Source organism: Microbacterium sp. Yaish 1 (assembly GCF_002245215.1).
GTDB lineage: Bacteria > Actinomycetota > Actinomycetes > Actinomycetales > Microbacteriaceae > Microbacterium.
Window position 1 is genome coordinate 852,509 of the sequence record NZ_NPMR01000002.1, and the last position, 114,418, is coordinate 966,926.

The window sequence follows — 114,418 nt, forward strand, 5'->3', positions numbered from 1 at the left end:
GCTCGTGGCGGCATCGCTCGCCCTGCTCGGTGCCGACGGCGCGCCGACGACGTCCGTCGTCGCCGAAGGCCAGGGCCGGTACGACCTGGACGGGGACGTCGTCTCGTTCGTGGCGGCCGCCGGTTTCGAGGGCACCGCCGATCCGGTGAGCTATCGGGTCGCCGACGCGCGAGGCACCGAGGTCACGGCGACCATCACCGCGGAGGCGGCATCCGGAGGGCCCACCGGCTCCGGTGCTGCGGGCTCCGCGACCGCGAGCGTGACCCGCGGCGTCCTCGCGCGGTCGGGTATGGACCCGCTGCCGCTGGGGGTGCTGGGCGGCGTCGCCCTGGCGCTCACGGCCGCGGGGGTCTGCCTGCTGCGCCGACGGCGGCTCGGCTGACACCGCACGGGGCGCTCGGGGCCGGGTCCCGAGCGCCCCGTCGCGTCCGTGTTAGCTTTCGAGCACCGCGACCATCACCCGGAACGAGGACATGACCGACACTCCCTCCGCCCGCCGGGCAGCCCGGGTGACGCTGCGGGAGGTCGCGGAGCGCGCCGGCGTCTCGCGTTCCGCCGTCTCGTTCGTGATGAACGGTCGTACCGACCAGCGCCTGTCCGAGGACGTGTTCGATCGAGTCCGACGCGCCGCCGACGAACTCGGCTACCGCCCCAATATCACCGCGCAGACGCTGCGCACCGGCCGCTCGGGCACTGTCGCGCTGGTCTCCGACTTCGTCAGCAGCACCTCGTTCGCGAACTCGATGGTCCGCGGTGCGATGCAGGAGCTCCGCGAGCACGACACCCTCCTCTTCACCGTCGACACGCAGGGCGACACCGACCTGGAGGACCAGCTCCTCCACAGCCTTCTCGGCCGCGACATCGACGGGGTCATCTACGCCTCGATGTTCACGCGGACCGTCACCCTGCCGCGGGTGCTGGAGGGCGTGCCGACGGTGCTGCTCAACTGCGTGACAGCAGACGGGTCGATCGACGCCGTCGTACCCGACGAGGTCACCGCGGGTCGCGATGCCGCGCGGATGCTGCTGGATCACGGCCACCGCGACGGGATCTGGTTCCTCGGCGCGCTGCCCGCGGGCTCGCGCGGCGGAGCCGCCTGGCCCGAGTGGGACCCGATCGCGCTGACCGAGCGGCGGGCGGGGATCACCGAGGCGCTCGCGGCGGCGCGGACGACCCTCGCCGGCGTCGTGACCATCGACGACGACTGGGATGTCGCCAACGGACGACGTGCAGTGGCGCGCATGCTCTCCGAGGTGGCGGTCGCGCCGACCGCCATGATCTGCGCGAATGATGCACTCGCCGTCGGCGCGTACCAGGCGCTGCATCGCGCTGGTCTGCGCATCCCGCACGACGTGTCTGTCGTGGGTTTCGACGGCAGCCCCTTCGCCCGCGCGGTCGAGCCGGAGCTCACCTCGATCGCTCTGCCTCACATCGAGCTGGGGCGCCGGGCAGCCGCGATGCTCGCCGCTCGCGGCGACGCACCTCGCCTCGAACGCGTGGCGATGCCGACCGTGGCGGGCGGATCGATCGGGGCCGCGCCTACCCGGTAGCGGCTCAGCTATCGGGTGGCCGGCTCCCGATGCGTCCGGCAGACGCCGCCCCTCAGCCGATCCGCTCGACGCGCACGTCGTCGATGTTGAGCCAGGTGCCGCCCGCAGCCTCGGAGTAGAACCCGAACTCGAGAGTTCCGTTGGTGACCGGCACCTCGAGCGACACCCGCTTCCAGTCGTTCGGACTCACCGGCAGCGCCGCCTGGCGCTCGGGCACACCGGAGTTCTTCGCATAGAGGTACGCGGAGCTCTGTCCGCCGCTGTTGAGCGTCCACGCGGAGACACGGTAGAGCCCGGACGGCAGCCCGCCGAGCGTCTGATAGATCGACGCGGTATAGGCGGTCGACTTCCAGAACGTGAGCTTGAGCGCACCGACGACCGCCGGGTCCTGCGTGAAGACCGCGTTGGCGTGCGCGCCTCCCGGCGACCACACACCCCACCCGCTCGGGGTGTTCGTGTAACCGTCCTGTTCGAAGCCGCCGTTGACGGCGAGGTTCGGCCGCGGCGTCTCACCGAACACCTCGAGGGTCGGCAGGGCCGCGCCGCTCCAGTCGAACAGCGTCTGGTTGTCCCAGGGGTTGGACAGGATGCCGGAATCGTCGTTGTCGATCTTTCCGGCCTCGGTCCCCCAGTTGGCGCCCGGGACGGGAAGCCAGCCGGGCTCCCACCAGATGAGTCCGCGCCCGCGCCCGTCGGGCACCGCACGGACGATGTCGCGGAGGTCCCGGAGGAAGGCCGTCTGGCCGGCGACGCTCGCGGGGTACCCGCCGGTCGCCGCCTCGGACGTATAGAACGAGTTCCCGAGGCCGTCGCCGTCGCCGAGTGTCCAGCCGTACGCAGTCTCGACGATGAGGACGTCTTTGCCGTACCGCGCGCTGATGTCGTTGAGGTTGACGGCGAGATCCCCCATGGTGCCGTGCCAGAACGGGTAGTACGACAGCCCGATGATGTCGAATGGAACACCCTGCGCCGTGATCGCATCGAACCACCAGCGGTACAGCGCGTTGTCGCCGCCGTGATCCAGGTGCAGGACGATCTCGATGTCCTCCCCCGCGCGGAGCGACGCGTCGACGCCCGCGATCCCTGCTTTCAGCAAGCCCGCGAGCTGCGTGAAGTCCGAGACGCCGTTGCCGACCCGACCGTGATCCCACAGGATGCCGCCGGGGATCTCGTTGCCCATCTGGACCATGTCGGGCAGCACCCCGGCCGCTCGCATCGCGTCGATGACGTCCTCGGTGTACGCGCGAACGGTCGACACCAGTTGCGAGTACGTCAGACCCCGCCATGCTTTCGGCGCGGTCTGCGTCCCCGGGTCGGCCCACCAGTCGCTGAGGTGGAAGTCGAGCAGGATGTCCATCCCCGCGGCCCTGGCGCGCTGCGCCGTCGCGATCGTCGTGGCCAGGTCGTTCGTGCCGCCACCGTACGGTTCGCCCGTGACCGTGTACGGATCGACCCACAGGCGCAGCCGAGCGAGATTCATGCCGGCATCGCTCATGATCTCGATCGGGTCGCCCACGACTCCGCCTCGGGAGAACGTCCCGCCGAGCGACTCGACCTCGTGGATCATCCCGAGATCCCCGCCCATCACGAAGCCGTCGGGTTCGACGGCCGCAGCCGTCGTCGTCGCTGGCAGCGCCGCCGCGACGAGGACGAGCGCCGCCGCCGCGATGATCGCCGATGCTGGCCGCCGTGCTCTGCGTGTCATGTGTCTTCCTCTCTCATCGGTCGAAGCGGATCCGCAGTCGCGCCCAGTGCGTTCAGCGAGGCGAGAGCACATCCGCGCTCGTCGAACAGCGTCTGATTCGCCCAGCCGTTGCCGGGCTCGGCCACGTCGTTCCCGTAAGCCATACCCGCCGTCGATGCCCAGGATGTTCCCGGAACGGGCAGCCAGGCGGGCTCCCAATACACGACTCCCAGGCCACGGCCACCGGGTACGTCGCGGATGACCCGGGCCAGGTCGTCGAGGTACCGCGTTTGGCCCTCGACCGACGCCGGGTAGACCGCCGCCGGTGAGCTCGCATCGAACATCGACATCCCCGCCGGGTTGTCGGGCCGGTACGCGTAAGCGGTCTCGACGACGATGACGTCCTTCTCGTAGCGTTCGACGAGCTGGTGCAGGTTACCGCTCAGGTCGGCGAGCGATCCGTGCCACAACGGGTAGTACGACAGCCCGACCGCGTCGAAGTCGACGGCTCGCGCCGTGATCTCGTCGAACCATCGACGGTAGAGGTCGGCGGCCCCTCCCGCATCGAGATGCAGCACGATGCGGGAACGGTTGTCGGCCGCCCGCACGGCGCTCGAGCCCGCCCGCAGCAGCAGGGCGAGACGGTCGTACTGCTCTCGCGCCTCGTCGGCGGGCACCGCCTCGAAGGCACGGCTCGCCAGGTCGTACCGCGGCGTGCGGCCGAGCGGCCACAGCATCCCGTTCGTCGTCTCATTGCCGACCTGGACCCATTCCGGACTGCCGGCATTCGCACGCACGGCCGTGACGACCTCTGTGGTGTGGGCCGCCACGGCATCGCACAGGCCGTCGAGATCGAGCCCCTGCCACGAACGGGGCAGCGACTGCTTCTTCGGATCGGCCCAGAAGTCGCTGTAGTGGAGATCGATCATGAGGCCGAGGCCGGCGTCACGCGCGCGCTCGGCCAGGCGCACCGTTGTGGCGAGGTCGTTCGTGCCGCCCTGATACGGGCGCCCCGCGGCGTCGGTCGGATCCACCCAGACCCGCAGGCGCGCGAGATTGACCCCGTGGTCGGCGAGGATCCGGAAGAGGTCCCTCGCGCCCGCGGCATCCGAGAACCATCCCCCGAGCGCCTCGACCTCCGCGGTCATCGACACGTCGGCACCCCGGATCTGCAGTGTTGTCGTCGTCATTCCTTCTCTCCTCCCTGAGCGAGCCCCGCGACCAGGTAGCGCTGGAGCACCATGTAGAGCACCGTGATGGGCACCGCGACGAGGATGGCCCCGGCCGCGAACGTCGTGAAGTCGTTCCGGGTCTGATCCGAGATCAGTTGGAACAGTCCTATCGCGACGGTGTAGTTCTGCGGGCTGCTGATCAACAGGCGCGGCAGGATGAAGTCCATCCAGGGCACCGCGAACTGGGTGACGGCGACGAACGTCAGCATCGGTGTCATCAGCGGCAGCAGAATTCGCGTGAAGATCTGCCGATGCGATGCGCCGTCGAGCACGGCCGCCTCGTCGAGACTGGTGGAGATGCCGTCGAGGTATCCCTTGAGCAGCCAGACGTTGTAGGGCACCGCCGCCGCGACGCTCGCGATGACGAGGCCCGCCAGGCTGTCGAGCAGCCCGAAGTTCAGATAGAGGATGTAGATCGCGATCGCCGTCATGAAGGTCGGGAAGATCTGGATGACGAGCATCACCAACAGCCCCAGGCGTCGCCCCGCGAACCGCAGTCGGGCGAAGACATAGGCGGCGATCGCGGACAGCAGGACGCTCAGCACCATGTTCGACAGCGCCACGATGAGCGAGTTGCCGTACCAGGTGGCGAAGGGCGTGTCCGTGAACAGGCGCGCGTAGTTGTCCAGCGTCGGATCGGCCGGGATCGCCGAGGCCTGTGCGAGCGATCGACCGGAGCCCAGCGACGAGCCGACGATCCACGCCAGCGGGTAGAGCACGATCACCGCGACGACGACGAGCTCGACGTGGATCAGGGCGGTGACGATTCGGTTCCGGGTTCTATGCATCGGTGAACGCCTTCGAACGACGCAGGCTCCACACGGAGAAGCTTCCGACGATGACGAAGATCAGGATCGACATCACCGAGGCGATGTCGTAGAGCCCGTTGTCGAGCGTCAGCTTGTAGAGCCAGGTGATGAGGATGTCGGTGCTCCCGGCGTACCGGTAGTCGGGGTTGGCCGGTCCGCCCTGGGTCAGGAAGTAGATGACACCGAAGTTGTTGAAGTTCGCGACGAACGACAGGACGATCAATGGTGCGGTGGCACGGAGCACGATGGGCAGCGTGAGGTAGCGCACCTGCTGGGCCGCCGAGGCGCCGTCGATGCGCGCGGCTTCGTAGTAGCTCGGCGAGATGTTCGTCAGCGCCCCGCTGATGAGAGCCATGAAGTAGGGGAAGCCCAGCCAGAGGTTCACCAGAAGGGCGACGATCCGCGCCAGCCAGGGGTTCGCCGGGTCGGTCAGCCACATGACCCGCTCGTGCGTGATGCCGAGGTCGACGAGCGTCTGGCTGATCGGCCCGAACTGTCCGTTGAACATCGAGCGGAAGACGAGCGCGGAGATCATCGCCGGAACCGCCCACGGCAAGAAGAAGATGCTCCGCCACAGGCGTGGCAGGCGCACGCGCCGACTCGAGACGAGCACCGCCTGCAGAAAGCCGAAGGCGTACGTGGTGGCGGTCGCCAGCACCGCCCACAGGACCGTCCACCCGAGCACGCCGAAGAACGTCGCTCCCCACGCGCCGGCGCCGAGCAGCTGCCGGAAGTTCTCCAGACCGACCCACTCGACGAGCTGCATGGGCGGCAGATTGTCTTTGCTGTAGTCGGTGAAGGCGATGAGGATGCCGAACACGACGGGCAGCGCGGTGACGAACAGCAGCAGGATCAGGGTGGGCGCGAGCACGAGGTACGGGAACGCTGACTGCCGAGTGGAGCGCACCCACTCCCTCGCGGTCAGGCGCTCGCCCGTCGTGAGGATCCGGCGTCGGGTCCGCGCGGCATCCCGCACGGCCCAGACGGTGATCGCCGCGATCAGGGCGAGCACGAGCACCGCGATGATGCCGTTGATCATCAGGATGATCGAGTGGTCGCCCCGCGACAGACCCGCCACCGTCATAGCGCGAGGTTGCGTGCCGAGGGTGACCAGCCCCCACAGCCCGCGGACGAAGAACCCACCATGCGTGCGCGGCGTATAGCCCGACAGGTCGGCGTAATGGCCGGTGAGCAGCTCCGCGACGGCCGCCGTGCCGGCGACAGCAAGGAGCACGGCTCCTTTGCCCCACTCGCGGTTGAGCAGCTGCCCGAGACCGGGCACCAGCGCGGAGGCGAGACCGACCGCCCCGGGCGCAGCCGGGCTCGCTCCGCGTCTGTGCGTGATCACTCCCCCAGCCCGGTCAGGTCGGCATAGCCCTGGACGGCCTGCTTCTGCGCGGACGCGGGGTCGAGGACGCCGTCCCATACGCTCGCCACGAGACTGTTGCCGACCGTCCAGAGCGCGTCGCCCACATCGGCGACGAGGTCGGACCGTTCGGCCTGGGCGAGCACGCCGCTCGCGTGCGGGTCGTCGGCGAGGCCAGGGATGGCCTGGGCATTGAGCCTGGTGAGCGCCGGGATACCGCCCGTGGTCCGGTAGAGCGCAGCGGCCGCCTCGTCGGACGCGAGGAACGCCGCGAACACGCGCGCCGCTCCGGGGTGCTCGGAGTACCCCGAGACGACACCGACGCCGAGACCGGCCAGAGTCGCCGCGTCGCCTCCGCCATCGACGGCCGGGAGGGTCGTGACGCCGAACTCGAAGCCGTTCTCCGCGGCCGCTGCGGTGAAATCGCCGATCGACCACGGCCCGGTGATGACGTAAGGCGTCTGGCCTTTCGCGAACTCCATCTCGATGGAATCCCACGTGGCATCCGCCGAGTTGACCTGCCAGAGGTCGCGCAGCCCGCGGTAGTACTCGAGGCCGGCCGCGAGAGCGGGCGCCTCGAGCCCGGGCGTGCCCGCATCGGTGCCGAGATGCCACCCGAGCGAGCTGAGCACGGGGTACGCGTAGTACAGCTGGCCACTCAGCCACCGGATCGTCCAGCGGTTCGCGCGGGGGTCGTTGTACGCGGCGGCGAGTTCACGGATCTGCTCCCACGTCTTCGCCGGCTCGCTCGAACCGGTCAGCTGTTGCAGGAGGGTCTTGTTGTAGAACAGCGCGATCGACTCGGTGGACACCGGCACGCCGTAGAGCTCGCCGTCCCGACTGACGACTCCGGCGAAGGCGTCGCCCACGCGCGAAGCGACGTCGTCGGCATACTCCCCCAGCGGAGCCGCGACCCCCGAGTCGATCGCCCCCGACAGGTCGGTGAAGTTCGTGAAGTACACGTCTGCGCCGGTTCCGGCCTCGCCGTCGAGCTCCATCTTGGCGACGGCGTCGACCTTCGACACCGTCGTGAGCTCGATGCGGATGTCGGGATGCACCGCGGTGAAGGCCTCCACCAGCGCTTCGCCGTACTCGGGGTACTCCACCCAGACCTTCAGCGGTGCCTCTCCGCTGGCGACGTCGGGCTCGATCTCGTACGCCCGCGCCTCGGCATCCCACGTCAGGGTCGCTTCCTCGTCGGGCGGCGCGCTCGAGCACCCGGCGGTGGCCGCGAGCGAGAGGACGATGGCCGCTCCCACCGTGGTGCGGGCGGTGGCTGCTGTGCTTCGGATGGTCATGCAAACTCCCTCGTTGCCGTGACTGTGACCGGTCCCAGTCAACTGTCGCCGTCCATCTGAGTCCATGACGGTAGTGGCAGGATCGTCATCCCGCGACGCCTCTCCCCTGGGGAGGAATCGGCGCGCAGCGCTTCAGTCCAGCGGGGTGACGACCTTGTTCTGGTACGCCCACACGACCGCCTGCAGCCGCGAACGAACTCCGAGCTTCGGCAGGATGCGCACGAGGTGCGACTTGACGGTGCTGACCTCGACCATCAGCGCCGCAGCGATCTCGTCGTTCGACATTCCCTGCGCCAGGAGTGCGAGGATGTCGCGTTCGCGCGGCGTCAGGTGGCCGGCTGCCTCGGCCGCCGTCGACACGCGCTGCAGCGCGCGCCGCCGCGAGAACTCCCGCAGCACCCGGCGAGTGACGGCCTGGTCCAGGGTGCCGTCGCCGGCGGCGACGCTGCGCACCGCTCGGACGATCTCGTCGGGTTCGGCGTCCTTGAGGAGGAATCCCGACGCCCCGGCTTCCAGCGCCTCGAACACGTACTCGTCGATGTCGAAGGTCGTGAGGATCAGCACCGGGATGGCGGGCTCCCCCGCGCCCCGATCGGCGAGGGCGCGGGCCACCTCGATCCCGGTGAGCCCCGGCATCCGGACGTCGAGGCAGGCGACGTCCGGATGAAGCGACGTCGCCGCGTCGAGCGCCTGGGGGCCGTCAGCTGCCGTGGCCACCACCTCGATGTCGGCCTCGGCCGCCAGCAGGGCGGCGAGGCCCGCCCGCACCAGCGGCTGGTCGTCTGCGACGAGGACACGGATCATGGGGCACCTCCTGTGGTAGCGGCCGGCTCAGCCGGAACGGTGAGTCGGACGCACCAACCGCCGTCGGGCTCGGGCCCCGCCTCGAGCGTGCCACCCACGAGGTCCGCACGTTCGCGCATCCCGAGCAGCCCGAATCCGTCACGGGTCGTATCGGGGGCGGGCGCAGCCGCGGCGGCACCGCCCGAGTCGCGCACCGTCGCCACGAACGCGTCGGCCCTGGTGCCGTCGAGGCGCACCTCGCACGACGCCCCCGGGGCATGACGCGCGGCGTTGGCCAGCGACTCCTGAACCATCCGGTAGACGACGAGCTGTCCGAGAGGCCCGACCTGGCCACCGCCCCCGACGGTCGTCAGGTCGACCGCGCGCCCCGTGGCCCGACACGCCTCGACAAGTGCGGGGACGGCCTCGATCGTCTCGACCATGTCGCGCTCGTCCCCCTCTCGCCGAAGCAGTCCGACGAGCTGGCGCAGGTCGTCGAGCAGCACACGGCTCTGTTCGCGCACCTGCCGGACAGCCACCCGAGCGGCATCCGGATCGGTCGCGATCTGGCGCTCGATGACCCCCGACATCAACGCGATGCTCGACACATGATGGGCGGCGATGTCGTGCAGTTCCCGCGCCATCGCCGTGCGTTCGCGGGCGACGGCGGCCTCCACGACCGCGGCGCGCTCGCGGCGGACCGCCTCGTTCTCGTTCCGTTCGGCGCGACGGACGTCGCGACGAGCTGTCACCGCAAGCACCCCCGCGGCCGGTAGAGCGACGATCGCGACGGCTTGCAACAGCGCCGCGCCCACCGCGGCCGGCACGGTCACCGCGCTCGACCCGAGGATGTCGGCGGCCTGCCCGCCCCCGACGAGGAGCCCGGCCACCGGCAGCACGAACCGAAGGGCCGGCACCGTCACGACCGGCGTGGCGCGCACGACCGCGACCAGCACCGCGGCGTGCGCCAGGCTGCCGAGCCCGGTCGGCGTGGTGACCCCGATGAGCAGCGCGCCCGCCGCGGTTCCGATCAGGACCGTGCGAGGTGCCGACCGCGCGAAGCACAGAGCGACGGCTTGCCCCGCGAGCACCGCGGCGAACACCCACCACGGCCCCGAGCCCAGTCGCGGGGCCGCGTGGTCGGCGAAGAGCTCGGGCGCCGCCACGAGCGCGAGCAGCGTGGCAGCGCCGGTGCCGAGCGCCACGACGACATCCGTGACGCTCGGCCCGCGCTGCATCCGGCTCATGCCGCTATCTTCTCGGTTTCCGGTGCCCGACGGCCGGCCACCGGCGTGTCCGGGGGCAACCCGAGTCGGCCCCGGGTGAGCGCGACGGTCACCACCGCGGCAACCGCAGCGCCGATCACGAGCACGTGCTGCAGCTGCGCGCCGCCCACCGAGGGGAACATCTCCGCCCAGAACACCGTGACCGTGTTGTTCAAGCTGACGTGGAAGAGCATCACGATCGGCAGGCTCTGTCCGGATCGGTTGAACAGCCACATGATCACGACGTTGAAGAGGGCGCTGAAGACGACGAACTCGATGACGTTCACCCAGGTGACGTCGGGCCACGAACCCCACTCGGTGAGAAACAGGGGCAGGTGCCAGATCCCCCACAGCGGTCCGAGGATGGCTGCGGCACCGAGCGGTCCGAAGCGCTCCTGCAGCGGCGGCAGGGCGAAATCGCGCCAGCCCGGCTCCTCGGCCAGTCCCGTCGTCAGCATCTGCAGCACGAGCGCGGGCACATAGAGCGCGACCGCGACGAGGCTGGGCGCTTGCATCTGCCCGCCCGAGGCGAGGACGCCGAGGAGCAGCACCGCCATCGGCACGACGAGCAGCGCGACGGCGTACCAGCGCGGCGCGACCCGCCAGCGCAGGAGCCGCCCGACCCACACGCGCAGTCCCGCGCGTCCGCCCGTGACCGCCGTCACGACGAACGCCGCGCCGAGCGGCCCGAGATATGCGCCGAAGAGCATGCCCGTGAACTGCGATGTGCCGAACGCCTCCGGGAACGCGTAGTCCCAGACTCCGAGACCGTTGCGCGAGAGGATCCAGGGCGTCCAGGCGAGCCAGCTGAGGCCGAGAGCGAGCACGAAGAACGATACGAGGGGGCGCCGGCGGATGATGCCGGTAAGCCTTCCATCGGAGGTGGAGCCGACGTGGTTCGTGGACATGGGGGGTTCCTTCCGGTCGTCGTCGGACCCCGGGAGCAGGGTCGTCGTCGACTGTAGGAAGCGGGCCCCCTGCGGCTCGACGTTCGAACGGCGGCAATGCGCGGCCTCGACCGAAAGTCGTAGACCCGCCGCCGGCCGCGATCACCGCAGCTTCAGCGTCCGCAGCGCCACCACCGTGACGAGGAGAACGAGCGCACCTCCACCGATGCCGGTCGCGATCAGCGGCAGCGTATCGCCGAACGTCAGCCCGCCCGATCCGGCGATCGCGGTCGAGCCCAGGTTGAGCGCGCGCGTGTTGATGGCCTGCGGGATGACGTAGCCGAGCGGCCGAAGCGCCGTCGAGGTCACGGCCGCCACGCCAGCGACGCAGCCGAGCAGGCAGAGCGCCACCGGTGCGGCGAAGGAGCGCAGCAGCATCGACAGCAGCGACTGGAGCGCGATCAACGGGACGGCGGCGATGATCGCGACTGCCCCCACGATCGCGAACTGCCATGGGAAGGCTCCGTCCAGGCCGAGCACGAGCGTGCCCGCCACGGCGGTGCCCGCGACGAGCACGACCTGCATCAGTGCGACGGGCACGAGAACGGCGACGATCTTGGCCGTGGCGAGGCTGGTCGGTCGCACCGTCGAGGTGAGCAGCAGATTCCAGTTCGAACCGCGATGCTCGACCCGCCACACGGCGGCGGCGAGGAGGCTGATCCCCATCGAGAAGAAGAGCAGCCCGTAGAAGAGCACGACTTGCGAGGTGAAGGATGCCCAGCCCGCGTCGAGGGCGTCGGCGTTGGCCGACAGGTTGAGCGTGCCGGTGACGACCGCGAGCAGCGGCAGGACGATCGCGATGATCCAGGTGCTGGAACGGCGGAGCTTGCGCATCTCGGCTCGGAACATCGTCACGCTCCGATCGGGTCGAGACGGCGGATGCCGACGGCGATGACGAGCGCCGCCAGCAGCACGAATCCGGTGATCCACGCGTACGGTGCCTGCACGTACGCCACGGCATCGCCCGATTGGCCTGCTTGCGAGATGACGGCGTAGTACCCCCACGGGATGACGCGGCTCACGGCGGCGGGCAGCAGGAGCGAGAACACGGCGAGGAAGGAGCCGAGCACACCGACCCCGACGCTGACGAGCTGGTTCTCCACGCGTGCGGCGAGCAGGATGTGCAGGCCGCAGAACACGACGTCGAGCACGTAGAGCAGGACGGTGTAGGCGATCCACGGGACGGGATCGATCGGGACGCTGATGCCCGCCACGACGCCGATGGCGACGACGGCCGCGGTCTGCAGCGCGATCGCCGGTGCGAGGATGATCGCGAGGGCGCGGAGCTTGGCTCCGCACAGCTGGCCCGGAGTCCGCCCAGCTCCCGCCGCGAGCACCCACCCGTTACCGGAGTGCTCGATGTCGGTCTGCCTGCTGGCGAGCACGGCCGTCAGCAGGGGCGAGGTCATCGCCGCCATCATCGTGTAAGAGAGCAGCAGCGCCGCCCACGGCGATGCCGCCGGGTCGTCGAAGCTCTCTCGCGCGGTCCCCGAGAACAGCGAGGCCGAACTCAGCGCCGAGACGGCCAGCACGAGACCGACGAGGATCGGAAACGTTCGCAGCCGCCGCATCTTGCGCATCTCCAAGCGGACGCCGCTCACAGCAGACCTCCCCGCCCGGTGAGGTCCATGAACACGTCCTCGAGGCTCTGCTGCACGCGGCGCACCTGATGAATCTGCACACCGGCGTCGACGAGCAGCGCGACGAGCGCGGCGGTCGCCTCGTTGTCGTGACCGCTGAGCCGGATGCCGCCACCGGTCACCGCCGCGTAGGGGACGGCGCGCAGAGCCGCGTCGATCGACGGCGTCTCGACGATGAGATCGGGCAGCGAGTGGGCGAACAGGTCGGTACGCGTGCCCTGGAAGATCAGCTTGCCCGCCGACAGGATGCCGAGCACCGAGGCCATCTTGTCGATCTCATCGAGCAGATGACTCGACACCATGACGGTGATGCCCCGGCTCGCGAGATCGACGAGCAGGTCGCGGACCTCCTCGATTCCGGCCGGGTCGAGGCCGTTCGTGGGCTCGTCCAGCACCAGCAGCGACGGGTCTCGCGCGAGCGCCATGGCGATCCCCAAGCGCTGCTTCATCCCCAGGGAGTAGTTCCGGACCAGCTTGTCTCTCTGGTCGCTCAGCCGGACGGTGGCCAGGGCGGTCTCGATCTGGGCATCGACCAGCCCGAGCATGTCTCGGACGATCAGCATGTTCTCCCAGCCGGTCAGATGCCCGTAACCCGGTGGAGACTCGATCATCGAGCCGATGGAAGGCAGCAGATCAGCACGCGTGCTGCGGGTCAGCCGTTGTCCGAAGATCTCGATGTCACCGGAGGTGGGCTGGCTGAGTCCGAGCAGCATCTTCATCGTCGTGGACTTCCCCGACCCGTTGGGACCGAGGAACCCGTACACCGCGCCCTGCGGAACGGACAGATCGACGCTGTCGACGGCGGTGTGATCGCGGAACTTCTTGGTGAGGCCGTGGGTGGCGATGACGGTGCTCACGACGTGCACCACCGGATATCTCTCATGCCGTCATCCTGATCCGCGCGCGCTTCGCGCGGATCGGTCCAGAGATGCATCCTCCGTCCCTCGGACTCCTTCGATCGGTGGAGACCGGACGGACATCGACGCCTACTCGCTGCGGGCGCGCCCGGTACGCCGCCCGGATGCCAGCCCGCGCTCGTGCGCCCAGATGACCAGATGCACGCGATCACGAACCCGCAGTTTGGTGAGGATGTGGCCGACGTGTGTCTTCACGGTCACCTCGGCGATGTGGAGGCTGCGGGCGATCTCGGGATTGGACCGCCCCTGGACGATGTGTTCGAACACCGCGCGCTCCCGCTCGGTCAGCGTCACGAGGGGCGCATCGTCGCCCTCCGGCCGCTCGTCGTCGATCGCGAGACGGTCGAGCAGACGTCGGCTGGTGGGTGCCGAGACGGCGAATGTGCCGCCGTGGACGGCGCGAATGGCCTCGACCAGCTGTGCGGCGGTGCTGTCTTTCAGGATGAATCCGACGGCACCAGCCTGCAGGATGCGGACGGCGTAGGCGTCGGTGTCGTAGGTCGTGAGCCCGATCACCCGGGTCGCGGGGCTCACCGCCTCGGTCGTGAGGGCTCGCGTCGCCTCGATTCCGTCGAGCCGCGGCATCCGGATGTCCATGAGCACCACATCCGGCCGCAGCTCCCGGACCCGCTCGACGGCGGCTTCGCCGTCGGGGGCGGTGCCGACCGCGCGCATGTCGGGCTGCGCATCCACGATGCGACTGAAGCCGTCGCGCACGAGCGCCTGGTCGTCGGCGACCAGCACGGTGATCGGCGGTGACGAGGCGGTCATACGGCGGCACCGGCGACGATGACGTCGAGAGGCCAGACCGCGCGCACCGTGAACGCGTCGTCCCGCGCGTAGGTCAGCTCGCCCCCGTACAGTTCGCAGCGCCGGCGCATGCCCGCGAGGCCGCGGTGCTCCTGCACGGCCCGGTGGGCCGAGGACGGCGCGACGGGGTTGCGCACCGACACGGCGAGCGCGCCATGGTCCCACGACAGCGTCAGGGCGATGGGACCATCTCCCCCGTGCCGGATGGCATTGGTGAGGGACTCCTGGATCACCCGGTACGCCGCGAGCGACATCCCCGGGCTGAGGGGGCGGGGTTCCCCTCGGACGGCGACCGCGATCCGCGTGCCCACGCGGGTGAAGCCGGCGATGAGGTCGTGGAGGTCGTCGAGTGACGGCGTCGGCTGGAGAGCATGGTCGTCCGCGGGCGAGAGCAACCCGCGCACCTCCCGCAGCGCTGATCTGCCGCTGGTCGAGATGGTCGCGAACACCGACGCGGCGCCGGGGTCGGGTGCGGCTGCCCGTCCGCTCTCGGCCTGGACGATGATGCTGGTGAGCGTATGCGCCAGGACGTCGTGCATCTCGTCGCTGATCCGCTCCCGTTCCTCGTACGCCGCCAAGCGCGTCCGCACCTCGGCGTCGCGCTCGGACATCTCGGTGCGGTGGCGCGCGGCCCGCAAGGCCTCGCTCTTCCGGCGATCGAGCAGCCCGAACGCCCACGCCGTCAGCATGCTGATGCCGATGAGCCCGACGACCAGCCCCGTACCCGCCGACGCGTCGAATCCGATGTCGAGGAGGACGGCGGCGCCGAGACCGACGATGTACAGCAGCCCGAACACGAGGCCCAGATGCCGTGCACGTTCTGTTGCGTTGGCCGCGACGGAGAAGACGCCTACGAGCAGGATCAGGTCGCCGGGCAGGAGCAACGAGGCGTCGACGATGAGGTGGGCCGCTGAGATCGAGGTGGCGGTCGCGGCGAAGAGGACCGGGTGCGAGCGACGCCATACGAGGGTCGCGGACATGAGCGCCGACCACGCCCAGTCCGGTTGGCCGAGCAGTCCCATGGCAAGGCAGACGACGATGGCGACGGCCGCGATGCTCGCGTCACGACGCCAGGTGGTGCCGTCCCCCCGGTGCATGCCGCCACCATATCCCTTCGTTCCGCGGCGCACCCCCCTCCCCCCGTCGGTGGAGGCGGCTCGTCCGGCCGGTGGAGGACACGTCGCGAAATCCCCGCATCGCATAGTTCCGGTGGGCCTTCGGGGCGGGCTTGAGTGAGGACGGCAGGAGCCTGCCGAAACTGGCAGTGATGCGGACAGCGGAAGAACGAAGGAAGGAAGCGATCATGACCACGACCCTCGACGAAGACATGACGATCGTCAGCCCCCACTGGGACATGACGGCCCGGACGACCGATGGCTCCACCCCGTCGGTGCAGGCCCAGATCGACGCTGAGTTCGAGCGCGTCGTGAGCCCCTACATGGTCAGCAGCGGCTGGCTGTGCACGCTCACGATCGAGTGCGGAACCCTGATCTGCGCCTGTCGCTGATCACGGCTCGCGGGCGGCGCGGCGAGTCCGCGCCGCCCGCACCTGATGGAAGACCACGATCGGAGCTGTCGGTGCTCACCACCCGCGACACCATCGCCCTGCTGCAGGCGTCCGCGCTCGACGAGCGGCGGCTCGGACCATCGGCCCGCGAGAGCCTCGGCGACGACATCACACGCGCGTGGTCCGAGCGGGCGCTCGAAGCCGACGGGACCTTGGACGGCTATCTCGCCGCACGAGACCTCGACCGCGAAGCCCTCTCGGGACTGCTCACCGGCGCCCCCTGGTCGCCACGGCGGCACACCGGCGCATGGATCGGCAACGTATCCGGGTGGCTGACGCACCCCGCAGACGAACCGTGGCGTCCGAGTCGTCCGCTCGCGATCGAGAACGCGATCCTCACCGATCTCCCGTTCCCTTCGTTCCTGGCACCGATCGTCTCGGCTCAGCGCTCCTTCCTCGCGACGCTGTCCGGCCTCCCCGAGACGGCACGGGTCGATCTGCTCGATGGCTTGGCCGAGACGCTCGCGGCTCTGGCCCTGCGCTCGCTGCTCACCGAGATGGCGGGCGACGCCTCGGCCGGCGCATACGCGCGTCTCGACGCCTCGCTCTCGCACCCGGCCGCGCGGGTGTCTTTCCTCTCGCGCTACCCGCTCCTCGCCCGCGACCTCGTCGCAGCGATCGACAACTGGCGCCAGCGCGTTCGCCTGATCGTGGAGCGCCTCGACCACGATTCCGAAGCGCTGTCGGCAGCCGGTCTCCCGGGCCTCGGCCTCGTCGCCGTCAGTCGCGTGCGTTTCGCCGGCGACGCCCACAATCGCGGCCAGTCGGTAGCCATCGTGACGTTCGACGACGGGAGACGGCTGGTCTACAAGCCCCGCGACTGCACCGTCTTCGCTCTCTATCGCGACATCACCGCGGTGCTGGCAGACGTCCTGCCGACCGAAGCGCGCCTCCACGCGCCGCTCGTCGTGGTCGGCGAGGGATACGGATGGGTCGAGTTCATCGAGCACGCCGGCCCCGGTGAGGCCGATCTCCGCGACCACCTGCGCCGGCTCGGAGGGCTGCTCGCCATCGCTCACGCGCTCGGCGCGTCGGACCTCCATCTCGAGAACGTCATCGCCTCGGCGGCAGGCCCTGTCCCGGTCGACCTCGAGACGCTCGTGCAGAACCGCAGTCACCGGGATGTCGCCGAGACCGCGGCGACCGCAGCGGGGCGGCAGCTGAACGAGTCGGTGCTGGGCACCGGCATCCTGCCCGTCCAGCTCACCGCCGGCGAAGCGACGAGCATCGACGTGAGCGTCGTCACGGGCGGCCTGGAGCAGACCGGGCGCACCGCCACGGCGCACCAGCTCACCGGCGCGTTCACCGATGCGATGCGGATCGAGGCCGTCGAGCTGCCGATCGGCTCGTCGCAGAACCAGCCGCCCGAGATGACGGCGGGGGATGTGCGCCGTCATCGCGATGCGCTCGCCGACGGGTTCGTCGCCACTTCGCAGGCGCTCATCGCGCGTCGAGACCGCATCGTCGGCATCCTCTCCGGTGTTCCCGAGCTGACCGTGCGGCACATCGTCCGCGCAACGCGCTCGTACTCGTTGCTGCTGGCCGAGATGCGCCAGCCCTCTCGCCTGCGCAGCGGCATCGACCGCGACCATCTCCTGCGCAGCCTGTGGACACGGCTCGCCGACCACCCCGAAGACGTTCCCCTCATCCGAGCCGAGGACCGCGCGCTGCGCCGACTCGACGTCCCGCTGTTCACGGTGGGCATGGACTCGCTCTCCCTCGACGATGACCGGGGACCTCTCGTGCCGCGGTACTTCACGCGAACCATGCGAGAAGATGTCGTCGCGCGCCTCAAGCGGCTCGGGCCGTCGGACATCGATGCGGGCGAGTCCCTCATCCTCGAGTCGATCCTCGCGGCCACCACCGCCGAGACCGAGGGCGAAGGCGGACCCGGCTCGGTCGGTGGGTCTCATCTTCGCCGCACCGGGATCCGCGCGCTCGCCGAACAACAGGCTCGCCTGCTGGCCGATACGGCGATCCGCGGCCGCGACGACGCGACCTGGATCAGTGTGTGCAGCAGCGTCGACAGCACCGGACTCGAGTACCGTCCGGTGGGCCCCACGCTCTACGACGGTCTCGCCGGCATCGTCCTCGGCGCGGCTGCGGCGCACCGGACGTTCCCCCGTCTGGGACTGGATGATCTCGCGGCTCGCGGCGCCCACGCGATAGCCGCGATCCTCGACGACTGGACGGCCGAGCAGGTCACCCTGCCCGTCGGTGCGTTCAGCGGCGCAGCCGGGCTCCTCTATGCGCTGTCTCGCTACGAGAGCCTGCTCGGCCGCGAGGAGTTCCGCACGACGCGCGCTCGAGCCGTGCGCCGCATGGCCGACGCGGCCGAGGCGGACGACTACCTCGACATCATGGCGGGCTCGGCTGGCGCGCTCGCCGTGCTGACGGCGATCCCCGGCGCGGTCGATGCCGAGACGGCAGCGGCCGTCCGCGCCCTGGCGCGACATCTCATCGATCGTGCCGTCGAGACGTCCGACGGCGCGCTGGCCTGGGAGAGCGGTGCCGCCCGGGCGCGTCTCGGCGGCTTCTCCCACGGGGCCACCGGGATCGGGTGGGCCCTGGCCGCCGCGTCGGCGACGCTCTCCGACCGCGAGATCGCCGAAGCTGCCCAGCGGGCGCTGAGCTTCGACGACGACCTGTTCGATGTGAAGCGGGAGCGGTGGCTCGACGCGCGCCCCGAATCGCTGGCCCAGGGCCGACTCTTCCCGGCGCACTGGTGCCATGGGACGGCGGGCATCGCCCTGGCCCGCGCCGATGCAGCCGCCCTGCTCGGGGACGAGGCGCTCCTGCCGCTCGCCGACATCGGGGCGTGCGAGACCGCAGCCGACCTCCCCTTCGACGATTCGCTGTGCCACGGGTCGCTGGGCAACCTGATGGCGCTGCGGGGCATCGAGAGCCGCGGCGGTCCCGCCGCCGACGACTACGCGCGCCGTGTCGTCTCGAGGATCGATCGCGACGGTCCGCACAGCGGACTGCCACCGGGCATCACGACCGTGCGAGGGCTCATGGTCGGAACCGCCGGGACCCTCTACGCACTGTGCCGCGAGCTCGACCCGGACCTGCCCAACGTTCTGCTTCTGGGATGACCGCGGCTTCGCCCGGTAGGCCGGTCAGGGGGCGACGACGGCATCCGTCTCGTCATCGACCGGCGGGGCGGCGGCGATGTGCGTGATGGGGCGCCACACGAGGAGAAGTGTCACCGCGGCACCGACGAAGGCGAACCACCAGGGGCCCGTCGGACCCCACACCTGAGCGATCACCCCGCCGAGCGCCTGCCCGATCACGAGACCGCCGAAGACCCCGACCATGTTCACCGAGGCGATGCGGCCCTGGAGCTCGTGGGGAACCAGGCGCTGACGGACCGTGGTAGAGATCGTGGCCCAGACGAACGCGTAGGCGCCGAACGCGATCATGATGACGAACGCCACGACACCGGACGCCGTCAGGGCGAACGCGAGGTGCATGAGGACCTCCGCGGTGAGGCACACGCGCATGAGCGCGGCGAACGAGAAGCGTCGCTCGAGTCTTCCGAACAGCAGCGTCGCCGCCAGTCCCCCGATGGCCGAGGCCGTGGTCAGCGCGCCGTACCCGACGGGGCCCATCTGCAGGTAGTCCGTCGCGTACAGCACGAGCACACCCCAGGGTGCGGCCCACGTGACGTTGAAGGTGAGGATGATGATGACGAGCGTCCGCACCGGCGGGTTGCGCCACAGCCAGCGGATGCCGCTCAGGATGTCGGTGTGCACGGGGGGCCGCTCGCGCCCTCCATCCGCGGGTTCGGCTCGCTTCGTCGCGGTGATCCGAGAGATGAGGACGATCGCGAGCGCGACGCACACGCCCTGAACGGCGAACGGCCAGAACGAGCCGATGGCGAACAGGAAGGCGCCGAGGGGCGGGCCGCCGAGCTGGTTCGCCACCAGGAACCCGGCCTGCAGCCGCGCGTTGCCGATCCCGAGGTCGCTCTTGCGCACCATCATCGGCAGCAGGGTGCTGCTGGTCGTGTCGACGAACACCTCGGCGGTGCCGTAGAGGAACGCCACGATCAGCACCATCCAGATGCTGGCGATTCCGGTGAGGAGGAAGACGCACAGACCGACCAGAACGAGAGCCCGGATGCCGTTGGCCACCATGATCAGGACGCGTCGGTCGACCCGGTCGGCGATGGCGCCGGCGTGGAGCCCGAACAGCAGCCACGGAAGGAACTGCATGACCGCGCCGGAGGCGACCAGGATGGGCGAATCGGTCATCGACGCGATCAGCAGCGGTGCGGCGGCGAGGGCGATGCCATCGCCGATGTTGCTCGTCAGCGCCGAGGCGAACAGCCACCGGAAGTCACGTCCGAGGCGCTGCGGCGCGACCCACTCTGCGATACCCACCGCACGAGCCTAGGGGCCGCCCCCGACACGCGGGGAACCGTCGCGACCTGCTCCGCGCCTCACTCCCCCCGCGACGGCTGCGCCGGCCCGGATGCCGGGACGATCCGCAGCGCTTCGACGAGACGGGCGTAGAGCGGACTCGTCTCGACGAGTTCCTCGTGCGTTCCCGAGGCGCGGACGCTCCCACGGTCCATCACGAGGATCCGGTCGGCGTCCATGACCGTGGAGAGCCGGTGGGCGATCGTGATGACGAGGGTCTCGGACGCGATCCGCTCGACCACGTCGTGGATCGCCGCCTCGGTCAGTCCGTCGAGCTGCGCGGTCGCCTCGTCGAGGAGCAGCACCGCGGGCGGCCGCACGATCGCGCGCGCCACCCCGATACGCTGGCGCTGCCCGCCCGAGAGGCTGGTCGTGCTCACGGGCTCGTCGAGGCCGAGCGGGAAGCTCTCGATCAGTTCGCGCAGTCGCACAGCCTCGAGCGCCGCCCAGAGCTCGTCGTCCGTCGCATCGGGAAAACGATAGGCGAGGTTGTAGCGAACGGTTCCCGCCAGCAGCGGCGTCTCCTGCTCGACGTATGCGATGCGCTCCCGGATCGAGCTGAGCGAGAGCGCAGCGTAGTCGCCGCCGTTCATCCGGATCGTTCCCGACTCGGGACGGTAGAACCCGAGGATCAGCGAGAACAGACTCGTCTTCCCCGCTCCCGACGGGCCGACGACGGCGATGCGCCCACGCGAAGGCAGGACGAGAGTCAGATTCTCGACGGCCGGCGCGACGGCACCGGGGTAAGTGAACGTCACGCGCTCGAACTCCAGCGCGGGAGCACCTCCAGTGTGCGGCGGGGCGTCCCCACCGCTGGCGGTGTCCTCCGCGGCGATGTCCTCCGTCTCGCGGATGCGCGCAGCGGCGGCCGCGCCCGACTGGAGTTCGGCGACGTACATCGTGATGGAGCTGACCGGCTCGACCAGCTGGAACGCGTACAGCAGGAACGCCACGAGAGTCGACACCTCGAGCCACCCCGAGGCGATCCGCCAGGCGCCGACGGAGAGGATCAGAAGGATGCCGAACTGGATGCCGCTGCCCGCGATGGTCCATGCGAACGCCTCGGTGCGATTGGCCCGCTTGCCGTGGCGCATCGAGTCACGGGCCTGATCGATGACGCGGCGCTCTTCGGTTCCCTCCGCCCGTGCCGCCTTCATGGTCCGCACCGCGCGAGCCCCGCCCTCGAGGATCGCTCCGAGGCGGCCGACCGCCTGCTGCGCGCGGCGTTGCGCCTCTCCGATACGCGGCATGAGCCGGCCGGCGAGCACGCCGACGACGGCGATGCAGCCGAGCGCCACCAGGAACAGGGTGAGGTCGAGGATCGCCATGAGGATGAGCGATCCGGCGAGGGCGATCACCTGATTGACCAGGTTCACCAGCGCGGAGGATGTCGCTTCGCGCAGCAGCACCGTGTCGGAGGTGACTCTGGTGACCACCTCCCCGGTCGGCCGGAACTGCAGATCCGCCACACGTCCACGGAAGAACCGTCTGACGAGCGTCGATCGCGCCGAGAACACGATGTCCTCCGCGAGGTTGCCGAGAAGCACCGCCTGCGCGAACCCGAATCCGGCACCCCCGATGACAAGACCGAGCAGCAGCGCGATCGGCGTCAGCATCTCGGCGGGCGCCCCGACGGAGTCGAGGATCTGCTTGGTGACCAGCGGCGTCGCCAGCGCGGCGGCCGTGCCTCCGAGCCCCAACAGGAAGCCCACAGCGAGACGGGCGCGATGCGGCCTGACGAAGACCCAGAGTGTCCTCATGTTCGGCCACGAGGTCGCGGCGGGCGGTTCCTGATCGCGGGCAGGGCTGGCGGGCGATTGCTCGAGGTTCGGTGCGGAAGTCATTGCCTTCGCACCGTAGAAGATCTGGATCTGCGTCGAATAAGAGAACGCAGAGGCGGCGCCCCTCCCGGCGCTGGCTGCGACACGTAGGCTTGCCCGATGTCCGGAAACCTGCGTGTCAGCCCCGATGCCTTCGTGCGCGTGCGCGGAGCGCGCGAGAACAACCTCCGGAACGTCGACGTCGATGTCCCGCGCGACGCCATCGTCGCTTTCACCGGGGTGTCGGGCTCCGGCAAGTCGTCTCTCGCGTTCGGGACGATCTTCACGGAGGCGCAGCGCCGGTATCTCGAGTCCGTGGCTCCCTACGCTCGGCGCTTGATCCAACAGGGCCACAATCCGCACGTCGAGTCGATCACCGGGCTCCCCCCGGCCGTGGCTCTGCAGCAGCGGCGGGGCGCGCCGAGCTCGCGGTCGAGCGTCGGCACCGTCACGACCCTGTCGAACTCGTTGCGGATGCTGTTCTCACGCGCGGGCACCTTCCCCGAGGGCGCCACGACGCGCCTGGACTCGGATGCGTTCTCCCCCAACACCGCCGCCGGGGCGTGCCCGGAATGCCACGGCATCGGCGTCGCGCACACCGTCACGGAGGAGACGCTCGTGCCCGACCCGTCACTCAGCATCCGCGACGGCGCGATCGCCGCATGGCCCGGCGCATGGCAGGCGAAGAACCTCCGCGACATCACGATCGCCCTCGGCTACGACGTCGATCGCCCCTGGCGCGAGCTCCCCCCGGCCGACCGGGAATGGCTGCTGTTCACCGACGAGCAGCCGGTGGTGGAGATCACCCCGCAGCGCGACCGGGTGGCTAAGCCGTACAAGGGGATGTTCTGGAGCGCGAAGAAGTACGTGTTCCATACGCTGGCCGACTCCGGCAGCGCCAAGATGCGCGAACGGGTGCTGCAGTTCGTTCGCACGGGCACCTGCCCATTGTGCGGCGGCGCCGGACTGCGGCGCGAGGCGCTGGCCGTCACGTTCGCCGGCCGCACCATCGCCGAGCTGAACGCCCTGCCGATGAGCGACCTCGCCGACATCCTGCGTCCGACCACCATGTTGTCCGATGCCGCGCCGGCCCTGCCGACGGCGTCCTCCGGCGAACGCACGGATGTCGCCGTCGTGATCACCTCCGACCTCGTCTCGCGCATCGAGGTGCTCGTCGACCTCGGTCTCGGATACCTCGGGCTCGGACGCGCGACCACGACGCTCTCGCCCGGCGAGATGCAGCGCCTGCGCCTCGCGACGCAGCTGCGATCGGGGCTGTTCGGGGTGGTCTATGTGCTCGACGAGCCGTCGGCCGGACTGCATCCCGCCGATGCCGAGCCGCTGCTCGACGTGCTCGAACAGCTGGCCGCATCCGGCAACTCCGTTTTCGTCGTCGAGCACAACATGGACGTCGTCCGCGGTGCCGATTGGATCGTCGACGTCGGCCCGGCAGCGGGCGAGGGCGGCGGGCGCATCCTGTACAGCGGAGCGGTCGAGGGCCTCGCCGAGGTGGACGAGTCGGTGACGCGACCCTTCCTGTTCCCGGGCGGTGACGGCGCGGCTGCAGCGTCAGCGCCGGTCGTTCGCACTCCGACCGGCTGGCTCACGCTCGAGGGCGCGTCGCTGCACAACCTGGCCGACGTCGACGCGGCGTTCCCGCTGAGCACGTTCGTCGCGGTGACCGGCGTGTCCGGGTCGGGCAAGTCGTCGCTCGTGGGCGGAGTACTGCGCGACGTGATCGAGCGCCACCTCCGCCGAGACGACGCCGACGAGGCGGCCGACGAGACGACGGATGCCGCCGGGCGGGTCGACGCGATGCTGCCCGATGAGCGGACGGCGAGCTCGTCCGTCCGGGCGGTCGCCGGCCTCGAGCACATCGACCGCCTCGTGCGGGTCGACCAGAAGCCGATCGGACGCACCCCGCGCTCGAATCTCGCGACGTACACGGGGCTTTTCGACGGGGTGCGTGCGGTGTTCGCCGCCACCCGCCTGGCCCACGAGCGCGGCTACACCGCCGGACGCTTCTCGTTCAACGTCGCCGGCGGCCGATGCGAGACCTGCCTCGGCGAGGGGTACGTCTCGGTCGAGCTGCTCTTCCTCCCCGGCAGCTACGGGCGCTGCCCGGCCTGTCACGGCGCGCGTTACAACGACGAGACACTCGAGGTCGCCTACCGGGGGAAGAGCATCGCCGACGTGCTCGCTCTGACCGTGGAGGATGCGGCCGAATTCTTGGCTGACGTGCCCGCCGCGGCTCGTAGCCTGCGCGCGCTGCGCGAAGTCGGTCTCGGATATCTGAGGCTCGGTCAGCCCGCTACCGAGCTGTCAGGCGGCGAGGCCCAGCGCATCAAGCTCGCGACCGAGCTGCAGCGGACGCGCCGAGGCCACACCCTCTACCTGCTCGACGAGCCGACCACCGGGCTGCACCCCGCCGACGTGCGGCTGCTGCTCACCCAGCTGCACGCTCTCGTCGACGCGGGCAACACGGTGGTCGTCGTCGAACACGACATGGATGTCGTCGCGTCGGCCGACTGGGTCATCGATCTCGGCCCGTCCGGCGGCAACGCCGGCGGGCACGTCGTGGCGGTGGGCGCGCCGGCCGATCTCGCGCGCAATCCCGCGAGCCGGACGGCGCCGTACCTCGGGCGAGCTCTGTAGCCGTCATCCACTCCGCGCCGCATTAGCCGTTTCGCGCGGATAACCAAACGAAACACTTGAAAATAAGGCGATCGCCCGTGTTAGTATCGCGATGTCACCAGCCACATGTGACACGAATATCCAAACGTGGGGGCCATCGATTCCGAACCGTGGAATCTCGCTTCTTCCGCCGCATCCGCGCGACAACCGGGAGGCGTCTGGCCACCTGCACCACCGCCGGATTTCCGGCTGTACAAGGGAGGTGGAATTCATGTTCTCGGAAACGATCCCCGCGCGTGACTCGCGGCCGGAGGCAGCGGAGATGTCCGCCCGCCTCGACAGCGAACCGGGGCGCCGGCCATGACCCGCCTCGACGATCTCGCGGACTCGGTGATGACCGCCTCCCTCGCGCTCTGGCGCCCCGAAGCGCGGGACGTCCCGATCGACAGCCGCTTCTGCGGTCCGCTCGGTCAGGACCCGCAGGACCCACCATCGGAATGGGGCATGTGGAACGTCATCCGTGGGCGCCGCCCACTGCCGGCGCAGGGGTTCAAGATTCATGTCGCGCCGCGCTTCGACGAGTTCGAAGAGGTGCTCGCGATCACCAAGCGGGTCGCGCGCGAATTCGGAATCACGATGAAGCACGTCTCGCGGCGCGAGTTCCTCTGGGCGCTCTACTCGCAGAATGCGCCGCGAACGACCGCCGGCAAGGTGATCGTGCTCTATCCGCGCCCCGACGACCTCGCCCCGTGCCTCGCGTCGCTCCGCCAGGCCCTCGGCCCCCGTTCGGGCCCGCCGGTCGCCGGCGACCATTCCCTGGGTGACTCCATCATCCACAGCGGATGGGGCGCCTTCGAGTTCTCGGAGTCGACTCCGTTCGACGAACAGGGCCGCGCGGTGATCGCCGGTCCCGACGGAACACCGCGAGTGGACGCCCGCGTCGTCGTTCCGGTGGCATCCGACAGGGAACACCTCTGCGAAGCGTCCGGACTCCGCTTCGGCGTGAACCCGCACGCGCTCCCCGACCGATACCGCGTTCGCACCGCCGTCACTGTGCACGCGGGCGGCGGAACCTACCTCGCCGACGATCTCGCCACGGGCGGCCGCGTCGTGATCAAGCGGGGGATCCGATTCATCGGGCTCGACGAGCGCGGAACGGATGCCGCGCAGCGAATCTGCGACGAGACGGACACCCTCCGTCTTCTGGCTGATGACTCCGGGCTCGAATCGCGCGTGCCGCGACTCGTCGACAGCTTCGAGATCGGCATGAGCAGGTTTCTGGTCGAGACGTTCATCGACGGGGTCACGCTTCATGACTGGGTGGTCTCGAACAGCCCGGTGTACGCCGGCCTCGATCGGGGAACAGACGAGTACCGCGTGCTGGCCGAGGCCTACGCCCGCCGCGTCGCGACGATGGGAGACCAGCTCCGCGAGCTCGTCGCCGATCTCTCGGCATCGGGTGTTGCTCACAACGACCTCGAGCCGTCGAACGTCCTCGTCACCGGCGACGGAGTGGCCCTCGTCGATTTCGAGACGGCGAGCCGCAGCCGCGGGCCCGGAGCACCGGCGGCGCACGGGGCGCCGTGGGTCTACAGCGCTCTTGCGGAATCGGCCGGCGACGGCGATCTCCAGGCCGTCGACACGCTGATGACATACGCCTACTGGCCTCCCGTCGTATCGGCGCACCTGGACCCCGGGTGGCGATCGCGATGGGCGTCGGGCGCGCAGCGCTACTTCGCCGGCAGGACGCCGACGACTCGGTCGGCCGCGGGGACGCATCCCGCCCCGACAACCGAGCCGCCGACGGCGACGGAGATCTACCGGGCGTACGCGAACGCCTGCCGCCACTATCTCGACACGGGGATCGGCCTGCCGCGTCCGCTGCGGTCTCCCCGGGGGAATCTCGACAATCGTTCCGTCGCGAGCTTCGGCGACGGCCTCCTGAGCCTGCTCCTTCTGCCGAGCGACGACAGCGTGATTCGTGCGGCGCAGCAACAGCTGCTCGCCGTCGTGCAGGACGGACCGTCACGGCCCCTGCGGGTCTCGGATCTCGGGTTGATCGGCGGCGTCGGACTGCTCCCGGCGGTGCTGGAGCGGAACGGGAACCACGACGCGGCGTCGCTGTGGTTCGACGCCTACCTGGAGCTTCTGGAGACCGCCGAGCTCGACGCGATCAGCTCGCGGCTGGACACCGGCCTGTCCGGCATCCTGACTTCGCTCCTCGTCGCCGCAGATGGTCGGCCGACGGGCCATACGGCCGCTGTGACCGATCGACTCGGACGGGAGCTGGAGGCTCGGGCCCGACACCTGCTCCGCACCGACCTCGGTCGCACGGAGGAATCGGAACGACGGGGCCTGATGGGCGGAGCCTCGGGAATGGCCCTGGCCCTGTCGCTCTGGTCGCGGGCGAGGGGAAGCGAAACGAGCGTCCCCTACAACCTCATCGACGCGGAGCGCAGACTCTATCAGGTCGTGAATCGCGTGTTGTACTTCGTCGACGGGCAGAACACGTTCCGGCCTCACCTGGATCGCGGCAACGCCGGGCTTCTCGTAGCGGCCTCGACGATACTCCCCGCGAGCGAGTTGGCTGCCCAGCGTTGGCAACGCATCGCTGCCGGGCTCCGAACGTCACTGGGGGTCGCGCCCGGACTCATGTGCGGCTCCGCCGGGCTCCTCTTCGCAGCGAGCCTCGTCAACGAACGCCTCGGCTCGTTGCCGGGCAGGATCGACTCCGATGGCCTGCTCGCCGACCTCCAGTCGATGCTCGTTCCGACCGAGCACGGCCCGCTGGCACCGGGTGGGCTCGGACGACGCGTGACCCTCGACGGCGCCACCGGCGCAGGCGGCGTAGCCGTCGCGGTCGCCGCGCATCGAGGAGACCTCGAACTCGGCGGCCTGATCGGCACCCGAGCCCACCGCGGTGAGTACGTGGACGTGCCGGTGTTCACCCGTTGAGCCCTCCCTCCATCGAATTCACGGCGACCTGGCGTCACGCGCGGGGCTTAAATAAGCTGACCGCATGACTTACTCGAACCGGGCTCACGCGTCCGCGAAGGCAATCGGAGCGAGTTTGGACGATCTTCTCGGCCCGGCATCCGAGCGCTATCTCGCGACTCGGTTCCGAGACGTCGCAAGGACTTTCGTCGGCTCCGCGACGCCCTCCAGCGAGCGCCGCATTACGCTCGATGGCCGCGCGGCCCTCAGATATCCCGACGCGTGGACGGTCAAGAGGAGTTCACGACCCGCCCCGCATTTCAGCTCGATCGACGCCGTCGTCCTGGTCGAAACGGTGTGCGCGCATTTCGCAGAGCGCGACGAAGACTCGTCGGCCTCTCCCCCGCGTCTGCGCAGTATCAGTCTCCGCGCCGGAACCTCCGCGGACGTCGAGCTCGAGGGGATACCGGTCGCCGGCACGCTCGACGCACCGCCATCGCGCACGGGCATGGACGCACGTCTCACCCTGGGCGCGATGCGGGCGGTCGCACAACTGGATCATCCGCCCGCATTCCCTCACGAGACCCCAGCAGAGGGGGCTCCGCTCCCGCTCGAACTGGCCGCCGATGGCGCGGGCGAGCACGTGTGGCGTTCCCACCTGATCCGCATGGACATCGGGCGCTCGATCGAGTTCCGGCACGAGATCGTGTCGACGGGCGACCCTGCGGCGCGACGGGCAGTCACCGTGCTCGACCTCCTCCGCCTGTCAGCACAGCAAGCGCAGGCGCTGATCTACTTCAGCGACGGATTGGACCGGGCGTCTGCCAACTCCATCTGGATGCGGAGCGCCTCCTTCGACGTCGGTGAGCGGGAACCGCTGGACGCTCCCCTGCTCCTCGAGGTCAGCATTACGCGGACGCAACGGATCGACCGGGCGTCCGTGCGGTGGAACGTCTTCGACGTCGTCGCGCAGGGCACCGGCGACCTGCGGGCCTCAGCGTCGCTCGCCTACGCGCGTTAGACGGAATCGATCCGAAAGGCCGCCTCGACTGCTCGGGTGGCGGCGACGCGATCGGCGGGGGGCACCATCGCGTCGACCGCGAAGATCCACATGTCTCGGAGGCCGGTGAGCAGGTCGTCACCAGAGCTCAGCGCCTGCGACATGAGTTGCACACCGGTGAAGAAGCCGATGAGCGTCTTCGCGAGGGCTTCCGGCGACAGTCCGCTCGCCAGTTCGCCCCGCTCGAGCGCGGGCCCGATCATCGCGGCCGTGGTCTCCACCCAGCTGAGGTAGAACTCGCCCGCGGGCGCGCCGAGGGCCCCCTCCTCGAGCGCCAACCGGATGCCGGCGCGAACGACCGAGTCGGCACGCAGCTGGTCGGCCATGGCCCGCGACACCGAGACCAACCGCACGAAGACGCCGGGCGAGGTGTCGAACGCATCTGTCAGGAGCGGCAGCGACCGGGCGTTCTGCTCGTTGATGACCGCGAGCGCGATCTGCTCCTTCGACTTGAAGTGGAAGTACATGGAGCCCTGCGAGACTCCCGATTCCTCGACGATCATCGAGAGGCTGGCCTTGCCGTACCCCTCGCGGTCGAACACGCTCGCGGCACCCTCGACCACCGCGCGCTGGGTCTCCTGTGACCGGCTCTGCTGCGGTGTCCGCCGGACCGCCGTCGAAACCTGGCGGTTTGCTTCATCCTTGCGCACGAGAGCCCATTATCCCCTGGCCGGTGCGCGGCCGGTGCTCACGCGTTCAGCGCGCCGACCGCCCGTGCTGGACGTACCACGACAAAGCGGCAGCCGTGAGGTGAACGTTGCGGCTTCCCGCATCGGGCACGAGATCGCGGAGGCGCTCGGACGAGAGGAAGTAGTCGTGGGCGAACTGTGCGACCTTGCGTGCCGGGATGCCGCGCGACTCGAGCGCCGCACCGGCATCGGCGGCACTGAGCGACCGGGACGGAAGCCTCCCCCACTCGGCGAGGATCGGCGAGAGGAGGTCTCTCACGGCGACGGGCCGATCCGGCACGACATGCACCACCGCACCCGCTCCACCATCCAGGCGATGCCGCACGGCAGCGACCGCTGCCCGGGCGACCAGGTCGGCGGATGCCACGGACAAGCGGGCGGCACCGTCTTCGATCCATGCTCCTAGTGCGGCGTGGGCGGAGAGCAGCCGCAGAAGAAAATGCCCGTCCCCCACGCCGGTGATGAACAGGGGGCGCAGCACGGACGCGCCGGCAGCGGACGCGATCGCGTCACCTCGCGCTCGCGTCACGCTGAGTTCGGACTCGGGGCGAACCGGATACCGCCCCTCGCTGCCGCCTGAGAACGCGAGCGCCCCGTAGATTCCCGCCGTACTGACGTGCACGAGGGGGATGCCGAGCGACGTCGTCGCCTCGACGGTATGCCTCACACCGTCGACATTCACGCGGCGCTGCTCCCGTTCATCATCCCCGACGTGACTCGCCGCATTGATCACGGCGATCGACCCCGAGATCGCTTCGCGGAGAGATTCCGCCCCATTAGCGATATCGACGACGCGACTCCTCTGATCGGATCGCAATTCGGCGTTCCGGCCTCGACTGAGGATGAGCGGGTCGAATCCCGCATGAGCGAGCTCTTCTGCCACATGACGGCCGACGAATCCCGTCCCACCGATCACAGCTACCGAATTCGCCATAGCTTCCCCACCATGACCGAACGACCCCCAAGACACACAAGCAGCTGCCCGCGCGTTTGCGCGATCGGGCGAGCACGGATTGAAGCTCGGGTCGAACACGCGACGCCGAGGATCGGCCGACTCACCGAGCGAGACCCGCGTGTCGGATACATGTCAGCCGGGCCGCCGCAGATCGAGGGAATCGGCGTCGATGACCTGCTTCGTCACCGCGTAGATGAGTACCTGCACGCGATCGCGCACGCCCCACTTGGTCATGATCCGACCGAGGTGCGCCTTGACCGTGGGCTCGGCGAGATGGAGCTCGCGCGCGATCTCGGCGTTCGAGCGCCCCTGCGCAAGAGCCTTCACGATCGACAGCTCGCGAGGCGTGAGCGGTGACGGTACCAGCGCTCCGCTGACGGCGCCCGGAGATTCCCCGACAGAACGGACGAGGTCGCGCGTCACCCGCGCGGATATGACGGATCGACCGGCGTGAACCTCGCGAATCGCCTCGACGATGTCGTCCGGGTCCGTGTCCTTCACCAGGTAACCCGAGGCCCCTGCTCGGAGTGCGGGCACGACGTGCCGCTCAGTCGAGAACGTCGTGACGGCGAGCACCCGCACCTCGGGGAATGCCGTCGTGATCCTGCGCGTCGCTTCGACCCCCGAGACCGTGGGCATCTGCAGATCCATGAGCACGACGTCGGGCCGGAGCTCGCCCGTCGCCGCTACCGCACTCTCCCCATCGATCGCCTCCCCGACGACGCACATGTCCTCGCTGGTCTCGACGAAAACGCGGAGAGCATGACGGACGAGCGCTTCGTCGTCGGCGATCAGCACCCGCGTGTCCCCCACGACGCAATTCTACGAAGAATCTCCACGATCGGGTTAATACCTAAGTATGCAGATTCCGATACTTCGGAATGCAGCGCACCGGCACGCGCGTCGGCGATCCTCCACCGAGGCCCTTCGTTAGGAGAATCAATGTTCGCGAAACTCGTCATGCTCACCGCGGAGATGCGACCGGCCGGACCGATCATGCGTGAGCTGTGCCGCCTGCTCGGAATCTGCAAGTGAGGCGAGCGCCCCTCCGGGCATGATGGGAGGGTGACGGAGCGTCAGAGGAGATCGCGGCACAAGCACGCACCGGCCCGAGCGGGCGCGGACACGCGCGGGTTCAGCGCGCTGCCACGCTGGGGGCGCATCATCTTGCTCCTCGTCCTGGCCATGATGCTCATCGTCGATATCGGCCTCGTCATCGCCGACCCCGACGTCGCCTGGCGGGGCATGATGTTCGGGTTGCCAGCGATGCTCGCCACGGCGCTGTTCATCTGGTGGCCGGCAGCAGCAGCGACGGGTCTCCTGCTCGTCACGCTCGTCCAGCTCACCACGGGGCAGGACGGCAGCGATGTTCTCTACCTGGCCGGTGGCGCCGGCCTCGTGGTCTACACAAGCCCGCTGTGGTTCCTGACGATCTACATCGTCGCGACGCTGAGCCTGACGATTCTGGCGAGCACCGTCCTCGGAATCTTCGCGAACACCGCGCTGCCGGCACTGGCGCTCGTGATCGCGATCTCATCCGCCATCGGCTGGGCGCTCCGGGCGGCTCACGGGCGCGAGCTGCACCTGGCGAGCGACGTCGCCGCTCTGGCGCAGGCACGCTCCGCGGCGATCGAGGCCGAACGAGAGCGCATCGCGGACGAGTTGCACGACATCATCGCGCACGACATCACGCTCGTCTCGATGCACGCGAGGGTGCTCGAACGGGTGCACGACGAAGCCCTGCGTGACCAATCCGTTCGTGCGATCCGCGCCGGCGCCGACCAGGCGCTCGCAGACATCCGCAGGATGCTGAGGATCGTGCGCGACGATGACGGCTCTTCGGCACCACCCGGCGACGAACAGCCGACGAGCATCGGCTCCGCACTCGACGAAGCGCGCGGCGCGCTCGCTCAGCTCGGCGCGACGATCGACGTGCGCTCCACCGAAGCCTCGGTGTCATCGACGATCGAGCAGACCCTCGTCCACCTGATCCGTGAGGGCACCACGAACATCGCCAAGCACGCCCCCGAGAACACCTCCGTGACGATCACTCTTGAGGTGGTCGACGACGACGTCCGACTCGAGATGACCAACACCATGGACGCCAGACCGATCGCGAACGGCATCCCATCGTCCGGTTACGGACTCGACCGTCTGCGCGAGCGCGTCGCGGTGTCCGGTGGTGACTTCAGGTCGGGTCCCACTGACAGCGGATGGATGCTCATCGCGCGTCTACCCGCCCGGTGACCGTCGACGTCGGTGCACCGCCCGGGCGCGCGCCGGGCAGCGCCGAACGGAACACCGCGAAAGCCAGCCCGAAGTAGAGGACCGCGGCCACCATCACTGTGCCGGCGATCGTCACCCATGAGCGGAGAGCGACGTGATCGTCGCCGTAGCCGATCACACTCGACACTGCGATCAAAAGCGGGGCAGCGCTGAGCACGAGCCCCGCGACCGCACGTCCGATCGGCGCTTCCGAGAACGCTCGTGCACCCACACCGGCGAGCGAGGAACACACGAAGAAGAGGCCCAGAGGAACCAGATACGCGATGCCCCACCCCACGTGGCTGAACTGGGCCGAGACGCCCAGGACCACCGCGGGCGCTGCCACGACCAGGTCGAAGCCCGCGTTCAGCAGCACGCCGGCGAGACCGGTCCTGACCACCGGGACATCGGCCAGGAGCACATGCTGGTGATCCAGATCTGCCGCGGCCAGCTGCGAGGCCGCCGACAGAGACGGGAGGAGCACCGCGATGACCACTCCGACCGCCACCGGCACGACCCCACCGGAGAGCAGACACACCGAAACCACCGCGACGAGCGCGACCGCGGTGGCCGGGTACTGCCAACGGCGGCGACGCACCTGTGCGAGATGACTCACCAGGACCGCGGAGATCGGGCGCGACGGCCACCGATCCCACGATCTCATCCCCACGGCGTAGCCCCTCCCCTGCAGAGCAGAAGACGGCCCGCCGGAGAGGGCCTTCGACAGCTGATTGGCGAGGATGCTCTCCTGCACCGCCGGTTCGACGAACGCCCGCGGCTGCGCGGCGAGTATCGACACGGCGATCACCGCGAGAACCATGCACCAGACGCTCACCGTGAGATCCGCTGACTCCGGAGACACGACCGCGGCGATCGGCTGAGCCACCACTGACAGCCCCCATTCGAAGGGGCTTCCGGGCGGCACGAGACCCGCATAGGCCGCCGCGTTCAGGGCTACCCATGCGACCGCCCACACGCTCGCAACGCCGACGAGCGCGGTACGCCCGCGTTTCGAGATCCGCTGCCCCAGAGCATGGGCACACAACGAGACGGATCGGATGAGAAGGAGGATGCTCGACAGCGCGACGCCCGAGACGAGCCCCAGCTGCGGCGGCTCACCGCGGAGCACGAGGGCGACCGCGCTGGCCGCCGACGCCCCGATGAATCCCATCGCCGCGGATCCGAAAGCGTGGGTCAACAGCATCAAGACCGGACCGTCGCGACTCGTGAGAACCCACGACACGTCGCCGGGGCGCAACCGCAGCGGCGATCCGCGCTGCGCCGTCAGCACGACGAGCGCCAAGATCAACCCGAGGACGAGACCCCCCACTCGCACCCCCGGGGTCTGGTCTCCGCCGGACACGTCGTCACCCTGGGTGACGAGGACCCACAGGTAGCCCACGGCCCCGAGCGCCGACAGGACCAGGGCGAGCGGGTTGATGAAGAGCACGCGCAGGTCGCGTATCCGCATCCGCGCATAGGCGATGACGAGTGCGACCGCAGCAGTCCTCGCGTGACGTGGACGGGCGCTAGGCGGGGCCACAGCTCATCGTCCCAACAACGCGGAGGTAGGCGTCTTCGAGAGACTCGCCGGAGTCGCCAGCCGGGCGCACGCTCATGTCGTGGACGAGGCGGCCGCCGTAGAGCATGAGCGCCCGATCGGCGATCTTCTCGAGGTCGCCGAGCCCGTGCATGGAGATGAGAACGGTGCGTCCCTGCTCGGACAGTCGGCGTACTTCGTCGCGCAGTTCACGGGACGCCACGGGGTCCAACCCGTTGAACGGCTCGTCGAGGAGCAGGACGCGCGATCCTTTCGTCAGCGCGAGGATGAGCGCGAGCTTCCGCCGCATGCCCTGCGAAAGTTCGTGAGGGAGCGCGTCGCGCTTGTCAGCGAGGTCGTATCTCTCGAGCAGCGCGGAACGCGCCTGGGCGGTCGTCGTGACACGGTTGAGTCCTTCGACCAGCCGCACGTGTTCGATCACGCTGAGCCCAGGGTAGAGGTCGGGATCTTCGGGCATCAGACTCAACGCACGCCGAGCCTCGGGACTGCCCGCGGGGTGGCCGTCGACCAGCGCGCTTCCCGAGGTGAGCTCGTACAACCCGGCGAGACTTCTCATGAGCGTCGTCTTTCCTGCGCCGTTCGGCCCCATCAGCCCGACAACCTGACCCGCCGGAACGTCGAAGGTGACGCCGTCGAGGATCCGCGACGCGTCGATCGTCTTCGTGACGTCTTTCAGTGCGAGGGCAGCCCGGGGCCCGGTCTCGTCAGGCATCGTCCGGCCCCAGCCAGCCGGCGAGATCGAGGCCGGAGGCCGACACGAAGTCGGCCAGTTCGACCAGCTCCCCCCGTCGCTGCATCGAGCGGAGAACCGCGCGAACGTCGGGATCGCCGCTCGCGGCCGCTCGTTCGATCTCGCGTTGCAGAGTCGGCTCGCAGGTCGGACGTCGACGCAACCCGAGGCGGTCGGCGAAGCCGCGGCGTGCATCCTGCGAACCCCATCCCCGCGCGTCGCCGTACGCGCGCACCCGCCTGGCCACCGGATGCTCGGCACCATTGTCGGAGGCGAGTGCGTAGGCGACATGCTCGGCCGTGACGGGCGAGCTCTCCTTCGCTGCGGCCCGTCCCGCGGTGGTCATCGTCGAACGGAAACGCGCTATCGATTCCACGTGTCCTCTCCTCTGCTCGGTGTCTATGCCTGATCGGGTCGCCGCCGCTTCACGACGAACCGGATGAGACTCTCCATCGGCCCCTGCCGTCCGGCACGCTCCAGAGCGATCGACAGGAGTGCGAATACGACCGTCAGCACCACTCCGACGGCGACCGCCCCGCTCGCCGAGACGTGACCGTAGTAGCCGAGGCCGTAGGCCGCGATGGCGCAGACGATACTCGTGAAGATGTAGATCGACAGCGGGTATCGCCCCATCGCCGCAACGGCTCGGACCAGCGGCGACGCCGACAGGCGCTTCTCGCGGATCAGGATCAAGACATAGATGGCCACCGCGAGAACGGGCGGCGCGACGACCTGGCACCATGTCGCGAGCGCGCTGAGCACTCCGGTGTCCTGGGGAAGCAGGGTCTGAACGCCGAGCTGGAAGAGGTAGGCCGCGCCGGCGACCACGACGACCGTCACGAGGACGGAGCGCGCCCCCCGGGTCGCCAGCACCGCCGAGCCCGCGGCCCGCAGGCGCGAGATCCCGATGCCGATGAGAAGGAGACCGACGAGCTGCGGCAGCCCGACGGGAGCGAAGTCCTGCATGTAGACGAGCCAGTCGGTCAGCCGCTGCTGCAGAATCGCTGCCGCGTCGTGCGAGCCGTAGGCACGTGCCGCATCATCCTGCAGGCCGCGATAGGCGTCTGCGACAGAAGACATCGCATCCGCGGAACCGTCGCGGGGGGTTCCGATGCGCGCCAGCAGGTCGGCCACGACGAGCACGAGGGGGAACATCGTGATGCTGGCACCGATCGCGATTTGAGCAACCGGTTGACGGAACCGGAAGTACAACGCGATCACACCGGCGATGAAGTAGGAGAAGAGGATGTCGCCCCACCAGATCAGGAGGCCGTGGAGCAGTCCGAGCATCCCGATGACGGCGAGCCGGATGACCGCGTATCGGAAATCTCGCCGCCCCGCCCCCGCCCGGGCGAGACCGTGACCCATCGCGAGGACGAACATCCCCATCCCCGTCATCGTGGGGACGCTCAGGAACAGCACGACCGCGGCGTCGTCCGCGGGGATGCCGGTGAACGGACTCGCACCCGCGACCTGGTCGTACCGGATCGGGGTGAGGATCAGCGGAACGTTGGTGAGCAGGAGCAGGATGATGCCGACGCCGCGCAACAGATCGGGACCGAGCAGACGCGCGGGCACGACATCCTCTCTGGTCCGGGATTCAGTCGTCACGACTCGCCTCCTCAGCCCGCGCCGCGAGCTGCACGACCAGCTTGTTCAGCCCGTGCCGGCTCACCCCCGGCTGCACTCGGCCGGACAGGTCTCGCGCCGCCCCCGCCTCCTCTGGGGGAAAGACGAACCCGTCGGCCGTCAACTGTGCGAGAACGCGCTGCACGGCAGGCTTGGATCGCATGTCGTCGTTCAGAACGGGGATCAGGCCGATCGGGCCGGCGAAGTTCGTCAGCGTCAGCGTCAGGAGGTTGCCCGTCGACGCGCCCGCCAGGCTGCTCAGTGTGTTGAGGGTGGCGGGAGCGACCAACGCCATGTCGCTTTCATCGGAGAGGGATCGATGTCGCGGAACCCCGCCCGTCGGCTCGTCGATCTCGACGTAGACCGGGCAGTTCATCACCGAGCCGACCAGAGCGGGCGACATGAGACGCGCCGCCGACGGCGTCATCACGACCGCGCAGCTTGCAGCGGCTGCGCGCAGTCGCGCGAGTTCGGGCAGCAGCGAGACGAGAGCCGATGACGCGCACATTCCGACGAGGAGCCGCGGCAGCCTAGCCGGCATACGACACCTCCGGGACCAACCGGTAGGGCTCGGCAGCGTCGATACCCGCAGCCGCGAACTCTCCTCGAACCGCCGCAGCCAACGATTCCCGTGCGCTCAGCCGGCTGCGGAGAGCGCGTGCCACGCAGGCTGCGCGCACCTGTCCGGCGCTGTCACGCGCCGGGCCCTCGATCCACGAGACGCCGGAGCCGTGGATCTTGGCGAACAGGGAGTGCCGCGGCGCCGAGGTGAAGAACCGCGCGAGAGCCCCCTCACCCAGCGCCTCGAGCACCGGCTCGAGGTCGCTTCGCGAAAGATAGATGGTGAAGGCGTCGGGTCGGGGGTACTCCTCTTTCACGCTGAGCGCCTTGACGATGTAGCGCGTGGTGACCTCCCCTACTGCCCGGGCGAGCATGCGGCCCGCCTCCGGTGCGGCATCCCGAGCGACGGGCACATAGACCCGGACACCCTGATCCGGCGGTTCAGACGGCGACAGCAGCCCCGCGAACGCCGGCGACAACCGGTCACGGATGGCTGGCAGCGAAAGGACTCCGTCCGCGACGACGTCGCGTGCGTCGACCCGCACGCGCAAGCCCGCCTTCTCGAAGATCGACGTACCGGCGCCGGGCGATTCGAGAGGCCGCCACCCTTCCTCGTTGCGGGTCACGCGGCCGAAGATCTCCGCAGCCGAGAAAGCGTGTCGCGAAGAACGCGCGTGATCCGAGCTCGGCGCCCGGCGCAGGTGGAGCACCGCGTAGAGCTGGCGAACGAGAGCCGCTTCATCGGTCACCGTGAGGCCGTCGGTGAACCGCTCGACCTCCGACACGATCGCATCGATCATGCGGCGCCGCTCTTCGCACGGATCCAGGCGTAGGAAGCGTCGAGCCCCCAGGGCCGCAAGAGCACGGAGGGGTTCTTGACGAACGCACACCCCATGACGGAGAAGGCGCGCCCGACACGCGTCTCGCCGTGGAGGTGGTGAGCGAGCGCACCCGCCCGGTGAAGCAGATGCACACCGACGAAGGATGCGGTTCGCGACAGGAAATCTTCCGGGTCGGAGAGCTGGCCGCCCAGCGCACGGGCGGTCGCCCGGTATCCCGCGATGGCCGACCGGGCGCGGCCATGCAACCGTCCGGCGACACTCGGAATGAAGTCCGACATCTTCTCGTCGGTTCCGGGAGGCGATTCGATGACGACGTACTCGATCATCGAGCCGAGCAGGGACCCGAGATCGAACAGCGGGTCGCCGACGCGAGACAGTTCGAAGTCGATGAATCTGACGTCGGATGCGGGGTCGACGAGGATGTTGTCGAGACGTGCATCTCCGTGGACGAGCGATGTCTCCCGCGCATCCGTGAGGTCGGCCAGGCGTGCCGTGACGGCGGGGTCGGCGTGAATCGTGCGAATGACCTGCAACTGCCCGGGTGTAGACGTGACCAGGTCGTCGGGATGGAGCGGCTCGTCATCGGGAACCAGATCGGCGAACGGACCGAGCAGCCGTGACGCCCATTCCGGCAGCCGCCGCGTGCCGGCGTGAACGCGGGCGAGCTGAGCACCGAGGGAGGCCCATGCTCCCGGCAACTCCCCCAGCGAGTCCCACGCCGCGCGCGCTGTCGGGTACGGCAGGAACTCCGTGACGAGGATGTCGCTGCGACGGTCATGGGCGATGCATCGCGGCGCGATGTCGGCGATACCCCCTTCACCCAGCAGTTGATACACGAGCCCTTCGGTAAGCAGCGCGCCGTCGCCGGCGGGCGTCCGCTTCTTCCCGCGCTTGAGAAGCAGTTCGCGCCCGTCCCGAGTTCGGGCGCGAACCACTTCGTTCCGCTCGTCGTGCAGAGGCGTGACCGCGGGGTCCGAAATGCCGAGCGATGCCAGGTAGCGCATCCAGTCGAAGTCGGACTGCTCGGTCATGGGTCTCCTCAGACTCGCGCGTTCTCGGGACGTGCGCGCCGCACGGTGTCGGCGCGATCGGCGGGGGGAACCGTCAGCACTTGAGCAGCCACGTCGCGCACTTCAGGACGACCGTGGTGCGGATCACGATGCCGCCCATCTCAGGGGCGATGTACTCGTCTCCGAGCATGTCGCTGATGTGAGCCTCGAAGGCGTCGACGTCCTCGATGAGCGCTCGACCGTGCTCTGCGACGGCGACGTCGGCCGCGCGACGGATGAAGTCGAGGTAGTCGCGCTCCTCCGGCGTGAGCGAGTTGCGGAACTCGTGGAACTTGGACGTGAATTCAGCCAGCCGGCTGCTCTCCGGGTCGCACAGCACCTGGAGCTCGGCGTCGAGATCGACGGTGTCAAGAATGAGTGACATCTTTCCTCCTTGTGAACACACGCAACGAGTTGTTACGTGACGCAAAATTAGCGCCGTCGAATTCACCCGACTAGAGACGTTCGTAGCGGCTTGTTTCCCCCGCCCGGCGCAGATTCTCGAGGAGTTCCCGCTGGCTCTGACCGTCGACGGATGCCGCCCATGCCGGCGTACCGGGTGCACTGCGCCACGATTCCGCGAGCGGACTGTTGTCGACCGTGTCGAACCCGAGATCGTCGTAGAGACGGGTGACGAATGCGACGGCATCCGGAAAGTCGCTGGATACAGAGAGAGCTTTCCGGTCCGTCGCACCGCGAGGCCGGGCGAGCCGCACCAGCGCGGGGAGCGCGTCGCTCGGAACGCGCAGCGGTATCCGCGGATGAAACTGGATGTGGCTGAAGGCTTTGACGATTCTGGAGTCCGGCAGCTGACGGGAATGCGAGGAACGCGACATCCGACTCCGCCGCCGCATCACTCACAGTCTCCGCACGCACCCGTGGCCCCATCTCCCCCACCAATCCGCGAAGAGTGTGCGGGCCGCGAGAGTTGGCCAGGATGACGTCGTACCCGGCAGCGGACGCTGCGCGCGCGAACGTGCTGCCGGCCTGACCGGCCCCGAGGACGCCGATCGTCGTCACCAGCTCAGCACCCCGGCCTCATCCTGCAGCGTCCCGGTCGGCCCCGTCGCGTCAATGGTCGCGAGCTTCACGACGGCGCGCGCGGCTTCGTCGACAGGACGACCGCCCTCGAAGGCGGCGGTCATGTCGGTCGCGGTGTAGCCCGGCTCGATCGCGTTGATGCGCATGTCCGGGTTCGCCTTGGCGTACTGGAGGGTGAGCATCGTCGCCGCTGCCTTGGACGCCGCGTACACCGCGTTCGTGAGGTGGTACTCGGGTCGGTCGGGGTTGGTGACGGCCCAGAACGAGCCGGCGCTGCTCGAGACCGTCACGACGACCGGATTCGTCGAACCGCGAAGCAGCGGCAGCGCCGCCTCGGTGACGCGCACGACTCCGACGGCGTTGGTATCGAACCCGCGCAGTGCCAGCGGACCGCCGACCGGCTCGAACTCCTGGATGCCGGCGTTGTTGACCAGCACGTCCAACCGCCCTTCGGCAGCGGCGATGACCTCGAGCGCGCGGGCGACCGAATCGTCGTCGGTCACGTCGAGCTGCACGAACCGCGCCCCGATTCGTTGCGCCGCGTCCTGCCCCCGTTCGGGGGTACGCGCGCCGACGTAGACGACGTGACCGAGCTCCTGCAACTGCTTGGCGGTCTCGAATCCGATGCCCTTGTTCGCACCGGTGACCAGAACAACACCCACGACGATCTCCTAGAAATATGTCTCGTTGAAGCGATGTTCTCGACGCTATGCACGTCATGGAGGTCCAGCCAGGATCCGCTTCGGACCGGGGTCTGTCAGGACCCCCTCTGCGCGGGGCTCTCCCGAACACCGGTGGTCTCGCGAAGGAACGGGCGAACCCCCTCGGCAGCTACCTGCGGGCGCGCCGGGAGCGCGTCACGCCCGAGCAGGCCGGTATCGCCGCAAGCGGGGCCCGGCGCGTGCCTGGACTCCGGCGCGAAGAGCTCGCCATGCTCGCGGGCATCAGCGCGGACTATTACCTGCGTCTCGAGCGCGGTCGTGACCGTCATCCCTCCGGGCAGGTACTCGATGCTCTGGCTGGTGCACTGCGTCTCGACGCGGACGAAGCCGCGCATCTCCACGTCCTCGCGTCTCAGCCCGTTGCTCGTCGGCGGGGCGCCTCGCGGGACACGGCGGTTCCGCCCAGCGCGACCGACCTTCTGCATTCGCTTCCGCACCCGGCGTTCATCGAGGACAGGTACCTCACCGTCATCGACGCGAACGAACACGCCGTCGCGCTCGATCCCCGGCTCGCACCCGGCCGGAACCAGCTGCGCGACCTGATCCTCGATGCCGACGAACGAGCCATGTACCCGGATGCCGACCTCGCCGCCGCGTGCCTCATCGCGAGCCTGCGGCACAGCATCGGCAACGACCTCGCCGATCCTCGATTCGTCCAGCTGACCGACGAGTTGCACGATGCGAGCGAGACGTTTCGCCGCACGTGGTCACGTCATGATGTTCGGGCTCAGCGCGGGGCGACCCTGCGGCTCATCCACCCCGTCGACGGTGAGCTGCACCTCAACCGCGAGCAGCTCGCCATCAACGCGACCGCGGGGTTGAAGCTGGTCGTGTACAGCCCGGTTCGGATGACCGCGCCCTAGGCGTTCTGTGAGGCCGCCCATGCGGCCACGCGACGAGCGCTCTCCTCTTCTGAGATATCGACGGTGCGCGTCATGATCGACCAGCGAACACCGAAGGGGTCGCGGGCGCTTGCGTAACGGTCGCCCGAAGCGAAGTCCGTCGTCGGTTCCCGCACGACTGCTCCGGCTGCTTCGGCCGATGCGACGACCTCATCGACATCGCGCACGTACAGGCCGAGCGAGTAGCAATCATCGTCTCCTGCGGGTGGGGCGACGAGGTTGTAGTCGGAATGAGGCTCACCGATCTGCAGCTGTCCGTGCCCGAAGTCGAGCACCGCGTGGACCACGATGCCGTTCATCTCGGTGACGTCCACCACACGGGCACCGAGCGCGTCACGGTAGAAGCCGATCGCTTCGCGGGCGTTCGGGATCGCGAGGAACGGGGTGAGGCTGCTCACGCCCTTCGGGGTGCCGTGGTCGGTGTGCTCTCCGTGTGCTGCGTATGCCATGCCTCGAAAACTACGGATAGCGGGGACGCCTGCGCTTGAAGATTCGCGCCACATCGACTCGATAGGGTTCCGAGATGACCTCGAACCCGGCACCGTCGCGTGGCGTGCTGTATCCGGGCGACCTTCCCACCTTTCATCGAGAGCCAGCGACCGGCGACATCGCGACGCTCGTGCGGTGGTTCTGGATCCCCGAATGGGACATCGAGCCCGGACGCACCTCACGTCAGCACGTGATCGGGTTCCCGGCGTGCAACCTCGTCGTCGAGGGCACGACGACAGGGCTGGCAGGGCCGACGACGCGTGCGTCTTACCGAGACTTGTCGGGCAGAGGATGGGCTGTCGGCGCTGTCTTGCGACCTGCCGCAGTACCTGCGGTGGTGGGCGATCCCGCAGAGCTTCGCGACACGTACCGAAGCGTGGAACTCCCGGGTCTCACCGCTGCGGTCAGATCCGCGATGACCGCTGACGCGCCTGCGAAGGATCGCTACGCTGCGGCGACAACCGCCTTCGCCGACTGGCTGCTGGGCCACGTCTCCGACCCCAGCGAGGAGGCTCTCCTCGCGAACCGCCTGGTCGAGAAGGCCGAAACCGATCCACAGCTGACGACCGTCAAGGAACTCGCCGCAGAACTCAGCATCTCCACGCGCACTCTCCAGCGTCTCGCCGTGAAGTATGTCGGCCTCCCGCCGGCAGCCCTGATCCGGCGCCGACGGCTTCAAGAGGCGGCAGAGAAACTCCGCCGAGACCCTCATCTGGACATCACCGCGCTCGCTCACGAATCCGGCTACGCAGATCACGCCCACCTCACCAACGACTTCCGGAGCAGTCTCGGATTCACGCCCAGCAATTACCGGAGAGCGCTTCCAGCCGACTGACCGGAGCCGTGAGCACCGCCGTCGGGTGATCACCGGCGATGCAGCCAGCGCGAGGGCCAGCAGAACCTCCGGCTGCTCCATCAGGGCCTGAGCGAGTGACAGCTTCTGCTTCATCCCGAGCGAATAGTTGGCATCCTCCGCTCAGTGACCAGGCCTACGGCACCCATACCCCGCCAACATTGGCAAGCTGAATCCCACCGCCCGCGACGAATAGGCTAAACAGCATGAGTTGGAGGGTGCGTTACAAGAGTGCGGCCTATCGAGTTCGCCACTCGGAGCGCATTACCGTCGAGAATCTCGGGCCGCTGCATCGCGGGTCTCCGATGCTCGAGTGGGGCTCGGTCACGAAGACGGTCACCGCTCGGATCGCGCAGCAACTGGACCGCGCCGAGATCATTGACCTCTCGGCTCCGGTAAGCGAGTACCTGCCGAAAACCGGTCTGCCCCGCAACGTCGATGTGCGCTCGTTGGTGACCCACACCTCGGGCCTGGCCAGGCTTCCTTCACGGATGATCGAGACGATCGCCGAAGCCCGCGACCCCTACGCGAAGTACACCACGGACTATTTCGATTCCGAGGTATTGCCGGATCTGTCGACCCAACACGGTGGGCACGTCGGCATCTTCGAGTACTCGAACCTTGGCTACGCGGTGCTGACGCGTGTGCTCGAGGTCACGACAGGTCTCGACTGGTGGACGCTCGCGAAGGAGTACGTCTTCGACCCGCTCGACATCACGGACGTGTCGACGTCCCCCGAGCCGGGGCGTGTGCCCGTTCTGCGCACCTGGGCGGGGGGCGTTCGCGAGCAGTGGAGGGATCCTGGACCATTCGTCGGGGCCGGGGGCTTGCATGGAACTTTCGATGCGCTCGAGCGGTACGCCACTTCCATCACGCGGCAGACGCCGGGAGAGAAGCCGCTGGGCTGGATGGAAGATTCATCGTTGTGCTGGCATAACGGCCATAACCGAGACCATGGGTCATTCGTCGGCGTCACGCACGATGGCGCGCGAGTCATCACTGTGCACACCCTGGGATACAGCGCGGGACGTGCCGACCGGATCGCTGCACGGTTGGAGCGGACCACGTCGTGATTCCTACGTCGGCGAGCCTCTCGTCAGTGTCGCGGTCATAAACGGGAGGGTCCCACTTCGGCAGCGGCCGGATCGAGTGGGTCGAGCGACTGGACCAGCGGCGATCGTTCCCTGACATAACGAAGCCCTGATGAGATTTGATCCTCATCAGGGCTTCAGACCGTCGGGATGACAGGATTTGAACCTGCGACCCCTTGACCCCAGGTGGCAGAAGTAGTACTCATAGCCCACCTGACCTGGGGTTTTGTCTTTCAGGAGCGTGCTCTGCGCGTCACGTTTTGCAGGCTTTGCAGACTGTTGGTCACCTGATTGGTCCACTTCACGCCAGGTCTCTCTCATCCTGCGCGATGGCCTCGCCGCCTTCACCAAGCGCAACAAGGAACTGCGAGGTCGTGAGCACCTCGTACGGGCGCGAGACCCAGTAGCCGGCTGGCGTCAGGTGGCGAGTAACGAAGCGTGTTTGAAGCACGTGGGCGCCGTGGTCCGGCAATGGCTCCAGGCCGAGCTTCTTGGCTATGTCTTCAACGTAGGGCTTCAGCTCTATCTCCTTGCGCGCGAGCTGTGTGGCGTAGCAAGGCTTGACCCTGCCTTTGTTCTCCGAGTCGCTGTAGAAGGTTCGCAGCTGGCGCGCAGTCTCTGCGAAGCCGTAAACGGAGGCGGGATCTTTCGCCTCGATCAGCCAGATGTTCGGATCGCCGCTACGCCCGCAAACGAGGTCTACTTCTGTCGTCAGCTCCGGGACGCCCAGACGAGCGTGGTCGCCAGGCTTGACGCGCGCGATGGTCTTGAACCCAACTTCTTGAAGCTGCCGCTCAAGTGTTCGCTCGAACGCCTTGTTCCTCCCCGATCGTCTCTCAGCAAGAGCCTTGGACACCTTGTCAGGCACCTCGCCCGTCCAGGGAAGAACGCCCTGCGTCAGGTGATTGTTGTAAACGCTCAGGGTTGTCAGGAGATACTGCGGAGCGATCAGGATGGTGTCATCTGGACGCCTTACAAGCGGTTGCACGAGTAGACGATGTCTGCGGGTTCGTGTTTGCCACGGCTCCCAACTGCTGGATCGCAGTATGTCTGAGGACACCGTGAGCATTTGAAACGCGTTCCGGAGACGCAACCGCTGTTCTTCATCGAGATCACCGGCTGCTTCAAAGACCCAGCCGAGAGCCTCGTCCTCTGAGGCAAATGCGATGCTTCTGCCGTCGTTGAATGAATCCCATTGAGCGAGCGCCATCAAGACTATGAAGAGATCGGACGTGGACGCGCCGAAGGATTCCAGCATCGCTGGGTCAACGGCGTCCTCAAGTCCTCCTGCGCCTGCCTCGTCGTCATCGAGTACCGGACCGAGGCGGATAGTGGCTGCCGCCGTGTTGAGAGATCCTCCTTCCAGCGCCCATGAATCATCAGTCACGTGCTCTTCGTCTTTGAATGTGAGCTCGTATGCAGAACTGATATCGATGATCGTGGGAGCAACCCGGTGATGCAGCCGCTCGCTCAACGTCGTCATTGTGCGGTACGCATCTGCGGCAGCCAGGAGCGCACTCCAGCTCTGAGCCGTAACAGGCTGTTGCCCATTAGCATCCGGGCCCAGTCTCAATGCGGCTTCGACGATGATCTCGTTGCACTGCCTTAGTTCCAGCGTTTCACTAGCGAGCTCGGCCATGCGCGCCACTGGATCCCACTCCGTGCTCAGATTCTGGGCGACGCGCGTCAGGTTTCCTTGCGCTTCCTGGAGGTGGTCATAGACACGATTGAGTTGCTCCATTCCCGTGGCGACGATCGCATCGGTGTTGTGTGATGTGATTCGATCGTTGAGCTGTTCCAGAGCTGCGGGCGCGAGATGGGTTCGGACTAGCGCATTGGCTTCGACCCCGTGGTACTCGCCGGGTTGTATGCCCGTTGCGTGCAAGCGACGGGCGAAGGACGCAGTTGCCGCTGATTCGTCAGACGGGCTCAGCTGCCAGGGCCTCGGCAGATGGTTGAGTTTGGTTCGCGCGGTCTTCGTCTCGAGTATCAGGAATGGTCGGCAAGTGAGCCATTCGCGTCCGATCTCTTGCGCAACGCTGTCATTGACGCCGCCGTAGGCAAGAAGCTGTTCGAGGGCGTTGGCTGTAAGCGCATTGGCTGCGAAGGGTTTGCCGTCCGCCTCCTGCACGAACTCCTCCAGGTCGAAACTCCAGAGCGCCACCCGCGGAGCACCTTCCGTTCGAGTCCGGGAAGATGAGAACTCGACCACTTCATCGCCTCGTTCAACCGTCCGAAGCCAGAGCCGGTATCCGGGAGTTGCGAGGTCTTCGTGGGCGTGCCGCCACGACTCACCGATTGCGTCGAAGGCGAAGACGAGGCCTCCACAGACGTCAAACAGGAACCGATACTCCTGGTCGTCGGTCCAGTCCGGGTCGGACCTGACGATTGCGATCGGAGGCGTGATGAGAGGCAGAGACCAGCCGATTCGATCGGGGGCACGGTGGGTTCCCCGTCGATAGTCGTATTCGCTCTCAGAGCCAACAAACGATACGGACGCGACATTGCCGGATGAGATTTCGGCCATCTCCGCGTGCCGCAGTGGCGGCAGCCCTGTTCCATGAAGCGCGACTTCTAAGCGCGAGAGAGCTACCGCACGCTCCCACTCGGCTTCTCCTGCGTGTGCCTCGAAGTACATGTGTGTTGGACTGATCCCGCCTTTGAAGAAGGTCTTGTCGTTCGTCCTCCATGGTTCCCAGTAGTTGATCGCTTCCCAGCCGAAGCTGGATGGAAACTCTGGTGAACTCAGGTCACGGGCGAACCGATACAGATCGTCGTCTGCCGTTGCCGTCTCCGCAATCCAGGTGAGGTCTTCCAGCGCGAGCGCTGCTTGGCCAGGCACCTGAGGTGCCATCAGATGGGATGTGCCGGCGACGATGACAAGCGGAACAACGCTTGCGCCGGGGAGCAACTTGATGGTGCCGCCACCAGCGATCTGTGCCGAGATCGGGCCGTCGGACGGGTCACGGTCCCGGACGCGGTCTGCCAGCGTTACGCACGCTGGCGACGACGACCCTGTTCTAGGCAGGTCTTCTGTGAAGAGGATCGATACCGCGATGAAGTTTGGCCCGTCGACCGGAACGAGCCACTGGATTTCGTTCCCTGTCAGTGGAGGCGTCTCATCGGGTGCTTTGGGCGGCGCCTCGATCAAGGTATTCGAGAACCGCCAGAGTGCGCCGCGGATCGCATCGATGCAGGAAGCCCGGAGCGCTCGCCTAGCGTGGTTATCACGTTCAAGGCCATCGACAAGTTCCGCGACCGCGTGAGCAAGCACTTCGGGGACATAGGTCGGTGGCAGCCATCGATAATGCGGGTTAGCTGTTGAGAGGCGATAACGCAGAGTCCGCCCGAAGGGACTCGTCGGACTATCGTGCTCGTACTTTGCCGAGATTGCCGGTGAGGTCATCCATTCAAGCGCAAGCAGATCCGCTTGGCCTAGTTGGAGCGACTCGAGCGGGTCAGCGGAAACGAGCTTGCCGGCGGCGTCCAGCTCGTTGACTGGAAGTTCGATTTCGTCGCCGAGTTCGATGTCCGGAGCTGGTTGCCACTCCGGCAGCAGAGTGTTCAGGCAGTAGTCCACGTACCTGAGCGCTACTCGGACAACATTGGCGATGCCAAACTTGTGCCGCCGCACAAGTCGGTCGTCCACCGCGTCGGCAAGTCGCAGAGCCCGGGAGAGGTCGGCTATCGGCCTCTCGATCAGACCAGGCACATAGCGCAGCAGTTCGTCATCGACTCGGACGGTCGCGACATTGGTGGGGTCGGTCGAGATGTAGTCCTCGTGCATGACACCGATGCCCTTGGACTCAGCCGCCGTGTCAACCAACTCCTGTACGTCAGGGAGAGGCTCTCTTGAACGCTCGTTGGAAACGGAACTCGCGCGGAGGCTGGCGGCGAGCGCCACACCGATTGATACGGCCCGGTGACGCGCGGACGGGGACGAAGCTGCCGCAAAAAATGTGGCCCACAGTTGGTCGGGGTCGAACCGACAATAGATTCGAGCAAGTTCGTCGGGTTCGGGTGCCGCCGGCTTTGCTTGAGCGCGCTTCGGTTTTCTCGTCTTACTCCGACCCATGCCAGCCTCCAAGTTCACGTGGAAGATACGATCTCATGTGTCGTGTTCGACAGTCGATGTCGACGCGACGCCCAGCACCTGAACCGGCGCCGGATGCTGCGAGCCTATAGCTGGCCCGACATGTCCTACGGCGATGCCGTGCGGGGGCGGCTGCGAGCTGATCGTCGCGGCCGGTCTAGCTGGACGCATCAGCCGGGATGACAGGCCAGGTCCGCCCGGCAGAAAGGCTTCAGCTGTATAGACCTAGCCTGAGGTCGACGGATCTTCGGCCGCCGTGCCGCCCTGCTCATCTTCTGGACGGCGAGACGCTTGCCTATCGTCAACCACGGTTACGCCAACGGCTGCGATCTGCATGACGATCGAGTCGTCATCGCAAAGGACTCGTCGTGCGAGCTTGGCGGCGTGCGAAAGATCGGGGTGCTCATCCACAGCGTTTCGGAGCCGATCCTGCGGCACACCCAATTCGTGAAGCAGGTTCAGGATCACCAAGCCTGCGGTGACCTCAGCGAGAGCATGAAGGTGGTTCAGATCGTTATCGGCGGTTCCGACGTGCGCGAGATTGTTGCGCGCATCTTTCGCCGCTTTGGCCCACACCTCAGGTTCATGCACGAGGCGGACGCCAGCTTCGCCGACTCGGCCCACAAGATCGAGGAGCCGCTGCTTGAGAGTGGGGACATTTGAATGCTCGGTGAGACGGTCCGAGAGCCACGCCTTGCGGTCAGCTGGCGCCGCTTCCAGTAGAGCTTTGCGCAGTGACTTGAACTCTTCCGGAGGAATCGGCGGGGCCGGGTCGAGCGCACGATGGAACGACTCCGCGGCGGCAACAGCCGTAACAACTCTCGTCTCGATGTAGCCGCTCCGCACATACCGCAAACCGAGAATCATGCTGCGCGCGGCAGCGAACCTGTCGCGGACATCTAGCCAACGAGGAAGGAGCTCCTCGAAGGGAAGGTCATCAAGCGTCAGGACGTAGTTGCGCAGATCGAGAGCCTTCGCATCCGGCTTGGGCTTGACTACCCGCACCTGATACACGGTGATCTCATGCGGCTGGTCCCGCATCGGATGATCGTCGGGCCAATCGTCAGGAGTCGGCGGCAGGAACACGCGCATACTGATGATCCCGCACGCACGGAGCGTTGAGAGGGACAACAGGTCTGCCATGCCTCCGAGCAGATCGAGCCAGTACTCGAAGGACTGCGGCTCCTCGCGCTCGAATCTGATGACCTGATGTTCGCGCACGCGCGTCAGGGTTTGGGACCGGGTCTGCTCAGAATACGGATGCCACGCATAGTGGCTGAGCTTGACTGTCAGCGGGCCCGAATTGGCCGTGAGAGCTTCCAGGTGCTTCAACTCGATCGCGCCACTGAGGTCGCGTTCTGGCCCGAAATAATGTGTCTCCTGGATGCCAGTTCTGCGCGACCAGACGGTCATGTCCTCGACGTGTGCGGAAGCAGCCGTAAACGCTCGTTCGTCCGGATCGTCCATATGCACGCCCACCAGCGCGGTGTGTGCCCTCAACTCCAGCTTGTCAGGCGTCCCGAACATCCCGCCAAGGCTGAACGAACGCGCAGTTGTGACGTGGACGCTCAACAAGGTGATGAACTTGCCGTCACCGATGCCGACGACCACTGGCCAGTGCTGAAGCTCGTCGGTGACGATAGTGGAGCCGTTCTCACCCGGGCGCGTTACGTTGTATCGCCAGCCGCCGATGAGCCGAAGCCGTAGACCCTTGTCCGGCGAGTAGGTCAGCACCCCAGGCACCTTGTTGTCGGGATCCTCGGGTCGCCACCACTGGCCCGTCCAGTCCTGATGCTCGTCTAGCAGAGTTTCGGTCACACCTTCATAATGCACCTACGCTACGACATCGAACCGTGTCGGGATGCCGTCGCCGCAAGCGCGAACCGGCGCGTGAAGCTCGCAAAAGTGAATGTGCCGGGAGCGCGCACTCGAGGGTTCCCTTTCGCCCGTCGTGCGGTTAGGGATCCTCCAACGCGCTGATTGAGGTCGCAGCATAGTCAGCCAAGCTGCGACCGGCGGCGAGGCGTGTTCTGGTCGAGCGTCGTGCGCCGACGGTCGTCATTCTCGCCAGAAGACGTGGTACGGATCTACGCACGCTCACCCCGATAGACATAAGCGAGCACCGCTGTTGGGGCCCGTGAGTGTCTTCACCTTGTCACCGAGCATCCAACCATGAGAGCCCATGACAGGCTCGTGATGCTGCTTGCAGGACCGCATCTTTACGACAGTCATAGTAAGCACGAGGTCTTTCGGCTCCTCGCAAGGATCGCGCCGAATCTGGAGGATCGCGATCGGAAGCTGCCCCTCGGACGTGTCCTCAAAGGTCCTCCGCCATTTGACCTCGATCCCGAGCGCGAAGAGCAACGCCACGAAAGATGCATCTTCGACATCATCGAGTGGCTCACACGCTACGTCAGCGGATGGGACGACCTTGAACGCGCGGTCGCTGCGATCCGAGATCATCGACCGACCATCGGAGTGCGCCCGCATCCCGACTATTGGATGGACTCGGGTGGCTGGGTCGAGGAGGCAGCACCGTTCTCCACCGACGAGTTTGTTGGAGCATTCGACGACCACGGTCCCTCGGGCGCCTTCGCGCTGGCAGTCAATCAGTCATACGCCGAAGACGCGCTGGATGGGCCGACCTGGCAGGGTGCGTGCGCCGTCGTGCAGCAGGCGATCGAGAGCCGGCCGGACACTGGTCTGGCACTCCTCGGAGAGCCGATCGTCTCGGAGAACCCTGTGCGAAAAAGCGACTTCAGGTCTTCAGTCATCACTGGGCTCGGCAATGCCAAGCTCACGGACCAGCAGATCGAACCGGCGCTCGCATCGCTGCTAGCCCTCGTCGCGGATGCGCGACTCGCCCGTTCGATGAGCGATCTCTCTCTCGGCTGTGGAGAGTGGTGCACCCGAGCCCTCGGAGTCAGTGCTGGCTCGGCTCGATGAGCCGGCAAGCGCTGTATGGGACACACACGCTCCGGAATTGGAGGAACGCGACTCCCAAGATTGGCTGATGCTCGGACTCAACACGTGGCCCGGAGTTCTCGCACAATATTGGGTCAACCGTGTGCGCCTGCTGTGGACAGCCGAGGGGAACGATTGGCGAGGGCTTTCCACGGCCGACAAGGAAGCCGCGGCGAGGCTGCTGGATCCCGCTGACTACGCAACTCGCGCGAGTTTGGCGATCACCGCCGCGGACACATACTTCCTATTCGGTGCTGATCCCACGTTTGCACGCGAGCACCTCTTTCCATTGTTCGAGGCCACGACAGGCGAAAGAGCGACCCAAGCCTGGAAGAGCTACCTCCACCACCCCCGAGCCAACGATGCGATGCTGGAGGCCGGCTTCTAGCATCAGCTGACTTCGGCCCATGATCTGATCGCTGGCCTGGGCTCCGAGCACGGTCTTGAGCGCCAGTACTGGTGAATGATGGCGTCAATCTGCATCCGATCGGGGGCAGCGGACGTTGTCGACGCGCCAGCCTCACCGAGCCTGCGCAAGTTTGTGGCTTCATCAGTGCGATGGCCGATGTGCTCCACGACATCGACGAAGCGGAGTCGACGAACGCTTGGACTGCGTGGCTTGCCAAAAGCGTCCGAGTTCGCCTCTCTCAACCGATCAGCATGATTCCCGCGCAGGAACGCACAGCGTGGGGCGACATGGCGCTCCGCACGCCCAGCGGCATCACCTTGGAGACACTCGAAGTCACGGACTTAGCGCCGGGACCGCTCGGGGAGCACTCCACGTTTGACGACCTGCCGGCCGAGATCGTTCGCACGCATCCGGACAAGATTGCCCAGATCCTCACCCGTCGCCTCGCACTGGTGAGCCAATCTGATTGGCACATCGCTCACGAATTGCAATCAGTCGCAGGCCTGCTCAAGGAGAGCGGCGTCACTGATCTGGAACTTCGAAACCTCGCGGAACATGCGATACGCATCGGTGTCCACAGCGCCGCGTCCTGGGCCGACGACGTCACCTGAGAATCCGGAGAGCCGGAGTCAAGCGGAACCAACGCCTGTAGGTCGGATCAACCATTGTGGCGCGTTCCGCAGTGCCAGTTCGCCGTTGCGCGGTCGGTAGGCGAGCCTTCAGAGAGACGTTCTGGGCGCCCGGTTCCACCAGGCAGAGTGGGGTGCCGCCGATCAGTGGGTGGTCTTACTGAGTGTTATGCCGTTCGAAGGGCATGCCCCGTATGACTCGGAAGGCACCTCGGTGGCCGCCAGCGCGTCACTCTCTCACCGGCCTAACCTCATCGTGGTCGGCGGCCGTCAAACCATGGGGCGCTGGTTCTGATGCTCCTCGGTTGCGTACCGCAGGAAGAACGCGACTGTGGTTTCCAGATCGGTGACGGCCATCTCAAGGAAGTTCGCGTAGACGCTCATACTGATCGGATGCTCCGAAGGATTCCGCACCGAATGCGGGCCAACCCCGATGCCCGCTGAGATCGGGACGTTTCCGTGGGACACGCCCGCGCAAGCCATCCAGCACGACTCCATCAAAGTGGGATAGCTCGGTCGCACAGCGCGGCTTGCTTCCCGAACGATGCCGCTCAACGCCACCCTCTTCGACGTCGTCACCTTCTCCGGGTCAAGCCCCTTGATCGGCTCCGCGATCTCGTGGATCGTCTCTTCAAGGTCATACACCGCGCTGAGATCCGGATTTGCGTTAGCAACGACCGCCATGTCAACAGCGCTCTGGGTGTCCCACCACATCCGCTTGAGGAATCGCTCAACCCGGACACGATGAGACGGGTCCGCGATGAGCCAATGTGCTGTCGCTATGCACTCGATCGCGACTCTCAGCACAACGAACGACGTCAGAGCCGGGGTACGACCGTCGCAGGCAGATCCGATGTAGTGCTGTGCCAGTCGGAGTTGAGTCCGCACCATGTCCGATGGGAGGAACGTTTCCTCGAAGCAGTGATCAACCGCTGACGCACGACCTCCAGGGATCACTTTCACACTGTCAATAAGCTCGCCCACCGCTTCCAGGCGGGCCCGGGCGACACGTACATGATCTTGCGGGTCAGGTTCCTGAATCCGCGCTTCAAAGAACGCAGAGATGCGCCCCAACTCCTCCTCATCGATCTCCACAGGTTCAGGCTACGTCGAACGCTGCTGACACCCCCGTCGACGCAAGGACGAACGGGCGCACCTCCGGAGATGCGTTGGGCCACCTCGCCGCCATCCGGCGCCGAGGCCCTCGATTGCGGCCAGTCCAGAGGGGATTGGTCCCCTTTTGGTCCCCGTCGCCCACAGGCCACCCGACAGAGGCGCCCCTATGGGGTGCCTGACGGCTGGGCTCGACTCCCAGGGGACCACATGGGGACCACCTGAACGAGCCCCAGACACGACTAAGCCCTGGTGAGATTTACTGTCTCACCAGGGCTTTTCTGTCGGGATGACAGGATTTGAACCTGCGACCCCTTGACCCCCAGTCAAGTGCGCTACCAAGCTGCGCCACATCCCGGTCCGCTGTCCGCACGCGGACAACTCCCCTATCCTAACCGGTCCTGAGCCAGCTCGCGAACCGGCGCACCCGGGCGCGTTGCGCGGCTTCGTCCCCCTGATCGTTGCCCGGTGTCCGAGGCGGGCAGTACGGTCTGGCCATGAGCGAGACGACGATCGTGCCGGTGACGCCCGGCAGCTTCAGCGATGCCCAGCACGCGATGAGCGGCGGCGGCGACGGACAAGAGTGTCAGTGCCAATGGTGGACGATGACCAACGCCGACTTCCAGCGCACCGACGTCGAAGGCCGTGCCGCGGCCTTCCGCAGCGAAGTGGATGCCGCGCCCTCCCCCGGCCTCGTCGCCTACGTCGACGGCGACGCCGCCGGCTGGGTCCGCGTCGGTCCGCGTACTCGCCAGATCCGACTGAGCAAGACCCGCGCCTACGCCGGTACGACCGAAGAGCCCTGGGACGACGCGGATGTCTGGGCCGTGAGCTGCTTCGCGGTGCGCAAGGAGCATCGCCGCTCGGGCCTCAATGCGGCGCTCCTCGATGCCGCGATCGCCTTCGCCCGCGAGAACGGCGCACGCGCGATCGAGGCGTACCCAGTCGACCCGAATGCGGGTCGTAAGGTCACCTCGAACGAGCTGTACCACGGCGCCCTCTCCACGTTCCTCAGCGCGGGCTTCCGCGAAGTCGCCCGCCCGAAGCCGCACGTCGCCGTCGTCTCCCTTGACCTGGCCGGCGCGAACGAGACCAGCACCGGCGAGCACCCCTGACGCTTCGGCGAGAATGGAACGCATGACCGCATCCGACGCCCCCGTCCGTGTGGACTCGTGGCTGTGGGCGGTCCGCATCTACAAGACCCGGTCAGCGGCGACCACGGCGTGCCGCGCCGGTCATGTCCGGGTCAACGGCGAAAAGGTGAAAGCGTCGCAGTCGGTGAAGCCCGGCGACGAGCTGCGGGTGCGCATCGCGGGCTTCGACCGCATCCTCGTCGTCCGGCAGACGCTCACCAAGCGCGTCGGTGCGCCCGTCGCCGCAACGGCGCTGGAAGACCGCACGCCCCCGCGCGAGCCGATGGCCATGCTCGCCGTCCGCGACCGCGGCGCCGGCCGACCGACGAAACGCGAGCGCCGCGAGATCGACCGGCTGCGCGGAGTCGACTGAACCATCATCTCGGGCACCCGACCACGGGCCGCCGAAGACCGAAACCCCGCGATGCTCAGAGCACAACGCGGCGGCGCGCCACCTGCACGACGGCGCACAGCACGAGCGTCACCATTCCCCAGATCGCGCACGCCGGCGGCAGTACGCGATACGCGAGGTGCTGAGCGGTCCACTGCGCCGTCAACGGGCCGTACGCGGCGAGGCCGATCAGCCACGCCACCACGAGCACGACCGGCAGCGACACCCACCAGACCACCCGCACGGCACCGCGGAGCACCCGCCGCACCGGAACCGAGGACCGCTTCCGCAGCCAGAACGCCCCCGCCACCGCGAGCCCCAGCAGGCCGAGCCCGCTCGATGCGTACTGGAACCACCGGTAGCCGTGGAACGGCCCCCAGCGCTCGGCCAGCGCGGGGACGAGCTCGACGCCCCAGCGCCCCTCGTGGGTGAAGGCATCCCAGGCGATGTGGCTCAGCACGCCGAGTACCAGCGACACCACGACCAGCAGAACCGTGACCGCAACCGACCGGCCGCGCCCCGTTCCCGACACGACCGTTCGCAGCGCGTCGCCGCCTGTGGCATCCCACCTCGACGGCAGCCGTCCGGCGAGCCAGTCCGGCGCGAGCTCACGGACCGCGGGACGCAGCAGCAGCCACCACGCGAGCAGCAGCACACCCGCGATCGCGACCGTCAGCCACGGGTACGCGTGCGTCTGCGCGTAGCTGATGCCGATCCCACGCGCGAACAACGGCAGGTCGGGAGCCATCGCCCCGACAGCCACGGCCGCCGGCACGAGCGGTGTGCGAACGACCGCCAGCGCGACGACGGCGTGGCTCGGGGTGAACGGCATCCGGTCGGTTCAGTCCTCGACGAAGACGCCCGCGAGAGTCTTCTTGCCCCGCCGCAGCACGGCCACGCCGCCCGGCAGATCCCCGACGACGACGGCCGACTCGTCGTCGACCTTCGCACCGTTGATCGAGACGCCGCCCTGCGCGATGGCCCGGCGGGCCTCCGACAGGCTGCCGACGAGCCCGGTGTCGACGAGCAGCTGCACGACCGAGGTGCCGGCCGACGCGGTGGCGTGCGGAAGCTCCTGCAGAGCCGAGCGCAGCGTGGCGGCGTCGAGCGCGGTCAGGTCGCCCTGGCCGAACAGCGCATCGGATGCCGCGATGACCTTCGCCGTCGCGTCCACTCCGTGCACCGTTGCGGTGACCTCGAATGCCAGGCGCTTCTGCGCGGCACGGCGGAAGGGCTCGTCGGCGACGAGGCGCTCGTACTCCGCGATCTCGGCGCTGCTGAGGAACGTGAACACCTTCAGGCGTTCGACGACATCGGCATCCGCGGTCGAGAGCCAGAACTGGTAGAACGCGTACGGGCTCGTGAGCTCGGCGTCGATCCAGATGGCGTTGCCTTCGCTCTTGCCGAACTTCGTGCCGTCGCTGTTGGTGATCAGCGGCGTGCCGAACGCGTGCACCGAGGTGCCCTCGACGCGGTGGATGAGGTCGGTGCCGCTGGTGAGGTTGCCCCACTGGTCCGAGCCGCCCGTCTGCAACGTGCAGCCGTACTGGCGGTAGAGCTCGAGGAAGTCGAGCCCCTGCAGAATCTGGTAGCTGAACTCGGTGTAGCTGATGCCGGCATCCGAGTTCAGGCGGGCGGCGACGGCATCCTTCTTCAGCATCGTGCCGACGCGGTAGTGCTTGCCGATCTCGCGCAGGAAGTCGATCGCCGACAGCGGCGCCGTCCAGTCGAGGTTGTTCACCATGCGGGCGGCGTTCTCGCCCTCGAAGCTGAGGTACTTCTCGATCTGACCGCGCAGCCGGTCGACCCACTCGGCGACGGTCTCGCGCGAGTTGAGCGTGCGCTCGGCGGTCGGACGGGGGTCGCCGATGAGGCCGGTCGAGCCGCCGACGAGACCGAGCGGCTTGTGACCGGCCAGCTGCAGGCGGCGGAGCGTCAGCAGCTGCACGAGGTGACCGAGGTGCAGGGATGCCGCCGTCGGGTCGAAGCCGCAGTAATACGTGAGCGGGTCTCCGCCGAGCGCCTCTCGCAGCGCTTCCTGGTCGGTGGACACATGCACGAGACCGCGCCACACCAGCTCGTCCCACACGTTCTCGAACGCGGGATCGAGCGCCACGGGGGCGGTCGTCAGGGCTTCATCAGACACGCGCTTCAGGTTATCAGCGGCGCACCCGCCGATACGGCGGGGCCGGGCGGNGGGCGGCTTCGGCGCCCCGACTCGACGACTCAGCCTGATGACGGCACACGAGTCAGCCCGAGGCCTCGTCGTGCAGACTGGCGACAATGCCCGCGGAATCCCGCAGCCAGCCCCAGCACCCGTCGACAGGCTGAGCGGCGCCTCGGGTGTCTTCGCCGCCCAGCCCTTGGGGTTGAGCCTGTTGACGGCACAGGAGCCGCCCGTCGAGCCCGCGCCCAGGCTGATCGCATTGCGGCGGCGTCGTGCGTGTGGACCCACGACACGAGGCGAGCGGCGCGCCGCCCGCCTTCGTCAAGGACGGTCAGGCGGCGGTGCCCCACCAGATGAGGAAGGCCGCGCCGAGGGCGACGACCCAGCTGACGAGGCTTCCGACGAGGAAGTACTCGGCGCGGTCTCCCCCGTCGTGGTCGCGCGAGATCTCCGGGAAGCGGACGATGCCCTTCGCCGCGAGCACAGCGGCCAGCAGCGTGAATGCTCCGGTGAGGGTGAGCGCGAAGACGAGCACGCGCTCGAGGGGGCCGATGATGCGCCCGCCCTTCAGCTCGTTCGCCGCTTCGGCGGCCACGACACCGCCCCGCAGCGACGCCCGCACGATGACGTTTCCCGACTCGACGAGGAACACCAACGCGCCCGCCAGCGCGATGGCGAGGTCGAGGCTCACGACGCCCAGCGGCGAGTCGATCGGCCAGATCCTCTCGAGCGGCCCCTGGCCATCGCGCACCCCGATGAGGGCGACCGCCACGGCCACGACGACCGCCAGGAGCGCCGCGGGCCACAGTCCCCACCGGGTGGGCTCGCGCGTCGAGGTGACCGCCGCCCATACGGCTGCGACCGCGACGGCCGCGAACCACCAGGCCGCGGCGCCCGCCCAGGCGGCGAGGGGCAGCAGCGCGGCGCCGAGAACCACGAGCACGATCCCGAGCTTCGCGCCCGACAGCCGCTTGCGGGCGAGGTCGAGCGCGCCGACACCGAGGAGGATGAGCCCCGCGCCGATCACGACGAGCGCTCCGTCAGCGCCGCGTAGCCGGCGACGATCGCGGGAGCTCCGGACGACGCGAGCAGCTGCGACACAGCCGACTGGGTGATGCCCTCCTCCTTCGCGAGGGCGCCCTGGGTGCGGCCGAGGCAGCGGCCGTAGGTCAGGCGCCGGGCGCGCTGCGACATCGCTCCGACGAGTTCGTCACGGGCGAGTGCGTAGGCGTTGGCGAAGCGGATGCGGTCGGCCATGGCGACATCCTCGTCCTCCCCTCCGACAATGCGGGTGCGGGCGCGCGGAACCGCGCGGTCCTGCATCGCGTGCACCTGCTCGATCGCCTCGCGCGCGCGCCACCAGCCCGGCCCGTCGGAGATGTCCGCGCTCTCGGATGCGACCGACCCGACATCGCCGACGCCGAGCCCGAATCGCAGCGACGCCTCATCGGGCAGCGCGAGCTGAAGAAGCAGAAGCCACGCCAGCGCGTCATCCAGCTCGTCGAAGACCGCCTGGAACTCGTCGGCGAACGTGGCACGCATCGTCGACGAGGCGACAGGGAGCGCACGATCGACCTCGGCCATCGAGGCTTCGATCCGGGCCTGGGTACTGCCGCGATCCTCGAGCAGACGGGAGCCGACGATGTCGGCGATCACCGCGATAGTCATAACGATCAGATTATCACTTATATTCGCCGGATATAAGTGATCTGCTGATGAAGGCGAGATATCAGTCTGAAGCTGATATTAGAGCTGCCACACGCGCACGGCCTGCTGAGCCCGAGCGATGAGTGCCGCTCGCTGCTCATCGACCCGCACCGGCGCGGTTCCGCCGATGCCGTCGCGGCTCGCAACCGAGCCCTCGGGCGAGAGCACCTCACGGACCTCGGGAGCCAGGTGCTCCGAAACCGAGACGAGGTCGTCATCGGATGCCTCGTGCAGCTCGATGCCCTGCTCCTCGCAGAGCCGCACGAGCGAGCCCGAGATCTCGTGCGCCTCGCGGAACGGCACACCGCGCTTGACGAGCCACTCGGCGACATCGGTTGCGAGCGAGAACCCCTGCGGCGCGAGCTCGGCCATCCGGTCGACGTCGAAGCGAAGCGTCGCGACCATGCCGGCGAATGCGGGCAGAACCACCTCGAGCGTCTCGATCGAGTCGAAGACCGGCTCCTTGTCCTCCTGCAGATCGCGGTTGTACGCGAGCGGCAGCGCCTTGAGCGTTGCGAGCAGGCCCGACAGGTTGCCGATCACGCGGCCGGCCTTGCCGCGGGCGAGCTCGGCGATGTCGGGGTTCTTCTTCTGCGGCATGATGCTCGACCCGGTCGAGTAGCCGTCGTCGAGCGTGACGAAGCCGAACTCGCGGGTGTTCCAGATGATGATGTCTTCGGCGAACCGCGAGATGTCGACGCCGATCATCGCGGCGATGAAGGCGAACTCGGCCACGACATCCCGCGACGACGTGCCGTCGATCGAGTTGTCGGCGGGCCGGTCGAGCCCGAGCTCCGTGGCCACGAGCTGCGGGCCGAGGCCGAGGGTCGCGCCGGCGAGCGCTCCCCCGCCGTAGGGCGAGACCCGGGCGCGCGCCGACCAGTCGCGCAGGCGCTCGAGGTCGCGCAGCAGCGGCCAGGCGTGGGCCTGCAGGTGGTGGGCGAGCAGCACCGGCTGCGCGTGCTGCAGGTGGGTACGGCCGGGCATGATCGCGCGGGAGTGGGTCTCGGCCTGGCCGACGATGGCGTCGATCACCCGCAGGATGTCGCGGGCGATGACCTCGGCGTGATCGAGCAGGTACAGCCGCACGAGCGTGGCGATCTGGTCGTTGCGGCTGCGTCCGGCGCGCAGCTTGCCGCCGAGCTCCGGTCCGACGGTCGCGATGAGGGCGGCCTCGAGCGCGCCGTGCACGTCTTCGTCGCCCGGGGCGGGCTGCAGCGAGCCGTCGCGGACGGCGGCGAGCACCGAGTCGAGCCCCGCGTGCATGCGGCTCTCCTCGTCGGGCGTGAGGTAGCCGGCGGCGGCGAGCGCCTTCGCGTGAGCGTGCGATCCGGCGATGTCGTACCCGGCGAGCGCCCAGTCGAAGTGCGTCGATCGGCTCAGGCGCGCCAGCTCGGGCGCGGGGCCCGAGGCGAAGCGGGCTCCCCAGAGAGCCCCGGAGTTCGTGCCGCCTGACGTGTCTGCGCTCATCGCTCCAGCCTATCGGGGCGGCATCGATGCGCCCGGCGCCTCCACGCGCCCGCGCACCGTCAGACGGGCGAGTGCGTCGATGCCTGCTTCGAGGGGACCGCGTCCGACGGCGAGCGCCCAGGCGGTGCATCCGACGATGATGCCGAGCGTCATCGGCCAGAACGGATCGAGAGCACGGTAGGAGTCGAGCTCGAAGACGCCCGGCTCGGCGGCGGGACGCGTGAGCGCCCACACGACGATCTGCGCCGAGTAGGCGGTCAGCGGCATCGACCCCACGGCGCGGAGCGGCAGCGCGACCCATGTGAGGGGCGTCCGGCACACCAGCACGCACACGCCGATGACGAGAAGGGCGAACCCACCGGATCCGATCACCTCGAACAGTCCGGACGAATGCGCCTCCCCGGTCCACGGGGTCTGTCCGAAGACCTCGGACCGGCCCCAGACGATGTCGAGCGCCGCCCCGACAGCCGTCAAGGCGAGCCCCGCGAGCGCGAGGAGCCACGGCGTCGCGCGCGAGCGCAGGTCGAGGCGCGCTGCTCCCATGCCCGCGAGGACGAACGCGATCCAGGTGAGGAACGGGTAATGCCACCCGACGGCGTTCGAGACGTCGACCCCCTCGGGTGTCGACCAGAACGACAGACCGTCGATCGCCGCTTGCGGGAACGGCGCGACGAGCCCGACCACCGCGGCGGCGATGAGCAGCGTGCGCGCCCGCAGCGGCAGCACGGCGGCGGCGATCACGAACAGCAGCGCATAAGCGGGAAGGATGACGTACACCGGCACCGCGAGGAACAGCAGCAGCACGCCGATCACCCAGATCGCCCCGGCCCGCACGAGCAGGCGCAGGCGAGCCGTCTCGAGTCGTGGGCCGCGCAACGGAACCGGGCCGCCGCTGATGAGTCCGATCGAGACGCCCGCGAGCGTCGCGAACAGGATCGACGACCGCCCGTGGACGATGCCCTCGTACGAAGAGGGGATCGTCCAGTCGAAGTCGGGGATGGCGAGCAGGTGCGCCGCGAGCATGCCGATCACCGCGAGGCCGCGAGCGAGGTCGATGCCGTCGATGCGCGAGGGCGCGAACAGCGGGCGGCGTCGCAGCATCTCCCTCACCCCCGGCATCGGGCGCTCCTCACCGTGCCGCGGTCACTGCTGACGCAGCAGCCAGACCAGCAGCGCCTTCTGCGCGTGCAGGCGGTTCTCGGCCTCGTCCCACACGACGCTCTGCGAGCCGTCGATGACGTCAGCGTCGACCTCGTAGCCCCGGTCGGCGGGCAGGCAGTGCATGAAGATCGCGCCGTCGGCGGCGGCATCCATCGTCTGCTGCGTCACCTTGTACGCACCCAGATCGCGGATGCGTGCGATCTTCTCCTCCTCCTTGCCCATCGACACCCACGTGTCGGTCACGATGACGTCGGCGCCGGATGCCGCCTCGAGCGGGTCGACGAGGATCGTGACCGATCCGCCCGTCTGGGCCGCGATGCGCTGCGCGTCGGCCACGACGTCCTCGCGCGGGCCGTACCCTTCGGGCGACGCGACACGCACGTGCATGCCCGCGGTCACGCCGGCGAGCACGTACGAGTGACCCATGTTCGACTGCCCGTCGCCGAAGAACGACAGCGTGAGCCCGGCGAGGTCGCCCTTGTGCTCGCGGATGGTCAGCAGGTCGGCGAGCAGCTGGCAGGGGTGGAAGTCGTCGCTCAGCGCGTTGACGACCGGCACGCGGGTGCCGCGCGCCATCTCCTCGAGGCCCGCCTGCGCGTATGTGCGCCAGACGATCGCGGCGACCTGGCGCTCGAGCACGCGCGCGGTGTCGGACGGGGTCTCCTTGCCGCCGAGCTGGCTGCTGGCCGTCGAGATGATCAGCGGCGAGCCACCGAGATCGGCGATGCCGACGGCGAACGAGACGCGCGTGCGGGTCGACGACTTGTCGAAGATGACTGCGACGGTCTGCGGCCCCTGAAGGGGCTTGAGCTTCCAGCGGTCCTTCTTCAGCGACAGCGCGAGGTCGAGGACCTCGGCCTGCTCGGCCGGGCTCAGGTCGTCGTCGCGGAGCAGGTGGCGGGTCATGCGGATTCCTCCGTGGTCGTGTTCTCGAGAAGCAGGGCCGACTCGACGGTGCGCAGCGCGGCGGTGAACAGCTCGGCGAACTCGTCGATCTCGACGTCGCCGATGGTGAGCGGCGGAGCGATCCGCACGGTGCGGTCGTTCGCCGCATTGACGATCAGGCCGTGCTCCTGCGCCGCCGCGACGACGGCGCCGGCGACCGGATGCCGCAGCCCGACGCCCAGCAGCAGGCCCTGTCCGCGCACGCCCTCGATGAGCGACGAGTCGATGGTCTGGAGCACCTGGCGCAGGCGTTCGCCGTGGGTCGCGGCGGCTTCGACGAGCCCGCCGTTCTCGATCTCTCCGAGGACGGCCGAGGCGACGGCGGTGCCCAGCGGGTTTCCGCCGAAAGTCGAGCCGTGCGTGCCCGGGTAGAACAGGTCGCTGGCGCTCGCGAACGTGATGAGCGCGCCGATCGGGAAGCCGCCGCCGATGCCCTTGGCAACGGTGATGGCGTCGGGCTCGATGCCGGCGTGCTGGAACGCGAACCACGCGCCGGTGCGCCCGGCGCCGGTCTGGATCTCGTCGATGATCAGCAGCGCACCGTGGCGCTTCGTGATCTCACGCGCCGCCGCGAGGTAGCCCTCGGGCAGCGGGATGACCCCGGCCTCGCCCTTGATGGGCTCGACGAACAGGGCCGCGACACGATCGTCCATCGCGGCTTCGAGGGCCTCGACCGTCGAGTCGATGCTCTCGACGCCGGGAACCATCGGCTCGAACGGCTGCTGCATCTGCGGCTTGCCGGTCAGAGCGAGGGTGCCCATCGTGCGGCCGTGGAAGGCGTCCTTCAGCGCGAGGATGCGGGGGCGCTCGGCGCCGCCGTGCAGACGCGCGAGCTTGAATGCCGCCTCGTTCGCCTCGGCGCCGGAGTTGCCGAAGTAGACGCGTCCGGCCTCGCCGGTGCCCGCGAGGCGCTTGAGCTTCGCGGCGAGCTCGAGCTGCGGCGGCGTCGCGAAGTAGTTCGAGACGTGCGAGAGGGTGGCCGCCTGACGGGAGACCGCCTCGACGAACACGGGGTGAGCGTGCCCGAGCGAGTTGACGGCGATGCCCGCGAGGAAGTCGAGGTAGCGCTTGCCGTCGACATCCCAGACGTATGCCCCCTCGCCGCGCTCGAGCAGCGCCAGGCGCGCACCCGCGCTGCGCACGAGGTCGCGATCGACGTCATCCGCCCATGTGGGCGCTGTCTGCTGGATCGTCGGGTTCGTCATCCCGCCACCACCTCCGTGCCGATTCCCTGTGCTGTGAAGACCTCGACCAGCACCGAGTGGGGCTGGCGTCCGTCGATGATGGCCGCCGTGTCCACTCCCCCGTCGACCGCGTCGAGGCATGCCTGCATCTTCGGGATCATTCCCGACTCGAGCTTCGGCAGCATCGCGCGCAGATCGGTCGACGTCAGGTGCGAGACGAGCGAGTCGCGATTGGGCCAGTCGGCGTAGAGACCGGGGACGTCGGTCAGGACGACGAGCTTCGTCGCGCCCAGCGCCGTCGCGAGGGCCGCGGCCGCGGCATCCGCGTTGACGTTGAGTGAATGACCCGGGTTGTCGAGGTCGGGCGCGATGGAGGAGATGACCGGGATGCGGCCGGCGTCGAGCTGGTCGTGCACCGGCTGCGGGTCGACCTCGACGACATCCCCGACGTGCCCGAGGTCGTGCTCGGTGCCGTCGATCACGACGCCGCGACGGCGACCGCCGAACAGACCGGCATCCTCGCCCGACAGGCCCGTCGCGAACGGACCGTACGCGTTGATGCGAGCGACGAGCTGCGGGTTGATCTGCCCCGTGAGCACCATGCGGACGACATCGATCGCCTCGGTGCTCGTCACCCGGTATCCGCCCTTGAACTCGCTCTCGATCGAGAGTCGGTTGAGCATCTTCGAGATCTGCGGGCCACCGCCGTGCACGACGACGGGCTTCACCCCGACGAAGCGGAGGTAGGCGATGTCCTGCGCGAACGACTCCTGCAACTCCTCAGAAACCATCGCGTTGCCGCCGTACTTGATCACGATGATCTGGTCGCGGAAGCGCTGCAGCCACGGCAGCGACTCGATGAGGACGCCCGCCTTGGCCGCCGCCTCTTCGGGGGTCGTGTACTGGAGGTCGATGTCGTTCATGAGGAGTAAGCGCTGTTCTCGTGGACGTAGTCGTGCGTGAGGTCGTTCGTGAGGATCGTCGCCGTCGCGTCGCCCGACTTCAGGTCGATGAGGATGTGCGTCGCGCGGGGCGTCAGGTCGACCTCTTCACGCGGGCGGTCGGGGCCGCCGGCGGTGCAGACCCGCACACCGTTGAACGACACGTCGACGTCGTAGGGGTCGAAGGCGGCATCCGTCGTGCCGATCGCCGCGAGCACCCGACCCCAGTTCGGATCGTTGCCGAAGATCGCGGCCTTGAAGAGATTGTTGCGGGCGACCGATCGTCCGACGACGACAGCATCCTCTTCGGATGCCGCACCGACGACCTCGATCGCGATGTCGTGGCTCGCGCCCTCGGCATCACCCTGCAGCTGCTCGGCGAGGTCGGCGCAGAGCTCGGCGAGCGCGGCGGCGAACTCGGCGGCATCCGGCGTGACTCCCGACGCGCCGCTGACCATGAGCGTCACCTGGTCGTTGGTCGACATGCACCCGTCGGAGTCGAGCCGGTCGAAGCTCGTGCGGGTAGCGGAGCGCAACGCGGCATCCGCCTGCGCCGCGTCGAGAACGGCGTCGGTGGTGATGACCACGAGCATCGTCGCGAGGCCCGGCGCGAGCATCCCCGCGCCCTTCGCCATACCGCCGATGGTCCAGCCGCCGCGCGAGACGACGGCGCGCTTGGGGCGCGAGTCGGTGGTCATGATCGCGAGCGAGGCATCCTCGCCGCCATGGGCGCTGAGCGAGCCGATCGCCGCCGTGGTGCCATCGAGCACCTTGGCGCGGAACACGTCATCGCCTGTTCCGATGAGACCGGTCGAGCACACGAGCACGTCGCCGGAGCTGACATCCAGCAGCTCGCCCGCCTTCTCGGCGGTCTGGTGGGTCGTCTGGAAACCGAAGCTGCCCGTGAAGCAGTTCGCTCCGCCGGAGTTGAGGACGACGGCTTCGACGACACCGTCGGCGATCGCCTGCTGCGACCACAGGATCGGGTTCGCCTTGGCGCGGTTCGAGGTGAACACCGCGGCACCGACCTTGAGGGGGCCGCGGTTGACGACGACGGCGACGTCGGGCTTTCCGGTCGACTTCAGACCCGCGGCGACACCGGCGGCTTCGAAACCCTGGGGGGCGGTGACGCTCACGGGGCGACTCCGTTCACGCTCAGGCCCGTGGTCTCGGCGAAACCGAGGGCGATGTTCATCGACTGGATGGCGGCACCGGCGGTGCCCTTGGCGAGGTTGTCGACCGCGGTCACAACGACCACACGGCCGGCGGCCCGGTCGATCGCGAGACCCATGAGAGCGGTGTTCGCACCGGTGACGTCGGCGGTGCGCGGGAAGGAGCCTTCGGGGAGGAGCTGCACGAACGGCTCGTCGGCGTAGGCGCTCTCCCATGCCTCGCGGATCTGCGCGTCGGACGCGCCCTCCGCGATCGGAGCGGTCGAGGTGGCCAGGATGCCGCGCGACATCGGCACGAGGACGGGGGTGAACGAGATGCGGATGTCGCCTGCCGCGCCCGCTCCCCGCAGCGCCTGCCGGATCTCCGGGATGTGGCGGTGCGTCCCGCCGATGGCGTAGGGGTTCGCCGACCCGAGGATCTCGGCGGCGAGGAGGTTCGTCTTCAGGCTCTTGCCCGCACCCGAGGGACCGACCGCGAGCACGCTCACGATGTCGCTCGGGTCGATGACGCCGGCGGCGACACCGGGCGCGAGGCTCAGCGCGACGGTCGAGGCGTTGCACCCGGGGGCGGCGATGCGCGAGGCGCCGACGAGCTTCTCGCGCTGCTTGCCGGTGCCGTTCACGCCGCCGACGAGCAGCTCGGGCACCCCGTAGGTCCAGGCCTCGTGGAAGTCGCCGCCGTAGAAGGCATCCCAGTCCTCCGGCGACGTCAGCCGGTGGTCGGCGCCCGCGTCGATGACGAGGGCGGTGTCGGCGAGCGCCTCGGTGTACTGACCGGACTGGCCGTGCGGGAGGGCCAGGAACACGATGTCGTGCCCCGCGAGCACCTCGGGGGTCGAGGGCTGGAGCGTGAGGTGGCGCAGCGAGCGGAGGTGCGGTTGATGGTCGATGAGGGGCTGACCGGCGTTGGAGTGCGCGGTGACCGTGCGGATCTCGACCTCGGGGTGAGCGGCGAGCAGGCGCAGGATCTCGCCTCCCGCGTATCCGGATGCGCCGGAGACGGCGACGGAGAGGGGCATGACTTCCACCTTATTGTCTGGGATGACGTCGCCTTCGCGGCGACGGGGACCGGCGGCGGCGACACCACGCGCTCGACCGCGTCAAGCGGGAGCGTGCAGGGTCGCCTAGCGTCGGCGGTCGCCCAGACGTCGGCGCGCGCGAAGCACCGTGACGGTGCGCTGCGGAGCCGAAGACATGCGCCGACAGTAGCGCTCGCGCGCCGCATCCGCCAAATCCCCCGTATCCGAGTGGAGTTGACCCCGTGGGGTTTGCAGTGCAAAGTGGTTTGCATGGAGCACGAATCGATGGATGACGAGCAGCAGGCCGACCCCGCGGCGATGCTCGCTCTCATGCAGGAACAGCGCCGGCGCACCGCGCACTGGGTCAACCGCAACTATGCGGTGATGCTCATCACCTGGGCGGCGGCGTGGATCGTCGGGTTCGGCTCCATCTGGAGCGCGGCGGCCGGCGGCGGGAATCCGTGGTTCCGCATCCCGACAACACCCGCGTGGATCGTGTTCGGCGTGGTGCTCATGACGGGCATCGTGGTGTCCGCGGTGGCCGGCATCCGCTCCGGGTCGGGCGTGCGGGGGCCCTCACGGCTGGCCGGGGCCATGTACGGCTGGACGTGGACGCTGTCGATGTTCGGTGCCGGGCTCCTCATCGGCGCCGTGCAGCGCACCGGCGCAGATGCCGACGTCATGGCAGTGCTCTCCCCCGCGATCTTCGTCCTGCTGGTCGGCGTGCTCTACCTCGCCGGTGGGGCACTGTGGCGCTCCCCCGTGCAGTACGCGCTCGGCATCGTCATGATCGCCACCGCGATCGTCGCCTCGTATGCGGGCCCCCCGACCAACTACCTCGTGTACGCGACCGTCGGACCGCTCGCGATGCTCATCGTCGCGACCCTGATGCTGCGCGGAGTCATCCCGGCGGAAGGCAGCCGATGACCGAGCTCGACCCGGTCATCCACGCCCCGGCCCGCCTGCGCATCGTCACGGCGCTGAACGAGGCCCTCGCCGACGGCGACGAGGTGACCTTCCCCGTGCTGCAGAAGCTGCTCGGGATGACCGCCGGCAACCTCACCACGCACCTCGCGAAGCTCGAGGCGGCGGGCTACGTCGAGACCGCGAAGGCCTTCGCGGGACGGAAGCCCGTGACCTACGTCGCGCTGACCCCCGCCGGGCGCGCGGCGTTCCGCACCTATCGCACCCATCTGCTCGATCTCCTCGGAGGAGGATCATGACCGCCCTCATCAGCACCCGCGACCTCGTGAAGCGGTTCGGCGATGTCACCGCGCTGGCCGGGGTGACGCTCGACATCCACGCCGGCGAATGCGTCGGACTCCTCGGCCCGAACGGCGCGGGCAAGACGACCCTCCTCTCGCTCGTCGAGGGCCTGCGCACCCCGACCAGCGGCGAGGTGCGCCTGTTCGGCGGCGACCCGCGCGACGCGTCGTCGCGCGTCCGGCTCGGCTCGACTCCGCAGGCGACGGCGCTGCCGGACGCTCTACGGGTGAGCGAGGTCCTCGACTTCGTCGCGTCGCACTTCCCGCATCCCTCTCCCCGCGCGCGCATCATCGACGAGTTCGACCTCGGCCCGCTGCTGCGCCAGCAGTGCGGTGCGCTGTCGGGCGGCCAGCAGCGGCGGGTGGCGGTCGCGCTGGCCTTCGCCGGCGACCCCGACCTCGTGCTGCTCGACGAGCCCACGACGGGTCTCGACGTCGACGCCCGGCGAGCGCTGTGGGATGCCGTCCGCGCCCGGCACGCCGCCGGATGCGCCGTCGTGGTCACGAGCCACCACCTCGAGGAGATCGAGCAGCTCGCGCACCGCGTCGTCGTCATCGACGACGGCGTCGTCCGCACCGACGACACGCTCGCGGCCGTCGTCTCGAACGTCTCGCGCCGCCGCGTCACGCTGCGCGGGGTCTCGGCCGACGATATCCGGCGCCTCGACCCCGAGGCATCCGTCACCGTCTCGGACGACGCCGTGACGGCCGTCGTCGGCGACTCCGATGCTCTCGTCCGCTCGCTCGTCGCCGCTGACCTGCCGTTCCACGAGCTGACCGTGCGCGGAGCGACGCTCGAGGAAGCGTTCCTCACCCTGACCGCCACGTCCGCGCACACCGAGAAGGCCGCCTGATGTCCACGCTCTCGCTCACCCTGACCGCGACCAAGTACAACCTCATCGAGACCGCACGGGTTCCGATCGCGGTCATCGGGTCCGTCGTCTTCCCCACCCTCGCGTTCTGCCTCTTCGTGCTGCCGCAGCGCGCGATCGTGGCCGACAGCACCATCGCGACGGCCGCGGTCTGCTCGATGGTGGTGTTCGCGTTCATGTCATCCGGGCTGTTCTCCGTGGGCCTCGAGCTCGCCGAGCAGCGCTCGAAGCCGTGGACGCCCTACCTGCGTACACTCCCCGGCAGCCCGCTCGCCCGCGTCGGCGCCCTGATCCTCGCGACTTTCGCGATCGCGACCGTGGCGATGGTGCCGCTGCTCATCGTCGGCGCGGTCTTCACGAGTGCTCGCCCCGAGCCGGTGCGACTGCTCGCGGCCATCGTCCTCGTGATCGCGACGGCGCTGCCCCCGATGCTCATCGGCGCCATCATCGGGATCACGACGGGCCCGAAGGCGGCCATCGCCGTCACGCAGGTCGCCCTGTTCCTGCTCGCCTTCGGCGGCGGCCTCTTCCTGCCGCCCGAGCTCTTCCCCTCCTGGCTCGACACCGCCTCGTCGGTCCTGCCGATCCGTCAGGCCCGCGAGATCGTCGTCGGGGTCGCCACGGGAACCGCGGTGCCCGGGTGGGCGATCCTCGGCATCATCGCGTGGACGGCCGCCCTGGGCGCCCTCGTCGTGTGGCTGTACCGACGCGACGAAGGCCGCCGCTACCGCTGATCCGGCCGGGCGTCGCGTCCGCCCCCGCGCCGATCAGGTGGGGAACGACTTGATGCGCACGAGCAGGTCCGGGCCGGTCCGCTCGAGCGTGCGTCCGCCGACCAGAACCCCGACGACCGCGACGACCGCGCCGAACACGACGCCGACCGCCAGCGCGATCCAGCCCCACATCGCCTCCCCGGTCACGGCGTCGACGATCGCCGGCACGATGGCCGGCAGCGACAGAGCGATCACCGCGGCCCACACGACGAAGACCAGCAGACCCACGATGGAGTTCTGCCCCGGGGTGCTCTTGAACGGGCTGTCGCCGGGCGCGGGCACCGGGGTCACGATGAGCGCCGACGACACCGCGCAGGCGCCATATCCGGCGAGCAGCACGCCGAGGGCCGCGCCGAGCACGGCGGGAAGGTGCGCCGCGTCGCCCGAGACGAGCGCGGTCGCGACCGCGATGACCACGATGAGCGGGATGCCGACGCAGGCAGCACCGAGCAGACGGCCCAGACGGTCGGCGCGCCCGGAGATGCCCGTGGCGAGGGTCGTCCCGAAGGCCGTGCCGTCGAACGACACGTCGGCGTAGCCCACCGCCGCCATGACGAGGGCGGCCAGGACCGGCGAGATGAGGAACATGAAGCCGTCGGTTCCGCCCGTGAAGGCGAACAGCACCGGGAACAGCGGGATGACGATGAGCTGCCGGAGGTAGCGCGGATCACGCAGCCACCCGGAGAGGGACCGTGCCCACGTCGCACCGACGCCACCGGTCGGCATGACGCCGAACAGGCCGAGCTTGCCGGCGGCGACGGCTCGGGTCGCGCGCTGGCGCGGCGACGACACGGCCGTCTCGATGACGCGGTCCCACACGACCCACAGCACGACGAGGGTCACGATGGCGATCGCGGTGCTCGCGAGCGCCGGAAGCCATTGGCCCGCCGCGACGCTCGGCGCGACCGACCACGCGGCACCGAGCGGCGTCCAGGCGAGGATGCCCGCGGCCTGCTGTATCCGCGCCCACAGGTCGCCGCCCGCCTGGTCGAGCAGAGCCACGATGCCGGTGAGGATGGGGCCGGTCAGGATGAGCACGACGAGCACGACGGTGCCGATGATCTCGCGTGAGCGACGACCGCCCATGCCACCGGACAGCTCGCCCATGAGGCGCGACGCCAGCACGCAGGTCAGGACGCCGAGCAGCACCGTCGGCACGGCGACGACCGCCGCGAGCGGCCAGCGCACCCAGACGATGAGCGTCGCGAGGGCGGCGACGGTGGTGACGATTCCGGGGATGCCGGTGAGGCCGGTGCCCGCCAGAGCGAGCATGACCTGACGACGGGTCAGCGGGAACGGTGCGAGACGCACGGCGTCGACGGTGCTGTCGAGCCCGGCGATGAGGATCGGGCCGATGAGCCAGCCGAGGATCAGCGCCGAGCCGCCCAGAACGGCCACGACCGTCGCGACCTCGAGGTTCTCGAAGATCGACAGCGCGATGAGCGCGGCGACGAGCCCGCCGAGGATGCTGAGGCCCCAGAGCGATCCGAGGATGAAGCCCACGAGCTGCCAGGGGCGACGGGCGAGCGTGTTGCCGAGAACGCGGTAACGCAGCTTCAGGACTGTCGCAACCACTGCGGCCCCTCCGACTGGTGGCGTCCGCCGACGAGCGAGACGAAGCGGTCCTGCAGGCTCTCGCCGGCACGCACCTCGTCGATCGTGCCGGCCGCGAGCACCCGGCCCGCGGCGATGACGGCGACGTGGTCGCACATGCGCTGGACGAGGTCCATCGAGTGGCTCGAGACGATGACCGATCCGCCAGAGCTGGTGTAGCTGCGCAGGACATCCTCGATGTTCGCGGCCGACACCGGGTCGACCGACTCGAAGGGTTCATCGAGCACGAGCAGGCGCGGCGCGTGCACGAGGGCGCACGCGAGCGCGACCTTCTTGGTCATGCCCGCGGAGTAGTCGGCGACGATCGTCCCGGCTGCGCCGCGCAGGTCCATGAGGTCGAGCAGGTCCGACACGCGCGGCGCGATCTCGGGCCGGGGCAGCCCGAACATCATCGCGGTGTAGGTGATGAGCTGCTCCCCCGTCAGGCGGTCAAAGAGCCGCACGCCGTCGGCGAGGTTGCCGATCGTGCGCTTCGCGGCCACCGGGTCGCGCCACACGTCGATCCCGTGGACCCGCGCGGTGCCGGCATCCGGGCGAAGCAGCCCCGTGGCCATCGACAGACTCGTCGTCTTGCCCGCGCCGTTCGGGCCGACGAGACCGTAGAACGACCCGGAGGGCACGACGAGGTCGATGCCGTCGACGGCGACCTTCTCACCGAACCTCTTGACCAGGCCGTGGAGCTCGAGGGCGGGGGCGGCGCCGGCCGCCGGAGATGATGGGGTGACGCTGGCTGGGATCTCGCTCACGGCCCGACCTTATCGGGAAGCGGACTCCGGTGTCAGACGCAGATGCCAGAGTGAGGGGATGCTGCGCACTCTGGCTGTATCGGGATACCGCTCGCTCCGCGACGTCGTCGTGCCGCTCGGCGACCTCACCGTCGTGACCGGCCCCAACGGCTCGGGCAAGTCGAACCTCTACCGCGCCCTTCGTCTGCTCGCCGCTGCGGCGCAGGGCGATATCGTGGGCGCCCTCGCTCGGGAAGGCGGGTTGCCGTCGGTGCTGTGGGCCGGTCCGGAGAACGGCGGCGACCAGGGAACCGTGCGGCGCGGGCCGGTGGCGGTGCAACTCGGCTACGCCTCGGATGAGCTGGGATACCTCATCGATCTGGGTATCCCGCAGGGTGACCAGAACAGCCCGTTCGCCCGCGACCCCGAGATCAAGCGCGAACAGGTGTTCGCCGGTGTCGTCGCCAAGCCCTCGACCCTGCTGATCGACCGCACGCGGCAGCTGACCCGTGTGCGGGATGAGTCCTGGACGATGCTCGACCAGCAGCTCGCGCCGTACGAGAGCATCGTCACCGATCTCGCCGAGGGAGACACCGCGCCCGAGTTGCTGACCCTGCGGCGCGCGATGACCGCGTGGCGGTTCTACGACCACTTCCGGGTCGATCTCGACGCCCCCGCGCGTCAGCCCCAGGTCGGCACCCGCAGTCATACCCTCGCGCACGACGGAGCGAACCTCGCCGCGACCTGGGCGACGATCGTCGAGGCCGGGCACGGCGATGCCCTCGCCCGCGCGGTCGACGAGGCGTTCCCGGGCAGCCGCGTGCGTGTGGTGACCTCCGACGGCCTGTTCCGCCTGACGATCGAGCAGCCCGGCCTGCTGCGTCCGCTCGACGCGGCCGAGCTCTCCGACGGCACGCTCCGCTACCTGCTGCTGTGCGCCGCACTGCTGCCGGCGCGACCCGCACCGCTCCTCGTGCTGAACGAGCCCGAGGCGAGCCTGCATCCCTCGCTGCTCGCGCCGCTGGCCTCGCTCGTGCGAACGGCATCCGAGCGCACCCAGGTCATCACGGTCTCGCACGCCGATGCACTCGTCGATGCTCTGCCCGAGCCGTCCCGCGTCGAACTGCAGCGGTCGAACGCCGAGACGACCGTTCGCGGCCAGGGCCTTCTCGACGTCCCGGCCTGGAACTGGGGCTCGCGCTGAGCACCTCTCGGTCGGCCGGCCGGCCGGTCGGAGGAACGCGTCGGGCGCAGTTCCGGACGTTCGGCGCGGTTGCAACCGCGCGTGACGTCGGGAACTGCGCCCGTTACGCAGGTCAGTCGCGGATGACGGCGCCGAAGCGCTCGGCCGCGACCGCGACGCCCGCGAGCTTGGCCTCGCTCGCCTCGGCCGCGGTCAGGGTGCGGTCGTCGGCGCGGAAGCGCAGGGCGAACGTCAGGCTCTTCGACCCCTCGGGAACGCCGGAGCCACGGTAGTCGTCGACGAGACGGAGCGACTCGAGAAGCGAGCCGGCCCCCTCCGACAGTGCCGAGGCGAGCGCGCCCGCCGTCACGGAGGCGGGGACGACGAGCGAGACGTCCTGCGTGGCCGCGGGGTAGCCCGACAGCGACGCGACGACGACCCGCTCCCCCGCGTGAGCGAGAACCGCATCGAGGTCGATCTCGGCGACGAGGACCCGGCCCGCCAGGTCGGCCGCAGCCGAGACCTCGGGATGCAGCTCCCCGGCGTAGCCGACCTCGACGCCGCCGACCGTGAGGGCGGCGGCGCGACCCGGGTGCAGCGCGGCACGGCGGGTCTGCGCGATCTCGATGTCGACTCCAGCCGCCGAGGCGATCGCGGCCACGGCGGCGAAGACGTCGCTGAGGTCGGCCGCGACGGCGACCTGCCCCGGCTTCTTCGGCGCCGCATTGCCGGCGACGAGCACCGCGACGTGACGCGGCTGCGGCGGGATCGAGGCGTGGAGCTCCGCGAGCGTGGCGTCGTCGGGACGCACCGCGAGCGGCGGAACCGTAGCGGTGCCGTACTGCTTGCCGGACTCGGGGACGAAGACCGCGCCGACCTCGAAGAGGGCCAGATCCGTCAGGCCACGCGAGACGTTGCGGTGCGCGACCTGCAGCAGGCCCGGCACGAGCGAGCGGCGCAGGTAGGGCGCCTGCCCGTCGAGCGGGTTGGCGATCTTGACCGAAGGCAGCTCCTCGCCCGAGGCGGAGCCGTGCAGGTCGTTGCTGTCGCGCGTCGTGAACGGGAACGACGGGGTCTCGACGAAGCCCGCTGCCGCCAGTGCGTTCGACACGCGACGACGGCCCTTCTGGGCATCCGTCAGACCGCGACCGGACGGCGCCGTGGGCAGCACCGAGGGCACACGGTCGAGCCCGTGGATGCGCGCAACCTCCTCGGCGAGAGTCCACTTGTCGGTGAGGTCGGGGCGCCACGACGGCGGGATGACCTCGTACCCGGCATCCGTCTCGGTCACCTCTGCACCGATGGTCTCGAGCGCCGAGACGACCTCGTGGTCGGTGTAGTCGACGCCGATCAGCCCCGCGACGAAGCCGCGTGGCAGGTCGATCGCCTCGAGGAACACCTCGCCGAACAGAGCGCCCCCGACCGGCTCGAGCGTGCCGCCGGCCAGCTCGACCATCAGGTCCGCCACGCGGCGGGCGGCCACGAAGGGCAGCAGCGGGTCGACACCCCGCTCGAAGCGACGCGACGCCTCGCTCGGCAGCTTGTGCCGGCGCGCGGTGCGGGCGATCGTCACGGTGTCGAAGATCGCGGCCTCGATGAGCACGTTGCGCGTCGCATCCGTCATCTCGGTCGTTCCACCACCCATGACGCCGGCGAGGCCGATGGGGCCCGACTCGTCGGTGATGAGCAGGTCTTCGCCGTCGAGCGTGCGTTCCTTGCCGTCGAGCGTCGTGAGCTTCTCCCCCGGCGTCGCGCGACGCACCGTGATGCCGCCGGTGAGCTTGTCGAGGTCGTAGCCGTGGATCGGGTTGCCGAGCTCGACCATGACGTAGTTCGTGATGTCGATGAGGATGCCGAGCGAGCGGATGCCGGCGAGCGTGAGACGCGCGACCATCCACGGCGGCGTCGGCCGCGACGGGTCGACGCCCGAGACGACGCGCACCGCGAACTCGGTCGCGCCGACGCGGCCGCGGATCGGCGCCCGGTCGTCGACCGCGACATCGAAGCCCGTCGCGGGGTGCTCGAGCTCCTCGAACTCGCGCAGCCCCGGGTCGCGGAATGCCGCACCGGTGGCGTGCGAGTACTCGCGGGCGATGCCGCGCACCGACAGCGCGTAGCCGCGGTCGGGGGTGACGTTGACGTCGATCGCGGCGTCGTCCAGGCCGAGCAGCGCGATCGCGTCGGCGCCGACCGGCGCATCCTCATCGCTGTCGAGACCCAGCTCGGTCAGGCGGAGGATGCCCGAGTGCTCGTCGCCGAGCCCGAGTTCCTTGGCCGAAGCGATCATGCCGTCCGAGACGTGTCCGTACGTCTTCCGGGCCGCGATCGGGAACGGTCCCGGCAGCACGGCGCCCGGAAGCGTCACGACGACCTTGTCGCCCTCGAAGAAGTTCGAAGCGCCGCAGACGATGCCGCGGACGCCGCCGTTCGCCTCGCCGACGTCGACCTGGCACCAGCGGATCGTCTTGCCGTTCGACTGCGGCTCGGGCTCGAACGACACCACGCGGCCGACGACGATCGGACCGGTCAGGTCGAAGCCGTGGACGTCCTCCTCTTCGAAGCCGACCGACACCAGCGCCGCGAGGATGTCTTCAGGCGCTGCATCCGCCGGCACCTCGACGTACTCACGCAGCCACGAGAGCGGAACGCGCATCAGACCACCATCCCGAACTGCTCGCTGAAACGCACATCGCCTTCGGCCATGTCGCGCATGTCTTTCACGTCGGAGCGGAACATCAGCGTCCGCTCGATGCCCATGCCGAAGGCGAACCCGGAGTAGACCTCGGGGTCGATGCCCGCCGCGCGGAGCACGTTGGGGTTCACCATTCCGCAGCCGCCCCACTCGATCCAGCGCGCACCGCCGGCGAAGGTCGGGTGCCACAGGTCGAGCTCAGCGCTCGGCTCGGTGAACGGGAAGTAGTTGGTACGGAAACGCGTCTTCGCCTCGGGACCGAACAGCTCGCGCGCCGCGTGGTCGAGGGTGCCCTTGAGGTGGGCCATCGTGATGCCCTTGTCGACGACGAGGCCCTCGAACTGCGTGAACACGGGAAGGTGGGTCGCGTCGTACTCGTCGGTGCGGAACACCCGGCCCGGAGAGAGGACGTAGATGGGGATGTCGCGCTCGAGCATCGACCGCATCTGCACAGGGCTCGTCTGCGTGCGCATGACGAGGTGCCGCGCGACGGGGTCGACGAAGAACGTGTCCTGCATCTGGCGCGCGGGGTGGTCGACGTCGAAGTTCAGCGAGTCGAAGTTGAACCACTCGTGCTCGAGCTCGGGTCCCTCCGCGATCTCCCAGCCCATCCCGACGAAGAGGTCGGCGACCTCCTCCTGCAGGAGCGAGATCGGATGCCGTGCCCCGACGCGTCCGCGGGGGGCGATGGCGGTGACGTCGAGCGCCTCCGCCTCGAGCTTGGCGGCCGTCTCGGCGGCGGCGAGCTCGCCCTCGCGCGCGGCGAGAGCCTGGGTGACACGGCCGCGTGCCTGGCCCACGAGCTTGCCGAACTCGGCCTTCTTCTCGTTGGGCACCGACCGCAGCTGCGCGTTGAGTCGCGCGAGCGGCGACCCCTCGGCCGTGTGGGCGTTGCGGGCGGACTTCAGCTCTGCGGTCGAGGACGCGTCGGCGATGGCGGCGAGGGCCGCATCCACCGCCGCGGCGACCGCGTCAGGGGTGATCTCGGGTGCGTCGGACACGGGAGTCGAGTCTACCGGCGACGGGCCCCTCCGCTTTCGCGCGAGGGGCCCGTCGGGGTGGTGCTCGGTACGTCAGGCGCTGCCCGGGCTGTTTGAGTCGTACTTGCCGATCCCCTTCTGCATGGCGATCAGCTCGGTGTCGGTCGTCGGCGCCACCGGATGGTGCAGCGGGTCGACCGCCGATGCTCCGCCTCCGGCGGTTCCGGTGCTCCGCGGCGACCGCGAGAGGCGCTTTTCGAGGAAGCTGGCGAACCACGACAGCAGCAGGCACATCACGATGTAGATCGCGCCGACGACGATGCCCGCCTGCAGGATCGGGCGTCCCGGCTGCGAGGTGAGCTGCTTGGCGTAGTACAGCAGCTCGGGGTAGGTGATGATGAAGCCGAGCGCGGTGTCCTTCAGCGTCACGACGAGCTGCGCGACGATGACGGGCAGCATGGCCCGAACCGCCTGCGGCAGAAGGATGAGGCGCATGACACCGCTCTTGCGGAGCCCGATCGCGTAGCCGGCCTCCTTCTGCCCGCGCGGCAGCGACTCGATGCCGGCGCGCAGGGCCTCTGCGAGCACGGAACCGTTGTAGGCGACGAGGGCGATGACGACGGCCCAGTACGGCTCCATGCGGATGCCGAGCGTCGGCAGACCGTAGTACATCAGCATCATGAAGATCAGCACGGGCACGGCCCGGAAGGCCTCGACCACGACGCCGAAGGGAATGCGCACCCAGGCGTGATCCGACAGACGGCCGATCGCGAGCACGAAGCCGAGGGCCAGCGCCCCCACCGCCGCGAGGCCGAAGGCCGCGAGCGTGTTGCCGAGCGCCTTCAGGATGCCGAGCCACACGTTGCTGAAGGTGAAGACGTACCACTTGTCGGCGGAGAACTGACCGCTCACCGCGAAGCGGAAGACGACGAATCCGATCGCCGCGGCGACCAGGAGGACGGTTACGATGCCGAGGATGCGGTTGCGCAGGATCGCGCGGGGCCCCGGGACGTCGTACAGGACGGAAGTCATCGCGCGATCCTCCACTTGTTCTCGAGTCGTCGCTGCACGGCGCTGAGGACCAGCACCAGGGCGACGAAGACGACGGCGACCCAGAGGAGCACCGTCAGGGCGTTCTCGCCGCGCTCACTGAGATTCGCGCGGATGGCGCCGAGCTCGACGACCGAGAAGCCGGCGGCGACGGTGGTGTTCTTCAGCAGCGCGATGAACACGCTCATCATCGGCGGCACGACCGACCGGAAGGCCTGCGGCATCACGACGAGCGTCATGACCTGGCCGAACGTGAGCCCGATCGCCCGGGCCGCCTCGGCCTGACCGACCGGCACGGTGTTGATTCCCGCGCGGATGACCTCGGCGACGTAGGTCGCGGTGTAGATGCCCAGCGCCCAGACGCCGAGCACCGTGAAGCCGGGGTTCGGCAGGTCGAGCTGCGGGTAGCCGAACGCGAAGAAGAAGAAGACGAGCGTCAGCGGGGTGTTGCGGATGGTGTTGACGTAGATGGTGCCGAAGGCGCGGGCCGCCGGAATCGGCGAGACGCGCATGGCGCCGATCAGGGTGCCCAGGACCAGGGCGATCGCTCCGCCGGCGAAGAACAGCAACAGGGTGTTGCCGAGCGCCTCGCCCCAGAGGTCGAGGTTGTCGGTGATGACGCCCACATCGTCTCCTTGGGTGGTGCGGGGCGGGGACGCGCGCGTCCCCGCCCCGTGGTCATGGTGTCAGTGCGACTCAGTACGCGTCGACCGCGGGCTGCTCGACCGTGATCCCGGACTGGCCGAGGTTCTTGTCGAAGATGCCCTGCCAGACGTCGCCGCCGTCGGTGAGCAGCTCGTTGATGTGCGCACGGAAGGCGTCGTCGCCCTTGCGGAGGCCGACACCGTACTTCTCCTCGCTGAAGGGCTCTCCGACGACCTTGATCTCGTCGGGGTACTGCGCCGCGTAGCCGATCAGGATCGCCTGGTCGGTCGTGACGGCGTCGACGGTGCCGTTGATGAGAGCGTCGACGCAAGCCGAGTAGAGGTCGAACTCTTCGGTGGGGACCTCGGGGTAGTTCGCCTTGATGTTCTGGATCGGGGTCGAGCCGGTCGCCGAGCACACGCGGGTGTTCTCGTTCAGGTCGTCCTCGCTCGCGATGTCGCTGTCGGCGGCGACGAGGAGGCCCTGGCCCGTGATGAAGTACGGGCCGGCGAAGTCGATCTGCTGCTTACGCGAGTCGGTGATCGAGTAGGTGCCGACGTAGTAGTCGACGTCGCCGTTGACGATCGCCTGCTCGCGGTTGGCCGAGGCGATCGCCTTGAACTCGATCTTGTCCTCGTCGTAGCCGAGGGAGGCCGCGATCCAGCGGGCGATGTCGACGTCGAAGCCGCTGCGCTCACCGGTGGTCGCGTCGAGGAAGCCGAGACCGGGCTGGTCTTCCTTCACGCCGACGACGACCTTGCCGCGGGACTCGATGGCGTCGAACGTCGGGCTGCCCTCGAGCGAGACGTCGGAGGCGACCTCCCACAGGGCCTCGTTGCTGTCGCCGCTGTCACCGCTGGCAGCGCCGGGCGAGGTGGGTGAGCCGCTGTTGCAGCCGGTCAGAGCGATCGCAGCGATGGCGACACCGGCGAAGGCGCCGGTGATTCGTGTCTTGCGCATGTGGTCCTCCTGGTTGGGGCATCCGCGCCCGGTGCAGAGCGCAGAGGTCGGTGGTCTCAGTGGGTGATGAGCTTGGAGAGGAAGTCCTTGGCACGGTCACTCCGGGGCGCCGTGAAGAACTGCTCGGGAACGGCCTCTTCGACGATCTGGCCGTCGGCCATGAACACGACGCGGTCGGCGGCCTTGCGGGCGAAGCCCATCTCGTGCGTGACGACGATCATCGTCATGCCGTCCTGCGCGAGGCCGACCATGACGTCGAGGACCTCGTTGATCATCTCCGGGTCGAGCGCGCTCGTGGGCTCGTCGAAGAGCATGACCTTCGGCTTCATCGCGAGCGCACGGGCGATCGCGACGCGCTGCTGCTGGCCGCCCGACAGCTGCGCCGGCAGCTTGTCGGCCTGGTGGCCCACGCCGACGCGGTCGAGCAGCTCACGGGCGAGCTTGTCCGCCTCGGCCTTCTTCATGCCCTTGACCTTGATGGGGCCGAGCGTGACGTTCTCGAGGATCGTCAGGTGGGCGAAGAGGTTGAACGACTGGAAGACCATCCCGACGTCGGCGCGGAGCGCCGCGAGAGCCTTGCCCTCGGAGGGCAGCTTCTCGCCGTCGATCGTGATCGTGCCCTCGCTGATCGTCTCGAGGCGGTTGATCGTGCGGCAGAGGGTCGACTTGCCCGAGCCCGACGGACCGATGACCACGACGACCTCGCCGCGGTTGACGGTCAGATCGATGTCCTTCAGAGCCTGGAACGAGCCGTAGTGCTTCTGCACGCCCTCGATCACCACGAGCGGGTCGCCGCGGCGCACCGAGATGTTCGACGTCGGGGGCGCCGGGTTTTCGGGAGTCGTCATAAGAGTTCACACTAAGAGCACTCCCCCGCTCGGAGCAGCCGCGAACGCCCCGAGTCACCGATCTGTAACAGAATCGGAATACACGGCGCGTCTCCCTTGCCCTCCGTCGACTCGCCACGAACTGCGGATGCCGCGGGGGTCGGACCCGCCATTCCTGGCGAGTCGACCGAACAGAGACGAAGCTCAGCCGGCGCGCTGGGCGAACGCGGTCTCGTAGAGGCACACGCTCGCGGCGGTCGCGAGGTTGAGCGACTCGGCGGCACCGTAGATCGGCAGGCGCAGCGCGAGGTCGGCCCGCGCGAGGGCCTCGTCGGCGAGCCCGCGGGCCTCGTTGCCGAAGAGCCACGCCGTCGGCTCGGCGAGAGTCGCGCGGTGGTCGAGGAATTCCTCGCCCTTCACGTCTGCGGCGACGACCCGCAGTCCCGCCGCGTGAGCCTGCTTGACGGCAGCGTCGAGCTCGACGCCCAGAGCGATCGGAAGGTGGAACAACGACCCGGTGGTCGAGCGGACCACCTTGGGGTTGTACGGGTCGACGGTCCGCCCCGTCAGCACGACGGCATCCGCGCCGGCGGCATCCGCGGCCCGGATGATCGTGCCGAGGTTGCCGGGATCGCGCACCTCCTCGCAGATCGCGACGAGTCGGGGGCGTGCGGCGAAGATGTCGTTCAGCGACGACGGCGACTGATGGGCGACGGCCACGATGCCCTGCGGCGTGACCGTGTCGGCCATCGCCTCGAGCACGGCCTCGCTCGCCGAGACGACGGCCACGCCGGCCTTCTCGGCGCTCGCGGCCAGCTCGGGATGCCGCTCGATCGCGTTCGGCGTCGCGAAGATCTCGACAAGGGTCTCGGCGCGATAGGCCAGGGCCTCGCGCGCCGCCTGAGGGCCCTCGAGCAGGAACAGGCCGGTCTCCTGACGGGCGCTGCGCTTGGTCAGCTTGGCGACGGCGCGAACGCGGGGCGAGCGAGGGTTCTCGAGCACGTTTTCAGCATACGGCGAAGGGGCGCCCTCCTCTCGGAGGACGCCCCTTCGTGGATGCGTGGAACGCGAAGACCCGATCAGGCCTTGGGAGCGTTGACGTCGGCCGGCAGAGCGCCCTTGGCCGTCGCCACGAGCGACGCGAAGACGGCGGGCTCGTTCACGGCGAGCTCGGCGAGCATACGACGGTCGACCTGCACACCCGCGAGGCCGAGGCCCTGGATGAAGCGGTTGTACGTGATGCCGTTCTGACGGGCAGCGGCGTTGATGCGCTGGATCCACAGACGGCGGAAGTCGCCCTTGCGCTTGCGACGGTCACGGTACGCGTAGACGAGCGAGTGGGTGACCTGCTCCTTCGCCTTGCGGTACAGGCGCGAACGCTGTCCGCGGTAACCGGAGGCGCGCTCGAGGATGACGCGACGCTTCTTGTGGGCGTTTACTGCCCGCTTGACTCTAGCCATTTCGTTTGTTTCCTATTCGTGCGCAGCAGCGCTCAGATGCCGAGGAGCTTCTTGGCGACCTTCGCGTCGCCGGGAGCCAGGATCTTGTCGGCCGACAGGCGGCGCGTGCGCTTGGTGGGCTTGCCTTCGAAGTTGTGGCGGAGGTTCGCCTGCTGCTTCTTGATCTTTCCGCTGCCGGTGACCTTGAAGCGCTTCTTGGCACCCGAGTGGGTCTTCTGCTTCGGCATGTCTCTTCCTTCGTTGTGTATCCCGCGAGGCGGGAGTCTGGGGGCTACTCCGCCGAGGCGGGAGCGGCGTCTTCGGTCTCGGGCGCGTCGCCGGAGCGGGCCTGACGTGCTGCCTCCTTGTTGGCGGCACGCTGGGCGTTCTGCTCGGTCTTCACCTCGGACTTGTTCTTGTGCGGCGCGATGACCATCACCATGTTGCGGCCGTCGATCGTCGGGTTGGACTCGACGGTGCCGAGCTCGGCGACGTCCTCGGCGAACTTGCGGAGCAGGCGCACTCCCTGCTCGGGACGCGACTGCTCGCGGCCGCGGAACAGGATCATCGCCTTGACCTTGTCGCCCGCCTGGAGGAAGCCCTCGGCGCGCTTGAGCTTGGTGATGTAGTCGTGCGCCTCGATCTTCAGACGGAACCGGACCTCCTTGAGGACCGTGTTGGCCTGATTGCGACGCGCTTCCTTGGCCTTCTGAGCCGCTTCGTACTTGAACTTGCCGTAATCCATGATCTTGACCACGGGCGGCTTCGAGTTCGGGGCGACCTCGACGAGGTCGAGCTCGGCCTCCTGCGCCAGACGCAGGGCGACCTCGATACGGACGACGCCGACCTGCTCTCCAGCGGGGCCGACGAGGCGAACCTCGGGGACGCGGATGCGGTCGTTGGTGCGGGGATCGCTGATGTGCGGAACTCCTGTTCGTGCGGTGGTGGCCACCGGGACGCGAGGACGCGACCCGGGCGGAAGAGCATCGCATCCACCCCGCACGACGCACGTGCGTCGGCATTCGTGTTCCGCACCCTGGCTACTCCGGCCGTTGTGAGGCGGACGGAGCGGAGTGCATGACCCGGTAGCCTGGAACGGCAAGCGCGGGTGGGATGTGATCCTCTTTCGATCCGGAGTAGAACACTCCGGTGCCCGCACAGTCTAGCAGAGAGCGACACGTGGACACGAACCCCGCCGACAACAGCACTTTCACCGACGACGAGGCTCGTCGCCAGCGGTGGGAGGAGCAGGAGCGCGCCGCCTCCGCCGCGACCCGCGACATCGCCGACGTTCCCGCCGTCGAGGTCATCACCACCGCCGCCGTCCACCTGATGAGCGCCGCCGCGGTCAAGGTCGGACTCGCCGACGACCCCGCCACGCAGCTCGACCTCGACGAGGCCCGCAAGCTCATCAACGCCCTCGCCGGGCTCATCACCGCCGGAGCCCCCGAGATCAGCGACATGCACGCGCGTTCGCTGCGCGACGGCCTGCGCTCGCTGCAGCTGGCCTTCCGCGAGGCGTCCACGATCCCCGACCCGATCGGGAAGGGCCCCGGCGAGAAGTTCACCGGCCCGGTCAACTGACGTCGTTCCGGGCTCGGGCCGCGCTCGGGCCCGGAGACTCCGTCAGGAAGCGCGCACCAGCTTGACGGTGAGCGAGTCGACGAGCACCGCGATGCGATCGTCGGCAGCCCAGCGCGAAGCGAGCCGCGACAGCACGGCGTCGAGCTCGGCGGCATCCAGCCCGTCGATGAGATGGAGCCGCACGACCAGCTCGGGTCCGCGCATCCGCGCGTCGGGATCCCCCGCTGCGACCGAGAGGTCGAGCACCGCGAGCTCTCCCCCGATGCTCGCCTGAAGGGCGGTGAAGACCTCGGGCGAGGTCGGTGCCGGCTCCCACGGCAGACCTTGACCGATCGCCCAGACGGCAGGTCGCCGCAGCACGAACTCGGTGTCGGAGCCCGGATCGATCACGATCAGGTCGGTGTCATCGGATGCCGCGGCCATCGCCGTGCGCACGCCGTCGGCCGGGACCGGTCGGGCGACGGCGTCCCACCGCGCCAGGGCCGCGACCGAGGTGAAGACCGGCAGGACCCGACGACCGTCGGGGGCGGCGACCGTGACGATCGAGAGCTCCTGCGTCTTGTCGACGCGGAGGCCGGTGGGCCCGACCCCCTCGTCGCCCTTCTCGGGGACGAGCGGGATCAGCAGCCGCGCCGTGCGGTACGCCTCGACGACCGCGACCGTGTCACCCGTGCCGGCGCGGAACGCCTCGAGAGCGGCGAGCAGAGCGGGATCGGCGGAGCCGTCGTCGCCGGCGTGCGGGTTCGACTCGAAGCTGCGCCCCTCCCAGGGGACGCCCGCCGAATCGGCGGCGTGGCCGCAGCCGTCGTCAGTCTCCGGCGACATCCAGCGCCTCGGCCAGCGTGAAGGCGCCGGCGTAGAGCGCCTTGCCGACGATCGCGCCCTCGACCCCGAGCGGCACGAGCTCACGGAGCGCGGCGATGTCGTCGAGGCTCGAGATCCCGCCGGACGCGACCACGGGCTTCGGCGTCCGCGAGGTGATCTCGCGCAGCAGCTCGATGTTCGGTCCCTGCAGAGTGCCGTCCTTCGTCACATCGGTGACGACGTAACGGCTGCAGCCGGCATCCTCGAGGCGCTCCAGGACGTCCCAGAGGTCGCCGCCGTCGCGGGTCCAGCCGCGGGCGGCGAGCGTCGTGCCACGCACGTCGAGTCCCACCGCGATCGCGTCGCCGTAGCGTCCGATGACGTCGGCCGCCCACTCGGGGTTCTCGAGCGCCGCGGTGCCCAGGTTGATGCGGGTCGCGCCGCTCTCGAGGGCCGCCTCGAGCGTCGCGTCGTCGCGGATGCCGCCCGACAGCTCGATCTGCACGCCCTTGACCTGCTTGATGACCTTGCGCAGCACCGCGGTGTTGTTGCCGCGGCCGAAGGCGGCGTCGAGGTCGACGAGATGGATCCACTGCGCACCCTGCTTGGCCCAGGCGAGGGCCGCGTCGACGGGGTCGCCGTAGGTCGTCTCGCTGCCGGCTTCGCCCTGGGTCAGGCGCACGGCCTTCCCGTCGGCGACGTCGACCGCGGGCAGGAGGATCAGTTCGGGGGTGGACGCGAAGTCGTTCATCACATTCCAGGGGTGGGTCGGGATGCACGCTCGTCCGCGCGAGCGCACCAGAGGGAGACTAGTGGCGCGGCAGGGCGCCGATCCAATTGGCGAGGAGACGGATGCCGGCGGCCCCCGACTTCTCGGGGTGGAACTGCGTCGCAGACAGCGGCCCGTTCTCGACCGCGGCGAGGAACGGCGCGCCGTAGTCGCACCACGTCAGGACGGGCTCGGCGAAGGGCTTCATGACCTCGAGGCTCCAGTCCTGGGCGCCGTACGAGTGCACGAAGTAGAAGCGCTCGTCCTCGAGCCCGTCGAACAGCGTCGACCCTGCCCCGGCACGGACGGTGTTCCACCCCATGTGGGGCAGCACGGGCGCCTGCAGCTCGGTGACGGTGCCCGGCCACTGCCCGAGGCCCTCGGTGTCGTCGCCGCGCTCCACGCCGTTGCCGAACATGATCTGCATCCCGACGCAGATGCCCAGCACCGGGCGCCCGCCGGCCAGGCGCCGCTCGATGATCTCGTCGCCGCGGCTCTCGCGCAGGGCGGCCATGACCGCGCTGAACGCCCCCACTCCGGGAACGAGGAGCCCGTCGGCGTCGCGGATGAGGCCGCGGTCCGACGTCAGCCGGGCATCGGCCCCCGCGGCGGAGAGAGCCTTGACCGCCGAGTGGACGTTGCCCGACCCGTAGTCGAGCACGGCGACGAGCGGTGCGCGTTCGGTCCTGTCGCCCTCGGTCATAGGGCGCCCTTCGTGCTGGGGATGCCGTGCACGAGCGGATCGAGCACCTTCGCCTGCCGGAATGCCCGGGCGAACGCCTTGTACTCCGCCTCGGCGATGTGGTGCGGATCGCGTCCGCCGAGGACGCGCACGTGCACCGTGAGCCCGGCGTTGAACGCGATGGCCTCGAACGTGTGCCGCACGAGCGAACCGGTGAAGTGCCCGCCGATGAGGTGGAACTCGTAACCGTCGGGCTCCCCCGTGTGCACGAGGTACGGACGCCCCGAGATGTCGACGACCGCCTGCGCGAGCGCCTCGTCGAGCGGGACGAGCGCATCGCCGTAGCGGGAGATGCCCGACTTGTCGCCGAGCGCGGAGCGCAGCGCCTGTCCGAGCACGATCGCCACATCCTCCACGGTGTGGTGCGCGTCGATGTGCGTGTCGCCCGTCGCACGGACGGTCAGGTCGGTGAGCGAGTGCTTCGCGAACGCCGTCAGCAGGTGGTCGAAGAACGGCACGGTCGTCTCGATCGTGCTGATCCCGGTGCCGTCGAGGTCGAGCTCGAGCTCGACGCTCGACTCGCTCGTGGCACGACGGATGCTGGCCGTTCGGGGGCTGGTCATGCCTCCGAGTCTATCGAGGCCAGTGCTTCGAGGAACGCGGTCGTCTCGTCTTCCGTACCGGCGCTGACGCGCAGGCTGTGCGGGATGCCCACGTCGCGGACGAGGATGCCGCGGTCGTACAGAGCCTGCCAGGTTGCCCGCGGATCGTCGACGCCGTCGAACAGCACGAAGTTCGTCCAGCTCTCGTATGCGTGATAGCCGAGTGCGTCGAGCGTCGCCGACATCCGATCGCGCTGCGCGACGATCTCGTCGACCATCCGGAGCATCGTCGACGAGTGGGAGAGGGCGGCCGTCGCCGCCGCCTGCGTGAGCGCGCTCAAGTGGTACGGCAGGCGCACGAGCCGCAGCGCGTCGATGAGCGTGGGGTCGGCGGCGAGATAGCCGACGCGGGCGCCCGCGAAGGCGAAGGCCTTGCTCATCGTGCGTGACACGACGAGCCGCTCGCGCTCACCGAGGAGCGTCAGCGCCGAGGAGCTCTCGCGCGGCGCGAACTCCTGGTAGGCCTCGTCGACGATCACGATGCCCTCGGTGGCGTCGTACACCGCCTCGATGACGTCGAGCCCGAGGGGCGTGCCCGTGGGATTGTTCGGCGCGCACAGGAAGACGACGTCCGGGCGGAGCTCGGCGACCTGGGCCGCGGCGGAGGCGGGATCGAGCGTGAAGTCGGGCCCCCGTGTACCCGTGACGTACTGCGCGCCGGTCGCGCGCGTGAGCAGCGGGTACATGGAGTAGGTGGGACCGAAGCCCATCGCGGTGCGGCCGGGCCCGCCGAACGCCTGGAGGAGGTGCTGCAGGACCTCGTTCGATCCGTTCGCGGCCCAGATTCGATCGGGCGTCAGGCCGTGGCCGAGGTACTCGGCGAAGGACTCGCGCAAGTGGGTGAACTCGCGGTCGGGGTAGCGGTTGACGTCGCGCAGAGCTCGGGCCACGGCATCCAGGATGTCGTCGGCGACCTCTTCGGGAACCGGATGCGTGTTCTCGTTGACGTTCAGCGCGACCGGGAGCGGCGCCTGCGGGGCGCCGTACGGGGTGAGGCCTCGCAGATCGTCTCTGAGGGGCAGATCATCCAGACTCGGGCTCATCCCACCCATGCTAGGCCGCGCGGACCACTGCTGCCGCCGGAGTCAGCTCGCGGCGTACTCGGCCGGGATGGCGAGCGTCTGGCCGGCTTCGAGCTGGCCCGAGCCGAGAGCGTTCAGTCGGATGATCGCGTCGACGACATCGCGGGGGTCGGCGGCGGGCGCCACCTCTTCGGCGATGGACCAGAGCGATTCGCCGGACATCACGGTCACGGTCGTGAACGACCCGGCGGGAGCGCCGACCTCGTTCGAGGCGAGCGCGCCTCCCCCCGAGAGCACGGCCGCGGTCACGGCGACGACCGCCGGAAGGGCGGCGATCGTGGCGACGACGCGGCGTCCACGGCGCGTCAGACGCAGGCGGGTGCGGGGGGCCGGTGCGAAGCGGGCATCGATCGTGGTCATGGCATCTCCTCGGGAGCGGTAGGAAGATTCGCCCCCGCCTCTCGGCCGGGAGAGGCGGGTGCGAACTTCGGTTCCGAACGTATCTTCGATATTGTGTGGTGTCAACCACCCACCGAAATCGGAGACCGATCGAAGAGACACGCGGAGCGTTCCGCGATGTCGCCGTCGTATCGGGCTACGTTTTCGACAGCGAGAGCCCACCATGAACCTCCGACATCGGGTCGGGGACGGGGCGCGACGACAGGAGACCGGCGGTATGAGCGAGAAGCCGCAGACGCGACGACGCAAGAACCTGAGCGACAAGCAGCTCGCGATCCTCGAGGTGATCCAGAGCGCGATCGCCCGCAACGGCTACCCGCCGAGCATGCGCGAGATCGGCGACGCGGTCGGCCTCAAGTCGCTGTCGAGCGTCACCCACCAGCTGAACCAGCTCGAGCTCAGCGGCTACCTCCGACGCGACCCCGGCAAGACCCGCGCGATGGAGGTGCTCATCGATCTCCCGGGCACCGCCGGCGAGAACCCGGCCGACGCCGCACCCGCCCTCGGCGACGCCGCTCTCGTGCCGCTCGTCGGCCGGATCGCCGCGGGCGTGCCGATCACCGCCGACCAGCAGGTCGAGGAGATCTTCCCGCTGCCGCGTCAGCTCGTCGGCAAGGGCGAGCTGTTCATGCTCAAGGTCGTCGGCGACTCGATGATCGACGCGGCCATCTGCGACGGCGACTGGGTCGTCGTGCGGGCGCAGGCAACCGCTGACAACGGCGAGATCGTCGCGGCCATGCTCGATGGCGAGGCGACGGTGAAGACGCTCCGTCAGCGCGACGGCCACACGTGGCTCCTCCCCCGCAACTCGGCCTTCGAGCCGATCCTCGGCGACGACGCGACGGTGCTCGGCAAGGTCGTGGCGGTCCTCCGCACCGTCTGAAGCGCGGCGGCGCGGCATCCGCTCCCGTCGTGTCACCCGCGCGGGCTTCGGAAGCCGTGCCTCGCGTAGCGTGGCCGTATGTCGCAGCAGCTTCCCTACGGTTCCTGGCCCTCTCCCCTGACCGCCGCGTGGGCCAGCGCGTCGTCACTGCGCCTCGACGGCGCGCGCTTCGTCGGCGATGAGATCTGGTGGGGCGAGTCGCTGCCCGACGAGGCCGGTCGCGTCGCGGTCATGCGCCGCCGCGGCGACGGCACCGTTCAGGTCGTCCTCCCCGCGCCCTGGAACGCCCGGTCGCGCGTGCACGAGTACGGCGGCGGCGCCTGGACGGTCTCGGACGACGGCGAGCTGTTCTTCGTCGACAAGTCCGACCAGCGCATCCGGAGCCTCCGCCCGGGCGGCGAGCCCCGACCGCTCACCCCCGAGGAGACCGGCACGCACTACGGGGGCCTCCGCTGGCAGCGGGGCGTGCTCCTCGCGGTGCGCGAACGGGAACGCTCGGGCGGCACACCCGAACGCCACATCGTTCGGATCGAGCGCGCGGGAAGCCCCGACGTCCCCGACGCCTCGAGCGTGATCGAGCTCGCCGGCGGCAGCGACTTCGTCGCCCAGCCCGCACTGTCACCCGATGGCTCGCGCCTCGCCTGGGTGGCTTGGGATCACCCCGACATGCCCTGGGACCGCACGAGCATCCGCGTCGCCGAGCTCGACGCACCGGGCAGCGTCCGGGAGGTCGCGGGCGGCGCCACCGCCGCACTGCAGCCCGAGTGGAGCTCCGACGGCGGCATGCTCTTCCTCGACGAGCCGACCGGACGCTGGAACCTCTACCGCGTCGACCCCGCGACCGACGCCGCGCCCACGGCGGTCGCGCCCGCCGACGCCGACACGGGCGGCGGCCTATGGGTGCTCGGCACCCGCTGGTACGCGCCGCTCGACGACGGCCGCGTCGTCGCCGTGCGCACCCACGGATCGGACCAGCTCGTGGTCGTCGACCGCGACGGCGGCGCCATCCCGCTTCCCTTCCCCGCCAGCGCACGCGTGCAGATCGAGGACGTCCGCGGCAGCCATGCCCTCGTCAGCGGCGCGATGCCGGGAGCGGCGGGCCTGTGGCTCGTCGACCTCGACAGCGGCGAGACGAGCGCGGTGCGTGGTGGGGCTCCGGATGTCGACGAAGCGTGGATCCCGCACGCCCGGCAGCTGACGACGACGGGCCCGCACGGACCCGTCCACGCCTTCGCCTACCCGCCGACCAACCCCGACGTCACCGCGCCGGACGACGAACTGCCGCCGTACCTCGTCTGGGTGCACGGCGGGCCGACGTCGCACGTGGGCGGCGCAGCCGACAGCAAGGTGGCCTACTTCACGAGCCGCGGCATCGGGGTGCTCGACGTCAACTACGGCGGTTCGACGGGATACGGCCGTTCCTACCGCGAACGACTCAAGGGACAGTGGGGTGTCGTCGACGTCGACGACGTCGCCACGGCGGCACGCGGTCTCGCCGACGAGGGCCTCGCCGATCCGTCGCGCCTGGCGATCGAGGGAGGCTCCGCCGGCGGCTGGACCGTACTGGCGGCGCTCGTCGGAACGGATGTCTTCGGGGCCGGCGTCTCGCGTTACGGTGTCGGCGACGCCCGGGCTCTGGCCGCCGAGACGCACGACTTCGAGGCGCGCTACCTCGACGGCCTCATCGGCCCCCTCCCCGAAGCCGAGGACGTGTACATCGAGCGGTCGCCGCTGAGCCGGCCCGAGCGGTTCCGGGTGCCGCTGCTGCTCCTGCAGGGCGACGAGGACGCCGTCGTGCCGCCGGCGCAGGCCGAAGCCATCCGCGACGCGCTCGTGGCACACGGCGTGCCGCACGCCTACGTGCTGTACGCGGGCGAGGGACACGGATTCCGGCGCACCGAGACGATCGTGAACGCCCTCGAGAGCGAGCTGGCGTTCCTCGGCCGGGTCTTCGGCTTCGACACGCCCGGTGTCGCGCCGATCGAGCTCGACTGAGCACCACCGAGCCTGCAGATGTATCGCCGCGCGCAGACTCAGACGGCGTAGGGCGCAAGCTCGGCCGCGAGGCGCTCCGAGACATGCGCGTGCACCGCGGTCCCGTCCTGCTCGTGCGACGTCGCGACGATGTGGCCGCTCTCGTGCACGGCGGAGATCAGGTCGCCGCGGTCGTACGGCACGAGGGCGCGCACCTCGACGGCCGGCAGCGGCAGCGCGTCCTCGATGGCGGCGCGCAGCTCATCGATACCCTCGCCGGTGCGCGACGACACGAAGTGCGCCGTCGGCTCGAGCCCGCGCAGCAGCAGTCGCGCATCGTCGTCGACGAGGTCGGCCTTATTGAACACGACGAGCTCGCGCGTCGCACGAGCGCCCACGTCGCCCATCACATCGCGGACGGTCGCGAGCTGTGCCGCCGGATCGGGATGGGATCCGTCCACGACGTGCACGATGACGTCCGCGCCCGACACCTCCTCGAGCGTCGAACGGAAGGCCTCGACGAGCTGGTGAGGCAGGTTGCGCACGAAGCCGACGGTGTCGGTGAGCGTGAAGACGCGGCCGTCGGCGGCCTCGGCCCGGCGCACGGTGGCATCCAGGGTCGCGAACAGGGCGTTCTCGACGAGGACGCCGGCGCTCGTCAGCCGGTTCAGCAGGCTCGACTTGCCGGCGTTGGTGTAGCCGGCGATCGCGACCGAGGGGATCGTGTTGCGCCGACGCTCGGCGCGCTTCGCCTCGCGCGACGGCGCGAACTCCCGGATCTGCTTGCGCAGCTGCGCCATGCGGGTGCGGATGCGGCGCCGGTCGAGCTCGATCTTCGTCTCACCGGGACCGCGCGAGCCCATGCCCGCCCCGCCGGCGCCCACCTGGCCACCGGCCTGGCGGCTCATCGACTCGCCCCACCCGCGCAGACGCGGCAGGAGGTACTCGAGCTGCGCGAGCTCGACCTGGGCCTTGCCCTCACGGCTCTTCGCGTGCTGGCTGAAGATGTCGAGGATGACCGTGGTGCGGTCGATGACCTTGACCTTCGCGACATCCTCGAGAGCACGCCGCTGACTCGGAGCGAGCTCGGTGTCGGCGATCACGGTGTCGGCGCCGACCGCGGCGACGAGGTCGCGCAGCTCGGCGGCCTTGCCGCGTCCGATGTAGGTGGCGGGGTCCGGATGCGGTCGCCGCTGCAGCACGCCGTCGAGCACGACCGCGCCGGCGGTCTCGGCCAGCGCCGCCAGCTCGCGCAGCGAGTTCTCCGCGTCCTCCTGCGACCCCTGGGGGTACACGCCGACGAGCACGACGTTCTCGAGTCGCAGCTGCCGGTACTCGACCTCGGTGACGTCCTCGAGCTCGGTGGACAGGCCGGGGACGCGGCGCAACGCGGCGCGCTCCTCGCGGTCCCACTGGTCGCCGTCGGTGTCTCCGTACGCGACGGTCGCCTCGTCCTGCAGCGCCTGGGCGCCGCCGAAGACGCGGATCGACGAGCGTGTCTCCGCGCTCGCGAGCACGCGATCGACCGGGTCCACCGCGATGTCGTCGTCGCCGTCGGGGGTGGTGATATGCGTCATAACTCTCTTCCCGGGATGCCCGTGCCCGGGCATCCGTGAATTCTAGTCTCCCGCCGGCACGTCCGGCTCCGATACGCTCGGATGCATGGGGAGCGATCACTACTTCAGCGCGTCCCCGTCCAGCGAGCAGAACCTCCGCCGCATCCGCGTGACCCTCGCGGGCCGTGCCGTGGAGGTCACGACCGCGGGCGGGGTGTTCAGCCCTGACCACGTGGATTCGGGCACAGGGGTGCTTCTGGCCAATACCCCGCCGGCACCGCCCGGTGGGGACTTCCTCGACCTAGGCTGCGGTTGGGGACCGATCTCGCTGTCGCTGGCTCTGGAGTCGCCTCACGCCACGGTGTGGGCCGTCGATGTCAACGAGCGGGCTCTCGACCTGGTGCGACGCAACGCCGCTGATCTGGGACTCGATAACGTCAACGCCGTCCTGCCCGACGATGTTCCCGACGACGTCGTATTCCGGACCATCCGATCCAACCCGCCGATCCGCGTCGGCAAGAACGAGCTCCACGGGATGCTGCAGCGGTGGATCCCGCGTCTGGCGGAGCGCAGCGACGCCTGGCTCGTGGTGCAGCGCAACCTCGGTTCCGACTCCCTGCAGCGGTGGCTCGCCGCCACGTTCGACGACGGATACGGCGTCTCGCGCGCGGCGACCGGCCGCGGGTTCCGCGTGCTTCGGGTGCGCCGCCACGGCACTCCCCCGACGGGAGCGATCGAGCTGCCCTGACCGGCGGCCGGGTGTCCGGATGCCGCGGCGCTCGGATCAGTCGGCGAGCGTGACCTGCCCCGAGAAGACCAGCGTCGCGGGGCCCGAGAGCAGCACGTGCTCGCCATCGGCCTGGCGCACGATTCGCACGCCCAGCGTGCCGCCCGGCACGTCGACGGTCCAGCGGTCGGGCGCGGCCGCACCGGCCCAGTGACGCACCGCGAGAGCGGATGCCGCCACCCCCGTGCCGCACGACAGGGTCTCTCCCACGCCGCGCTCGTAGACGCGCATCCGGATGGCCCCGACGCCGTTCTGCACGAGCGGCTCGGCCGGGACGACGAACTCGACGTTCGCGCCGGCGGACGGACGGGGCTCGAGGGTGGGCTGCACCGTCAGGTCGAGCCCGTCGAGCTCGTCCTCGCCCGCGAGCGCGACGACGACGTGCGGGTTGCCGACATCGATCGCCTGCCCCGGGCGGGCGACACCGAGTCCGCGCGCCCGCACCAGGACGTCGCCGTCGTCGGCGCGCCAGAGCCCGAGGTCGACCTCGAAGCCGTTGTCGGCGCGGGTGATCGTCTTGATGCCAGCGCGCGTGCCGATGCGGAGTCCGCCCTCGACCGACGCGAGACCCGCGTCGGCGAGGTAGCGCGCGAAGACCCGCGTTCCGTTGCCGCACATCTCGGCCTTCGAGCCGTCGGCGTTGCGGTAGTCCATGAACCACTCGGCGCCGGCGGCAGCGGCATCCGCCCCCTCGGGGATCGCGGCCGAGCGGACGACCCGCAGCAGGCCGTCGGCGCCGATGCCGACGTGGCGGTCGCACAACGCGGCGATCTGCGCGTCGGTGAGCTCGAGCGCGCCGTCCGGGTCGGCCAGGATCACGAAGTCGTTGCCGGTGCCGTGGCCCTTGGTGAACGCGAGAGTCGCCATGAGCCCAGCTTAGGCGGGGCCGCCCGGCCCATCGACGACGAGGCGCTTGCCCGTCGACCACACGGTGAACGGCTCGTAACCGAGCTCGTCGTAGAAGCCGCCCACCGTCTCGTTCTCGGGACGCACCATGAGCTGCACCTTGGGGCACCCCATGGCCTCGAGCAGGCGCTCGGACTCGGTGACGAGCATGCGCCCGATGCCGAGCCCGCGGTGCGAGGGAGCCGACGCGAGGTAGTAGAGCCAGCCGCGGTGGCCGTCGTAACCGGCCATCACGGAGCCGACGACCGCTTCCGCCGTCCCGTCGGCAGGCTGATCGACGGCGACGAGGAACAGTTCGGGCTGAACCGTCAGCTTGCGCCTGATGTCGGCACGCGGGTCGTTCCACGGTCGTGTGAGACCGACCTCGTGCCACAGCTGGACGACCGCGTCCTCGTCGGCGAGCGCGAATGCGCGCACGGTGATGCTCACTGTTCCTCCCCCTCCGGCCGGGGTGCCGCGTCGGGACCGGCCGCCCCGTCGACGACGGATCCCGCGTCGACCTCGCGCGGGTCGACCCATCGCACGTTCTCATAGCGCTTGAACCACGAGACCTGCCGGCGCGCGTAGCGCCGCGTGAGGGCCTGCGTCTCGGCGATGGCCTCGCCCTCGCTCAGGTCGCCGCGCAGCTGCGCGACCGCCTGCGCGTAGCCGATGGCGCGGCCCGCCGTCACCCCGCGCTCGAGGCCCTGCCGCCGCAGCGCCTCGACCTCGTCGAGCAGCCCGGCGGCCCACATCCGCTCGACACGCGCGTCGAGCAACGAGACGAGCTCCTCGCGCGGCACCGCGGTGCCGATGATCCGCGTCCGAGGCGACCAGAGCACCGGCGCCTCGGGCAGCGCTCCGCCGTGGGTCCGTCCGCCCTGTGCCAGTACCTCGAGCGCGCGCACGACCCGCCGGCCGTTCCGCGGGTCGATGCGGTCGGCGGCGGCCGGGTCGGCGGCCCGCAGGCGCGCGAACAGCGGCTCCGCGCCGAAGCGTTCGAGTTCGTCCTCGAGGCTCGCGCGCAGCCGTTCATCGCGAGGCGGGAAACGGAAGTCGAACAGCACACTCGACGCGTACAGCCCGGAGCCCCCGACGAGGATCGCGTCCGCGCCCCGACCGTGGATCGCATCGATCGTGCGTCGCGCGAGCTCCTGGTACCACGCGACGGCGGCCTCTTCGGTGACGGCGAGCGCATCGAACAGATGGTGCGGGATGCCGCGGCGCTCGGCCTCGGGGATCTTCGCCGTACCGATGTCCATGCCGCGGTACAGCTGCATCGCATCGACGTTGACGATCTCGGCGGGGCGTCCGCGGGCGGCGAGCGCTTCGGCGAGGTCGAGGGAGAGTCCGGTCTTACCGGTGCCCGTCGCCCCGAGGACGGCCCACAGGGTCGGTGCCGCGTCGGCCCTGCTGGCGCCGACGCCCGGGCTCGGAGCTGCGGTCACACTCCCACGCGCAGCGACGGGAGGCCGAGCGACACCGGTCGCGGACCGCCGTCCGGCGAGGCCGGAGCCGGCACACCGCATGACTCGGCCAGCGAGCGGTCCCACGCGTCACCGGCCCGGGTGCGACGGACGCGCAGCGGCGAGCCGTCCGCGCTGTCGGCGAGCAGATGGAACGGTGCGGCATGCGTGACGGTCACGGTCACGACATCCCCCGGCCGCGGCGTCTGGGAGCCGTCGGGCACCTCGAAGTGCACGAGGCGGTTGTCCTCCGCCCGCCCGGTGAGCCGGTGCGTCTCGGCACCCTTCTTGCCCTCGGCCGACGACACCAGCACCTGGACCTCGCGACCGAGCTGCTTCTGGTTCTCCTCCAGCGCGATCCGGTCCTGCAGCGCGACGAGGCGTTCGTAGCGCTCCTGCACGACCGCCTTCGGCACCTGGTCCGGCATCGTCGCGGCGGGCGTGCCCTCGCGGATGGAGTACTGGAAGGTGAACGCGCTCGCGAAACGGGACTGCTCCACCACCCGCAGCGTGTCCTCGAAGTCGGCGTCGGTCTCGCCGGGGAACCCGACGATGATGTCGGTCGAGATCGCGGCGTGCGGGATGCGCTCCCGCACCCGGTCGAGGATGCCGAGGAACTTCGAGCTGCGGTACGACCGGCGCATCGCCTTCAGGATGCTGTCCGAGCCCGACTGCAGCGGCATGTGCAGCTGCGGCATGACCGCCGGCGTCTCCGCCATCGCATCGATGACGTCGTCGGTGAACGCCGCCGGGTGCGGGCTCGTGAAGCGGATGCGCTCGAGCCCGGGGATCTCCCCCGCCGCGCGCAGGAGCTTGCCGAACGCCTGGCGGTCGCCGAACTCGACGCCATAGCTGTTGACGTTCTGGCCGAGGAGCGTCACCTCGATCGCCCCGTCGTCGACGAGCAGACGGATCTCGTTCAGGATGTCGCCGGGACGACGGTCCTTCTCCTTGCCGCGCAGGTGCGGCACGATGCAGAACGTGCAGGTGTTGTTGCAGCCGACCGAGATCGACACCCAGCCGCTGTAGACCGAGTCTCGCTTGGTCGGCAGGGTCGAGGGGAACGTCTCGAGTGACTCGAGGATCTCGAACTCGGCCTCGCCGTTGTGCCGCGCCCGCTCGAGCAGGCCCGGGAGGGCGCCCATGTTGTGGGTGCCGAAGACGACGTCGACCCACGGCGCCTTCTGCTGCACCGCCGTCTGGTCCATCTGCGCGAGGCAGCCGCCGACCGCGATCTGCATGCCCTCGTGCTTGTCCTTGCGCGACTTCAGGTGTCCGAGGGTGCCGTAGAGCTTGCCGGCGGCGTTGTCGCGCACGGCGCAGGTGTTGATGACGATCACGTCGGCCTCGGTGCCGGGATCGGCGGGCAGATAGCCCGCGCTCTCGAGCGATCCCGACAGGCGCTCGGAGTCGTGGACGTTCATCTGGCAGCCGAAGGTGCGCACCTCGTACGTGCGCGCGCGGCCGTCGGCGGTGCGCGCCGCGAGCGACGGCGCGATGAGAGTGGGTGCGCTCGAGGGAGTCGACATGATTCCCTCATTCTACGATCGCGCTCGTCGGCACCGTCAGGGCGCCGTGACCGGCCCCGCCGTCGCCGTCGCGAACGTCGTGGTCGCGACACCACCGAGCCCGTCGGCGAGGCCCAGCCGCAGGGCCGCGACCTTGTACTCCGCGGTCGACTCGCCCGAGGCCGCCGTGAAGGTCGCGTCCGGTGGGGCGTTCGGCTGGTCGGGCTGCACGTTGACCATCAGTGACACGACCGACGGCAGGGCGGCGATCACACCGCCGAGCGCCGTCGTCACGGCGTTCACCGCGGTCGCGAGCGTGCTGCCGAGGGTCGTCAGCGCCCCGGTCACCGTGGTGGTGACGATGTTCGCCAGGGCGGAGACGAGGCCGCCGCCCAGGTTCCCGACGGTCGACAGCAGCTGCGAGACGTTGGGCAGACCGAGAGCGCCGAGGAGAGTGTCGATCGGTCCGATCGCGCCGGCGGCTTCCGCGTCGATCGTGAGCACCGCGGTCCCGTCCAGCAGGGCTCCGAGCGGACCGACGAAGCCGACATCGGCGGACAGGATGTTCAGCCCCGGAAGGTTGACCAGCGGCGGGATGGAGACTCCCGGCGCCGCCACGACGGCTTCGAGCGCGATCGTGACCGTCGCGTCGCGGAGTTCCGCGGTGAGTGCGGCGACGATCTGAGACGTCCAGTTGTCGAGCAGGGCGCCGGCCCGGTCGACGATCGGGTTCAGTACCGCGTCGTTGAGGACGACCTCGGTATTGGGAGGCGCATTGTTCAGCGACGGCAGCAGGGCGTCGAGATCGACGTCGATCGTGCCCGCCTGCAGATCGATCGTGACGACGCCGTCGGTGAGCGGCGTGTTCAGAAGCGTGGCGACCGACCCCAGCAGGTCGAGTCCCGTGATGGAGACGTTGCCGCCGACCGTCGTGGTGAGGACGCCGGGAAGTCCTGCGTCGATCCCGGCTCCGATGGACGAGCCGATGAGTCCCCCCGGTCCCGTCAGCTGAGCGACGGCGGCACCGAGCGTGTTCACGGCGGCCGTGGTCGTGCTCACCAGGCTCTCGACGACCGGCGCATCGAGCTGCAGGCCGAGTCCGGCGATGCCGTAGTCACGGACGACGGCGCTTGCGGGCGCGGTGTCGCCCCAGAGCTGATCGCGCAGCAGCGCGCACCCGTCGATCTGAGAGCTCGCCGCGACGGCGCCGATCTCGAGATTCGCGTCGGCGATGCCCGCGACAGCCGGAAGGATGCCGCTGAGCCCGACGCGCGCGCGGGCGGGAAGGGACGCCGGCGGTGTCGTGTCCGATACCAGCACGGCGCCCGAGTCGTTGATGAGTCCGGACGCGCCCGCGACCGATCCGTCCGTGGCTACCCTCGCGTACTGGTTCACGGCGCCGAGGGCAGCTCCCGGCAGCCCCACGGTGAAACCGGTGAGGTCGACGTTGATCGCGCCCAGTGCCGTGACATCGAACGGATTGGCGTACACGTAGGAGTCGGGGGGAACCGACCCGAGGTCGACCGCGTTGCTCGGCGAGACGGTGACATCGCGCGCACCGTCGAGCGCGAGGGCCATCTGCTCGAGGTCGGCGATCGCATCGAGGTCGAGCCCCAGAAGCGAGCCGCTCAGGAACCGGCCGGACGCGACGGCCCCGAAGCCCGTGCCGTCCGTGCAGTCGAGCGTCGAGGTGCCCACCTGTCCGTGCACCCATTCCGGGGTGTTCCACGCGGCGGTCGTCGCCGTGACCGTCATCGGCAGGCCCACGATGGCGACCGCGGCGATCGCGACGGCGGATCGGGTTCGGGTCTTCATGCGCGGACCTCCCGGCGGTGCAGGCGCAGGGCGAGCCCCGCGGCGAGGAGACCTCCGGCGAGCGCCAGCACCGCTGCCAGAGCGGACGGGTCGCCACCGGTCGCCGGGAGTCCGGGCAGACCGGTCACCGGCGCCGGGGATGGCGGCACCGGCGGAACGACATCGTCGATCGCGACGGCGGTGAGCCCCACACCGATGCGACCGGTCAGTCCCATCAGGGTCGTGTCGGCCCGCGCCTCGGCGCTGTCCTCGACGGCGAGCGTCACGAGCAGGCTGACGGGCGCGTCCGCCGCGAGCGCCGGAAGGTCGAAAGTCGGACTGGATGATCGGTAGTCGTGGGCCGGGGTCGCGACCGTGAGGAGGTCGGCGCCCGATGCGCAGACCGGCGCGTCGGGCAGCCCCGTCCACTCCTTCGCGCAGGACTGCACGGTGACCTCGAGGCCGCGCGGGTGCGCGACGAGGTCGCCGTCCTTGCGCAGTTCGAGAGCGAGGGTCGCGCTCGACGCATCCTCGAGACGCGCCTGCACCTGCCAGGCGTACGGGTCGCCGGGGCTCAGATCGGTGAAATCCACGGGATAGGGGTCGGAAGCCAGCACGAGACGTCCGGGCGCCCCCGTCTCGGGAACCGCCACGAGAGCCGCGGCGGCGGCTCCCGCCAGCAGCACGGTTCCCATCACGAGAAGCGCGACGGAAGCCGAGGCGGCCGTCATGACGGCTGCGCGGTGGCCGTGCGCCGATGCACGTTTCATGGACCTCTCCCTGTTCAGGTCTCGACGACGCCGGCGTGGGCACGCGCCCGGGTCGGCCAGAGCGCCCAGGCGATCGCGAGAGCGATCAGGATGCTGGCCGCCATCATCACGAGCGGCGTCTGCGCCCACAGTGCGATCGAGCCGAGCACCGGGGCGGACACGAGCACGCGGGGCGCCTCGTCGACGACGTAGGTCTGGCTGTCCGCGAAGTCGTTGTCGTCTCCCTGGAGCGTCAGTTCGCGTTCATCCGGCGCGGTGGCGACGGCATCGATGGCGACGATCCGGTGCGTCACCGGCTGGCCGGTGTCGGGGCGAGGGACGGTCACGACGTCGCCGATGCGCAGGTCGGCTGCGGGCGTCAGCTGCGAGACAGCCGCGGCCCCGACGGGCATCGTCGGCGACATCGAGCCGGTGACGAAGACGACGATCGACAGGCCCCAGATCCAGGCGGCCAGGAGCCAGGCGATCGTGACGATCCCGACCACGCCGATCAGCGTGATCACGACATCGCGGATCCGGCCGAGCCGGGAGGAACCGTCGGTAGCGGCTCCTCCCGGGTAGGCTGTGCCGCCACCGTCGAGTGCGCCCGCGGCGTCGTCGGTGATGGCGCGCGTCGACACGGTGATCAGGACTCCGCCTGGAACTCCCACGCGGGGGCCACGGTCAGCCCCATGTAGTCGTCGAGCGTCGTGCCCGGTGCGAGCGTCAGCGGATCCGGCAGCGAGATCTCGAAGCAGTAGACCTGCGTGCTGCCTGCGTCGGCGACCAGCGGCTGGCTGGCGCTCCCCCCGGTCGTCGCGAGAGGGCCGTCGGCGATGAGGGTCGCTGCCGCCCCGGCGGCGAAGGCGGTCGCGTCGCACGTGAAGGCAGCCGTGGCCGTCGCGACGCGCACGTTCATAGCGCCGAACAGGAGCCCCGCGGCATCGTTGGTGGTGACCCCTGCCGCCGGGACGCCTGCCTGAAGTTCGACGTCGCCGGCGATCGAGCCGGGTGCCGTCCGCAGCGCGACGGCCGCGTACACGGTGTCGCCGGGAGTCAGGTTCAGGGCATCCGGACCGAACACGATCTCACCGCCGGGGTTGTTCGGCTCGTCCACCCAGTCGGCCGCCGTGGTGAACGGCGCGACGGTGTTCTGCTGGACGGAGAACGTCGACGTACCGACCCCGGGGCCGCCGGCGCCGTTGCCGCCGAAGACCCATTCGGTGTCGGTCCAGGCAGCGAGCGTCGCGGTGACACCCAGCCCCAGTGCTGCCCCGCCGGCGGCGATGGCGAAGACCTTGCGGCGGGTCGTCCCCCGTGTGGTCGGAGTGTTCATGTGCGGAGTCCCCCTCGTGTCGACCGGCCTCGTGTCAGCCGGATTCGGTGCGGTTCGAGGTGACGCTAGGAACGGCGACGGTGACGCGACAGCAGTTCGCCGCGGGTTCGGTGGTGAATTGCGTAGCGACCCCGGCACGTGACCTCGACCGGCTGCGTGGACACGCAGCAGAACCGGTAGTCCTCAGTGCCGCCTCAGTAGTCCGAATCGGGTATACCGATAGTCCGGGTCGGGTCGGCTGGGTAGGTTGTGAAAAAACCCGAAACTCGCTGGGGAGAGGAGCTGGGGTTGCATGACACGGTGGGAGCAGGCGCACAGGTCGCGACGGAGTGATCACGAAGGAGACGACGTCATCGGGGACGGACGGCGTCCGGATGCCGTCGCGGACGCGCTCCTCGGCGGTCGATCGATCGTCATGGGCGGGCCGCTCGGGTCGGGGAAGAGCTATCTGCGCGCGCGTGTCGTCGATGCTCTCCGGCAACGGGGAGTCGATCCGATCGTCGTCCGCGCGTCCGCCGTGCTGCGACGCACGTACGCCGATGCCCTCGCGGCTGCATCCGATTCTCGGGCCCTCGCGCTGCTGCGCGACGAGCCCACCCCGCCATCGACGATCATCGTGGTCGACGATGCCCAGGAACTCGACGCGACGTCGCTCGCCGCGGTCTTCCGCGCGGTTCATTCGAACCGCGCGACCGCCCTCATCGCGGTGACCGAGCCCCGGCTCCCCACCGCCAGCCGTCACGACGTGGTCGACGTGATCCACGACCTGTGGCTCTCCGGGAACGCGGACCGGATCGAGCTCCCGCGGCTCTCGCCAGGCGATGCCGACCGGCTTCTGACGGTCTTCGCACCGCACGACCCTTTCGACAGCGTCACGCGCGCCGCGATCCTCTGGTCGGCGGACGGCTCGCGACTCCTGCTGCGCGCGCTCGTCGACGCGGGTCTCGCCGCATTGGCCGAGAACCGCGATCCGATCGCGGCCATCGCGGACGACGCATCGCACGGAGCCCTCGCGGCGGTGCTCCACGCCCACATGCGCGACCTCGACGACGAGCAGCTGCGCGCCCTGGTCCTCATCGACCGGGCGGCCGGGATCGCACGGGCCGACGCGACCCGGCTCGCTCGCGCCGCCGTCGTGCACGAGCTGCGGGTCTCGGGTCTGGTCTACGACGACGGCAGCACGAGTCACCGTCTCACCGCCAACCGGGTGCTGGCTCGGGCCGCCGAGCGGGCTCTGGGGCGAGACGTCTCCGAGGCAGTCGTCTCGGAGGCCCTGGACCGACTGCTGCGCGACGAAGGCCGGTGGTGGAGCACGCCCCTCGCCCGTCTCCTCGCGGATCGATGGGTGCGGACGGTCACCCGTCCCGCCGATCTCGACGGGGTGTCTCAGGGACTCGTCGAGCGCGTCATCCTCGACGCCGCACGCGAGGCGAACGACGCCGGTGATGCGTCGGATGCCGCGGCCTACGCCGCGTGGATGAGAGCCGACATCACCGTCCCCGCGATCATGCTCGAACACCGTTTCGCCGTCGCGAGGCTCGGCGCCCCGCCCACCGAGGATCGCGTGCTCGACGTCGCTGCGGATGAGCGCCGGCGGGCTCGCGCGCTCGTCACGTTCCCCTCGGTGAACGACACCGCGGCCGCACGAACGAGCAGCAGCGCGGCCGGCCGCGGTTCTCTCCTCCGCGCGCGTCAGGCCGTCGCGGATCTGCGTCTGCGGGACGCCGTCGTGTTGACGGAGCACGTGCGGCGCGATCCGGACACGTCGTGCCTGCGAGACCGTGTCGACGTCGAAATGCTCACGGGCATGGCACGTGCCTACCTGGGCGAGACCTCCGCGATGCTCGAGGCCCTGAACCGCGCGATGCGCCTGTTCGCTTCGGGCGCGAGCTTCGACGACACCTTCGACCGCCTCTCCGCGAGGTCGTACGACCTCGCGTGCCGCACCGTCGCCGGGACGGATGATGCGGAAGCCGTCGACCGCCTGGCCTTCGAACGGGATATGGCCGTGCGTGCGGGCGGCTCCGCGCTCGCGGCCGCATCGCTCGCGGCCGTGCTCGTCGAGATCAGACGCGGACGGGTGCTCTCAGCCCGACGCGAGCTGCACGCTGCCGCCGCGCGCGCCCCCTACCGGGGCGGGGAGTCGCTCGCGATGATCGAGCTCGAGACCGCCTACGGGTTGGCGCTCTTCGGGCATCCTCACGAGGCGAGGCAGGCGCTCGATGCTGTCGATGTGTCCTCCTCGGCGAGCCGGATGCTGCAGCATTCCCTCGTCTCGACGTCATCGGTCGTGGCCGCCGCCGACGGACGCATCGACGAGGCCCGCTCCTACGCCGCCGACTCGTGGGCCCTCAGCAGCGCGACGGATGCCGTGATGCTCCAGATCCGCGACGCGCACCGCCTCGCCGTCCTCGGCCACCCTTACGCAGAGCAGACCCTCGCCGAGGTCCGCGCCGCGGCCGAACGCGTCGAAGCGCCGACGGCGCACGCGCTTCTGCGCGATGCAGAGGCGGCGATCGCGGATGGGACAGGCGCGGGAAAGCTGTCCGCGCAGGTCCTGCAGCGTCTTCGCGCCGCCCTCTCGATCCGCGAGGAGCACGACGTCGACGCGACGGGGGCACCCCCCATTGCGACCACCGCGCTGACCGCGCGCGAGCGCGAGATCGCTCACCTCGTCGAGAGAGGACTGTCGAACCGACGCATCGCGGAGGTCCTCTTCGTCTCCGTCCGCACGGTCGAATCGCACATCTATCAGGCGCGGGCGAAAGTCGGAGCGGCGACGCGACGGGAGCTGGGAGCGATCGTCGCCCACGACGGCCAGGCCCACGACGACGGATCGGCCCCGCCCCGGAGGCAGATGAACGCCGGGGGCTGAGGGCCGAGGCGGTCAGGCGTCGTCGCCGGACAGCGCCTGACGGGCAGCGTCGAGCGCCACCGAACCGCGGAAACCACGCCGTGCCAGTTGTCCGTGCAGACGCCGCAGGGCCACATCGTGATCGAGACCGGACATGCCCCGAGCGCGCTGCCGCGCGAACTCGAGAGCGCGCTCTGCCTCGTCGTCGGGCAGCGAGGCCATGGCGATGTCGATGACCTCGCGGTCGAGTCCCCGGCGCGCCAGGGTCTGCGCGACCGCTGTCGCTCCCTGCGCCTTGCGCCCGAGCGCCCCGTCGAGCAGTTGCTCGGCCAGCCGGCTGTCGTCGAGATAGCCGTTGTCGAGGAATGCGGCGATGATCGCGTCGGCTTCGGCATCGTCGAGTTCGGCCTCGCGCAGGACGTCACGAGCCTCGCGCACCGAGAGAGACCGGCCGCGCAGCCGCTTGAGCAGCGTGCGTTCAGCGCGCGCACGCCCGGCCGTCCCATCAGCGCGCGGCGCGGCCGCCGACTCCCGAGGAGCCGATCGGAGCGCAGGCGCCGCGGCCGACGCCGCCGTGCGCGGGTCGGCGGTCCAGGTCGTGTGCCAGCGTGAGCTGTCGTCCGATTCAGCCGCGCTGCCGCGCCGCGGCTCTGACGCCGCGGCATCCGCCGCGCCGAAGAGTGGGATGACGGGGGCGAGACGCTCGGCCTCACCCCCGTCGCGATCCGTACCGCTCACGCCGGGCGGCGCGCCGCGAGCTCGTCGGCCTCGGCCGTCGCGGTCGCGGCGGGCTGACCGATGCCGAGCTTCTGCTTGATCTTGTTCTCGATGTCTGCGGCGATGTCGACGTTCTTGATCAGGAAGTTGCGCGCGTTCTCCTTGCCCTGACCGAGCTGCTCGCCGTCGTACGTGTACCAGGCGCCCGACTTCTTGACGATGCCGTGTTCGACGCCGAAGTCGATCAGGCTGCCTTCGCGGGAGATGCCGACCCCGTAGAGGATGTCGAACTCGGCCTGCTTGAACGGCGGCGCCATCTTGTTCTTCACGACCTTGACGCGCGTGCGGTTGCCGACGGCCTCGGTCCCGTCCTTGAGCGTCTCGATACGGCGGATGTCGAGGCGGACGGACGCGTAGAACTTCAGCGCCTTGCCACCGGCCGTCGTCTCGGGCGAGCCGAAGAAGACGCCGATCTTCTCGCGCAGCTGGTTGATGAAGATGGCCGTCGTCTTCGTCTGGTTCAGGCCACCCGTGAGCTTTCGGAGGGCCTGCGACATGAGGCGCGCCTGCAGGCCGACGTGCGAGTCGCCCATCTCGCCCTTGATCTCAGCCTCGGGAACGAGCGCCGCGACGGAGTCGATGACGACGAGGTCGATCGCGCCGGACCGGATCAGCATGTCGGCGATCTCGAGCGCCTGCTCACCCGTGTCGGGCTGGGAGACCAGCAGCGCGTCGATGTCGACGCCCAGCTTCTGCGCGTAGGAGGGGTCGAGCGCGTGCTCGGCGTCGATGAACGCGGCGATACCGCCCGCGCGCTGCGCGTTGGCGATGGCGTGCAGGGTCAGCGTCGTCTTACCGGACGACTCCGGGCCGTAGATCTCGATGATCCGGCCGCGCGGGAGCCCACCGATACCGAGGGCGACGTCGAGGGCGATCGACCCGGTAGGCACAACCTCGACGGGCGCACGCTCGTCGGAGCCGAGGCGCATGACCGAGCCCTTTCCGAACTGACGGTCGATCTGGGCGAGGGCCGATTCGAGGGCCTTCTCGCGGTCAGCGGGTGATGGCATGGCGTGCTCCTTATGCTCGCGTTTCCGACGCCTGTAGGCTGTCGCGCTCCCGGCACGGTGCCGGGATGCTGCGACAAGGCATGGTGTGTCTCTCGACGCTGTCCACGGTACGGAGGGCCTCCGACATCGGTCGGCGGCCGGCCCGCATCCGGGGATCCTCGACGGGAGGAACCACCTGTGCAGGACACTACGCCCGTTTCGAACGGATATTCGACGACACGCCGAAAGATCACGGCCGACGTCGAACACGCCAGGACGGAGACGCCCCGACGACGAGTCAGCGCTCGCGCGGATCCAATCGGCCGACCCCGTAGCGCCGCGACTCCGGCACGTCTGCTTCGACGCACAGCGCCAACCAGACGGCACGCGGCGACTCACCCGCATCCAGAGCCTGGCGTGCGGTGCGGTCGCCCAGCGGGCCCAGAGCGAGATCATCGATCAGCGCCGGACCGCGACCGCCGAACTCCGCCGCGACGGCGCGATCGAACTCACTGCGACGCATGGAAGTGATCGCTGGTCAGTGCAGCGAGAGCTCGGGGGCGACGAGGTCGCCGTCGAGACCCGCGATGTCGTCGGGAACGACATCCGACAGCACCGGGAGTCCTTCGAGGACGGAGATGCGGTCGCCGACTTCACGCATGATGCTCGAGATGGGAACGTCGAGCGCCTCGGCCACGGAAGCGAGGATCTCGCTCGAGGCCTCCTTCTGTCCGCGCTCGACTTCGCTCAGGTAGCCCAGTGCGACGCTCGCGCGGCTGGCGACCTGTCGCAGCGTACGACCCTTCTGCAGGCGGAGGTCACGCAGAACGTCGCCGATCTCCTGTCGAACCAAGATCATCTCGGACCCCCTCCTTCGTCGTGGTGCTCGCTCGTCCCGGGTGGACAACGGTATCTCATCAGCACGTCACCCTAGCCCGCTCCCGCTGTGGGTCGCATGAGAGTTGACACGCGCTGCTCACGATGACAAGAACGACGGCCGCGCCGTGCGTATTCCGTCACAGCGCGTCGAGCGCCAATCGGATCGCACGGGCCGTGGCCTCGGCCCGGATCTGGGCGCGATCGCCGTCGAGTCGCAGGCTCTCGATGCGCACGCCCAGCGCGGTGGCGACGGCGATGTGCACCGTCCCGACGGGCTGCCCGTCCGGAGACTCCGGGCCCGCGATCCCCGTGGTCGCGATGCCCACGTCCGCCGCTGTATCCCCGGGGCCGAGCGCGACGCGAGCCCCCTCGGCCATCTGACGTGCGACCCGAGGGTGGACCGCCCCGTGGGCTTCCAGGAGCGCGCCGTCGACATGCAGCAGCCGTTGCTTCAGCTCGGTCGCATAGGCGACCACTCCCCCGCGCAGGACGGCCGATGCCCCCGAAACGGCGACGAGCTCCGCGACGACGAGACCGCCCGTCAGCGACTCGGCGACGGCGAGCGTCCAGCCGAGTTCGCCGAGTCGGTCGATGAGCCGCTCCGCATCCGTACGCCGGCCGGTCGAGACGAGGGTCGACTCCACGTCGTCCGGCAGGTCGTGCACGTGCTCGCGCGCCGTCACGATGCCGCCCCGCTCCGCCGAGCACCGCGGACGGCTGTGATGACGTAGTCGATCCCGCTCGCGACGGTCAGCAGCACCGCGATCCACATCGCGATCGTGTTGACGATGTGGATGCCGTCGCCGAAGACCGTCCACAGCGGAAGGAGTGCCAGCGAGAGCGCGACGGCCTGCGCGACCGTCTTGAGCTTGCCCATCCAGGCGGCGGCGACGACATGGTCGCCCGCCACGATGAGCCGGTGCACGGTGATCCCGAGCTCACGCACGAGCACGATGATCGTGACGGCCCAGGGCAGCTCCCCGAGCAACGACAACCCGATGAACGCGAGGCCCGTGAGGACCTTGTCGGCGATCGGGTCGAGCAGCTTCCCGAGATCGGTGACGATGCGGTACTTGCGTGCGAGGTACCCGTCGATGCCGTCCGTCGCGATCGCGACGATGAAGAGGACACCGGCCCACCAGCGCAGAGCACCGTCGGAGCCCCCGTCGACGAGCAGCAGCCACAGGAAGACGGGCGCGCACAGAATGCGCACGATCGTGATCGCGTTGGGCAGTTGCCTGGGGATCGCCACGGTGCCGAGCCTATCCGTCAGTCGCGCCCGGTGAGACCCCAGGCGTCTTCGGAGGCGTCGTCACCGTCGACGACCTCCAGCCCCTCGAACTGCGCTTCGACGGGGTCGACGGGCGCCGCGGCGGCAGCCGGGGCGGGCGGATCCTCTCCGCGCAGACGTGCGAGAACGGCCGGAAGCTGGTCGGGAGTGACGAGGACATCGCGCGCCTTCGACCCCTCCGAGGGGCCGACGATCTCGCGCGACTCGAGGAGGTCCATGAGGCGCCCGGCCTTGGCGAACCCGACGCGCAGCTTGCGCTGCAGCATCGAGGTCGAGCCGAACTGCGTCGACACGATCTGCTCGGCGGCCGCGAGGAGAAGCTCGAGGTCGTCGCCGATGTCGGCGTCGATCTCCTTCTTCTCGGCGACGGCGGCCACGTCGGATCGGTACTCGGGCTGCGCCTGGCCCTTGACGTGGGCGACGACCTTCTCGATCTCGGACTCGGCGACCCAGGCGCCCTGGACGCGGATGGCCTTGGACGTGCCCATCGGCAGGAACAGGGCGTCGCCCTGACCGATCAGACGGTCGGCCCCCGGCTGGTCGAGGATGACACGCGAGTCCGTGACGCTCGTGACGGCGAACGCCAGTCGCGACGGCACGTTGGCCTTGATGAGCCCCGTCACGACATCGACCGACGGCCGCTGGGTCGCGAGCACCAGGTGGATGCCGCTCGCTCGCGCGAGCTGGGTGATGCGGACGATCGAATCCTCGACGTCGCGCGGCGCGACCATCATGAGGTCGGCGAGCTCGTCGACGACCACCAGGAGGTACGGGTAGGGCTTGAGCACGCGCTCGCTGCCGGCCGGCAGCTGGATCTCACCCGCGACGACCGCCTTGTTGAAGTCGTCGATGTGACGGAACCCGAACGACGCGAGGTCGTCGTATCGCATGTCCATCTCTTTCACGACCCACTGCAGCGCCTCGGCCGCCTTCTTGGGGTTCGTGATGATCGGGGTGATCAGGTGGGGCACACCGGCGTAGCTCGTGAGCTCGACGCGCTTCGGGTCGATGAGGACCATCCGGACGTCGCTGGGCTTCGCCCGCATCAGCAGGCTCGTGATCATCGAGTTCACGAAGCTCGACTTACCCGACCCGGTCGATCCGGCCACCAGGAGGTGGGGCATCTTGGCGAGGTTGGCCACGACGAATCCGCCGCCGACGTCCTTGCCGACGCCGATCGTCATCGGATGCGTCGACGATGTCGCCGCGTTGGACCGCAGGACGTCTCCGAGGGTCACGATCTCGCGGTCGGTGTTGGGGATCTCGACGCCGATCGCGCTCTTGCCGGGAATGGGCGCGAGGATGCGCACCTCGTTCGAGGCGACCGCGTAGGCGATGTTGTTCGTCAGCGCCGTGATCTTCTCGACCTTGGTGCCGGGGCCGACCTCGATCTCGTACTGCGTCACGGTCGGCCCGCGCGAGAACCCGGTGACCTTGGCGTCGATCGAGAACTGCTCGAAGACCCCGGTGATGGCCCGCACGATCGCGTCGTTGGCCTCCGAGCGCGTCTTCGCCGGCGTTCCGGCGCCGAGCGCGGCCACGGCGGGCAGCCGGTAGGGCGTCGCAGGGGGCTGACCGTGGAAGTCACCGCCGAGGCCCGTGAGCCCGGGCAGCTCGTCGATCTCGCCGGTGTCGTGGTCGTCGCGCACGGCGGTGTCGGCCGCGCGCCCCGAGCGCGCCGCGGTGGCGGCCCGCTCGATGACGGCGGGGTCGATGATCTCGGTCGGCGCATCGGGAAGCGGGGGCGGAGTGGCGACAGCCTGCTCGAACCCGCCGGCGACAGAGCCGGCGACGGAGGGACCGAGGAGCTCGGTGAGATCCTGCGACGCACTGCCGTCGTCGGGGTCCTCCTCGCGGCCGCTCTTGTTGCGACGCCACCAGGGCAGCGCGTCGTCACCGTCGTCGGCATCCTCGTCGGCAGCCGGCGCCGGCTTCTTGCCCTTCTTCGGCGAGAACGCGACCGTGGGGGCTTCGCCGTCGGGGTCGGCGACGGGACGCTCGGCCCCGAACATCCAGGCGTACAGGTCTCCGAGCCGACTGCCGATACGGTTCGGCGGCGTCTTGGTGAGGATGAGGATGCTGAGGACCGTCACGAGACCCAGGACGGCGGCGGCGCCGTATGCCGTCAGGATGGTCAGCGGCTCGCCGACGGCCCATCCGAACAGACCGCCTGACGCGCTCAGCTGGAGCGCGCCGGCCTTCGGCTCGGGACGCGCACCGAAGACGTGGCAGAAGCCCGCGACGGAGAGGATGAACAGCCCGAATCCGATGCCGATGCGTCCGTTGTCGTTCACCGACGCGGGATGCCGGAACAGCCACCCCGCGAGGAAGAGCAGCAGCACCGGCATGATGAACGCCTCGCGGCCGATGAGGAAGCCCACCGTGTACGCGCTGACGAGCGTGCCGGCCTCGGTTCCGATGAGGAACCACTCGACGGCGGCACCGGCGATCGCGAGGAGCACGAGCAGGAACGGCAGCCCGTCGCGGCGCTGGTCCTTCTCGAGGGTCTCGGGACCGAACGCGCGGAACATCCCGCCCGTCGCGTGGGCGAGCCCCATCCATGCGCGCGCGATGACCGGGGGCCGCTCGGACTCGTCGACGTACCGCTTGGGTGTCGGTTCGCTCTTCCGGGCGCGCGAGGTCGAGGTCTTCGCCGGTGCGCGGCGTCCGGAGGGCGCGTTCGTGCTCCTGGCCATTCCTCCACGGTACGCGGGGGTTCCCCCATTACCGCGGAACGACGCGGGTCAGGCCTCGATGACGACGGGGACGATCATGGGGCGCCGACGCAGCGACTGGTTGACCCAGCGGCCGATCGTGCGGCGGACGACCTGCGACAGCGCGTGGTTGTCGCGGGTTCCCGACTGCACGGCCTCTGCAAGCGCCGCCGCGATCTTCGGCTTGACGCTCTCGAACACCGCGTCATCCTCCGCGACACCGCGGGCGTGGATGTCCGGTCCGCTCACGACGCGTCCCGTCTTGCCGTCCACGACGACGATGACCGAGATGAAGCCCTCTTCACCCAGGATCCGGCGATCCTTCAGGTCGGCATCCGTGATCTCGCCCACCGTCGACCCGTCGACGTACACGAATCCGATGTCGAGCTGACCGACGACCTCCGCGACGCCACCCTTGAGGTCGACGACGGTGCCGTTCTCGGCGAGGATCGTGCGCTCCTCCGGAACACCGGTGTCCTGCGCGAGCTTCGCGTTCGCCATCAGGTGGCGGTACTCGCCGTGCACGGGCAGTACGTTGCGGGGCTTGAGGATGTTGTAGCAGTACAGCAGCTCGCCGGCGGCGGCGTGACCCGACACGTGCACCTTGGCGTTGCCCTTGTGCACGACGTTGGCGCCGAGCTTGGTCAGCCCGTCGATGACGCGGTAGATCGCGTTCTCGTTGCCGGGGATCTGGCTCGACGCCAGGATGACCGTGTCGCCCGGACCCGGCTCGATCGCGTGCTCGAGGTTCGCCATGCGCGAGAGCACGGCCATCGGCTCGCCCTGCGAACCGGTGGACATGTAGACGATGCGATCGTCGGGCAGGTCCTTGGCCTTCTTGTAGTCGATGAGCACGCCGTCGGGGACGTTGAGGTACCCGAGGTTCTCGGCGATGGTCATGTTGCGGACCATGCTGCGGCCGAGGAACGCGACACGGCGACCGTTCGCGGCCGCGGCATCCACGACCTGCTGCACGCGGTGGACGTGGCTCGAGAAGCTCGCGACGATGACGCGGCGCGGCGACTTGCTGATGACCTGGTCGAGCACGGGACCGATGCCGCGCTCGGTCGGCGTGAAGCCCGGCACGTCGGCATTGGTGGAGTCGACGAGGAACAGGTCGACGCCTTCCTCGCCCAACCGGGCGAACGCGCGCAGGTCGGTGATGCGGCCGTCGAGCGGCAGCTGGTCCATCTTGAAGTCGCCGGTGGCGAGAACGAGCCCCGCGGGGGTGCGGACGGCGACGGCGAGCGCGTCGGGAATCGAGTGATTGACCGCGATGAACTCGAGGTCGAACGGGCCGACCTGCTCCTCCTGGCCCTCAGCGACCGTGAGGGTGAAAGGACGGATGCGGTGCTCCTTGAGCTTCGCCTCGATGAGGGCGAGCGTCAGGCCCGAGCCGATGAGGGGGATGTCGCCCTTGAGCTTGAGCAGGTACGGAACGGCGCCGATGTGGTCCTCGTGGCCGTGGGTCAGCACGACGCCGACGATGTCGTCGAGGCGATGCCTGATCGGCTCGAAGTCGGGGAGGATCAGGTCGACGCCGGGCTGGTGCTCCTCGGGGAAGAGCACGCCGCAGTCGACCACGAGGAGCTTGCCCTCGTACTCGAAGACGGTCATGTTGCGGCCGACCTCGCCGAGACCGCCGAGCGGGTAGACCCGCAGCGTTCCGGGTTCGAGAGCGGGCGGGCTGAAGACGTTCGTGGGCATTGGCACGCTTCCTCGGGACGCCGACGTGCGCGGCATCCTCATTGTTTTCGTCTAGCGGGTCGTCCCGTGCACCTTGGGCAGCGCACCGCCGGCGGCGGCGTTACGGTCGGGACGGAAGTTGGAGAAGTCGGCACCGGGGACACCCGAGACGAGCGCGAGCTCGTCCTCGATGATGGCGGCCTCCCACTCTTCGGGACCGACGAGGGGCAGGCGCACGCGCGGGCTCGAGATGCGTCCCAGGCCGTGCAGGATGTACTTCGCGCTCACGGTGCCGGGGACGTGCGTCATGACCGCGCGCACGAGCGGCTCGAGGCTCTTGTGCGCCTCGGTCGCGGCCGCGAGGTCTCCCCGGTTCACCGCGTCGACGATCGTGCGATACGGGGTCGCCGTGATGTTCGCCGTGACGCCGATGAGGCCGCTCGCGCCGATCGAGAGGTGGGGCAGGACGTTGGCGTCGTCACCGGAGAAGTACATGAGGTCGGTCTGATTGAGCACGCGGCTGACCTCGCTGAAGTCGCCCTTCGCGTCCTTGACGGCCAGGATGTTGGGGTGCTTCGCGAGGCGCAGGATCGTCTCGTACTTGATCGGCACGCCGGTACGACCCGGGATGTCGTACAGGATGACGGGCAGATCGGTCGCATCGGCGACGAGGCGGAAGTGCGTCAGGATGCCGGCCTGCGTGGGCTTGTTGTAGTACGGCGTGACGATCATGATGCCGTCGGCGCCGGCCTTCTCGCTGGCCTTGTAGAGCTCGATCGCGTGCGCGGTCTCGTTCGAGCCGCCGCCCGTGATGATCTTCGCGCGTCCGGCCGAGACCGACTTGCCGACCTCGACGAGGCGGAGCTTCTCGGGGTCGGTGAGCGTGCTCGTCTCCCCCGTCGTGCCCGTCACGACGATGCCGTCGGCGCCGGCGGTGATGACGTCGTCGATGTGCTTCTCGACGGCGGGCCAATCGACTTCACCGTCGGCGGTCATGGGGGTGACCAGCGCGACGAGGACCTGTCCGAAGGGATTGCCCGAGTGCGTCATGGTCTCAGGGTATCGGTTCCGCCTTTGCATCGCGTATGACCGACGGGCTGACTCCCGGTCGCCGATACGTTCGCAGGACCGGAGGTGCTGGTGGCGGCACGGCAGCGCCGCGAGGCGACATCCGCCCCGCCGGTCCGACGGATGTATCGGTAGTCATGCCTCCGGCGCCCGCCCGCGGGCTCAGCGGCGCCGGAGGATCGCGTCCAGCCGGGCGAGAACGGCCCGCTCGACGCGGGGCCAGTCGAAGACGACGAGGGAGTAGTCGAAGCGCAGAGTCTCGTAGCCGATCGCCGCCGCTTCGGCGTCGCGCACGAGATCCTTGTGCCGCAGCGACGGGCCCTCGTGGTTGAGACGGCCGTCCACCTCGATGATGAGGCACCCCGCGACGAGGAAGTCGACCCGCCCCACACCCGGGATGAGCACCTGACTCTCGACGGAGATGCCCAGCCGAGAGAGGCGCAGCCGCAGGAGAGACTCGAGCCCGCTGTCGGCATCGGGACGAGCAAGATCGACGAGGTATCGGAAGCGGGCCGGGAGCGTCAGGCGTACCTCCGCCCGGTCCGCGCGCGTGAGCAGGCCGAGCCGCCACGCCGACTCGAACGCCACGAAGAACGCCTCGGCGCCGAGGCATGAGGCCGCCTGCACGAGTGCGTGGACGAGCGAGACGGCACCGAATGCCGCGGCATCCCCGTCGTGATGGGTGACGCAGCGGCATCCCGGGTGCGCATGCACACGACCGGCACGCCCGACCCGCACGTGCAGGCGTTCCTGCGGCTCGAGCACCCACACGCCCCGCCGGCGCAACGCCGAGGCGCAGCACACCTCGCCGCCGTGGGCAGCGGCTTCGACAACGGCCGGCTCGGCATCCGGAGCCGCGTAGACGCCGTGCCGGACTCTGACGAGCGCGCCCCTTTCGACCGCCCGCGCCAGCTGCAACCGCGTGACGCCTCGCGAAGTCAACCAGCGCGACCGCACGCACCCGCCCATCGCGCGGATCCTCGTGGCCAGTTCGTATCCGCTCATGCACCGACGTTCGCCGCGAACGCGAGCTCGTCGCTCAGGGCATCGGCCGTCTGTGGACGGAGCGGACCCGCGGCGGACTGGGGAGGAGCGCCGAGCGACCTCGAGCCGGATACAACCGTCGGACTCGCGGTACAGGATGCGCCTCGAAGGCCGGCCGACGCGACACCAACCCCGTCGGTCCGACGGATGTATCGCCGCACCGGCGCGGGGCGCCCGGCGCGGGGCGCGGGGCGCGGGGCGCGGGGCGCTCTAGGGTTGCCGCATGGCCTGGACGACCCGGAGCACCCGCACGGCGTACGAGAACCGATGGATATCCGTCCGCGAGGACGAGGTCACCGGTCCGGCGGGCGACGGCATCTACGGCGTCGTCGAGATGCGGCATCCGGCCGTCTTCGTCGTGGCGATCGACGACCGCGATCGGGTCTGCTTCGTGGAGGTCGACCGCTACACGACCGGACGTTCGCTCGAGGTGCCCGCCGGCGGGAGCGACGGCGAGGACGCGCTCGACGCCGCGAAGCGGGAGCTCCTCGAGGAGACGGGTCTCACCGCCGAGGCGTGGCAGCCCATCGGGCGGATGAATGCGCTCAACGGCA

The 114,418-nt window shown here is 69.2% G+C and carries 107 protein-coding genes, 1 tRNA gene and 1 pseudogene (2 of these 109 cut by a window edge); 27 read left to right on the top strand and 82 right to left on the bottom strand.

Going from position 1 to position 114,418, the window contains the following annotated elements; genetic code table 11:
- Window positions 1–382, top strand: partial view of a glycoside hydrolase family 9 protein gene (locus tag CI089_RS13170; protein WP_179223331.1) — the final stretch only. Its footprint begins 2,780 nt before the window's first position; the window shows 382 of its 3,162 coding nt (coding positions 2,781–3,162); the start codon falls outside the window, past its left edge; the stop codon is at window positions 380–382.
- Between the two features lie 91 nt (window positions 383–473).
- Entirely contained in the window at window positions 474–1,550 is a 1,077-nt protein-coding gene (locus tag CI089_RS13175) for a LacI family DNA-binding transcriptional regulator (protein WP_094261940.1), read from the top strand.
- 52 nt (window positions 1,551–1,602) lie between these two features.
- On the opposite strand, the gene CI089_RS13180 is transcribed toward CI089_RS13175, so the two are convergent.
- The 13 genes from CI089_RS13180 to CI089_RS13240 all read right to left on the bottom strand — a co-directional run bounded on the left by CI089_RS13180 (window position 1,603) and on the right by CI089_RS13240 (window position 15,398).
- A complete protein-coding gene (locus tag CI089_RS13180; protein ID WP_094261941.1) occupies window positions 1,603–3,255 on the bottom strand; it encodes a glycoside hydrolase family 53 protein in 1,653 nt (550 codons plus the stop codon).
- The gene (locus tag CI089_RS13185; protein ID WP_094261942.1) at window positions 3,252–4,424 is read right to left on the bottom strand and encodes a glycoside hydrolase family 53 protein; all 1,173 of its coding nucleotides are present in this window, start codon (window positions 4,422–4,424) and stop codon (window positions 3,252–3,254) included. Before CI089_RS13185 ends, CI089_RS13180 begins: the two co-directional genes overlap by 4 nt.
- Window positions 4,421–5,254 (bottom strand): sugar ABC transporter permease, encoded by an 834-nt coding sequence (locus CI089_RS13190; RefSeq protein WP_094261943.1) that lies wholly within the window; start codon window positions 5,252–5,254, stop codon window positions 4,421–4,423. Before CI089_RS13190 ends, CI089_RS13185 begins: the two co-directional genes overlap by 4 nt.
- The gene (locus tag CI089_RS13195; protein WP_256977976.1) at window positions 5,247–6,623 is read right to left on the bottom strand and encodes a carbohydrate ABC transporter permease; all 1,377 of its coding nucleotides are present in this window, start codon (window positions 6,621–6,623) and stop codon (window positions 5,247–5,249) included. Before CI089_RS13195 ends, CI089_RS13190 begins: the two co-directional genes overlap by 8 nt.
- Window positions 6,620–7,939 (bottom strand): extracellular solute-binding protein, encoded by a 1,320-nt coding sequence (locus CI089_RS13200; RefSeq protein ID WP_179223332.1) that lies wholly within the window; start codon window positions 7,937–7,939, stop codon window positions 6,620–6,622. The genes CI089_RS13195 and CI089_RS13200 overlap by 4 nt, the downstream gene beginning before the upstream one ends.
- Before the next feature lie 132 nt (window positions 7,940–8,071).
- On the bottom strand, window positions 8,072–8,743 hold the full coding sequence (locus CI089_RS13205; protein ID WP_094261946.1) for a response regulator: 672 nt from the start codon (window positions 8,741–8,743) through the stop codon (window positions 8,072–8,074).
- Window positions 8,740–9,969 (bottom strand): sensor histidine kinase, encoded by a 1,230-nt coding sequence (locus tag CI089_RS13210; protein WP_094261947.1) that lies wholly within the window; start codon window positions 9,967–9,969, stop codon window positions 8,740–8,742. Before CI089_RS13210 ends, CI089_RS13205 begins: the two co-directional genes overlap by 4 nt.
- Window positions 9,966–10,895, bottom strand: a complete 930-nt coding sequence (locus CI089_RS13215; protein WP_179223333.1) for a CPBP family intramembrane glutamic endopeptidase — start codon at window positions 10,893–10,895, stop codon at window positions 9,966–9,968. Before CI089_RS13215 ends, CI089_RS13210 begins: the two co-directional genes overlap by 4 nt.
- A gap of 141 nt (window positions 10,896–11,036) precedes the next feature.
- Window positions 11,037–11,783 carry an ABC transporter permease gene (locus tag CI089_RS13220; RefSeq protein WP_094262496.1) on the bottom strand — a complete coding sequence of 249 codons (747 nt, stop codon included), beginning with the start codon at window positions 11,781–11,783 and terminating at the stop codon, window positions 11,037–11,039.
- 2 nt (window positions 11,784–11,785) lie between these two features.
- Entirely contained in the window at window positions 11,786–12,535 is a 750-nt protein-coding gene (locus CI089_RS13225; RefSeq protein WP_256977977.1) for an ABC transporter permease, read from the bottom strand.
- On the bottom strand, window positions 12,532–13,431 hold the full coding sequence (locus CI089_RS13230; protein WP_094262498.1) for an ABC transporter ATP-binding protein: 900 nt from the start codon (window positions 13,429–13,431) through the stop codon (window positions 12,532–12,534). The genes CI089_RS13225 and CI089_RS13230 overlap by 4 nt, the downstream gene beginning before the upstream one ends.
- Window positions 13,432–13,560: 129 nt before the next feature.
- A complete protein-coding gene (locus tag CI089_RS13235) occupies window positions 13,561–14,262 on the bottom strand; it encodes a response regulator (RefSeq protein WP_094261948.1) in 702 nt (233 codons plus the stop codon).
- Window positions 14,259–15,398: a sensor histidine kinase gene (locus tag CI089_RS13240; protein ID WP_179223334.1), complete on the bottom strand. Its 1,140-nt coding sequence runs from the start codon at window positions 15,396–15,398 to the stop codon at window positions 14,259–14,261. The genes CI089_RS13235 and CI089_RS13240 overlap by 4 nt, the downstream gene beginning before the upstream one ends.
- 206 nt (window positions 15,399–15,604) lie before the next feature.
- Between CI089_RS13240 and CI089_RS13245 the strand changes: the two genes are divergently transcribed.
- On the top strand, window positions 15,605–15,808 hold the full coding sequence (locus CI089_RS13245; protein ID WP_094261950.1) for a hypothetical protein: 204 nt from the start codon (window positions 15,605–15,607) through the stop codon (window positions 15,806–15,808).
- 71 nt (window positions 15,809–15,879) lie between these two features.
- Window positions 15,880–18,963 carry a type 2 lanthipeptide synthetase LanM gene (gene lanM / locus CI089_RS13250; RefSeq protein ID WP_179223335.1) on the top strand — a complete coding sequence of 1,028 codons (3,084 nt, stop codon included), beginning with the start codon at window positions 15,880–15,882 and terminating at the stop codon, window positions 18,961–18,963.
- Window positions 18,964–18,987: 24 nt separating this feature from the next.
- Here the strand turns inward: lanM and CI089_RS13255 are convergent, their stop codons facing one another.
- Window positions 18,988–20,253 (bottom strand): MFS transporter, encoded by a 1,266-nt coding sequence (locus CI089_RS13255; RefSeq protein ID WP_094261952.1) that lies wholly within the window; start codon window positions 20,251–20,253, stop codon window positions 18,988–18,990.
- A gap of 59 nt (window positions 20,254–20,312) precedes the next feature.
- Window positions 20,313–22,136, bottom strand: a complete 1,824-nt coding sequence (locus CI089_RS13260) for an ABC transporter ATP-binding protein (protein ID WP_256977979.1) — start codon at window positions 22,134–22,136, stop codon at window positions 20,313–20,315.
- A gap of 96 nt (window positions 22,137–22,232) precedes the next feature.
- On the opposite strand from CI089_RS13260, the gene CI089_RS13265 reads away from it, so the two are divergent.
- The 3 genes from CI089_RS13265 (at window position 22,233) to CI089_RS13275 (ending at window position 28,701) form a co-directional block, all read left to right on the top strand.
- On the top strand, window positions 22,233–24,767 hold the full coding sequence (locus CI089_RS13265; protein ID WP_094261954.1) for an excinuclease ABC subunit UvrA: 2,535 nt from the start codon (window positions 22,233–22,235) through the stop codon (window positions 24,765–24,767).
- A gap of 339 nt (window positions 24,768–25,106) precedes the next feature.
- Window positions 25,107–27,701 carry a phosphotransferase gene (locus CI089_RS13270; protein WP_094261955.1) on the top strand — a complete coding sequence of 865 codons (2,595 nt, stop codon included), beginning with the start codon at window positions 25,107–25,109 and terminating at the stop codon, window positions 27,699–27,701.
- A gap of 64 nt (window positions 27,702–27,765) precedes the next feature.
- Entirely contained in the window at window positions 27,766–28,701 is a 936-nt protein-coding gene (locus CI089_RS13275; RefSeq protein ID WP_094261956.1) for an AvrD family protein, read from the top strand.
- Here CI089_RS13275 and CI089_RS13280 read toward each other — a convergent pair.
- The 3 genes from CI089_RS13280 to CI089_RS13290 all read right to left on the bottom strand — a co-directional run bounded on the left by CI089_RS13280 (window position 28,698) and on the right by CI089_RS13290 (window position 31,197).
- Window positions 28,698–29,390 (bottom strand): ScbR family autoregulator-binding transcription factor, encoded by a 693-nt coding sequence (locus tag CI089_RS13280; protein WP_094261957.1) that lies wholly within the window; start codon window positions 29,388–29,390, stop codon window positions 28,698–28,700. The two genes, CI089_RS13275 and CI089_RS13280, sit on opposite strands and share 4 nt — an antisense overlap.
- Before the next feature lie 46 nt (window positions 29,391–29,436).
- Entirely contained in the window at window positions 29,437–30,363 is a 927-nt protein-coding gene (locus CI089_RS13285; RefSeq protein WP_094261958.1) for an NAD-dependent epimerase/dehydratase family protein, read from the bottom strand.
- A 153-nt stretch (window positions 30,364–30,516) separates the two neighbouring features.
- A complete protein-coding gene (locus CI089_RS13290) occupies window positions 30,517–31,197 on the bottom strand; it encodes a response regulator (protein ID WP_179223337.1) in 681 nt (226 codons plus the stop codon).
- A gap of 252 nt (window positions 31,198–31,449) precedes the next feature.
- Here CI089_RS13290 and CI089_RS13295 point away from each other — a divergent pair, with 252 nt between their 5' ends.
- Window positions 31,450–32,631 (top strand): sensor histidine kinase, encoded by a 1,182-nt coding sequence (locus tag CI089_RS13295; RefSeq protein WP_094261959.1) that lies wholly within the window; start codon window positions 31,450–31,452, stop codon window positions 32,629–32,631.
- Here the strand turns inward: CI089_RS13295 and CI089_RS13300 are convergent.
- The 11 genes and pseudogenes from CI089_RS13300 to CI089_RS13340 all read right to left on the bottom strand — a co-directional run bounded on the left by CI089_RS13300 (window position 32,606) and on the right by CI089_RS13340 (window position 40,724).
- Window positions 32,606–34,120 (bottom strand): hypothetical protein, encoded by a 1,515-nt coding sequence (locus CI089_RS13300; protein ID WP_143738999.1) that lies wholly within the window; start codon window positions 34,118–34,120, stop codon window positions 32,606–32,608. The two genes, CI089_RS13295 and CI089_RS13300, sit on opposite strands and share 26 nt — an antisense overlap.
- Window positions 34,121–34,178: 58 nt before the next feature.
- The gene (locus tag CI089_RS13305) at window positions 34,179–34,922 is read right to left on the bottom strand and encodes an ABC transporter ATP-binding protein (RefSeq protein WP_179223338.1); all 744 of its coding nucleotides are present in this window, start codon (window positions 34,920–34,922) and stop codon (window positions 34,179–34,181) included.
- Window positions 34,915–35,286, bottom strand: a complete 372-nt coding sequence (locus tag CI089_RS16475) for a hypothetical protein (RefSeq protein WP_179223339.1) — start codon at window positions 35,284–35,286, stop codon at window positions 34,915–34,917. The genes CI089_RS13305 and CI089_RS16475 overlap by 8 nt, the downstream gene beginning before the upstream one ends.
- Before the next feature lie 53 nt (window positions 35,287–35,339).
- Entirely contained in the window at window positions 35,340–36,551 is a 1,212-nt protein-coding gene (locus tag CI089_RS13310) for a DUF418 domain-containing protein (RefSeq protein ID WP_143739001.1), read from the bottom strand.
- A complete protein-coding gene (locus CI089_RS13315) occupies window positions 36,541–37,110 on the bottom strand; it encodes a flavoprotein (protein WP_094261963.1) in 570 nt (189 codons plus the stop codon). The genes CI089_RS13310 and CI089_RS13315 overlap by 11 nt, the downstream gene beginning before the upstream one ends.
- Window positions 37,100–37,930 (bottom strand): T3SS effector HopA1 family protein, encoded by an 831-nt coding sequence (locus CI089_RS13320; protein ID WP_094261964.1) that lies wholly within the window; start codon window positions 37,928–37,930, stop codon window positions 37,100–37,102. The genes CI089_RS13315 and CI089_RS13320 overlap by 11 nt, the downstream gene beginning before the upstream one ends.
- Window positions 37,927–39,003 carry an aminoglycoside phosphotransferase family protein gene (locus CI089_RS13325; protein ID WP_094261965.1) on the bottom strand — a complete coding sequence of 359 codons (1,077 nt, stop codon included), beginning with the start codon at window positions 39,001–39,003 and terminating at the stop codon, window positions 37,927–37,929. Before CI089_RS13325 ends, CI089_RS13320 begins: the two co-directional genes overlap by 4 nt.
- Window positions 39,004–39,076: 73 nt before the next feature.
- Entirely contained in the window at window positions 39,077–39,406 is a 330-nt protein-coding gene (locus CI089_RS13330) for a hypothetical protein (RefSeq protein ID WP_094261966.1), read from the bottom strand.
- 70 nt (window positions 39,407–39,476) lie between these two features.
- Entirely contained in the window at window positions 39,477–39,857 is a 381-nt protein-coding gene (locus tag CI089_RS13335; RefSeq protein WP_256978089.1) for a hypothetical protein, read from the bottom strand.
- 34 nt (window positions 39,858–39,891) lie between these two features.
- A pseudogene (locus CI089_RS16645) lies at window positions 39,892–40,041 on the bottom strand (NAD(P)-binding domain-containing protein); the annotation flags it as partial.
- Window positions 40,038–40,724, bottom strand: a complete 687-nt coding sequence (locus tag CI089_RS13340; RefSeq protein WP_094261967.1) for an SDR family NAD(P)-dependent oxidoreductase — start codon at window positions 40,722–40,724, stop codon at window positions 40,038–40,040. The pseudogene CI089_RS16645 and the gene CI089_RS13340, both read right to left, overlap by 4 nt.
- Before the next feature lie 173 nt (window positions 40,725–40,897).
- Here CI089_RS13340 and CI089_RS13345 point away from each other — a divergent pair, with 173 nt between their 5' ends.
- Window positions 40,898–41,647 (top strand): helix-turn-helix domain-containing protein, encoded by a 750-nt coding sequence (locus tag CI089_RS13345; protein ID WP_256978083.1) that lies wholly within the window; start codon window positions 40,898–40,900, stop codon window positions 41,645–41,647.
- Here the strand turns inward: CI089_RS13345 and CI089_RS13350 are convergent.
- On the bottom strand, window positions 41,644–42,135 hold the full coding sequence (locus CI089_RS13350) for a VOC family protein (protein ID WP_094261969.1): 492 nt from the start codon (window positions 42,133–42,135) through the stop codon (window positions 41,644–41,646). The genes CI089_RS13345 and CI089_RS13350 overlap by 4 nt on opposite strands.
- A gap of 74 nt (window positions 42,136–42,209) precedes the next feature.
- Here CI089_RS13350 and CI089_RS13355 point away from each other — a divergent pair, with 74 nt between their 5' ends.
- A complete protein-coding gene (locus CI089_RS13355) occupies window positions 42,210–43,010 on the top strand; it encodes an AraC family transcriptional regulator (protein ID WP_094261970.1) in 801 nt (266 codons plus the stop codon).
- Between the two features lie 224 nt (window positions 43,011–43,234).
- Window positions 43,235–44,101, top strand: a complete 867-nt coding sequence (locus CI089_RS13360) for a serine hydrolase domain-containing protein (RefSeq protein ID WP_094261971.1) — start codon at window positions 43,235–43,237, stop codon at window positions 44,099–44,101.
- 319 nt (window positions 44,102–44,420) lie between these two features.
- On the opposite strand, the gene CI089_RS16290 is transcribed toward CI089_RS13360, so the two are convergent.
- Together CI089_RS16290 and CI089_RS13375 are read right to left on the bottom strand one after the other, a co-directional pair.
- Complete coding sequence (locus CI089_RS16290; protein WP_143739003.1) at window positions 44,421–47,906, bottom strand: hypothetical protein; 3,486 nt, start codon at window positions 47,904–47,906, stop codon at window positions 44,421–44,423.
- Window positions 47,907–48,437: 531 nt separating this feature from the next.
- On the bottom strand, window positions 48,438–50,030 hold the full coding sequence (locus CI089_RS13375) for a HEPN domain-containing protein (protein ID WP_094261974.1): 1,593 nt from the start codon (window positions 50,028–50,030) through the stop codon (window positions 48,438–48,440).
- Between the two features lie 354 nt (window positions 50,031–50,384).
- On the opposite strand from CI089_RS13375, the gene CI089_RS16295 reads away from it, so the two are divergent.
- The 3 genes from CI089_RS16295 to CI089_RS13395 all read left to right on the top strand — a co-directional run bounded on the left by CI089_RS16295 (window position 50,385) and on the right by CI089_RS13395 (window position 52,196).
- On the top strand, window positions 50,385–51,158 hold the full coding sequence (locus CI089_RS16295) for a hypothetical protein (RefSeq protein ID WP_143739005.1): 774 nt from the start codon (window positions 50,385–50,387) through the stop codon (window positions 51,156–51,158).
- Window positions 51,159–51,225: 67 nt separating this feature from the next.
- Entirely contained in the window at window positions 51,226–51,564 is a 339-nt protein-coding gene (locus CI089_RS13390; protein ID WP_094261977.1) for a hypothetical protein, read from the top strand.
- Between the two features lie 71 nt (window positions 51,565–51,635).
- Window positions 51,636–52,196: a hypothetical protein gene (locus CI089_RS13395; protein ID WP_143739007.1), complete on the top strand. Its 561-nt coding sequence runs from the start codon at window positions 51,636–51,638 to the stop codon at window positions 52,194–52,196.
- A 288-nt stretch (window positions 52,197–52,484) separates the two neighbouring features.
- Here CI089_RS13395 and CI089_RS13400 read toward each other — a convergent pair whose 3' ends face one another.
- Together CI089_RS13400 and CI089_RS13405 are read right to left on the bottom strand one after the other, a co-directional pair.
- The gene (locus tag CI089_RS13400) at window positions 52,485–53,309 is read right to left on the bottom strand and encodes a hypothetical protein (protein WP_094261979.1); all 825 of its coding nucleotides are present in this window, start codon (window positions 53,307–53,309) and stop codon (window positions 52,485–52,487) included.
- A 302-nt stretch (window positions 53,310–53,611) separates the two neighbouring features.
- Window positions 53,612–53,685 (bottom strand) — tRNA-Pro (locus CI089_RS13405).
- Window positions 53,686–53,824: 139 nt separating this feature from the next.
- Between CI089_RS13405 and CI089_RS13410 the strand changes: the two genes are divergently transcribed.
- Both CI089_RS13410 and CI089_RS13415 read left to right on the top strand, forming a co-directional pair.
- Window positions 53,825–54,442, top strand: coding sequence for a GNAT family N-acetyltransferase (locus CI089_RS13410; protein WP_094261980.1), 618 nt, complete (start codon window positions 53,825–53,827; stop codon window positions 54,440–54,442).
- Window positions 54,443–54,464: 22 nt separating this feature from the next.
- A complete protein-coding gene (locus CI089_RS13415) occupies window positions 54,465–54,833 on the top strand; it encodes an RNA-binding S4 domain-containing protein (RefSeq protein WP_023951692.1) in 369 nt (122 codons plus the stop codon).
- 55 nt (window positions 54,834–54,888) lie between these two features.
- Here CI089_RS13415 and CI089_RS13420 read toward each other — a convergent pair whose 3' ends face one another.
- From CI089_RS13420 to argC, 11 genes are all read right to left on the bottom strand, one after another.
- Entirely contained in the window at window positions 54,889–55,683 is a 795-nt protein-coding gene (locus CI089_RS13420) for a DUF4184 family protein (protein ID WP_094261981.1), read from the bottom strand.
- Between the two features lie 9 nt (window positions 55,684–55,692).
- Window positions 55,693–56,997 (bottom strand): tyrosine--tRNA ligase, encoded by a 1,305-nt coding sequence (tyrS, locus tag CI089_RS13425; RefSeq protein WP_094261982.1) that lies wholly within the window; start codon window positions 56,995–56,997, stop codon window positions 55,693–55,695.
- Between the two features lie 352 nt (window positions 56,998–57,349).
- Window positions 57,350–58,045 carry a hypothetical protein gene (locus CI089_RS13430; RefSeq protein WP_094261983.1) on the bottom strand — a complete coding sequence of 232 codons (696 nt, stop codon included), beginning with the start codon at window positions 58,043–58,045 and terminating at the stop codon, window positions 57,350–57,352.
- The gene (locus tag CI089_RS13435) at window positions 58,042–58,686 is read right to left on the bottom strand and encodes a SatD family protein (RefSeq protein ID WP_094261984.1); all 645 of its coding nucleotides are present in this window, start codon (window positions 58,684–58,686) and stop codon (window positions 58,042–58,044) included. The genes CI089_RS13430 and CI089_RS13435 overlap by 4 nt, the downstream gene beginning before the upstream one ends.
- A 78-nt stretch (window positions 58,687–58,764) precedes the next feature.
- A complete protein-coding gene (argH, locus tag CI089_RS13440) occupies window positions 58,765–60,195 on the bottom strand; it encodes an argininosuccinate lyase (protein WP_094261985.1) in 1,431 nt (476 codons plus the stop codon).
- 9 nt (window positions 60,196–60,204) lie between these two features.
- Window positions 60,205–61,314: a DUF1624 domain-containing protein gene (locus CI089_RS13445; protein ID WP_256977980.1), complete on the bottom strand. Its 1,110-nt coding sequence runs from the start codon at window positions 61,312–61,314 to the stop codon at window positions 60,205–60,207.
- A 24-nt stretch (window positions 61,315–61,338) separates the two neighbouring features.
- A complete protein-coding gene (gene argF / locus CI089_RS13450) occupies window positions 61,339–62,262 on the bottom strand; it encodes an ornithine carbamoyltransferase (protein ID WP_094261987.1) in 924 nt (307 codons plus the stop codon).
- Window positions 62,259–63,506: an acetylornithine transaminase gene (locus CI089_RS13455; protein WP_094261988.1), complete on the bottom strand. Its 1,248-nt coding sequence runs from the start codon at window positions 63,504–63,506 to the stop codon at window positions 62,259–62,261. The genes argF and CI089_RS13455 overlap by 4 nt, the downstream gene beginning before the upstream one ends.
- Window positions 63,503–64,408 (bottom strand): acetylglutamate kinase, encoded by a 906-nt coding sequence (gene argB / locus CI089_RS13460; protein ID WP_094261989.1) that lies wholly within the window; start codon window positions 64,406–64,408, stop codon window positions 63,503–63,505. Before argB ends, CI089_RS13455 begins: the two co-directional genes overlap by 4 nt.
- Complete coding sequence (argJ, locus tag CI089_RS13465; RefSeq protein ID WP_094261990.1) at window positions 64,405–65,562, bottom strand: bifunctional glutamate N-acetyltransferase/amino-acid acetyltransferase ArgJ; 1,158 nt, start codon at window positions 65,560–65,562, stop codon at window positions 64,405–64,407. Before argJ ends, argB begins: the two co-directional genes overlap by 4 nt.
- On the bottom strand, window positions 65,559–66,617 hold the full coding sequence (gene argC / locus CI089_RS13470) for an N-acetyl-gamma-glutamyl-phosphate reductase (RefSeq protein WP_094261991.1): 1,059 nt from the start codon (window positions 66,615–66,617) through the stop codon (window positions 65,559–65,561). The genes argJ and argC overlap by 4 nt, the downstream gene beginning before the upstream one ends.
- Before the next feature lie 270 nt (window positions 66,618–66,887).
- On the opposite strand from argC, the gene CI089_RS13475 reads away from it, so the two are divergent.
- Genes CI089_RS13475 through CI089_RS13490 form a run of 4 tightly spaced genes read left to right on the top strand, consistent with a single transcriptional unit; the run spans window position 66,888 to window position 69,488 of the window.
- Entirely contained in the window at window positions 66,888–67,544 is a 657-nt protein-coding gene (locus CI089_RS13475; protein ID WP_143739008.1) for a hypothetical protein, read from the top strand.
- Window positions 67,541–67,840 (top strand): transcriptional regulator, encoded by a 300-nt coding sequence (locus tag CI089_RS13480; protein WP_071918345.1) that lies wholly within the window; start codon window positions 67,541–67,543, stop codon window positions 67,838–67,840. The genes CI089_RS13475 and CI089_RS13480 overlap by 4 nt, the downstream gene beginning before the upstream one ends.
- Window positions 67,837–68,736, top strand: coding sequence for an ABC transporter ATP-binding protein (locus tag CI089_RS13485; RefSeq protein ID WP_094261993.1), 900 nt, complete (start codon window positions 67,837–67,839; stop codon window positions 68,734–68,736). Before CI089_RS13480 ends, CI089_RS13485 begins: the two co-directional genes overlap by 4 nt.
- Window positions 68,736–69,488 (top strand): ABC transporter permease, encoded by a 753-nt coding sequence (locus tag CI089_RS13490; RefSeq protein WP_094261994.1) that lies wholly within the window; start codon window positions 68,736–68,738, stop codon window positions 69,486–69,488. Before CI089_RS13485 ends, CI089_RS13490 begins: the two co-directional genes overlap by 1 nt.
- 33 nt (window positions 69,489–69,521) lie before the next feature.
- Here CI089_RS13490 and CI089_RS13495 read toward each other — a convergent pair whose 3' ends face one another.
- Window positions 69,522–71,102 (bottom strand): hypothetical protein, encoded by a 1,581-nt coding sequence (locus CI089_RS13495; RefSeq protein ID WP_094261995.1) that lies wholly within the window; start codon window positions 71,100–71,102, stop codon window positions 69,522–69,524.
- Entirely contained in the window at window positions 71,084–71,887 is an 804-nt protein-coding gene (locus tag CI089_RS13500) for an ABC transporter ATP-binding protein (RefSeq protein WP_256977982.1), read from the bottom strand. Before CI089_RS13500 ends, CI089_RS13495 begins: the two co-directional genes overlap by 19 nt.
- 58 nt (window positions 71,888–71,945) lie before the next feature.
- On the opposite strand from CI089_RS13500, the gene CI089_RS13505 reads away from it, so the two are divergent.
- Window positions 71,946–73,070, top strand: coding sequence for an AAA family ATPase (locus CI089_RS13505; protein WP_094261996.1), 1,125 nt, complete (start codon window positions 71,946–71,948; stop codon window positions 73,068–73,070).
- Between the two features lie 112 nt (window positions 73,071–73,182).
- On the opposite strand, the gene pheT is transcribed toward CI089_RS13505, so the two are convergent.
- From pheT to infC, 10 genes are all read right to left on the bottom strand, one after another.
- Complete coding sequence (pheT, locus tag CI089_RS13510) at window positions 73,183–75,702, bottom strand: phenylalanine--tRNA ligase subunit beta (RefSeq protein WP_094261997.1); 2,520 nt, start codon at window positions 75,700–75,702, stop codon at window positions 73,183–73,185.
- Window positions 75,702–76,742 (bottom strand): phenylalanine--tRNA ligase subunit alpha, encoded by a 1,041-nt coding sequence (gene pheS, locus CI089_RS13515; RefSeq protein ID WP_094261998.1) that lies wholly within the window; start codon window positions 76,740–76,742, stop codon window positions 75,702–75,704. The genes pheT and pheS overlap by 1 nt, the downstream gene beginning before the upstream one ends.
- Before the next feature lie 72 nt (window positions 76,743–76,814).
- Window positions 76,815–77,753 (bottom strand): amino acid ABC transporter permease, encoded by a 939-nt coding sequence (locus tag CI089_RS13520; protein WP_094262501.1) that lies wholly within the window; start codon window positions 77,751–77,753, stop codon window positions 76,815–76,817.
- Entirely contained in the window at window positions 77,750–78,397 is a 648-nt protein-coding gene (locus CI089_RS13525; protein ID WP_094261999.1) for an amino acid ABC transporter permease, read from the bottom strand. Before CI089_RS13525 ends, CI089_RS13520 begins: the two co-directional genes overlap by 4 nt.
- 70 nt (window positions 78,398–78,467) lie before the next feature.
- Complete coding sequence (locus tag CI089_RS13530) at window positions 78,468–79,376, bottom strand: glutamate ABC transporter substrate-binding protein (RefSeq protein WP_094262000.1); 909 nt, start codon at window positions 79,374–79,376, stop codon at window positions 78,468–78,470.
- Between the two features lie 56 nt (window positions 79,377–79,432).
- Entirely contained in the window at window positions 79,433–80,224 is a 792-nt protein-coding gene (locus CI089_RS13535) for an amino acid ABC transporter ATP-binding protein (RefSeq protein WP_094262001.1), read from the bottom strand.
- A 183-nt stretch (window positions 80,225–80,407) separates the two neighbouring features.
- Window positions 80,408–81,205, bottom strand: a complete 798-nt coding sequence (locus tag CI089_RS13540) for a TrmH family RNA methyltransferase (protein ID WP_094262002.1) — start codon at window positions 81,203–81,205, stop codon at window positions 80,408–80,410.
- Between the two features lie 77 nt (window positions 81,206–81,282).
- Window positions 81,283–81,663: a 50S ribosomal protein L20 gene (rplT, locus tag CI089_RS13545; protein ID WP_023951735.1), complete on the bottom strand. Its 381-nt coding sequence runs from the start codon at window positions 81,661–81,663 to the stop codon at window positions 81,283–81,285.
- 32 nt (window positions 81,664–81,695) lie between these two features.
- Window positions 81,696–81,890 (bottom strand): 50S ribosomal protein L35, encoded by a 195-nt coding sequence (gene rpmI, locus CI089_RS13550; protein WP_005048908.1) that lies wholly within the window; start codon window positions 81,888–81,890, stop codon window positions 81,696–81,698.
- 44 nt (window positions 81,891–81,934) lie between these two features.
- Window positions 81,935–82,594, bottom strand: a complete 660-nt coding sequence (infC, locus tag CI089_RS13555; RefSeq protein WP_023951736.1) for a translation initiation factor IF-3 — start codon at window positions 82,592–82,594, stop codon at window positions 81,935–81,937.
- 227 nt (window positions 82,595–82,821) lie between these two features.
- On the opposite strand from infC, the gene CI089_RS13560 reads away from it, so the two are divergent.
- The gene (locus CI089_RS13560; RefSeq protein WP_023951737.1) at window positions 82,822–83,226 is read left to right on the top strand and encodes a DUF1844 domain-containing protein; all 405 of its coding nucleotides are present in this window, start codon (window positions 82,822–82,824) and stop codon (window positions 83,224–83,226) included.
- 42 nt (window positions 83,227–83,268) lie between these two features.
- On the opposite strand, the gene CI089_RS13565 is transcribed toward CI089_RS13560, so the two are convergent.
- The 6 genes from CI089_RS13565 to CI089_RS13590 are packed head-to-tail and all read right to left on the bottom strand — an operon-like array spanning window position 83,269 to window position 87,585.
- Window positions 83,269–84,051, bottom strand: a complete 783-nt coding sequence (locus CI089_RS13565) for an SseB family protein (RefSeq protein ID WP_094262003.1) — start codon at window positions 84,049–84,051, stop codon at window positions 83,269–83,271.
- Window positions 84,035–84,781, bottom strand: a complete 747-nt coding sequence (gene priA / locus CI089_RS13570) for a bifunctional 1-(5-phosphoribosyl)-5-((5-phosphoribosylamino)methylideneamino)imidazole-4-carboxamide isomerase/phosphoribosylanthranilate isomerase PriA (protein ID WP_094262004.1) — start codon at window positions 84,779–84,781, stop codon at window positions 84,035–84,037. The genes CI089_RS13565 and priA overlap by 17 nt, the downstream gene beginning before the upstream one ends.
- 58 nt (window positions 84,782–84,839) lie before the next feature.
- Window positions 84,840–85,502 carry an imidazole glycerol phosphate synthase subunit HisH gene (gene hisH, locus CI089_RS13575; protein WP_064956917.1) on the bottom strand — a complete coding sequence of 221 codons (663 nt, stop codon included), beginning with the start codon at window positions 85,500–85,502 and terminating at the stop codon, window positions 84,840–84,842.
- Window positions 85,499–86,104: an imidazoleglycerol-phosphate dehydratase HisB gene (gene hisB / locus CI089_RS13580; RefSeq protein ID WP_094262005.1), complete on the bottom strand. Its 606-nt coding sequence runs from the start codon at window positions 86,102–86,104 to the stop codon at window positions 85,499–85,501. Before hisB ends, hisH begins: the two co-directional genes overlap by 4 nt.
- Window positions 86,101–87,186: a histidinol-phosphate transaminase gene (locus CI089_RS13585; protein WP_094262006.1), complete on the bottom strand. Its 1,086-nt coding sequence runs from the start codon at window positions 87,184–87,186 to the stop codon at window positions 86,101–86,103. The genes hisB and CI089_RS13585 overlap by 4 nt, the downstream gene beginning before the upstream one ends.
- A 42-nt stretch (window positions 87,187–87,228) precedes the next feature.
- Window positions 87,229–87,585: a LysM peptidoglycan-binding domain-containing protein gene (locus CI089_RS13590; RefSeq protein ID WP_094262007.1), complete on the bottom strand. Its 357-nt coding sequence runs from the start codon at window positions 87,583–87,585 to the stop codon at window positions 87,229–87,231.
- Window positions 87,586–87,841: 256 nt separating this feature from the next.
- Here CI089_RS13590 and lexA point away from each other — a divergent pair, with 256 nt between their 5' ends.
- Both lexA and CI089_RS13600 read left to right on the top strand, forming a co-directional pair.
- The gene (gene lexA / locus CI089_RS13595) at window positions 87,842–88,507 is read left to right on the top strand and encodes a transcriptional repressor LexA (protein WP_071918355.1); all 666 of its coding nucleotides are present in this window, start codon (window positions 87,842–87,844) and stop codon (window positions 88,505–88,507) included.
- A 78-nt stretch (window positions 88,508–88,585) separates the two neighbouring features.
- Entirely contained in the window at window positions 88,586–90,502 is a 1,917-nt protein-coding gene (locus CI089_RS13600; RefSeq protein WP_094262008.1) for a dipeptidyl-peptidase 5, read from the top strand.
- Window positions 90,503–90,540: 38 nt separating this feature from the next.
- Here the strand turns inward: CI089_RS13600 and hflX are convergent, their stop codons facing one another.
- Window positions 90,541–92,058, bottom strand: a complete 1,518-nt coding sequence (hflX, locus tag CI089_RS13605; RefSeq protein ID WP_094262009.1) for a GTPase HflX — start codon at window positions 92,056–92,058, stop codon at window positions 90,541–90,543.
- 85 nt (window positions 92,059–92,143) lie between these two features.
- On the opposite strand from hflX, the gene CI089_RS13610 reads away from it, so the two are divergent.
- Complete coding sequence (locus CI089_RS13610; protein ID WP_094262010.1) at window positions 92,144–92,785, top strand: class I SAM-dependent methyltransferase; 642 nt, start codon at window positions 92,144–92,146, stop codon at window positions 92,783–92,785.
- Between the two features lie 36 nt (window positions 92,786–92,821).
- On the opposite strand, the gene dapF is transcribed toward CI089_RS13610, so the two are convergent.
- From dapF to CI089_RS13650, 8 genes are read right to left on the bottom strand one after another with little or no spacing between them, the layout of a single operon-like run.
- Window positions 92,822–93,691, bottom strand: coding sequence for a diaminopimelate epimerase (gene dapF, locus CI089_RS13615; protein WP_094262011.1), 870 nt, complete (start codon window positions 93,689–93,691; stop codon window positions 92,822–92,824).
- A gap of 9 nt (window positions 93,692–93,700) precedes the next feature.
- Window positions 93,701–94,159: a GNAT family acetyltransferase gene (locus tag CI089_RS13620; RefSeq protein ID WP_256977984.1), complete on the bottom strand. Its 459-nt coding sequence runs from the start codon at window positions 94,157–94,159 to the stop codon at window positions 93,701–93,703.
- Window positions 94,156–95,157: a tRNA (adenosine(37)-N6)-dimethylallyltransferase MiaA gene (gene miaA / locus CI089_RS13625; RefSeq protein ID WP_256977985.1), complete on the bottom strand. Its 1,002-nt coding sequence runs from the start codon at window positions 95,155–95,157 to the stop codon at window positions 94,156–94,158. The genes CI089_RS13620 and miaA overlap by 4 nt, the downstream gene beginning before the upstream one ends.
- Window positions 95,154–96,704, bottom strand: coding sequence for a tRNA (N6-isopentenyl adenosine(37)-C2)-methylthiotransferase MiaB (gene miaB, locus CI089_RS13630; protein WP_094262014.1), 1,551 nt, complete (start codon window positions 96,702–96,704; stop codon window positions 95,154–95,156). Before miaB ends, miaA begins: the two co-directional genes overlap by 4 nt.
- A gap of 36 nt (window positions 96,705–96,740) precedes the next feature.
- Window positions 96,741–98,498, bottom strand: coding sequence for a choice-of-anchor G family protein (locus tag CI089_RS13635; RefSeq protein ID WP_094262015.1), 1,758 nt, complete (start codon window positions 98,496–98,498; stop codon window positions 96,741–96,743).
- Entirely contained in the window at window positions 98,495–99,247 is a 753-nt protein-coding gene (locus CI089_RS13640; protein WP_094262016.1) for a hypothetical protein, read from the bottom strand. The genes CI089_RS13635 and CI089_RS13640 overlap by 4 nt, the downstream gene beginning before the upstream one ends.
- Before the next feature lie 14 nt (window positions 99,248–99,261).
- On the bottom strand, window positions 99,262–99,897 hold the full coding sequence (locus tag CI089_RS13645; RefSeq protein WP_179223342.1) for a signal peptidase I: 636 nt from the start codon (window positions 99,895–99,897) through the stop codon (window positions 99,262–99,264).
- Window positions 99,873–100,562, bottom strand: coding sequence for a SipW-dependent-type signal peptide-containing protein (locus CI089_RS13650; protein ID WP_094262018.1), 690 nt, complete (start codon window positions 100,560–100,562; stop codon window positions 99,873–99,875). The genes CI089_RS13645 and CI089_RS13650 overlap by 25 nt, the downstream gene beginning before the upstream one ends.
- Before the next feature lie 292 nt (window positions 100,563–100,854).
- Here CI089_RS13650 and CI089_RS13655 point away from each other — a divergent pair, with 292 nt between their 5' ends.
- Window positions 100,855–103,437, top strand: coding sequence for a response regulator transcription factor (locus CI089_RS13655; RefSeq protein ID WP_094262019.1), 2,583 nt, complete (start codon window positions 100,855–100,857; stop codon window positions 103,435–103,437).
- Between the two features lie 12 nt (window positions 103,438–103,449).
- Here the strand turns inward: CI089_RS13655 and CI089_RS13660 are convergent, their stop codons facing one another.
- From CI089_RS13660 to CI089_RS13705, 10 genes are all read right to left on the bottom strand, one after another.
- On the bottom strand, window positions 103,450–104,154 hold the full coding sequence (locus tag CI089_RS13660; protein ID WP_094262020.1) for a regulatory protein RecX: 705 nt from the start codon (window positions 104,152–104,154) through the stop codon (window positions 103,450–103,452).
- Window positions 104,151–105,203: a recombinase RecA gene (gene recA / locus CI089_RS13665; RefSeq protein WP_094262021.1), complete on the bottom strand. Its 1,053-nt coding sequence runs from the start codon at window positions 105,201–105,203 to the stop codon at window positions 104,151–104,153. Before recA ends, CI089_RS13660 begins: the two co-directional genes overlap by 4 nt.
- Before the next feature lie 277 nt (window positions 105,204–105,480).
- The gene (locus CI089_RS13670) at window positions 105,481–105,705 is read right to left on the bottom strand and encodes a DUF3046 domain-containing protein (protein WP_023951770.1); all 225 of its coding nucleotides are present in this window, start codon (window positions 105,703–105,705) and stop codon (window positions 105,481–105,483) included.
- 15 nt (window positions 105,706–105,720) lie between these two features.
- The gene (locus CI089_RS13675; RefSeq protein WP_023951772.1) at window positions 105,721–106,041 is read right to left on the bottom strand and encodes a helix-turn-helix domain-containing protein; all 321 of its coding nucleotides are present in this window, start codon (window positions 106,039–106,041) and stop codon (window positions 105,721–105,723) included.
- A 157-nt stretch (window positions 106,042–106,198) separates the two neighbouring features.
- Window positions 106,199–106,744 (bottom strand): CinA family protein, encoded by a 546-nt coding sequence (locus tag CI089_RS13680; RefSeq protein ID WP_094262022.1) that lies wholly within the window; start codon window positions 106,742–106,744, stop codon window positions 106,199–106,201.
- Window positions 106,741–107,313 (bottom strand): CDP-diacylglycerol--glycerol-3-phosphate 3-phosphatidyltransferase, encoded by a 573-nt coding sequence (pgsA, locus tag CI089_RS13685; protein WP_094262023.1) that lies wholly within the window; start codon window positions 107,311–107,313, stop codon window positions 106,741–106,743. The genes CI089_RS13680 and pgsA overlap by 4 nt, the downstream gene beginning before the upstream one ends.
- A gap of 17 nt (window positions 107,314–107,330) precedes the next feature.
- A complete protein-coding gene (locus tag CI089_RS13690; RefSeq protein ID WP_094262024.1) occupies window positions 107,331–110,048 on the bottom strand; it encodes an FtsK/SpoIIIE family DNA translocase in 2,718 nt (905 codons plus the stop codon).
- Window positions 110,049–110,096: 48 nt separating this feature from the next.
- A complete protein-coding gene (locus tag CI089_RS13695; protein WP_094262025.1) occupies window positions 110,097–111,773 on the bottom strand; it encodes a ribonuclease J in 1,677 nt (558 codons plus the stop codon).
- Between the two features lie 51 nt (window positions 111,774–111,824).
- Window positions 111,825–112,802 carry a 4-hydroxy-tetrahydrodipicolinate synthase gene (gene dapA / locus CI089_RS13700; RefSeq protein WP_023951777.1) on the bottom strand — a complete coding sequence of 326 codons (978 nt, stop codon included), beginning with the start codon at window positions 112,800–112,802 and terminating at the stop codon, window positions 111,825–111,827.
- Between the two features lie 180 nt (window positions 112,803–112,982).
- Window positions 112,983–113,825, bottom strand: coding sequence for a type IV toxin-antitoxin system AbiEi family antitoxin domain-containing protein (locus CI089_RS13705; RefSeq protein ID WP_179223343.1), 843 nt, complete (start codon window positions 113,823–113,825; stop codon window positions 112,983–112,985).
- A gap of 262 nt (window positions 113,826–114,087) precedes the next feature.
- Between CI089_RS13705 and CI089_RS13710 the strand changes: the two genes are divergently transcribed.
- A protein-coding gene (locus tag CI089_RS13710) for an NUDIX domain-containing protein (protein ID WP_094262027.1) crosses the window boundary here: on the top strand, window positions 114,088–114,418 show its 5' portion. 209 nt of this gene lie beyond the right edge of the window; only the first 331 of its 540 coding nucleotides appear in the window; its start codon is at window positions 114,088–114,090; its stop codon lies off the right edge, out of view.

Excerpts from the sequence above, each read along its gene's own strand:
- CI089_RS13175 (WP_094261940.1), top strand. The coding sequence starts at position 474 with ATGACCGACACTCCCTCCGCCCGCCGGGCAGCCCGGGTGACGCTGCGG.
- CI089_RS13180 (WP_094261941.1), bottom strand. The coding sequence starts at position 3,255 with ATGACACGCAGAGCACGGCGGCCAGCATCGGCGATCATCGCGGCGGCG.
- CI089_RS13185 (WP_094261942.1), bottom strand. The coding sequence starts at position 4,424 with ATGACGACGACAACACTGCAGATCCGGGGTGCCGACGTGTCGATGACC.
- CI089_RS13190 (WP_094261943.1), bottom strand. The coding sequence starts at position 5,254 with ATGCATAGAACCCGGAACCGAATCGTCACCGCCCTGATCCACGTCGAG.
- CI089_RS13200 (WP_179223332.1), bottom strand. The coding sequence starts at position 7,939 with ATGACCATCCGAAGCACAGCAGCCACCGCCCGCACCACGGTGGGAGCG.
- CI089_RS13205 (WP_094261946.1), bottom strand. The coding sequence starts at position 8,743 with ATGATCCGTGTCCTCGTCGCAGACGACCAGCCGCTGGTGCGGGCGGGC.
- CI089_RS13210 (WP_094261947.1), bottom strand. The coding sequence starts at position 9,969 with ATGAGCCGGATGCAGCGCGGGCCGAGCGTCACGGATGTCGTCGTGGCG.
- CI089_RS13215 (WP_179223333.1), bottom strand. The coding sequence starts at position 10,895 with ATGTCCACGAACCACGTCGGCTCCACCTCCGATGGAAGGCTTACCGGC.
- CI089_RS13220 (WP_094262496.1), bottom strand. The coding sequence starts at position 11,783 with ATGTTCCGAGCCGAGATGCGCAAGCTCCGCCGTTCCAGCACCTGGATC.
- CI089_RS13235 (WP_094261948.1), bottom strand. The coding sequence starts at position 14,262 with ATGACCGCCTCGTCACCGCCGATCACCGTGCTGGTCGCCGACGACCAG.
- CI089_RS13240 (WP_179223334.1), bottom strand. The coding sequence starts at position 15,398 with ATGCACCGGGGGGACGGCACCACCTGGCGTCGTGACGCGAGCATCGCG.
- CI089_RS13245 (WP_094261950.1), top strand. The coding sequence starts at position 15,605 with ATGACCACGACCCTCGACGAAGACATGACGATCGTCAGCCCCCACTGG.
- CI089_RS13260 (WP_256977979.1), bottom strand. The coding sequence starts at position 22,136 with ATGACTTCCGCACCGAACCTCGAGCAATCGCCCGCCAGCCCTGCCCGC.
- CI089_RS13265 (WP_094261954.1), top strand. The coding sequence starts at position 22,233 with ATGTCCGGAAACCTGCGTGTCAGCCCCGATGCCTTCGTGCGCGTGCGC.
- CI089_RS13270 (WP_094261955.1), top strand. The coding sequence starts at position 25,107 with ATGACCCGCCTCGACGATCTCGCGGACTCGGTGATGACCGCCTCCCTC.
- CI089_RS13275 (WP_094261956.1), top strand. The coding sequence starts at position 27,766 with ATGACTTACTCGAACCGGGCTCACGCGTCCGCGAAGGCAATCGGAGCG.
- CI089_RS13285 (WP_094261958.1), bottom strand. The coding sequence starts at position 30,363 with ATGGCGAATTCGGTAGCTGTGATCGGTGGGACGGGATTCGTCGGCCGT.
- CI089_RS13300 (WP_143738999.1), bottom strand. The coding sequence starts at position 34,120 with ATGCGGATACGCGACCTGCGCGTGCTCTTCATCAACCCGCTCGCCCTG.
- CI089_RS13305 (WP_179223338.1), bottom strand. The coding sequence starts at position 34,922 with ATGCCTGACGAGACCGGGCCCCGGGCTGCCCTCGCACTGAAAGACGTC.
- CI089_RS16475 (WP_179223339.1), bottom strand. The coding sequence starts at position 35,286 with ATGACCACCGCGGGACGGGCCGCAGCGAAGGAGAGCTCGCCCGTCACG.
- CI089_RS13315 (WP_094261963.1), bottom strand. The coding sequence starts at position 37,110 with ATGCCGGCTAGGCTGCCGCGGCTCCTCGTCGGAATGTGCGCGTCATCG.
- CI089_RS13320 (WP_094261964.1), bottom strand. The coding sequence starts at position 37,930 with ATGATCGATGCGATCGTGTCGGAGGTCGAGCGGTTCACCGACGGCCTC.
- CI089_RS13325 (WP_094261965.1), bottom strand. The coding sequence starts at position 39,003 with ATGACCGAGCAGTCCGACTTCGACTGGATGCGCTACCTGGCATCGCTC.
- CI089_RS13330 (WP_094261966.1), bottom strand. The coding sequence starts at position 39,406 with ATGTCACTCATTCTTGACACCGTCGATCTCGACGCCGAGCTCCAGGTG.
- CI089_RS13335 (WP_256978089.1), bottom strand. The coding sequence starts at position 39,857 with ATGTCGCGTTCCTCGCATTCCCGTCAGCTGCCGGACTCCAGAATCGTC.
- CI089_RS13350 (WP_094261969.1), bottom strand. The coding sequence starts at position 42,135 with ATGGCATACGCAGCACACGGAGAGCACACCGACCACGGCACCCCGAAG.
- CI089_RS13355 (WP_094261970.1), top strand. The coding sequence starts at position 42,210 with ATGACCTCGAACCCGGCACCGTCGCGTGGCGTGCTGTATCCGGGCGAC.
- CI089_RS13360 (WP_094261971.1), top strand. The coding sequence starts at position 43,235 with ATGAGTTGGAGGGTGCGTTACAAGAGTGCGGCCTATCGAGTTCGCCAC.
- CI089_RS16290 (WP_143739003.1), bottom strand. The coding sequence starts at position 47,906 with ATGCACGAGGACTACATCTCGACCGACCCCACCAATGTCGCGACCGTC.
- CI089_RS16295 (WP_143739005.1), top strand. The coding sequence starts at position 50,385 with ATGAGAGCCCATGACAGGCTCGTGATGCTGCTTGCAGGACCGCATCTT.
- CI089_RS13390 (WP_094261977.1), top strand. The coding sequence starts at position 51,226 with ATGCTCGGACTCAACACGTGGCCCGGAGTTCTCGCACAATATTGGGTC.
- CI089_RS13410 (WP_094261980.1), top strand. The coding sequence starts at position 53,825 with ATGAGCGAGACGACGATCGTGCCGGTGACGCCCGGCAGCTTCAGCGAT.
- CI089_RS13415 (WP_023951692.1), top strand. The coding sequence starts at position 54,465 with ATGACCGCATCCGACGCCCCCGTCCGTGTGGACTCGTGGCTGTGGGCG.
- CI089_RS13420 (WP_094261981.1), bottom strand. The coding sequence starts at position 55,683 with ATGCCGTTCACCCCGAGCCACGCCGTCGTCGCGCTGGCGGTCGTTCGC.
- CI089_RS13435 (WP_094261984.1), bottom strand. The coding sequence starts at position 58,686 with ATGACTATCGCGGTGATCGCCGACATCGTCGGCTCCCGTCTGCTCGAG.
- argH (WP_094261985.1), bottom strand. The coding sequence starts at position 60,195 with ATGAGCGCAGACACGTCAGGCGGCACGAACTCCGGGGCTCTCTGGGGA.
- CI089_RS13445 (WP_256977980.1), bottom strand. The coding sequence starts at position 61,314 with ATGCCGGGGGTGAGGGAGATGCTGCGACGCCGCCCGCTGTTCGCGCCC.
- argF (WP_094261987.1), bottom strand. The coding sequence starts at position 62,262 with ATGACCCGCCACCTGCTCCGCGACGACGACCTGAGCCCGGCCGAGCAG.
- CI089_RS13455 (WP_094261988.1), bottom strand. The coding sequence starts at position 63,506 with ATGACGAACCCGACGATCCAGCAGACAGCGCCCACATGGGCGGATGAC.
- argB (WP_094261989.1), bottom strand. The coding sequence starts at position 64,408 with ATGAACGACATCGACCTCCAGTACACGACCCCCGAAGAGGCGGCGGCC.
- argC (WP_094261991.1), bottom strand. The coding sequence starts at position 66,617 with ATGCCCCTCTCCGTCGCCGTCTCCGGCGCATCCGGATACGCGGGAGGC.
- CI089_RS13475 (WP_143739008.1), top strand. The coding sequence starts at position 66,888 with ATGGAGCACGAATCGATGGATGACGAGCAGCAGGCCGACCCCGCGGCG.
- CI089_RS13480 (WP_071918345.1), top strand. The coding sequence starts at position 67,541 with ATGACCGAGCTCGACCCGGTCATCCACGCCCCGGCCCGCCTGCGCATC.
- CI089_RS13485 (WP_094261993.1), top strand. The coding sequence starts at position 67,837 with ATGACCGCCCTCATCAGCACCCGCGACCTCGTGAAGCGGTTCGGCGAT.
- CI089_RS13490 (WP_094261994.1), top strand. The coding sequence starts at position 68,736 with ATGTCCACGCTCTCGCTCACCCTGACCGCGACCAAGTACAACCTCATC.
- CI089_RS13505 (WP_094261996.1), top strand. The coding sequence starts at position 71,946 with ATGCTGCGCACTCTGGCTGTATCGGGATACCGCTCGCTCCGCGACGTC.
- pheT (WP_094261997.1), bottom strand. The coding sequence starts at position 75,702 with ATGCGCGTTCCGCTCTCGTGGCTGCGTGAGTACGTCGAGGTGCCGGCG.
- CI089_RS13520 (WP_094262501.1), bottom strand. The coding sequence starts at position 77,753 with ATGACTTCCGTCCTGTACGACGTCCCGGGGCCCCGCGCGATCCTGCGC.
- CI089_RS13530 (WP_094262000.1), bottom strand. The coding sequence starts at position 79,376 with ATGCGCAAGACACGAATCACCGGCGCCTTCGCCGGTGTCGCCATCGCT.
- CI089_RS13535 (WP_094262001.1), bottom strand. The coding sequence starts at position 80,224 with ATGACGACTCCCGAAAACCCGGCGCCCCCGACGTCGAACATCTCGGTG.
- rplT (WP_023951735.1), bottom strand. The coding sequence starts at position 81,663 with ATGGCTAGAGTCAAGCGGGCAGTAAACGCCCACAAGAAGCGTCGCGTC.
- rpmI (WP_005048908.1), bottom strand. The coding sequence starts at position 81,890 with ATGCCGAAGCAGAAGACCCACTCGGGTGCCAAGAAGCGCTTCAAGGTC.
- CI089_RS13565 (WP_094262003.1), bottom strand. The coding sequence starts at position 84,051 with ATGTCGCCGGAGACTGACGACGGCTGCGGCCACGCCGCCGATTCGGCG.
- priA (WP_094262004.1), bottom strand. The coding sequence starts at position 84,781 with ATGAACGACTTCGCGTCCACCCCCGAACTGATCCTCCTGCCCGCGGTC.
- hisH (WP_064956917.1), bottom strand. The coding sequence starts at position 85,502 with ATGACCGAGGGCGACAGGACCGAACGCGCACCGCTCGTCGCCGTGCTC.
- hisB (WP_094262005.1), bottom strand. The coding sequence starts at position 86,104 with ATGACCAGCCCCCGAACGGCCAGCATCCGTCGTGCCACGAGCGAGTCG.
- CI089_RS13585 (WP_094262006.1), bottom strand. The coding sequence starts at position 87,186 with ATGAGCCCGAGTCTGGATGATCTGCCCCTCAGAGACGATCTGCGAGGC.
- CI089_RS13590 (WP_094262007.1), bottom strand. The coding sequence starts at position 87,585 with ATGACCACGATCGATGCCCGCTTCGCACCGGCCCCCCGCACCCGCCTG.
- lexA (WP_071918355.1), top strand. The coding sequence starts at position 87,842 with ATGAGCGAGAAGCCGCAGACGCGACGACGCAAGAACCTGAGCGACAAG.
- CI089_RS13600 (WP_094262008.1), top strand. The coding sequence starts at position 88,586 with ATGTCGCAGCAGCTTCCCTACGGTTCCTGGCCCTCTCCCCTGACCGCC.
- hflX (WP_094262009.1), bottom strand. The coding sequence starts at position 92,058 with ATGACGCATATCACCACCCCCGACGGCGACGACGACATCGCGGTGGAC.
- CI089_RS13610 (WP_094262010.1), top strand. The coding sequence starts at position 92,144 with ATGGGGAGCGATCACTACTTCAGCGCGTCCCCGTCCAGCGAGCAGAAC.
- dapF (WP_094262011.1), bottom strand. The coding sequence starts at position 93,691 with ATGGCGACTCTCGCGTTCACCAAGGGCCACGGCACCGGCAACGACTTC.
- miaB (WP_094262014.1), bottom strand. The coding sequence starts at position 96,704 with ATGTCGACTCCCTCGAGCGCACCCACTCTCATCGCGCCGTCGCTCGCG.
- CI089_RS13635 (WP_094262015.1), bottom strand. The coding sequence starts at position 98,498 with ATGAAGACCCGAACCCGATCCGCCGTCGCGATCGCCGCGGTCGCCATC.
- CI089_RS13640 (WP_094262016.1), bottom strand. The coding sequence starts at position 99,247 with ATGAAACGTGCATCGGCGCACGGCCACCGCGCAGCCGTCATGACGGCC.
- CI089_RS13650 (WP_094262018.1), bottom strand. The coding sequence starts at position 100,562 with ATGAACACTCCGACCACACGGGGGACGACCCGCCGCAAGGTCTTCGCC.
- CI089_RS13655 (WP_094262019.1), top strand. The coding sequence starts at position 100,855 with ATGACACGGTGGGAGCAGGCGCACAGGTCGCGACGGAGTGATCACGAA.
- recA (WP_094262021.1), bottom strand. The coding sequence starts at position 105,203 with ATGCCATCACCCGCTGACCGCGAGAAGGCCCTCGAATCGGCCCTCGCC.
- CI089_RS13670 (WP_023951770.1), bottom strand. The coding sequence starts at position 105,705 with ATGCGTCGCAGTGAGTTCGATCGCGCCGTCGCGGCGGAGTTCGGCGGT.
- CI089_RS13675 (WP_023951772.1), bottom strand. The coding sequence starts at position 106,041 with ATGATCTTGGTTCGACAGGAGATCGGCGACGTTCTGCGTGACCTCCGC.
- CI089_RS13690 (WP_094262024.1), bottom strand. The coding sequence starts at position 110,048 with ATGGCCAGGAGCACGAACGCGCCCTCCGGACGCCGCGCACCGGCGAAG.
- CI089_RS13695 (WP_094262025.1), bottom strand. The coding sequence starts at position 111,773 with ATGCCCACGAACGTCTTCAGCCCGCCCGCTCTCGAACCCGGAACGCTG.
- dapA (WP_023951777.1), bottom strand. The coding sequence starts at position 112,802 with ATGACGCACTCGGGCAATCCCTTCGGACAGGTCCTCGTCGCGCTGGTC.
- CI089_RS13705 (WP_179223343.1), bottom strand. The coding sequence starts at position 113,825 with ATGAGCGGATACGAACTGGCCACGAGGATCCGCGCGATGGGCGGGTGC.